Source organism: Sphingobacterium detergens (assembly GCF_003610355.1).
GTDB classification, from domain to species: Bacteria; Bacteroidota; Bacteroidia; order Sphingobacteriales; family Sphingobacteriaceae; genus Sphingobacterium; species Sphingobacterium detergens.
The window spans coordinates 173015-288357 of sequence record NZ_RAPY01000005.1 but is presented as its reverse complement, the minus strand read 5'-3'; the positions used below and the strand labels follow the sequence as shown (position 1 = coordinate 288357).

74 protein-coding genes and 2 tRNA genes (2 of these 76 running past the window's edge) are annotated in these 115343 nt (G+C 40.3%); 43 read left to right on the top strand and 33 right to left on the bottom strand.

Annotated features, from left to right (window positions below; translation table 11 throughout):
- Both bshC and DFQ12_RS22125 read left to right on the top strand, forming a co-directional pair.
- Positions 1–1233: the 3' portion of a bacillithiol biosynthesis cysteine-adding enzyme BshC gene (gene bshC, locus DFQ12_RS22130; RefSeq protein WP_120261245.1), read on the top strand. It extends 357 nt beyond the left edge of the window; the window shows 1233 of its 1590 coding nt (coding positions 358–1590); the start codon falls outside the window, past its left edge; the stop codon is at positions 1231–1233.
- A 186-nt stretch (positions 1234–1419) separates the two neighbouring features.
- Positions 1420–4599, top strand: a complete 3180-nt coding sequence (locus DFQ12_RS22125; RefSeq protein WP_120261244.1) for a TonB-dependent receptor — start codon at positions 1420–1422, stop codon at positions 4597–4599.
- Between the two features lie 159 nt (positions 4600–4758).
- Here the strand turns inward: DFQ12_RS22125 and ctlX are convergent, their stop codons facing one another.
- On the bottom strand, positions 4759–5712 hold the full coding sequence (ctlX, locus tag DFQ12_RS22120; RefSeq protein ID WP_120261243.1) for a citrulline utilization hydrolase CtlX: 954 nt from the start codon (positions 5710–5712) through the stop codon (positions 4759–4761).
- Positions 5713–6268: 556 nt separating this feature from the next.
- Here ctlX and gcvP point away from each other — a divergent pair.
- The 3 genes from gcvP to DFQ12_RS22105 all read left to right on the top strand — a co-directional run bounded on the left by gcvP (position 6269) and on the right by DFQ12_RS22105 (position 11234).
- The gene (gene gcvP / locus DFQ12_RS22115; RefSeq protein WP_120261242.1) at positions 6269–9142 is read left to right on the top strand and encodes an aminomethyl-transferring glycine dehydrogenase; all 2874 of its coding nucleotides are present in this window, start codon (positions 6269–6271) and stop codon (positions 9140–9142) included.
- 398 nt (positions 9143–9540) lie between these two features.
- Positions 9541–10200 carry a hypothetical protein gene (locus DFQ12_RS22110; protein WP_120261241.1) on the top strand — a complete coding sequence of 220 codons (660 nt, stop codon included), beginning with the start codon at positions 9541–9543 and terminating at the stop codon, positions 10198–10200.
- A 209-nt stretch (positions 10201–10409) separates the two neighbouring features.
- Positions 10410–11234, top strand: a complete 825-nt coding sequence (locus tag DFQ12_RS22105; RefSeq protein WP_120261240.1) for an N-acetylmuramoyl-L-alanine amidase — start codon at positions 10410–10412, stop codon at positions 11232–11234.
- 172 nt (positions 11235–11406) lie between these two features.
- Here the strand turns inward: DFQ12_RS22105 and idi are convergent, their stop codons facing one another.
- From idi to DFQ12_RS22070, 7 genes are all read right to left on the bottom strand, one after another.
- Complete coding sequence (gene idi / locus DFQ12_RS22100) at positions 11407–11940, bottom strand: isopentenyl-diphosphate Delta-isomerase (protein ID WP_120261239.1); 534 nt, start codon at positions 11938–11940, stop codon at positions 11407–11409.
- A 71-nt stretch (positions 11941–12011) separates the two neighbouring features.
- Entirely contained in the window at positions 12012–13325 is a 1314-nt protein-coding gene (locus DFQ12_RS22095) for a nicotinamide mononucleotide adenylyltransferase (RefSeq protein ID WP_120261238.1), read from the bottom strand.
- A gap of 78 nt (positions 13326–13403) precedes the next feature.
- Positions 13404–13946: an NUDIX hydrolase gene (locus DFQ12_RS22090; protein ID WP_120261237.1), complete on the bottom strand. Its 543-nt coding sequence runs from the start codon at positions 13944–13946 to the stop codon at positions 13404–13406.
- Positions 13947–15683, bottom strand: a complete 1737-nt coding sequence (locus tag DFQ12_RS22085) for a phospho-sugar mutase (RefSeq protein ID WP_120261236.1) — start codon at positions 15681–15683, stop codon at positions 13947–13949.
- 34 nt (positions 15684–15717) lie between these two features.
- A complete protein-coding gene (locus DFQ12_RS22080; protein WP_147420463.1) occupies positions 15718–16401 on the bottom strand; it encodes a hypothetical protein in 684 nt (227 codons plus the stop codon).
- 21 nt (positions 16402–16422) lie between these two features.
- Positions 16423–17187, bottom strand: coding sequence for an enoyl-CoA hydratase/isomerase family protein (locus DFQ12_RS22075; protein WP_120261234.1), 765 nt, complete (start codon positions 17185–17187; stop codon positions 16423–16425).
- Between the two features lie 39 nt (positions 17188–17226).
- The gene (locus DFQ12_RS22070) at positions 17227–19911 is read right to left on the bottom strand and encodes a carboxypeptidase-like regulatory domain-containing protein (RefSeq protein WP_120261233.1); all 2685 of its coding nucleotides are present in this window, start codon (positions 19909–19911) and stop codon (positions 17227–17229) included.
- A gap of 194 nt (positions 19912–20105) precedes the next feature.
- On the opposite strand from DFQ12_RS22070, the gene purD reads away from it, so the two are divergent.
- Complete coding sequence (gene purD, locus DFQ12_RS22065) at positions 20106–21380, top strand: phosphoribosylamine--glycine ligase (protein WP_120261232.1); 1275 nt, start codon at positions 20106–20108, stop codon at positions 21378–21380.
- Between the two features lie 91 nt (positions 21381–21471).
- Positions 21472–21543, top strand: a tRNA-Glu gene (locus DFQ12_RS22060).
- Between the two features lie 343 nt (positions 21544–21886).
- Here the strand turns inward: DFQ12_RS22060 and DFQ12_RS22055 are convergent.
- The gene (locus tag DFQ12_RS22055) at positions 21887–22546 is read right to left on the bottom strand and encodes a DUF6266 family protein (protein WP_147420462.1); all 660 of its coding nucleotides are present in this window, start codon (positions 22544–22546) and stop codon (positions 21887–21889) included.
- Between the two features lie 988 nt (positions 22547–23534).
- Here DFQ12_RS22055 and DFQ12_RS22050 point away from each other — a divergent pair.
- The 7 genes from DFQ12_RS22050 to DFQ12_RS22020 all read left to right on the top strand — a co-directional run bounded on the left by DFQ12_RS22050 (position 23535) and on the right by DFQ12_RS22020 (position 33689).
- Positions 23535–24992 (top strand): IPT/TIG domain-containing protein, encoded by a 1458-nt coding sequence (locus DFQ12_RS22050; RefSeq protein WP_120261230.1) that lies wholly within the window; start codon positions 23535–23537, stop codon positions 24990–24992.
- 11 nt (positions 24993–25003) lie between these two features.
- The gene (locus DFQ12_RS22045; RefSeq protein WP_244211820.1) at positions 25004–28165 is read left to right on the top strand and encodes a SusC/RagA family TonB-linked outer membrane protein; all 3162 of its coding nucleotides are present in this window, start codon (positions 25004–25006) and stop codon (positions 28163–28165) included.
- A gap of 12 nt (positions 28166–28177) precedes the next feature.
- Positions 28178–30235, top strand: a complete 2058-nt coding sequence (locus tag DFQ12_RS22040; protein ID WP_120261228.1) for a RagB/SusD family nutrient uptake outer membrane protein — start codon at positions 28178–28180, stop codon at positions 30233–30235.
- A 15-nt stretch (positions 30236–30250) separates the two neighbouring features.
- Positions 30251–31234 (top strand): DUF4973 domain-containing protein, encoded by a 984-nt coding sequence (locus DFQ12_RS22035; protein ID WP_120261227.1) that lies wholly within the window; start codon positions 30251–30253, stop codon positions 31232–31234.
- 60 nt (positions 31235–31294) lie between these two features.
- Positions 31295–32041, top strand: a complete 747-nt coding sequence (locus DFQ12_RS22030; protein ID WP_120261226.1) for an aspartate/glutamate racemase family protein — start codon at positions 31295–31297, stop codon at positions 32039–32041.
- A 99-nt stretch (positions 32042–32140) separates the two neighbouring features.
- Entirely contained in the window at positions 32141–32854 is a 714-nt protein-coding gene (locus DFQ12_RS22025; protein WP_120261225.1) for a pirin family protein, read from the top strand.
- A 190-nt stretch (positions 32855–33044) separates the two neighbouring features.
- Positions 33045–33689, top strand: coding sequence for an MgtC/SapB family protein (locus DFQ12_RS22020; RefSeq protein ID WP_120261224.1), 645 nt, complete (start codon positions 33045–33047; stop codon positions 33687–33689).
- Here the strand turns inward: DFQ12_RS22020 and xseB are convergent.
- Positions 33686–33913 (bottom strand): exodeoxyribonuclease VII small subunit, encoded by a 228-nt coding sequence (gene xseB / locus DFQ12_RS22015; protein WP_120261223.1) that lies wholly within the window; start codon positions 33911–33913, stop codon positions 33686–33688. The two genes, DFQ12_RS22020 and xseB, sit on opposite strands and share 4 nt — an antisense overlap.
- A 44-nt stretch (positions 33914–33957) precedes the next feature.
- On the bottom strand, positions 33958–35241 hold the full coding sequence (gene xseA / locus DFQ12_RS22010) for an exodeoxyribonuclease VII large subunit (protein WP_120261222.1): 1284 nt from the start codon (positions 35239–35241) through the stop codon (positions 33958–33960).
- Between the two features lie 171 nt (positions 35242–35412).
- On the opposite strand from xseA, the gene DFQ12_RS22005 reads away from it, so the two are divergent.
- Genes DFQ12_RS22005 through radA form a run of 3 tightly spaced genes read left to right on the top strand, consistent with a single transcriptional unit; the run spans position 35413 to position 39711 of the window.
- Positions 35413–37137, top strand: a complete 1725-nt coding sequence (locus tag DFQ12_RS22005; protein ID WP_120261221.1) for a serine hydrolase domain-containing protein — start codon at positions 35413–35415, stop codon at positions 37135–37137.
- A complete protein-coding gene (locus tag DFQ12_RS22000; protein WP_120261220.1) occupies positions 37134–38294 on the top strand; it encodes a dipeptidase in 1161 nt (386 codons plus the stop codon). The genes DFQ12_RS22005 and DFQ12_RS22000 overlap by 4 nt, the downstream gene beginning before the upstream one ends.
- 31 nt (positions 38295–38325) lie before the next feature.
- A complete protein-coding gene (gene radA / locus DFQ12_RS21995) occupies positions 38326–39711 on the top strand; it encodes a DNA repair protein RadA (protein ID WP_120261219.1) in 1386 nt (461 codons plus the stop codon).
- Positions 39712–39819: 108 nt separating this feature from the next.
- On the opposite strand, the gene DFQ12_RS21990 is transcribed toward radA, so the two are convergent.
- Positions 39820–40500: a peroxiredoxin family protein gene (locus DFQ12_RS21990; RefSeq protein ID WP_120261218.1), complete on the bottom strand. Its 681-nt coding sequence runs from the start codon at positions 40498–40500 to the stop codon at positions 39820–39822.
- Positions 40501–40572: 72 nt separating this feature from the next.
- On the opposite strand from DFQ12_RS21990, the gene DFQ12_RS21985 reads away from it, so the two are divergent.
- From DFQ12_RS21985 to DFQ12_RS21975, 3 genes are all read left to right on the top strand, one after another.
- Positions 40573–41721: a methionine aminotransferase gene (locus tag DFQ12_RS21985; RefSeq protein ID WP_120261217.1), complete on the top strand. Its 1149-nt coding sequence runs from the start codon at positions 40573–40575 to the stop codon at positions 41719–41721.
- 141 nt (positions 41722–41862) lie between these two features.
- Complete coding sequence (gene nagB / locus DFQ12_RS21980) at positions 41863–43791, top strand: glucosamine-6-phosphate deaminase (RefSeq protein WP_120261216.1); 1929 nt, start codon at positions 41863–41865, stop codon at positions 43789–43791.
- 142 nt (positions 43792–43933) lie between these two features.
- Positions 43934–46429 (top strand): TonB-dependent receptor domain-containing protein, encoded by a 2496-nt coding sequence (locus tag DFQ12_RS21975; RefSeq protein ID WP_120261215.1) that lies wholly within the window; start codon positions 43934–43936, stop codon positions 46427–46429.
- A gap of 167 nt (positions 46430–46596) precedes the next feature.
- On the opposite strand, the gene DFQ12_RS21970 is transcribed toward DFQ12_RS21975, so the two are convergent.
- Positions 46597–49113, bottom strand: a complete 2517-nt coding sequence (locus tag DFQ12_RS21970; RefSeq protein ID WP_120261214.1) for a family 20 glycosylhydrolase — start codon at positions 49111–49113, stop codon at positions 46597–46599.
- Between the two features lie 140 nt (positions 49114–49253).
- On the opposite strand from DFQ12_RS21970, the gene DFQ12_RS21965 reads away from it, so the two are divergent.
- Positions 49254–49325: transfer RNA gene (locus tag DFQ12_RS21965), tRNA-Glu, on the top strand.
- A gap of 265 nt (positions 49326–49590) precedes the next feature.
- Here the strand turns inward: DFQ12_RS21965 and DFQ12_RS21960 are convergent.
- The 4 genes from DFQ12_RS21960 to DFQ12_RS21945 form a co-directional block, all read right to left on the bottom strand.
- Positions 49591–51822 carry an alpha-L-fucosidase gene (locus DFQ12_RS21960; RefSeq protein WP_120261213.1) on the bottom strand — a complete coding sequence of 744 codons (2232 nt, stop codon included), beginning with the start codon at positions 51820–51822 and terminating at the stop codon, positions 49591–49593.
- Between the two features lie 146 nt (positions 51823–51968).
- Positions 51969–53633 (bottom strand): glycoside hydrolase family protein, encoded by a 1665-nt coding sequence (locus DFQ12_RS21955; protein ID WP_120261212.1) that lies wholly within the window; start codon positions 53631–53633, stop codon positions 51969–51971.
- A 12-nt stretch (positions 53634–53645) separates the two neighbouring features.
- Positions 53646–53831: an alpha-L-fucosidase gene (locus tag DFQ12_RS21950; protein ID WP_120261211.1), complete on the bottom strand. Its 186-nt coding sequence runs from the start codon at positions 53829–53831 to the stop codon at positions 53646–53648.
- Between the two features lie 203 nt (positions 53832–54034).
- Positions 54035–55078: a LacI family DNA-binding transcriptional regulator gene (locus DFQ12_RS21945; RefSeq protein ID WP_120261210.1), complete on the bottom strand. Its 1044-nt coding sequence runs from the start codon at positions 55076–55078 to the stop codon at positions 54035–54037.
- Positions 55079–55592: 514 nt separating this feature from the next.
- Between DFQ12_RS21945 and DFQ12_RS21940 the strand changes: the two genes are divergently transcribed.
- The 3 genes from DFQ12_RS21940 to DFQ12_RS21930 all read left to right on the top strand — a co-directional run bounded on the left by DFQ12_RS21940 (position 55593) and on the right by DFQ12_RS21930 (position 59365).
- Complete coding sequence (locus DFQ12_RS21940; RefSeq protein WP_120261209.1) at positions 55593–56621, top strand: aldo/keto reductase; 1029 nt, start codon at positions 55593–55595, stop codon at positions 56619–56621.
- Between the two features lie 31 nt (positions 56622–56652).
- Positions 56653–57669 (top strand): zinc-binding alcohol dehydrogenase family protein, encoded by a 1017-nt coding sequence (locus tag DFQ12_RS21935; RefSeq protein ID WP_120261208.1) that lies wholly within the window; start codon positions 56653–56655, stop codon positions 57667–57669.
- A 253-nt stretch (positions 57670–57922) separates the two neighbouring features.
- Positions 57923–59365, top strand: coding sequence for a tagaturonate reductase (locus tag DFQ12_RS21930; RefSeq protein WP_120261207.1), 1443 nt, complete (start codon positions 57923–57925; stop codon positions 59363–59365).
- Between the two features lie 154 nt (positions 59366–59519).
- Here DFQ12_RS21930 and DFQ12_RS21925 read toward each other — a convergent pair whose 3' ends face one another.
- The 8 genes from DFQ12_RS21925 to prfB form a co-directional block, all read right to left on the bottom strand.
- The gene (locus DFQ12_RS21925; RefSeq protein WP_120261206.1) at positions 59520–61898 is read right to left on the bottom strand and encodes an outer membrane protein assembly factor BamB family protein; all 2379 of its coding nucleotides are present in this window, start codon (positions 61896–61898) and stop codon (positions 59520–59522) included.
- Positions 61899–61964: 66 nt separating this feature from the next.
- On the bottom strand, positions 61965–63758 hold the full coding sequence (locus DFQ12_RS21920; RefSeq protein ID WP_120261205.1) for a RagB/SusD family nutrient uptake outer membrane protein: 1794 nt from the start codon (positions 63756–63758) through the stop codon (positions 61965–61967).
- 16 nt (positions 63759–63774) lie between these two features.
- On the bottom strand, positions 63775–67200 hold the full coding sequence (locus tag DFQ12_RS21915) for a TonB-dependent receptor (RefSeq protein WP_167457335.1): 3426 nt from the start codon (positions 67198–67200) through the stop codon (positions 63775–63777).
- 238 nt (positions 67201–67438) lie between these two features.
- The gene (locus DFQ12_RS21910) at positions 67439–68551 is read right to left on the bottom strand and encodes a FecR family protein (RefSeq protein ID WP_120261203.1); all 1113 of its coding nucleotides are present in this window, start codon (positions 68549–68551) and stop codon (positions 67439–67441) included.
- Between the two features lie 95 nt (positions 68552–68646).
- Positions 68647–69183 (bottom strand): RNA polymerase sigma factor, encoded by a 537-nt coding sequence (locus tag DFQ12_RS21905; protein ID WP_120261202.1) that lies wholly within the window; start codon positions 69181–69183, stop codon positions 68647–68649.
- Between the two features lie 223 nt (positions 69184–69406).
- Positions 69407–70708, bottom strand: coding sequence for a nucleotide sugar dehydrogenase (locus DFQ12_RS21900; RefSeq protein WP_120261201.1), 1302 nt, complete (start codon positions 70706–70708; stop codon positions 69407–69409).
- Between the two features lie 39 nt (positions 70709–70747).
- Positions 70748–72193 (bottom strand): glycosyltransferase family 2 protein, encoded by a 1446-nt coding sequence (locus DFQ12_RS21895; protein WP_208642602.1) that lies wholly within the window; start codon positions 72191–72193, stop codon positions 70748–70750.
- 412 nt (positions 72194–72605) lie between these two features.
- Positions 72606–73689, bottom strand: a protein-coding gene (gene prfB, locus DFQ12_RS21890; RefSeq protein WP_120261199.1) for a peptide chain release factor 2 whose coding sequence is annotated in 2 segments (ribosomal slippage) — positions 72606–73628 and positions 73630–73689 — 1083 coding nt in all. Because the reading frame shifts where the segments join, the coding sequence is not laid out codon by codon here.
- Positions 73690–73975: 286 nt separating this feature from the next.
- On the opposite strand from prfB, the gene pgi reads away from it, so the two are divergent.
- Positions 73976–75625, top strand: a complete 1650-nt coding sequence (pgi, locus tag DFQ12_RS21885; RefSeq protein WP_120261198.1) for a glucose-6-phosphate isomerase — start codon at positions 73976–73978, stop codon at positions 75623–75625.
- Positions 75626–75754: 129 nt separating this feature from the next.
- On the opposite strand, the gene DFQ12_RS21880 is transcribed toward pgi, so the two are convergent.
- Positions 75755–77650 (bottom strand): heavy metal translocating P-type ATPase, encoded by a 1896-nt coding sequence (locus DFQ12_RS21880; RefSeq protein ID WP_120261197.1) that lies wholly within the window; start codon positions 77648–77650, stop codon positions 75755–75757.
- Positions 77651–77843: 193 nt separating this feature from the next.
- Positions 77844–78185, bottom strand: a complete 342-nt coding sequence (locus DFQ12_RS21875) for a phage holin family protein (RefSeq protein ID WP_120261196.1) — start codon at positions 78183–78185, stop codon at positions 77844–77846.
- Positions 78186–78653: 468 nt separating this feature from the next.
- Between DFQ12_RS21875 and DFQ12_RS21870 the strand changes: the two genes are divergently transcribed.
- From DFQ12_RS21870 to typA, 4 genes are all read left to right on the top strand, one after another.
- Entirely contained in the window at positions 78654–79079 is a 426-nt protein-coding gene (locus tag DFQ12_RS21870; protein ID WP_120261195.1) for a DUF2147 domain-containing protein, read from the top strand.
- Between the two features lie 147 nt (positions 79080–79226).
- Complete coding sequence (locus DFQ12_RS21865) at positions 79227–80474, top strand: ABC transporter permease (RefSeq protein WP_120261194.1); 1248 nt, start codon at positions 79227–79229, stop codon at positions 80472–80474.
- A gap of 299 nt (positions 80475–80773) precedes the next feature.
- Entirely contained in the window at positions 80774–81964 is a 1191-nt protein-coding gene (kbl, locus tag DFQ12_RS21860) for a glycine C-acetyltransferase (RefSeq protein WP_120261193.1), read from the top strand.
- A gap of 78 nt (positions 81965–82042) precedes the next feature.
- Positions 82043–83848: a translational GTPase TypA gene (gene typA / locus DFQ12_RS21855; RefSeq protein ID WP_120261192.1), complete on the top strand. Its 1806-nt coding sequence runs from the start codon at positions 82043–82045 to the stop codon at positions 83846–83848.
- Positions 83849–83935: 87 nt separating this feature from the next.
- Here typA and DFQ12_RS21850 read toward each other — a convergent pair whose 3' ends face one another.
- The 4 genes from DFQ12_RS21850 to DFQ12_RS21835 all read right to left on the bottom strand — a co-directional run bounded on the left by DFQ12_RS21850 (position 83936) and on the right by DFQ12_RS21835 (position 90413).
- Complete coding sequence (locus DFQ12_RS21850; protein ID WP_120261191.1) at positions 83936–84883, bottom strand: metallophosphoesterase family protein; 948 nt, start codon at positions 84881–84883, stop codon at positions 83936–83938.
- 41 nt (positions 84884–84924) lie between these two features.
- Positions 84925–86412 (bottom strand): SusD/RagB family nutrient-binding outer membrane lipoprotein, encoded by a 1488-nt coding sequence (locus DFQ12_RS21845; RefSeq protein WP_120261190.1) that lies wholly within the window; start codon positions 86410–86412, stop codon positions 84925–84927.
- Between the two features lie 30 nt (positions 86413–86442).
- The gene (locus DFQ12_RS21840; RefSeq protein ID WP_120261189.1) at positions 86443–89610 is read right to left on the bottom strand and encodes a SusC/RagA family TonB-linked outer membrane protein; all 3168 of its coding nucleotides are present in this window, start codon (positions 89608–89610) and stop codon (positions 86443–86445) included.
- A 296-nt stretch (positions 89611–89906) separates the two neighbouring features.
- Positions 89907–90413, bottom strand: coding sequence for an ecotin (locus tag DFQ12_RS21835; RefSeq protein WP_120261188.1), 507 nt, complete (start codon positions 90411–90413; stop codon positions 89907–89909).
- Positions 90414–90856: 443 nt separating this feature from the next.
- Here DFQ12_RS21835 and uvrA point away from each other — a divergent pair, with 443 nt between their 5' ends.
- From uvrA to DFQ12_RS21775, 12 genes are all read left to right on the top strand, one after another.
- Positions 90857–93658: an excinuclease ABC subunit UvrA gene (gene uvrA / locus DFQ12_RS21830; protein WP_120261187.1), complete on the top strand. Its 2802-nt coding sequence runs from the start codon at positions 90857–90859 to the stop codon at positions 93656–93658.
- A gap of 181 nt (positions 93659–93839) precedes the next feature.
- Positions 93840–95483, top strand: coding sequence for an alkaline phosphatase PafA (pafA, locus tag DFQ12_RS21825; protein WP_120261186.1), 1644 nt, complete (start codon positions 93840–93842; stop codon positions 95481–95483).
- Between the two features lie 151 nt (positions 95484–95634).
- The gene (locus tag DFQ12_RS21820) at positions 95635–96075 is read left to right on the top strand and encodes an RrF2 family transcriptional regulator (protein WP_120261185.1); all 441 of its coding nucleotides are present in this window, start codon (positions 95635–95637) and stop codon (positions 96073–96075) included.
- A 239-nt stretch (positions 96076–96314) separates the two neighbouring features.
- Positions 96315–96902 (top strand): RNA polymerase sigma factor, encoded by a 588-nt coding sequence (locus DFQ12_RS21815; RefSeq protein WP_120261184.1) that lies wholly within the window; start codon positions 96315–96317, stop codon positions 96900–96902.
- 152 nt (positions 96903–97054) lie between these two features.
- Complete coding sequence (locus tag DFQ12_RS21810) at positions 97055–98239, top strand: FecR family protein (protein ID WP_120261183.1); 1185 nt, start codon at positions 97055–97057, stop codon at positions 98237–98239.
- Between the two features lie 83 nt (positions 98240–98322).
- A complete protein-coding gene (locus DFQ12_RS21805; RefSeq protein WP_120261182.1) occupies positions 98323–101883 on the top strand; it encodes a SusC/RagA family TonB-linked outer membrane protein in 3561 nt (1186 codons plus the stop codon).
- 14 nt (positions 101884–101897) lie between these two features.
- Entirely contained in the window at positions 101898–103361 is a 1464-nt protein-coding gene (locus DFQ12_RS21800; RefSeq protein WP_120261181.1) for a RagB/SusD family nutrient uptake outer membrane protein, read from the top strand.
- Positions 103362–103372: 11 nt separating this feature from the next.
- Entirely contained in the window at positions 103373–104299 is a 927-nt protein-coding gene (locus DFQ12_RS21795) for a hypothetical protein (RefSeq protein ID WP_147420461.1), read from the top strand.
- A gap of 130 nt (positions 104300–104429) precedes the next feature.
- Positions 104430–105563, top strand: coding sequence for a TlpA disulfide reductase family protein (locus DFQ12_RS21790; protein ID WP_120261179.1), 1134 nt, complete (start codon positions 104430–104432; stop codon positions 105561–105563).
- A gap of 1 nt (position 105564) precedes the next feature.
- A complete protein-coding gene (locus DFQ12_RS21785) occupies positions 105565–106605 on the top strand; it encodes a TlpA family protein disulfide reductase (RefSeq protein ID WP_120261178.1) in 1041 nt (346 codons plus the stop codon).
- Positions 106606–106917: 312 nt separating this feature from the next.
- Positions 106918–109710, top strand: a complete 2793-nt coding sequence (locus tag DFQ12_RS21780; RefSeq protein WP_120261177.1) for an outer membrane beta-barrel protein — start codon at positions 106918–106920, stop codon at positions 109708–109710.
- Positions 109711–109727: 17 nt separating this feature from the next.
- Positions 109728–110501 (top strand): GLPGLI family protein, encoded by a 774-nt coding sequence (locus DFQ12_RS21775; RefSeq protein WP_244211819.1) that lies wholly within the window; start codon positions 109728–109730, stop codon positions 110499–110501.
- A gap of 133 nt (positions 110502–110634) precedes the next feature.
- Here the strand turns inward: DFQ12_RS21775 and metG are convergent, their stop codons facing one another.
- Entirely contained in the window at positions 110635–112704 is a 2070-nt protein-coding gene (gene metG, locus DFQ12_RS21770; RefSeq protein ID WP_120261175.1) for a methionine--tRNA ligase, read from the bottom strand.
- A gap of 224 nt (positions 112705–112928) precedes the next feature.
- On the opposite strand from metG, the gene DFQ12_RS21765 reads away from it, so the two are divergent.
- Positions 112929–113831, top strand: a complete 903-nt coding sequence (locus tag DFQ12_RS21765) for a S66 peptidase family protein (protein ID WP_120261174.1) — start codon at positions 112929–112931, stop codon at positions 113829–113831.
- A gap of 69 nt (positions 113832–113900) precedes the next feature.
- Here DFQ12_RS21765 and DFQ12_RS21760 read toward each other — a convergent pair whose 3' ends face one another.
- Positions 113901–114731 carry a universal stress protein gene (locus tag DFQ12_RS21760; protein WP_120261173.1) on the bottom strand — a complete coding sequence of 277 codons (831 nt, stop codon included), beginning with the start codon at positions 114729–114731 and terminating at the stop codon, positions 113901–113903.
- A 547-nt stretch (positions 114732–115278) separates the two neighbouring features.
- Between DFQ12_RS21760 and DFQ12_RS21755 the strand changes: the two genes are divergently transcribed.
- A protein-coding gene (locus DFQ12_RS21755) for a DoxX family protein (RefSeq protein ID WP_120261172.1) crosses the window boundary here: on the top strand, positions 115279–115343 show its 5' end (the start). The gene runs 343 nt beyond the window's last position; 65 of the gene's 408 nt are visible here — the first part of the coding sequence; it begins with the start codon at positions 115279–115281; its stop codon lies beyond the right edge, outside the window.

Below are 115343 nucleotides of genomic sequence, written 5' to 3'. Positions count from 1 at the left end.
CATGCCAAACATCCGGAAAAAAACTTTATCCCGGTATATTGGATGGCAACTGAGGACCATGATTTTGAAGAAATTAATCATACCAAGGTCTATGGGAAAAAAATAGCATGGGAGACACCTGCGGTATCCGCTACAGGGCGTATGGATACCGCTTCCATTGTTGATGCGGTAAAGCAATACACCAATATCCTTGGCCTTTCAGACAATTCTGCTAAGCTTACTCGTATTGTAGAGCAAGCTTATCTAAAACACACCAGGTTAGCTGATGCGACGCGTTATATGGTGAACGAACTTTTTAAATCCTATGGTCTTTTGATTATTGATGCAGATGATAAAGAACTGAAGGAATTATTTAAGCCGATTATCAAAACGGATATTTTATCTGAAAATAGTTTTAAGGCTATTACAGACAGATCGAAAGAATTGGAAGCGAAAGGGTTTTCTACACAGGTACATGCCCGGGAGATCAATTTCTTCTATTTGACCGATGAATTTAGAGAACGCTTGGTTCTGGCCGCAGACGGCCGATATGAGGTTCTGCATCAAAATATATATTTTACCAAGGAAGAGCTGGAAAGAGAAATAGATGCTCATCCCGAACGTTTTAGTCCAAATGTGGTGATGCGCCCCATGTATCAGGAAATTATCCTTCCTAATTTGGCCTATATTGGTGGTGGTGCTGAGATGGTCTATTGGATGCAATTAAAGTCTAATTTTGATCAGTACCAAATAGATTTCCCGATCTTAATTCCGCGAAATTCGGCCATGATTACCGAAGATAATGTGGCCGCCAAGCTTTTCCGTGTCGATCTAACCTTCAAAAGCATTTTTCGCCCTGCGGAGGTTTTGAAGAAAGAGTATGTGCGTCGTCATACCAAGGAAAGATTGAATCTGAATGATGAATGGATGGAACTGAATGCGATCTTTGGAAAGATAAGGTTACGTACACACAAAATTGATCCTAGTCTAGGACCGAGCACCGAGGCGATAAAAGCTCGATTGAAAAAGGCGATGAACAACCTAGAGAAAAAGTTGATGAAAGCCGAAAAACGAAACCATCAGCATGCATTGGCAGATATTGATAACGTAAAGGAGAAGCTCTTTCCCGGAGGAGGATTACAAGAGCGATCTGAAAATTTTGCCTTGTTGTATGTAAAATATGGTGATAACCTTTTTAGAGATCTCTATAAATACTTTAATCCCCTAGATTTCAAATTCACAATCTTATATTAAAAGTCAGTATTTTACTGACTTTTTTTATGAATATCAGGCAAGGAGGAGGAAGAAACTTTGATTTTTGCTTCGTTATTTTTTCATATAGTGTTTTATGATGCTTTGTTTATAATTTCATAATATTTCGTTTAGCTTCTGTTAATACGATCGAAGTAATTTTGTTGCCGTATTACAACCAACAACTAAATGAAAGAAATATTACTTACGACTTGTGCCATTGCGATAGGAACAGGTTTGTATGCGCAAACAACCCAAGCAGGATTTTCCGGAAAGATTACGGACGAGAATAACAAAGGGGTTCAAGGGGCTTCAGTAGAGGTTCGTAACGAGTCTACAGGTTTTACCACCAAAACATCGACCAACGCCAATGGCGATTTCAATTTTAAGGAACTTCCCCTCGGAGGACCATACATTATCAAAGTTACCTTTATTGGTTATGGCGAACAGATTCGTTCGGGCTTTACACTAAACCAGGGCGATATGATTCGCTTGAATATTCCGATTCAAAATGCATCTAACGTATTGGAAACAGTTGAGCTCACAGGAGTAAGTACATTGAAAAATAAAATTGAGAACCTTGGTGCTGCAACTGCGGTGACAGCCCGGGATATCGCAAAACTACCTGTCAATGGTCGTAACTTTACGTCTTTAATGGATCTGTCTCCGTTAAGCAAAGGCGATAATATTGGTGGCCAGTTAGGGTCTTCTACCAATTTTACGATAGATGGTATGAACGCGAAAAACCCAACCTCTGCGGGGTCGACAACAAGTCGGAGTGGTGCTCCCTATTCCATCTCTATCGAAGCCGTTCGTGAATTTAAAGTGGTGACCAACCAGTATGATGTAACCTATGGCAGAGCAGGTGGCGGAACGGTCAGTGCTGTGACCAAACAGGGAACAAATAAAACGCAAGGTAGTGCCTGGTTATATTCTCGAGCAGACTGGTTGTCCAGCCCATATGATATTCGGGGAAACAAACGGAGCAACGATTTTTCCACTTATCAATATGGCTTTACTTTGGGTGGTCCCATTATAAAAGACAAACTTCATTATTTTGTTGCCTGGGATCATCAGCAGGACTCCCGTCCTCTGATTATTGCTGATATTAACTCTGAAGCCGATGAAAAACGATTTAATGTTACAAACGCAACATTAGATGAATTTGTCAATATCGGGCGGAAAAAGTACGGATTGGGGAACGAACGCCAATATGGTGCTTTCGATAAAAAAAGAGGTTCTGACGCGATTTTTGGACGTATTGACTGGCAGATCAATGATAAAAACTTATTGACAATCCGTAATAACTTTACAAGTGATAACAATAAGCTGGGGCTGCAAGACAACAAGCCAATTACTTTATATGAATCTTACGGGAACGATAAGAATATTGATAATAGCCTATTGGCTACTTTGCGTACCACCATTTCCCCTAAGGTAACCAATGAGTTAAAAGTACAACATCTCTATACCTATCAGAAAAGTAGTCCCGGAGACCTTTTACCTGGTCAGAATATTCCACGTGCCATTGTGGAAGATGCGGTATCCAAAGTTGCTGGGGAAGATAAAAAGACCACATTGCAATTGGGAGGGCATCGTTTTGCGCAGGAATCTTTTAAAAATAATGTATTTCAGCTTGTTGATAATATCTATTACAGTACGGATAATATCAATTACACTTTTGGTGTGGACCTGATGTATACCCATGCAAATTCCATTTACGGAAGTGAGGTCAATGGTCGCTTCCACTTTAGACCAAGTGATGGAAAGACGGCTATGCAGAACTTTGACGACATGAAACCATATGCTTACTATCGTGAAGTTCCTTTGATGAGTGATCCGGCTGTGGTCGGTAAGATATTCAATGCCGGTGTGTATGGACAGTTGCAAACCAAGTTAGCGCAGGGATTAGACTTGGTTGCCGGTTTGCGGTTGGATTACGGACATTATCCGACTTCTCCTCTGAATGAAGAATTGTTAAGAGAAGTCGGTGTCCGTACAGATCATAAACTCAAGTCTTTTGTGGTGCAGCCGCGTTTCCAAATGACCTGGGATGTGAACGAAGAAAGAAAAGATTTCTTTCGAGTGGGCGCAGGTATATTTGCATCGGATATCAATAATTATATGACGATCAATAACCTTACTTTTGATGGGAAGCATTTTGCTACTGTTGATGTTCGCGGTGCGGATGTACCTACACCAAATTTTGTCGACTACAGAAAGGATCCGTCATCCACACCTACTTTAGCCCAGTTTCAGGTCCCGACCATCAATACTTATGGTCCCGATGCCAAAATTCCAGTCGTGTATAAGGCTAATGTATCTTATACACACTTTTTCACAGAAAAGCTGAAGGCAAGTCTTTCCGGATATATGAATTTGGGACGCAACAATTATATGTATGTCGACCGTAATATGGTGAAAGATCCTTTCTTTAGGCTTGCAAATGAAGATAATAGAGGCGTATTCGTTCCTGCCGCATCCATCGTCGATGGAGCTCCGGATTGGAAAAAAGGAAGGATTTCCGATAAGTTTGGTCGAGTTTTAGAATTGAATTCTGAGGGGAAAGTCAACCAATTTGCTGTCGTATTTGATGCAAGTTATCAGTATTACAAGGATGGAACGATATCGGTTAGCTATACTTGGAATGATGCGAAAGACAATACCTCCTTCAACGGAAATGTAGCCAATACGGCGACCTTATCCTTAGCTGTGAAAGATGATCCTCGTGATTTGAGCAAGATGAGCTATTCGAACAATCAATTCCGTAATAAGATTGTTATTTACGGAACTTTGCCAACGTTTTATGGTGTCAGTGTCGGCGTTCGCTACTCAGGTATCGGAGGTACACGGTATAGTTTGCTCGCCGGCGGAAATATCAATGGAGACTTTGTTGCCGGAGACAATGATCTGGCCTATATTTTTGACCCGAATAATTCCAATACTTCAAAACAGCTGGTCACCGGGCTGAATAATCTGTTGAATAACCCAGAAGCGAGTCAGAGCCTTAAAGATTATATTAAGAAATATCAGGGTAAATTAGCAGAACGTAATGGCGGAGTGAATGGTTTTTATGGTTTGATTGACCTTCGGATTGCTAAAAAATTCAATTTATATAAAAACCATGCTCTGGAAATATCAGGGGACCTTTTCAACGTTGCCAACTTGTTTAAGAAAACTTGGGGTGTAAATGAGTCTCTAGGCAATCAAAATCTGTATGCTTTAGGCGGGAAAGATGCTGCCGGGGAAAAGTTGATCCCCTTTGATATTGCAAAGCAACAGTTTAATTACAATGTAAACAATTCAGGTATCGTTACTCCTTCTGGTAACCCATACCAATTCCAGCTGGGATTACGTTATTCTTTTTAATATGTTTTAGAAAAAGGATAAGGAGCTGTTTCAAACGTCGATTTTGATAAATGGCTCAAAATAAAACGTTAAAAATTCATTAAATCAAATGGGAAAGGACCAAAATTCAGTAAGAATTTGGTCCTTTCCCATTTGATTATCTATAGAAGTGATGAATGTTTAAGCATTCATCACCTTTTCTTTTGGCAGGAATACCTCAGCCATCATATGACGGACACTGCCTCCACCACAGGTTTCAATGACATGTAAATCTTGATGAATGATTTTGCCATGTTTTTCCAATTGTGCCGTTTGGTACAGTGTCAATGAGGACAAAGCTTTATCACTTAGGACAATAAAGCGATTTCCATATTTATTTCTCACCTGAAGGCAATTTGCCGCAAAATTTTCCAGTTGATTTTCGTTGATCTCGATGATTTCCTTACCTGTTTCTTTTAATTTCTTTAGTAGTGCATCACGCTCAGATGCATTATCAATCGCAGTGGGGCATAAAATTGCAAAATCTTCTCCCACAGCCAATACCACGTTGGTATGATAGATAGGTCTACGTTCACCATGGACTGTCTGAAATGCATGAAAGACAACAGGGGTGTAATTTTCCGTTTTACAGTACTCGTCCAACATGGCTCGATCTGCTCGTTCAGACAGGGCACAATAAGCAATACGATGTGTACGATCTAGTACAAGAGCACCTGTTCCTTCTAAATATTGTCGATTATTTTCGGACTCGCTGAGGTCTTTAATCAACTTTACATAATAACCATTTTGCTTCAATGGCCCCTCAAAGTCTAATAAATGTTCTTTTCGACGGTTGGGGGCAAACATCGGATAAAAGATAATTTTACCATCCTGATGGAAAGAGACAATATTGTTCGGAAATATACTGTCTGGGCTTTCGGATTTTTCATCGTCTTGAATGACGGTCACTAAAATACCATGTGATTTCAATTCGTTGACAAGGGCATCAAATTCACCTTGTGCTTCTCTATTTACGTCTTCGCCGCTTAGATTTTCAATATCCTTTTGGAAAAAATTATTGACTGCGGTCTGTTCATTTTTGCGGAAGACAGAGGGTCTTACTAGAAGTACGCTGTCTGTTACCTGTTTTCTCATGATTTATAATCGTTACTTCGCTGGTTTATATTTGTTAAAAAAGAAATGATATTCTTACTTGTATGAGTCCTATTGTAGGAAAGAGAAAATACCTGTTCGCGATATTTTAAGCGAATCAGCGTATCCCAGAATATGCCTGACATTCGTTTTGAATAATTTCGTTGTGTCAGCAATCACTTTACAATTGGTACTTATACTAATGTATCGAAAAATCAGCGCCATTGCAAAAAGAATATCTTTAAAAAGAAAAAATGATGGTTGAAAAATAGTAGCATAATCTTTTGTTTTTTGTCATTGTGTCAATTTATTTCAGTATTGGTTAGTATATTTTTAAAGCTGATAGTTGTTGGTTGTTTTTATTTTAATTTTAATGTAGTGAGGACAATCGATTGCACATTAGCTTGTACTTAAAACTGACTTTTTATACACTTTTTTGCTTCGTTTTCAGTCATTTATTTTGCTATCTTTGCTCATCCAAAAAACGACTGTTTATAAGAGAGTTAATTACCTAATTATTATGTCGCTAACTGTCTATAAGCGTTAACTTTTTGCACACATGAGCAATATACACTTCCAAGAAAAATTCGAAAGTCGCCACAATGGCCCAAGTCCAGTTGAAGCGAATGAAATGTTGGCCAAATTGGGCGTATCGTCAATTGACCAGCTAATTGACCAAACGGTCCCTTCTCAAATCCGCGCTCCAAAACCTTTAAATCTTCCAAAAGCATTGTCTGAGGTTGCTTATTTAAAGCGGATAGCGGAAATCGCAGAGAAAAATAAAGTTTTTAAATCTTTTATTGGTCAAGGTTACTATGACGTGATCCTTCCAGGTGTAATTCAACGTAATGTGTTTGAAAACCCAGGATGGTATACACAATATACGCCTTACCAAGCAGAAATTGCACAAGGTCGTTTACAGGCTCTGTTAAACTTCCAGACCGTTATTTCTGATTTTACTGGATTGGAAATTGCAAACGCTTCATTGTTGGATGAAGCTACAGCTGCTGCTGAAGCCATGTTTATGCTTTATTCAGCACGTAAAAACAAAGATGCAAATGTATTCTTGGTTTCTGAAAATGCTTATCCACAGACGATCGACGTATTAAAGACGCGTGCGCTTTCTTTCGGTATCGAGCTGAAAATTACAGCTATTCAAGAATCAGAATTGACAGATGATGTTTTTGCTGCATTTGTACAATACCCAGCAGCGGACGGATCAATCATTGATTACAAATCATTTGCTGACGCTGCACACGGTAAAAATATTACAGTATGTGCGGCTGCGGATCTAATGAGTTTAGCCTTGTTGACTCCTCCGGGAGAATGGGGGGCAGATGTTGTTGTTGGTAACTCACAACGTTTTGGTGTACCAATGGGATTCGGAGGTCCTCATGCAGCATTCTTCGCTACACGTGATAGCTTCAAACGTAATATTCCCGGACGTATCATTGGTGTAACTTCTGATTCAAATGGAAAGTACGCTTTACGTATGGCTTTACAAACTCGTGAGCAACATATCCGTCGTGATAAAGCATCTTCGAATATCTGTACTGCTCAAGCTTTATTGGCTATTATGGCCTCTTTCTACGCTGTTTACCATGGTCCAGAAGGAATCAAAAATATTGCATCCCGTATCAATGCTTTAGCAAATTTATTGGATCAAGCTTTACAGTCTTTGGGTTATACTCAATTGAATAACGCTTACTTTGATACATTACGTGTAGATTTAGGTGGACATGCTGGCGCTTTGAAATCTGAAGCGTTGAACAATGAATTGAACTTCTACTACAACGGTTCACAAGTTTCTATCGCTATCGATGAAACAACAACATATGAGGATATCAAAACGATCGTAAAAGTGTTTGCAAAAATTCAAGGCAAAACATTGAACGATGTAGATTTCGATACGCTAGAAGAAAACTTAAGCTCTTCGATTCCTGCGGAATTGGTTCGTACCTCAGCTTACTTAACTCATCCAAACTTTAATAGCTACCATTCTGAACATGAAATGTTACGCTATATTAAATCGTTGGAGGCGAAAGATTTATCGTTGTGTCATTCTATGATCCCATTGGGTTCATGTACAATGAAGCTGAATGCGACAGCTGAAATGACTCCAGTTACCTGGGCGAGATTTGGTGGATTACATCCATTTGCACCAACAGATCAAACTTCTGGTTACATGCAGATGATCGGTGAGCTGAACGATTGGTTATCAGAGATCACAGGTTTTGCTAAAATGAGCTTCCAGCCTAATTCAGGAGCGCAAGGTGAATATGCAGGTCTAATGGTTATCCGTGCTTATCATGAGAGCCGCGGCGATCATGGCCGTAACATCTGTTTGATTCCAGCTTCTGCACATGGTACAAACCCTGCATCGGCTTCAATGGCTGGTCTGAAAGTGGTGGTAGTGAAATGTGATGAACTTGGAAATATTGACATCCCAGATTTAAGAGCAAAAGCAGAAGAGCATGCTGCTCACCTGAACTCTTTAATGGTAACTTACCCATCTACACATGGTGTATTTGAGGAATCTATCATTGAAGTTTGTGAAATCATTCACGCCAACGGTGGTCAGGTATATATGGATGGAGCAAACATGAATGCACAGGTAGGTTTGACTAGTCCAGGCCATATTGGTGCTGACGTTTGTCACTTAAACTTGCATAAAACGTTCTGTATTCCACATGGTGGTGGTGGTCCAGGTATGGGGCCGATCGGTGTTGCTAAACACTTGGTGCCTTTCTTGCCAAACCATCAAGTTGTTTCTACTTCAGGAGAAGAAGGAATTACTGCTGTTTCGGCTGCACCATTTGGCTCGGCATCAATCTTGATTATCTCCCACGCTTATATTTCGATGATGGGTGGTGAAGGGTTGACTAACGCTACACGTACAGCAATATTGAATGCAAACTATATTAAAGCACGTTTGGAGAATGCCTACCCAGTACTTTATTCTGGTAGCAATGGTCGTTGTGCGCATGAGATGATCTTAGATTGTCGTGGATTCAAAAATGTAGGTATCGAAGTTGCTGATATCGCAAAACGTTTGATGGACTACGGTTTCCATGCACCAACAGTTTCTTTCCCTGTTGCGGGAACCTTGATGGTTGAACCAACAGAGTCTGAATCTAAAGCTGAATTGGATCGTTTCTGTGATGCATTAGTTGCCATTCGTCAGGAGATTGCTGCGGTTGAATCCGGAGATGTTGAACAAGCAAATAACGTGTTGAAGCATGCTCCACATACAGCAGCAGTCGTTACTGCAGATGAGTGGGATAGACCTTACAGTCGTCAAACTGCGGCTTATCCGTTGGAGTACGTAAGAGAGCGTAAGTTCTGGCCTTCTGTAGGTCGTGTAAACGACTCTCAGGGAGACCGTACATTGATCTGCTCATGTCCTTCTATCGAAGAATATGCCGAGGCGTAATAGTCTTAAAAATAATATGCTTAAAGCCTCTCCACATCGGAGGGGCTTTTATTTTTACTGAGAATTTAGAAACGGTCATTATATTTTTGTTATACAAAATATATTGACTTTTAGCGTGAGACGAATTGGGGCTAGGCAAATAAAGCATTATACTGTAAAAGGTTTAATCCAGACGAGTTTATTTGCAGGAGTCGAAGCAATATTTAAGGGTTTTCAATTAAGCCTTTATAAACCAATAGGATAGATACCAAAGAGTATATAAGTATGATGATCCCCAAACATTCTTAGATAAGTTCAGGAAAAACGAATAGGACTATTTTACGGCTATATTTTAAATAGTTGCGCCAATTAAATCATTTTTTTATCTTTCTAACGTTTTATCTAAAAAACTGATAATCATGAAAAGACAATTGAGCATAATGTCCCTATTATTGGGCGCAGCTATTTTGATCACAAGTTGCGGTAATCGCAACGAATCCAAGGATGGTGCAGGAGATGATAATGAAACAAGTACGGGAATCTCGGATGTGGTTAAGGGGGTATCTAATCTAGATAACCTGACTGACGGTGCAAAGAAAATGGAAGAACTCCAGACCAAACTAAAATCTGAAAAACCATTGAGTTCGGACGAATTAAAAGCATTTCTCCCAGAAAGTTTAGACGGTTTGAAAAGAACATCTTATTCTGCCGGCTCGATGTATGGCGTCAGTGTTGTTTCTGGCGACGCAACCTATACTGTTGATGATCAAAAGGATATTAAAATAAGCATTATTGATGGTGCCGGTGAGACCGCTTCGGCTATCGTTAGCCTTGCTCAAATGGGTTTTATGGTCGATTCAGAAAATATTACTGATACAGAAGTAGAGAAAACGGGTGATTTTGAAGGAAAGCGTGCAAAGACAATGGATAATAAAGGTGTAGAAGGTTCGACACCAAAGAGTTCCGAAATCAGTTACCTAGAAAAAGATCGTTATTTGATCACACTAAGAGGCAATGGGTATAGTTTAGATGAGCTGAAAGCATTCATGGGTAAATTGAATGTAAGCGCTTTAAAATAAAATATCGATACGTTACATCGATCTCAAAAAGTCCAGCTATTCCGTCTGGACTTTTTTGATGATCAGCTACTCGTGTGCGGTAAATCGCTCAAGAACAACTGGTCATTTCATTGGAGGCGCCTCTGAAAAGAAAGATTATTGTATCATTTTAGGGTACAATCACACCGATATCCTATTTTGGAAGTATATTTGTGTTGAAACATTTCGATATGAGGATAACATCACGATTCAATCTTTTTATTATTGCAGCATTGATCACATCTTGTGCTGGCAATAAATATGCTAAGACCGAAAAGGTATATAAAAACCAAGCAAAAGAGTTTTCTAATTTGTATCGCCAGTCTCCTGTATCTGGGCAGTTGGAGAAAGTAAATGTCAAAGATCAGCAATGGATCGCCTCCATCAATTTTGGTATCCGAAAACCTAATTTTGTCGTCATTCATCATACAGCTCAGGATTCGTTAGGACAAACAATCCGTACCTTTCACTCTGCGAAAGCAGGTGTAAGTTCACATTATGTTGTGGGGCGGGATGGTAAGGTGGTACAGATGGTAAATGATCTATACCGGGCCCATCATGCAGGTTTGGGTAAATGGGGGAATGATACTGATCTGAACTCCTCATCGATAGGTATCGAGTTGGATAATAATGGGACGACAGACCCCTGGACGGATGCACAGATAAATGCGTTGATTCAGCTGCTGAACTATTTGAAAAATACCTATAAGATTCCACAGGCAAATTTTATTGGACATATGGATCTGGCACCTTCGCGTAAAAATGACCCATCACGATTCCCTTGGAAAAAATTGGCAGATCAGGGATTTGGCTATTGGTATGAGGAATTTTTAGAAACGCCACCAATCGATTTTAATCCAAAAATGGCTTTGCGTATTATTGGCTACGATGTCCGTAATCTGGATGCAGCCATAAAGGCTTTTAAAATTCACTATATTCAACAAGATGTGAATACTGCATTTTTGAATGAAAACGATCTAAAGATTATGTATTCCATCTATAAAAAATACTTATAGTGGTTTCTTGATCTGTATAAAAATGAGAGGAGCAATTTGTGATAGAATTGCTCCTTTTTATTTGAAGGGCTAGCAGACCCTAGAGCTTCTATTAGCGTGCTGTTGATGGCGTTTGGCCATGATAAGGATGGCGTCGAAGTCCTTCTATCTCCATAGGGCTTTTTTGATAATCCTATTTCTTGTATTTGTCCCAATAGGTTTCAAATACACGTTGATAGATGAGTTTGAACCAAGGGGTAAATTTCTCCGGAAAGTGCGCGATCTCATCTTCGATCTGCTGCTGATCCATATATTGTATGGCTGCTACTTCTGCAACATTAAAATTAGACTCACCGTTGAATTTTCCAATAAGCACGTGATCAAATTCATGTTCGGTAAGGCCATTGTCAAACTCGGCTTTGTATACAAACGAAAATGAATCATATAGGTCTGATGCCTTGATCCGGAGTTCTTCCATCAGACGACGTTCGGCAGCATCTAAGTTGCTTTCGCCAAGCCGTTGGTGAGAACAGCAGCTATTAGTCCATAAACCGCCGCAATGATATTTGTCCAAAGCCCTTTGCTGCATGAGCAACTGACCCCTGTCATTGAACAAAAAGACACTGAAAGCTCGATGTAGCAAACCCTTCTCGTGAGCTTCGTATTTTTCCATACTCCCAATGACACTGTCATTGGAATCGACTAGTATTACATTTTCTTGCTTCATAAGGCTCAAACATAAATATAGTCCAATTTAACCAAATTGGACTATATAATAAATTATCGCGAAGATTTGTGTTATACGGTTTTTACAAATTTCTCGTCGTAATTTTCAATATCAATGATATAACCGTTTTTAATTAAGAATTCAAATAGCGGTTTGGCTTCTTCCGAAACGGGCATATTTTGCGTTGTGATGATTTTATTTTCCTTTTTCAATAGATATGGATAAGCATAAAGCTTTACATTCTTATTGAACATACCTGATATGTAGGATAATAATTCGTTGGTGTAGAGTTCTTTATTGTAATTGTCCGAATTGAAGATGTTCTTTAAGTTATAAACGTTCGTTGCAATCCCGATATTTTTTGGCTTGAAGTTGCTTATAAACTCGGCTAAATGGTTGTTTCTACGGAAGTTGCTGACGATAATGTTATTGCCTGTAGCACATAATTCATCTGCTCTTGACGCAAATTCCTGTAGATCTTCATCTGTGATCTCATGTGTATCTTCCAATACATTACCCATTAACACCTCAATCAATACAATGGTATCGTTGTCTGTTGCCCCTGTATTTTTCTTAAACTGCTCGACAGCAAGGTTAAATAAGTCAAAGTTAGGAAGTGATTTCTGGCGGTATTTTGTGCGAAGTAAGATGATATTCTTTTTGTACAAATAATCCTTGATCTGTACCGCTTTACCATCAGGTTGGAAAATAGCAGCCTTTGCAAATCCTTTGGCAATGAGATATAAGTTGATCAGTCGTTGGCTGACATTTTCAAACAAAGGACCGTTTAACTTAACTAAATCAATTTCGACAGATCCGACAGATAAATTATCGACCAAGGATTCAATTAAGGTCTGCACATTTTCTGTATAGTAGTAAGCCGCAAACAGCAGGTTTACACCGATAATGCCCAGTACTTTTTGTTGCAGCTGATTGTCACTGTCTAAAAGTCTGACGTGGACAATAATATCATTTGTCGGGCCACCAACCTCGTGCTGAAAACGTAGACCAATCCAGCCATGAGGCTCATTGGTTTTGGTGAAGTTAAGCGTGGTAACAGTGTCCGCAAAGGCAAAGAATTTTTTGTTGCAATACTTATCACCATGTAGTCGTTGCGTCAGCAGGTTAAATTCATGGGAAAGCATCTTTTTTAAGCGGGTTCTGCTGACATATCTGCCGTCTTCTTCCTCACCGTAAATCGCGTCACTAAATGCCATGTCATAAGCCGACATTGTTTTTGCAATTGTGCCGGATGCGGCCCCTGCATTGAAAAAGTTTCGTGCGACTTCCTGTCCAGCACCGATCTCAGCGAAGGTTCCATAAATCTCAGGATTTAGATTTATTTTCAGGGCCTTGCGCTTGGTTTCAAAAATTTCTCTTGCCATAGCACAAAGGTACAAAAATCAAAAGTCTAGTGAAAATTAAAGTATGAAAGAGAAAAACAGAATAAAATTAGGCTTGTTTTAAAACAAGCCTAATTTATTAAAAGCATAGAATAATGCGCTGCTGTGTAATGCCTGACTAAATTTGTTTTCCAGCAACATTGTTTTCGCTTCCTCAAGTGGGATAAGAAAAACCTCAATCTCCTCGTGTTCGTCCAAATCTTGTTCCTGAACTTTCTGTCCACCTGTCATGAGATAGGTATATGTAATGTTGCCACTTGTCGCGGGATTGGCATAGAGGCTCGCAATCTCTTCAATTTTATCAAACTCATATCCCGTTTCTTCGAGCATTTCCCGGACTGCGGCGTCTAGCGGATTTTCTCCCGGCTCAGTTGTACCAGCTGGAATTTCCAATGAAATGATACCTGCACCATGACGGTATTGCCGGATTACTAACAACTCATCTTGTGCAGTGATGCCGACCATATTGACCCAATCCGGATATTCCAGGACATAATAGTGGTCATTAATTCGCCCATCGGGTAGTTCGCATGTATCCCTGCGTAATGTTGCCCAAGGTTCCTTACAAATATATTCGGATGATAATCGTTTCCATTTTTCCATTTATCCAACAATATCTTTCATCATACGGTCTACTTTTTCTTCCAATGTATTTTGAAGACTTAGGTAATCACTTTTATCATGAAGCGTCCCCTTAACGGAGCAATAGAATTTGATTTTGGGCTCTGTACCGGAAGGTCTCGCTGAAATCACGTCACCATCTACAGTGATAAACTGTAAGACATCCGACTTTGGAAGAGTAATTTCGCTTTTACGGCCTGTTTTCATGTCCGTTGTTTGGGAGAGCTCATAATCCCGAATTTCTTTGACTTCGATTCCGCCGAGTGTGGTAGGTAGATTTTGGCGTAGGCCCGCCATCATCGCTTGAATTTCCTCAGCTCCAGCTTTTCCTTTTTTTGTTAAGGAGATCAATTTTTCCTGATAGCAGCCAAACTCTTGATAGATATCTAATAACACTTCATAAACAGTCTTGCCTTTTGACTTAAAATATGCAGTCATTTCCGCCAAGAATGCACATGAATTAGGCGCATCCTTATCCCGGACTAAATCGCCGACTAAATAGCCATAGCTTTCCTCTCCACCGGCAAGATATTGTGCTGAGTCGCCTAGTTTTGTCATCAATTCGCCGATATATTTAAATCCGGTGAGTGTTTCATAATGAGCAACATGGTAATGGTTTGCAATGTCCGCTTGAAGGTTACTGGTTACAATCGTTTTCACAATATAGGGATTGTTGCCCAATTGCTTTAGATCACTTTTTGCACTCAGCACATAATAGATTAACAAGCTGCCAATTTGATTACCATTGAGTAATTGAAATTGCCCCTGACTGTTTTTAACCGCGATCCCAACACGGTCCGCATCTGGATCGGTTGCTAAAACAAGGTCCGCGTCAATTTCTTCCCCTTTTTTCTTCGCTAGGGCCATGGCGTCCTCCTCCTCAGGGTTAGGGTAGATCACTGTAGGGAAGTTCCCATCTGGCGTCGCTTGTTCGGTGACCACAGTAACGTTTTCAAAGCCCCATGAAGCAAGCATTTTTGGAACGATCGTGATTCCGGTACCATGTATCGGAGAATAAACTATTTTTAGGTCCTTCTGTGCCTGTACAGCCTCAGGGTGTATACTTAATGCTTTGTTGGCTTCAATATAGATTGGATCAATTTCTTCTCCAACAGGAATAATATTTTGTGTATTTCCTTCAAATCGGATGTCTTTGACGCTGGCAATAGCATTGACCTCATCGATCACATTTTTATCATGGGGAGCCGTCAATTGGGATCCATCGTTCCAATAAGCTTTATAGCCATTGTATTCTTTAGGATTATGTGAAGCTGTCAACATAACCCCACTTTTACATCCAAAATGGCGGATGGCAAAAGATAGCATCGGTGTAGGACGTAGTTCGTTGAAAAGATAAACCTTAATGCCGTTTGCTGCAAACACCTGGGCAACAAGCTGACCAAAGGACTGCGAATTGTTACGGCTATCGTAGGAGACAGCTACTTTTATTTCCTGATTTGGAAACTGTTTTATGAGATAGTTCGATAATCCTTGTGTCGCTTTCCCAATCGTATACTTATTCATGCGGTTGGATCCCACGCCCATAATCCCTCTTAAACCGCCTGTTCCAAACTCAAGATCCTTGTAAAACGAATCAATAAGCTCTGTCTCCGCTTGATCATCTATTAATTTCTGGACGGAGGCTCTTGTTTCCTCGTCATAACTGGAGCTTAACCAATCGTCGATTTTCTCTAGTATGTCTTTATCTAAATTTCCCATGATCGTTAAATATGGCTAAATGTAAAAAATTATTTTATGCATCACAACCTGCATAGGCGCGGTCTATAACTGTAATATACCACTTTTCCCCCTCTTTTGTTACATGAAAAACAAAAGGTTCTTCGCTTTCGTTGGAAGTCATGATCGCTCGGTAGCTTCTGGTTTCTATATTTCTTAATCGCTGTAATTCGGTTCTATTGATTTTTGCATCTAAAATCTCATTCATGAATTTGGCTGTTTGTGACAGTTCATTCGGACGGGACTTCTTATCATAGAAAAAACCTAGTTTGTCCCATTTCATTGTTCCACAGTCAAAAGCAGGTAGTTTTTCTGCTTTTAGAGGACCTTTGTAACTCAGTTTTTCATACGAATGATATTCTGGTACTGGTTTGGAAAAGTTAAAATTACTTTGATGTACATACGAATCCAATGCCCCCGGACGATAGATAATATAGATCCCTAATTTTGGATGGATATAGTTGTTGATTGTTTTACTGTCTTGATCGGTATATGCTTTGGCAATTTTTTCCAATACTTCTTCAAGTGTTTCAGCATCCTCTTTCTTCACTTCTTTTTCGATCGTGTCCAGTTTGCTTATAGTATCCAAAGGGATAGAATCCTGGGCAATTTTTACTGCCTTGTCTTCTTTTTTATTGTTTCTACAGGAGATCACACCTATGGAGAGACAGATAAGAACAAAGAAAAAGAGATTTCTCATGTGATTTTCGTTTATTATATATTATTTTTTTGAAGTCAAGTTTTCGATGATCGACTTTAATATAGACCGTGTTGACGGCAGCCACCATTGCTCGAGAATAGCCTGAATGGTTTCTTCTCTATTTTCGCGCAATTTAAGAATTATTTCTTTTCTGAAGTTTAGTTTAGAAGTCTGCCAGGTATTTTGATTAAACTGCGTGATCTGTCTTATCTTCTTTGCGGCGGTATTAAAAAGTATATCCGCTGGAACGACTTCATCCACTAAGCCCTGTGATTTTGCTTCCTGAGGAGAAAGCAGTTTTCCCTCGAGGAGATTCTGATAAGCATGTCGTTTCCCGATCCAAAAAGCATAAAGTTGAAAGATACTTTCAGGAACGATAAGCCCAACAGGTATTTCATTAAGTCCTATAACAAAATTACCCTCAGCCATGATTCTATAATCGCAACATAAGGCAAATACACAACCTCCAGCAGGGCTATGGCCAGATATGGCGGCAGCTATCGGTTTAGGGAAAGAGGCCAGTAGCGAGGTTGCCTCTAAAAAAAGATTCCAGAATTCCCGGATTTGATCCTCGTCATATCCGAACAAGGTTATTAGGTCAAGACCAGCACTAAAAAAGTTCTCCTTACCAATAAGGATCGCCCCACGCACGGCATCGTTTTCTTGGCTAGATTCCAATGTCTCTATAAGCTCTTTCAATAGCTGTGTATCGATGGCGTTAGACTTTCCCCGATCTAAAAAAATACTTAAAATATGGTCTTCTATTTTGGTTTTGATATGCTCCATAACGAATTTATATAAATTTATAACGGTTTGTTCGGGTTGCTATTGTGGTTTTACTTCTATTAAATATTCAAGATGGGCAATTTTACCCTCCATGTCAATTCCTTCGACGGTAATTTTATAAGTTCCGGGTTCATCAGAAGTGAAAAAATCAAATTTGGTTTTTCCATTTTTCTCTGTGACCAAATTAGGCTCCCAGGCGATGGTTGTTCTTAGGTCACGCCTAAGTTCCTGCTTTTGTGTGGTATTATATTGTGGTTTGAAAAAACTACGGTTTACATGCAGTCCTTTGGGCACAATAGTGACAATTCCGGTCGGTGTATAGGATGCTGATAGAGCATCGCCAGATTTACTCGTAATGACCAATACCCCATTTCCGCCATACATACCATAAATGGCGGTATTACCTATGCTTCTCAGCACCTCGATACTCGCGATATCCTGAACATTAATCATGCTGATCTGATCAGCTTCAATGTACATGCCATCTAAAACAACTTGCATTGGACTACCCCCGTTCATTCCCATCGATCGGGTACTGTAAGGGACTCCATTTCTGAAGATCACGCCTACCAGTCTCCCTGCGAGACATTGCTCCAGGGTTGTGCAGGTCGATAGATCTTCGGCAGATATGACCTGATCTGCATGGCCGGGGCCATTGAGATTTCTTGAATTTTTGTCTGCTTTATTGGTCCTTACCCTGTTCACCTGTACTTCCTCCAATTTAATACTTTTTTGAATAATACCAGCAGCTTCCAGTTCCGTCAAAAATTGCTGGCTACCTTTGAGCTGATCGATCAGTTTGCTGTTTACATCATTCGCGATCAATGGCTGGTCTTTGCTTTCATTAACTGCAGGAGCTGTGGTCTCGTCGACAAGTATATCGACCCTATTCTTTTCCTTCGGACCATTTCCGGTTACTATAAATTTAATACTGTCGGCGAATAAGAGGTCCTCAAAAACAAATCGACCATCATTATTTGTCAATGTATCTATACTCAGCATCATATTGCTGGTTGGTACTAGGGTCACTTTAGCATTGGGAACGACCGCTTTGCGCCCAGTTTTCTTTACGGTTCCCGAGATCGTGAGACCTTTTTCTGGTGGATACAGATTATTGGTTGGAAGGAGAGAATTCTTCCAATCCAATATACGCCAGCCTTGGATCAACATGAGGTTGTCAAGCTCACTAAACCGAATGTTATTTAGATCTTCAAAATAATAATTGGGCCGCTCTACAAAACCACGGAGATCGGATTTGAGTAGAAGCTCCGAGATTATGGAAGAATAATATTGGTCAGTGGTAGAGTCGACTTTACTTAGATTGACTACAGCTGCCGAGAGTGCCGCTATTTTTGAGGTATCGCTACTGCCTTCTTTAACGGAGAGGTTTGCGATGACCTGGTCTCTCGTCGCAAAGGAGGATTTATTTAATTGGATCGCTATTGGAAATATTGTTTTAGGAGCATTGTAATTAAAGACGAGCCTCTCGATGATGGGAGCCATCTGCTCATTAAGTACAGACAGTTGAATCACACCCGAAGGAAGATCCTTTTTGGGAATGTTGAATAGAATCTCCGGTCCATTTAACTTTTGCTTTACAGCATGCAGTACGATGCCGTTATATTGTGCGATTAGATAAACCTCTTTGCCGGTTACCAAATCGTTAGTGGAGGATAATTGGGCTGCAATCTTGTCTTTTAAACCCGAATTTACGGTCAGTACATAGCCTGAGGCTGCTACAGGAGGCAGTGGGGTGCTTACCGAATTTCCATCTGGGAAGATTGCTGTGGCAATATATTTTTTTCCAGTGCTTAGAATTAGCGGCATACTTCCCATACCAAGGGTATTGGTCTCAAATTCGATGATCGGCGCTTGGTTTTCCTCCCCGATTTTGATTTTTGATTTTATACCCAAGCCTGCGGGGCTAAGCACTTTGACTCCAGTTTTACTCAAGATATTGTTTACTAATTCACCGCTTTCAGGAAAAATCTGGATACTGTTTTGCTGATTTGGATTTGGGATAGTAAAACTCTTTAAAACACGTCTTTTATCTGAGGACAGGAATTGCAATGTTAATAGCCCGCCTTTAAAGTTATCTTTGAGTTCAAGTGCTATTGTTCCATTTTCATTGGATTTTAGCCGTCCAGTCTTTTCCTTTTGGCCATCTTGTTTGAGGGCATAGCTTACACTACTGTTTATTAGAGGTGCTCCTTGAATTGTTTTTAGATTGATCTGGAAGAAATTTTCATTTCCATTTTTAAGGAATGTGCTTTGGGTTATGACATTATCTGCTCTTCCGTTGGTAATAGGGATAATGCGCTCATAGAAATTGGATATGGAATCATTTTGCATCCAACGGGTGTACGCTCTAATTCTATACGAACCCTCTACGAGGGTGTCAGATAAGCTGAAATCACCAATGCCGAGCCCTAATGTTAGTGGAATTTTGATGCTCTTGATGACGTTATTTGTTGGGGAGATTAATTCGATATTGGCGATTTTGCTGATATTGCTCAAGTAATTGAAAGGTGCGGTGGTGCAATACATTTTGAACCAAATATTTTCACCGGCTGAATAGTCATTTTTGTCTAGGTGTAGATAAATTTTTTCGGTTACATGATTTTCATGGTAAGACTCCAATTTCTGTAACGTTTGATCAATTTGAGCGAGCGCCCAGAAAGGAAGTAATAGGCAATTGACTAACAACAATATTCGAGCGTACATATGACTAATGTTTCTTGAAAATTAGAAAATATTTTTCCTTTAATCAACTTATAAATCAAAATATTATCGAATTGGAGAAGTTAAATTATTTGTATTGATGCTTTGGAGTTCTTTTAAGCCGGAAAATAAATTTAAAATCCGTTTTTGAACCATCTTATGCCTGAAAATTAGCATAAAAAAAATATCTTTGTGCTATGAATATCCTAATAATCGGTTCCGGAGGTCGTGAATCTGCCTTCGCCTATAAGTTGTCGAAAAGTCCACGTTTAGGTCAATTATTTATTGCTCCAGGAAATGCTGGTACAGGAGCATATGGCCAAAATGTCAATATTAAAGTTACTGATTTTGAAGCTATAGCATCCTTTGTGTTGGAAAATGCTATCCAGATGGTAGTCGTAGGACCTGAAGAGCCATTGGTAAAAGGTATTCATGATTATTTTTTGAACCGTGCAGATTTGAAAGATATTCCAGTAATCGGCCCGCAAAAGGAAGGAGCCCAATTAGAAGGCTCAAAAGATTTTTCGAAACAGTTTATGGATCGACACGGCGTACCTACCGCTGCATCACGTTCTTTTGATGTCGCGTCATTGGACGAAGGATTGGTGTATCTAGAGAGTCAAAAGTTGCCGATCGTTCTTAAAGCTGATGGTCTGGCTGCGGGAAAAGGTGTTTTGATCTGTGAAACACTTGAAGATGCCAAAGCTGAATTGAAAGCTATGATTGCGGATTCCAAATTTGGAGAGGCCAGCCGCGTCGTTGTCGTTGAGGAATTTTTAAAAGGAATTGAGCTATCGGTATTCGTATTGACAGATGGAAACTCCTATAAGGTATTACCTTCTGCGAAGGACTATAAACGGATAGGTGAGGGGGATACAGGGTTAAATACAGGTGGAATGGGATCTATTTCTCCAGTACCTTTTGCTGATGAAACATTTTTGAATAAAGTGGAAGAACGTATCATCAAACCAACTGTCGAAGGACTGAAGAAAGATGGTATTCCCTATAAAGGCTTTATTTTCATCGGTTTGATGAATGTTGAAGGAGAGCCATATGTCATTGAATATAATGTTCGTATGGGTGATCCTGAAACAGAATCTGTATTGCCACGGATTGAATCTGATCTGTTGGATCTGTTGGAAGGCGTTGCGCAAGGAAATTTGGACCAACGTTCTTATACGGTTTCTCCAAAAACAGCTGTTACGGTGATGTTAGTGGCTGGAGGTTACCCCGGAGCCTATGAATCTGGAAAAGAAATCGCGAATATGGAAAACGTCAAGGAATCTATTGTATTCCAAGCAGGAACCAAGGAGCAGGACGGTAAGGTTGTCACTGCCGGTGGACGTGTGATCGCTGTTACGACATTACAAGACTCACTTTTTGATGCTCTTCAACAGGCTACTGCTGATGCCGGAAGAATTTATTTTGAAGGAAAATACTTCAGACGTGACATCGGTTTTGACCTCATCTAAAAAATATTTAAAATTATTTTTGTAATACTGATTTTAAGGTCTATATTTGCAACTCCAAAAACAAGAAAGCTTTTGGAGTTGCATTACAAATGGCCCGTTCGTCTAGGGGTTAGGACGCAAGATTTTCATTCTTGAAACAGGGGTTCGATTCCCCTACGGGCTACAAAAAAAGCAAAAAACCTGCAAATCAAAATTGTAGGTTTTTTGCTTTTTTCAGTATCTATAAAGCCTATATTGATTCCCAAGGAAAAGTGAAGAATAACCTTCATATGCAATTTCCTATCAAAAGATAAAATTCCAGCTAAGCATTTGAGCAGAGTGCTTTTTCCTGAACCATTGCGTCCTTTGGTCAGTATATTCCTTCTCCGAATTCTACATCTCCTATCAGAAAGGCTAGGTGATTCCCCTAAAATTTCTTTAAATTATTTATTTTAAGCATCTGGCCTTTTTTAAGATTTTCGCACTACGGTTTACATTCAATCTGGAATAATGACACATGGTACCGCTCAAACCTTTATCTTGCCTAAATGCAGACTGTCTGTATTACCTCCACCATAGCTCTTTACAAAAAATATATACACTTCATAAGTCGCTTCCTTTGTATGTTCTGGAATATTAACATCCTGTTTGCCAGATATCAAGCTATTTTTCGAGTCGTTCATCAAAAGTGGAAATTCAGCCCCATTATCTTCTGCACTATATAGGATTAAAAAGGAATCGTAAGACCCTGTGTCAAACTTCTTTTCCAGATAGGCATCATATTCCCAGGTAATCTTGAGCACTTGGTTTTCTTGATCGAAATCCATCGTGTAAGAAGTGATGGGATTGGGGCTTCCTTTGGCAATCATAAATTTCTGCCAGTCAACTACAAAACCGTCTTCTTTCTTGATAAGTGCTTCGTTCAGATTATAAGACATGGCGACATCGTATGCCCGCTTAGGATAGCTGTACGCCTTATAACCAAGATTGATGACGGCATTTAATAGGCTAATATGCGACCTCACAATTTTGAAGCGTGTTCTACTGAGCAGCTGTTCAGGAGTGGGCTCCCGTTCTTTAACACGTGGGAGAGAACGCACATAATTTCCTGTTTTCGTTAACACAAATACAACGGAACCTGCCTTCCCAGAAACAGTTCCATTTACGCCATTTTTGATTATTGCCATAACTAACTGATTATAAAGCTGATAGTCAAGATAAGCATTAAAGCTGGAACATCCTAATACCAGATTATACCTAATAACAATTTTCAATCAATGTTTAGACAGTGATCAGTCACTGGTTATTCAATCTATACTGAGCGATCACTGAGCAAGCACTGAACGAGTACTGAACAAATACTGTGAAAAGACCAAATTTGATCACTAGTTGATCCCCATGTGTTGTCCCTAAAAGTATCGACAAAAGAAACTAACATTCATAAAGAAAAGGATCCAAGATTTCAACTGGGCCGAAATAAAATAAATCTACTTTTCAAGGACTCTATATCAACTAGCTGATGGCCTGTACAGAAAGAATAAATTCTTAATAGTCTAGTTTATAGACTATTGGATTATGGGTGTTTTGGTTTGATACAAATGCGCAGATTATTGAGATAATTCGATAGTCTCAAAAATTTTACGTTCCCTACTTTTGAATAATCAATTATAAAGCAGAACATCTTAGAGAAATATCGGAAACCGAAATTTAAGAAATATCCAACAATTTTTTTGAACGAAACAGACAGTACAATGCGAATGATCAGTAGAATGGTTTGAAGTAACTATTAAACGGGGAACAGGGAAGTTTCTAATAAAACATCAAGCCGTGCCATGTTCGGAATTTGAAAAAGGGAAATAGAAAATAATAGAAAAGTAATTTAAATAAATTGGGAAGACTTTGAAGCTATTGCAATAAAGTCTTTTTTAGCTGTCAAAAGCTAATACCATTTAGCTTTAATTTTAAATAATCAATTATGTGTAAATTTTTAAAAGGAGTTTGCCCTTCAAAAGGGCGGGCATCGATTCGTTCGTCCTAAAATTACGATACCAAGAAAATTAATTAAATCCCTGAGATACCTCCAAGGAGAGAAGCCTAAAGATAAAATATCCGGAAGTGGTCCACGGGGATACTGAAAAGAAGTATTTGAAATAAATTCTAACCAATTAATAACTTATGAGAAGAAAACAAGTAGCGAGTAGAACCTTGTGCCAATTTGGTAGACTCTGGGTCTTTATGATTCTCACCTTTGGTCTTTGGGCCTGCAAGAACGATACAACAGCAATTATTGGAGAATCTAAGCCTTTTGATCCTACAAAACCAGTCGTCGTGTCTGATTTCAACCCAAAGTCGGGGGGTATGGGACAACGCTTAATTATTTATGGGCAAAATTTCGGAAATGATCCGAAGAATGTTACTGTGCTTATAGGTGGACAACAAGCAATCGTTATTAATGCTTTAGGTGAGTCATTGTATTGCCTTGTCCCCAAACAGGCTTTCGAGGGCAATATCGAAGTGCGTGTTGGCGGAGCCGAGAAACCTGTCATCGGCCGGGCTGAAGCAAAGTTTGATTATAAACGTAAGCTTGTGGTATCCACACTCGCCGGCTACAGGAATGCCCGCGGTGACGAACCTTGGAAAGATGGTAAGTTTAAAGATACTGACCAAAATAAAATGGCCAGTGGTTTTTGGCTCTCCTCTTTTATGAGGTTTGACCCTACGAATCCCAAACATCTGTGGGTGACATTTGATGACAATAATGGCCTTTATCTGGTTAATTTTGAAGATAGCACGATTACCAAAAAACGCTCCGATTTTAACCGCCCACGTAGTGTAGATTTTTCGGTAGATGGGAAATATATGATTGTGGCGCAAGATCGGGGCGGAGAGAATGATGAGTCTACCCTATTGTTTTCCCGTGCAAAGAGCTTTCTCGATAAAGAAGTACTGACCAAAAGTAGACAATGTAATGGGGCCTCCATTCACCCAGTTAATGGAGAGATGTATTTTAACAGTTATGCGAAGGGAGAGTTCTTCCGGTTTGATCTCAATCAGTATTTCACGGATAAAACGGTAAAAGCTGAGCAGTTATATGTGATTCAGGATCCGGAGTGGGAATATCGGGCCTTGATTCATCCGACTGGAAACTACGCGTATATTTTGGTGATTAACCAAGGCTATATTATGCGTGCGGACTACAATTGGGATAAAAAGCGGTTTAACCAACCCTATTTAGTTTGCGGTAAAGTCCGTGAATCTGGCTATAAAGATGGGGTCGGATCCTCAGCCCGTGTCAATCAGCCCTACCAAGGGGTGTTTGTCAAAAATCAAGCCTATGTGGAAGCAGGTAAGCCTGACGTCTATGATTTTTATTTTACAGACCTTATGAATCATGCCATTCGTATGCTTACGCCTGAAGGTGCTGTAACAACTTTTGCCGGCAGAGGTAGTTCAAGCCTGAATACTAATCCTTACGGTTATGTTAATGGAGATCTAAGGGCAGATGCTCGTTTTGATCGACCATCAGGTATTGCTTATAATGAAAAAGAACAAGCTTTTTATATCGGAGACCGAGAGAATAGGCGAATTCGTAAGATCGCACTGGAAGAAATGGATGAAAATGACCAAGATTAACCTGTGATAAGATGATAAATAAAATATTACTAACATGTATGGCGCTTCTCAGTTTCAGCTGGAGTGTGTTCGCACAAGAAATTGTTGAAGTATCAGGTGTCATTGTTGATACTCAGAAATCCCCATTGGTCGGTGTCAGCATCGCTGTGAAAGATGCCCCCGGTCTAGGGACGACCACGGATAGCAAAGGTAACTATAAGATAAAGGTTGAGCGTTACAAAACACTTGTGTTCTCTTCTGTTGGCTACCAAAAACAGGAAGTACTTGTGAAAGATTCACCTATCATTGATGTGAGCTTGAAAGAATCGGAGACCAGTGTATTGGATGAGGTGGTGGTAACAGGTACGGGAACTCAAAAGAAGCTGACTTTGACGGGGGCTGCAAGTGGAGTCGATGTAGAAACGATGAAAGCCAACCCGACTTCAAGTATAACGAATGCACTTGCTGGAAATGTACCAGGAGTAATGGCGATGATGCAGTCTGGTCAGCCCGGTAGAAATATCTCCGAGTTTTGGATACGTGGTATTTCTACCTTCGGTGGCGGTAGTGCCGCTTTAGTTTTAGTAGACAATGTCGAGCGCGATATCAATGATATAAATATCGAAGATATTGAAACATTTACAGTGCTCAAAGATGCAGCGATGACCGCAATTTATGGTTCTAGAGGTGCAAATGGCGTTATCCTGATCACAACTAAACGCGGGAAAGAGGGGAAAATCAACATCAATTTTAAGGACGAAACCATTTATAATACACGTACAATTACGCCTGAATTTGAGGATGGTGTAACTTATGCTAACTTACTAAATGAGGCCCGAATCACACGAAATTTTGAACCTATTTATCGTCCTGAAGAGCTGGAAATCTTGCGTTTGGGATTGGACCCAGATCTTTATCCCAATGTCAACTGGAAAGATCTGTTGTTGAAAGATGGTGCCATGACCTACCGGGCAAACCTCAACATGACTGGAGGTGGGGCTACAACGCGTTATTTCGTGTCGGGAAGCTATATAGATGAGGGTGGTATGTATAAAACGGATGAAACACTGCGCAACGATTACAACACAAATGCTAATTATAAACGTTGGAATTACCGTTTGAATGCAGATATCAACGTGACCAAAAGCACCGTATTGAAAGTTGGCGTCGCGGGATCACTGGACAAACGGAATAGCCCAGGCCTGGGTGATCAGGATCTGTGGGGTTCTTTTTTTGGATATTCTCCGATCAGTACACCAGTACTGTATTCCAACGGCCGTGTACCAACAATAGGAGATGGCAATAAGATCAATCCATGGGTCATGTCAACACAGTCCGGATTCAATGAAAATTGGCAAAACAAAGTGCAGACCGATGTCACAATCGAACAGAACTTTGATTTTATTACCAAAGGTTTAAGACTTAGAGGGATTGTCGGCTTTGATACCTATAATAATAACAATATCACGCGTATTAAATTGCCTGAATTATGGCATGCCGAACGTGCGCGTGATGAGAATGGAAATCTGATTTTTACGCATAAGGCTAATCCCAGAGAAATGGAACAGGGAGGGTATTCTGAGGGAAATAGACGGGAGTTTTATGATGTCATGTTTAATTATGATCGCAAAATTGGAGACCATAATTTGGGAGCAGTAGCACGTTTTACAAGAGATGCTTTTACCAAAACAGTTGATTTGGGCAATGACATCAAAAATGGTGTCTCACGACGTAACCAGGCATTAGCGGGAAGATTAACCTATAATTGGAAGTCGCGTTATGTTGCTGATTTTAATTTCGGTTATACGGGTTCGGAAAACTTTGCCATGGGACAACAGTATGGCTTTTTCCCTGCTGTAGCGGCAGCATGGAATATCTCCGAGGAGCCTTTTGTCAAGAATAATGTTCCTTGGCTGAATTTGCTTAAAGTACGTTACTCCTGGGGTAAGGTGGGAAATGACCAACTTAAAATAGGTGATAACAACGAACGTTTTCCGTATTTGTATACGATTGAGGAAATCTGGCGTAGAGATGATAGGGGTAACCTGATTCTGGATAGTAATGGTCAGCGGATTCCCGCAGGGGGTTATCAATGGGCTGACTATGGCCTAGATCGTCCCTATGGCGGTATTCGCTATAGTCAGGTGGCTTCGCCCTACGTAACATGGGAAATGGCTACCAAAAATAACCTGGGTTTGGATATCGCTTTATTTCGCGATAAAATTGTCGCCAACTTTGATTTTTTTGATGAAAAACGTACTGGCATCTATATGGAACGAAGATTTTTGCCAAGCATGGTTGGTTTGGAGAGTATTCCAAGAGCGAATGTGGGTGGCGTAAAATCGCGTGGTTTTGACGGACGCTTGGAATATAAACAGAAGATCGGTGAATTGAACCTTACAGCACGTAGCAATATCACCTATAGTAAGAACGAAATTACGGCAATTGATGAGGAAAATAACGTATATGGTTATCAAAATCAAAAAGGCTATCGTGTGGATCAGTCTATAGGATTGATCGCTTTAGGCTTGTTTAAAGATTACGATGATATTCGCAATAGCCCGAAACAACAGTTTGATAATAATCCCCCCAATTATCAGCCCGGAGATATAAAATATAAAGATGTCAATGGAGATGGCATAGTGGATGATGGTGACCGGGTGGCCATAGGAGCAACGCGGAGACCTAATTTGGTTTATGGTGTAGGTGCTTCTGTGAGTTGGCGGGGATTTGACCTTAGTGTCCATTTCCAAGGATCAGGGAAGTCTACTTTTTCGATTTATGGAAAAACGGTGCAAGCCTTTCGTGAGGGCGAATGGGGGCAGGTAATGAAAGGTGTCATGGGCGATAATCGTTGGATTTCTGCCGACATATCAGGCGATCCGTCGACCGAAAACCCAAATGCATCTTATCCACGTTTAAGTTTTGGAGACAATATTAATAATTTCAGAGAGTCAACATTTTGGTTAAAAAACGGACAATATCTTCGTTTGAAAACCCTGGATATTGGATATACACTGCCAAAACATCTGACCAATCGGATCAAGGCCAATAGTATTCGCCTATTCCTCGTCGGTTCAAATTTATTGACCTGGTCAAAATTCAAACTTTGGGATCCGGAACTGGCAACACCAAGGGGTGAGGATTATCCCTTACCTAAGTCATTTACATTTGGCATCAATATTAACCTATAAAATTAGAAAAAGATGCAAAGAAAGACATTATATATTGCGTTGATGCTCGTTTTGGGCACGAATGTGATCTCATCCTGTAAAAAGGATTACTTAAAATCCGACCAATATTTTAAAGATCGGATCACCTTGGAAAAAACATTTAAAAGCAAGCTGTATTCGGAGAAATGGCTGGCTCATGTATTTGAAGAGTTTAAAGGTGAAAATGCTGATGTCGCCAGTAAAGGCCTGACACCGCACTGTTTCGCGGATGATATGTATTATGGTGATCGGGACAAGGATTACGATCCATCAAAAAATGAACTGTCCTATAATATGTTTAAAATGGGTTTGTATACCGAAACGGATAAACAGGGGACATGGACTCAATCGTATCGCGGGATTCGGAATGCTTCGACCTTTATCCATAATATCTACATGAATACTGAGATGTCCGAGGCCGAAATCGTAGATTATCGGGGGCAGGCGCGTTTTGCGCGGGCTTACCTCTACTGGTTATTGCTCCGTAAATATGGACCAATTCCGATACTACCCGATGAAGGCCTGGATTATACAGATAGTTACGAAGAACTAGCTATTGCGCGAAACACCTATGATGAGTGTGCTGAATTCATCAGCAACGAACTATTAACCGCCGCGAAAGAAATGGAAGCCCTTGGGATGAGACGTGGACAGGATGGTTCTAGCCGCCCTTCTGTGGGGGCAGCATTGGCAGCGAGGGCTAAGGTGCTCCTGTATGCTGCAAGTCCATTGGCTAATGGGAATAATTCAGGTTACGCTGCCCGGTTGGTAGACAAGCAGATGAAACGCCTGTTGTCTGCCGATTATAAAGAAGAGAAATGGGCAAAGGCGGCAGCCGCTGCACGCGATGTCATCGAACTGGGAGTATATCGGCTTTACACCGCACCTTTTCAGGAAACGGGTGATGATGCAACAGTCAAACCTCCTCAGGATCATAATTTTTCGGATAAAAGCTGGCCAGCAGGTTGGGCGGACATTGATCCTGCCAAATCATATGCAGAGGTCTTTAATGGGACATTGACTGCTTCGGGTAATCCGGAGTTAATATTTACCCGGGGTAACAACCAGCCGAATGAGGGTATCGACCAAATGGTCATCCACCAGCTGCCGCGTTCAGCAACGGGATGGAATACACATGGACTGACACAGAAGCTAGTGGACGCCTACTATATGAATGATGGTACGGATGTACCGGGTAAGGATAAGGAAATCGGCCGTGGAAATGGTTCAAATCGTGTCAGTGGTTTTGTGACTCAGGAAAATTATGACAACAAAAAATACAGACCATTGCGTCCCGGTGTGTCCTTGCAATATGCAAACCGAGAACCGAGATTCTATGCTTCGGTGGCTTATAGTGGAAGTTTTTGGACACTGCTTAATGAAACAAAAGAGGAAAACCGCAATAAACAAATCTTCTATTATAGCGCTGACCCGAAAGGAAACGGCTTTAATTCAGCGAATGGCTATTGGTTGCGTACGGGTTTCGGGGTTAAGAAGTTTGTTCATCCCAGTGATACTTATGAAGGTGGAGTTGGCTCTCGTATTATTCCTAAGGCGGAGCCAGCCATCCGTTATGCAGATGTATTGTTGATGTATGCTGAGGCGCTAAATGAATTAAGCGGTTCGTATACGATTCCTTCTTGGCGTGGAGCAAGTTACTCGATCAGCCGTGACATTGCCGAAATGCAAAAGGGTATCCATCCTGTCCGCATCCGCGGAGGTGTGCCTGATTATTCGGCCAGTATATATGGGAATAAGAATGAACTGCGCAAAACATTGAAAAGGGAGCGCTTTATTGAGCTTATGGGCGAAGGCCAGCGCTACTATGATTTACGTCGTTGGATGGATGCGCCTGTTGAGGAAGCATTGCCGGTGTATGGCTGTAACGTTTTGATGAACGTAGAGGAACGTGACCTTTTCTATCAGCCCGTCGCGATCTGGACCTTAAAGACAACCTTTGCCGACAAAATGTGGTTTTGGCCGATTAGCCATACCGAACTTAAGCGCAATAAGAATTTGACTCAAAATCCTGGATGGACTTATAATGATTAACCAAATATGCATTTTATGAACAAGTCATATATACAGTTGTTGTTCCTCACTTTACTTGCTGTCTGCAGCTCTTGTAATGATGAATGGAAAGAGGAACAATTCGAACATTACATTTCTTTTAAGGCTCCCTTGGAAAGTGAGGGCGTCGCGAATATCTATGTTCGTTACAAGGATGGGCAAAAGACGACCTTTATGCAGCCGCTGGAAGTCAGCGGATCGACAACCAACGATAATAATCTTTCGGTCAAGGTTGGAGTGGATGCTGATACATTGGGCGTGCTGAACTACGAGCGATTCCAAACGAGGACGGATTTTTATTACAAACAGCTCAGTACTAACTTTTTCGCGATTCCATCAGCGGTGGATATCAAGTCTGGGGAAAATACCGGATTAATGGCCATTGATTTTACATTGAAGGGTATTGATATGACCGAAAAATGGGTACTTCCCTTGACTATTTTGGATGATCCAGGGGCTAAATATAAGGTCAATCCCCGGAAGCATTATAAAAAAGCACTATTACGCATCAACCCTTTTAACAATTACTCCGGGACCTATAGCGGGACAGCCCTGAAGGTTGTTATGGAAGGACATGAAAATGAAACCCCGATCGTAAAAAGTCAAATCAAAAGTTATGTTGTCGATGAGAATACGATCTTCTTTTATGCGGGTAATATAGATGAAGAACGAAAGGACCGGAAGAATTATCAAGTTTTTGCAACATTCAATGACAAGGGTGGGGTAAGCTTTCGTGCCGTAAATCCAAATATGAAGTTCGTCGTCAAAAAAGATGCAAGTTATACTGTTTCAGAACAGATGGACGCCGTCCGTCCTTATTTATTGCATCGTTATATCACAATCAATAATGTGGATTATGAATTTACCGATTATACGCTTGTTTCTACTACGGCGATCAAATTCAAGGTTTCTGGTTCATTGATTTTGGAGCGTCAGCTCAATACACAGATTCCAGATGAGGATCAAGCCATTGAATGGTAAACTTTATCAAACCATTCGGCGAGCTATTGGTTATATCATAAGGTATAAAAAATAGTAGTTATGATTGGTATAGTAGGTGGCCTAGGTCCTTATGCAGGCTTGGATATAGCCAAGAAAATTATAGATGAAACAGTGGCAAGTTCCGATCAGGAACACTTGCCACTGTTATTGTTTTCCTGCCCTAATTTGATTCCAGATCGTTCCGCATATTTATTGGATAAATCGAAGGAGAATCCAGGAAAGGCAATAGCGATGATTTTAAAACAACTGGAACAGGCTGGCGCAACGATTGCGGCAATTCCTTCGAATACAGCGCATGCAGAACCGATTTTTTCAGTTATTCAGGATGAGATGGCATGTTTAGGGAATGAACTGAAGTTGCTTCATATTGTCCATGAAACAGTTCGCTTTGTTCATGAAAATTATCCAGAGAGTACAATAGGTGTGTTATCGACCGCTGGTGAACAAGCCTATAGTCAGTATCGAGAAGCTTTTATGAAAAAGGGATTTCCTATTGTGGAGCCAGAAGGGGCAGAGAAGGAAAAGGTAAACAATGCTATTTACGATAAAGATTATGGTATTAAGGCACAACCAGCACCCATAGCCAATAAGGCAAGAGAAGATTTACTAATGGCGATGGATGACTTGAAAAAACAAGGTGCTCAGGTGATTATTTTGGGATGTGCCGAATTGCCGTTGGCCATTCCCGAAAAAGATCATAATGGAATGGTTGTAGTTGATCCCAATAGGATTCTTGCCCGGGCACTTATTCAAGCGGTTGCTCCTGATAAATTGAAAGTGCTCTAAGTGAGTTTTTTGTCAAATTGGCAGAATTTTTAGGGAAATGCTTGTTGGTATGAGTTTTGTCCTCTGATTAATAGTTGTTTATATAACAGGGAGGAACAGATGCAAAAGATCATACACCGAGAAAACGATCGTGGCCATGTTGATTTTGGTTGGTTGAAAAGTGCCCACTCGTTTAGCTTTGGGCAATATTTTGATCCAGAAAAAGTAAACTTCGGGGCTTTACGCGTATTAAACGATGATCAGGTTGAAGGGGGGCAGGGCTTTGGTCGCCATTCTCATGACAATATGGAGATTGTGAGCATACCTTTGGAAGGAGTACTTTCCCATCAGGACAGTATGGGCAATGTCCGAAACATTGAAACCGGAGATGTGCAAATTATGTCTGCAGGCAAAGGAGTAAAGCATTCGGAGTTTAATGGCGACCAGAAGGAGCTTGTTAAGTTTCTTCAGATCTGGATAATACCTCATGAAATGAATCTTACACCGGGTTATGACCAGAAGTCTTACCTTCATTTGGACCGTCATAATAAGTTTGTAACCATTGTGTCCCCAAATGTTTCGGACTCGGATGCGGTTCATATTCATCAAGATGCATATTTCAATATTGTGGACTTGGATGAAGGGAATACAATCCCGTATACTGTTCATTCTGAAAGAAACGGAATTTATCTTTTTGTATTAGAGGGTAAGGTACAGGTAGCGGACGAAATATTATCGCGAAGAGATGCCATCGGCATCTACGAGTCGGATAAAATTGAGATTAAGGCAGAGTACAATGCAAAATTGCTGCTGATTGAAGTTCCAATGTTTTAATACAGCTAATATATTATTATGATTTAGTTAGACCGATATCATTCCATCATATCTTGTACTTCGATACCTGACAGTGAAATAGTGAGACTGATGAGTTACGGGAAGAAGAAATCTAAACGCATTGATTAAAAAGGAGTCCTATAAATGGACTCTTTTTTCGTAAATTGGGGTAAGAATAGCTATCACATCCATGAATGATTTATTGTACGCTTTTGAAGGCCGCGATGTCTTATTGATTATGTTATCAGTTCTGATTGGACTTTTAATTGGTATTGAACGTGAATACAGGAATAAATCTGCAGGATTACGGACTTTTATACTGGTGAGTTTTGGCTCCTGCCTTTTTACTATTATTTCGTTGAAGATAGGTGTCGGAAATCCAGATCGACTAGCAGCTAATATTATTACAGGAATTGGTTTTTTAGGGGCTGGAGTAATCTTTAAAGAAGATAATAAGGTTAGCGGAATTACAACAGCAACAACGATATGGGCAACAGCATCTCTGGGAATGTGTGTCGGCACAGGGAATATTTTTTTAGCTTTTATCGGTGTAGGGTTGGTTTTAGTGATTTTGGGGCTGTTGACCTATTTACAGACTTATATTGATAATTACCATAAAATTAAAGACTATGAGCTCCAGACCTTATCTGAAGCAGATTTTGAACATACAGAGCAATTGATCAGACAGATGGGGTTTAAAGCAACAATCGTAAATCAACGGTATAATAAGGAGAGTCTAAACACTACCTGGCGATTGACAGGCAACATAAATCAACATAAAGAGCTCGTTAAAGTTTTGCGAAGGGATAAACAAATTGTTGCATATCAATATTAGGAAGGGGAGCCAGAATCTGAATCTTGTACAGGAGAGATCTTTTGCAACAGTTGATTCACTTCGTCTTCGGTTGCGGTCAATTTTGCCCGACATACCTCAATGAGATCAGATGCACGTTTGATTTTCTCTGCAAGCTCATCAATATTTGTTGTTCCATTCTCAATTTCTTTTACAATCGTTTGTAATTCATTGAAGGCATCGGTATACGTGTATTTTTGTTCCATTGTATGCTATCTCTTTAAATTTTTCACGCTAAATATAGTTCCGGTTAGTTGTTTTTGGAACTGGTGCTAAGCGCCTTCTTATCCGTTACAGTACTTGTAATTTCGCCATCTTCCACCATCGTTTGGATCAGATCACCCGGAGATATCTGATCGATAGATTGAAGTAACTTGCCATTGACTTTTGTAATGGAAAACCCTTGTTTAAGCAGCCTCCGCGGATCAGAAAGCTGGATAATCCGTTCAGTATGTGCCAACGCCGTTTTATGTTCATAAAAGCGTAGTTTGATCAGCGCAGCCAGTTCGTGTTGAATCTGTTGAATATTAGTGCGCGCAGTCTGAAGTTCTCTTTTCCCAATCCATTGGATGTGCGTTGCCATTTGAGCCAAAGTATTCCTTTCTTCCTTAAAACGAGTAGAGATCAGTTGTTGGATGCTTTCAGCTGCTTTGTCAATAGGAACAGAAAAATTATGAAACTTTTGAATGAGAAAATCAGCCAGCTCACTTGGTGTGATTGCATTTTTGTAGGCCACCATCTCACTCACAGTATAGTTGGTAGAATGGCCAATTCCGGTCAATACAGGAATAGGGAAGATTGCGATAGCCCTTGCCAACAAATAATTATTGTAGCTCGATAGGCCAACCTCACCGCCACCGCCACGAATAATGGCAACCACATCAAATTCAGCTATTTTATCGGCAATGATCGCAAGTTGATTGATGATTGATGGAATAGATTTATCACCCTGTAAGAGCGCCGGAAATAAGGTGCATTCCAACCGATAACCCCAAGGATTTTGATTGATAATCTTGTAAAAATCGGAAAGGCCTTTACTTGTTTCCACCGAAACAATGGCTAGTCTTTTTGGAAGTGTTGGGAACGGAACGGATTTATTAGCCTCATAAATGCCCTCTTCTTTGAGCTTTCTTATGCTATCCAACTTCTCTTTCTCCAGCTCTCCCAACGTAAAAGTTGGATCAATATCGACAATCCTTAAGCTCAAACCATACATCGGATCATAGGAAATACTTGCTTGAAATAACATCGTAATACCCTCCCGTAAGGGTTCTTGCGCAATTTTCAGAAAATTGTTGTTGATTCGGGTGAAGTCTGCTTTCCACAAAGTTGATCTGATCTCGGCTACAATTTTACCGTCTTGCTTTTCAACGAGCTCAGGGTAACAATGTCCGGAATGCGTATAATGGTTGAGTTTATTCATCTCCGCCTTGATCCAATATAAGCTCTTGTAACGCTCAGCAAGCGTTTTTTGGATACTTTTGCTAACCTCCAAAAGGGAAAATATTGTTTTATCTTGAATCAATTCCGGCATTAACCAAACTTACAGAAAAAAAAAGATTTATACTTGCTCAGGCCAAAAATCCCTATACTGAAGCTGTAAAAAACAGGCGTAACAAAATTGATTTTTTTTAGGGAAAGGACTTTGCTTTTTTATTTTATTCGTATTTTTATTTGATAGAACCTAAAAAACGATAAAATCAGAATGAAAAAAGGATTTTTTGGGGTGTTATTTGCAGGTTTGTTCTGTATTGGCCCCTTGTTCGCTCAATATAAGTCGACCATAAAGAATGAAACCATACTTTACAATAATGTAGATCAGCTACTCCCTTTGGGTAATCTGGCACAGTTACGTATTGCTGTCGTTGTGCCTCATGCTGAAAAATATGCTGCGTTTACAAGCCAATTGGCACGTTATGCAGGCATTACGCTATTTGATTTCAGTAAATTTGATGAAGATATCAAATATTATAATACAATTATTGTTGCGGGTAAGGAAGATGATTTGGATGCCGATTGCCTGTCACAGTTAAAGCAGGCTGTACTGAACAATAAAAAAGTTGTTCTTTGTCATTTCTTTGAACAAGAACGCAACAAAAAATCATTGTCCGAACATCCACAGTCTGATTTGATCGAGTTGTTGGCTCCTTTTACGGAACTTGGTCAACGCAATGCCGCGATGTCTATTTTTGGTGGTGCCGCGATTACTGTAGGAAATGTTAAGACGGCTCAATCGAGACTGCAATACAGTTCAGGTGAAAACTCCAATCTGAATTTGGGTAAATTGACCAAAAAAATTGATGCCATTGCACAAGAAGCTATTGAAAAGCAGGCAACCCCCGGTGCAGTTGTGATGATTATCAAAGATGGACAGGTGCTATTGGAGAAATCTTATGGTTATCATACCTATTCAAAAGACATTCCAACAAAAACAGGTGATATTTTTGATCTGGCCTCCGTCAGTAAAATTGCGGGTACTACACCCGTGATTATGCGATTGACGGAGCGTAATATCATTAATCTCGATAGTACGATGGGGCATTACCTGTGGCAGGCAAAGTATACCAATAAAAAGGATATCAAATTGCGTTCTGTGATGCTACATGAAGCAGGGTTTACACCATTTATTCCTTTTTATAAATATTTAAAAGCAGGTGATGTTGTTGCCGTACCGGACCAACAACATCAGGTCAAGATGGCTGACAATAGTTATATTCTCAATCATTATTACCGCGATGTGATGTGGCCCGAAATGTTAAAATCGCCTGTTAAGCCAACAGGAAACTATGTGTATAGTGATATTAGCATGTATGTGATGAAGGAGGTTGCTGAACATCAGACGGCCGAACCATTGCAGGATTATGTTCAGGAAAATTTCTATAAACCATTAGGTATGACACATGCAGGATACCTTCCAAGGGAGCGATTTGCGAAGGAACAGATTGTGCCTACCGAGCAGGATACTTCGTTCCGTAAAACATTGTTGGAAGGTTACGTGCACGATCAGGGGGCAGCTATGGCCGGCGGTATCGCTGGACATGCGGGCTTATTTGCCACAGCCAATGACCTCGCGATATATGGCCAGCTTTTGCTCAACCGTGGAGAATACGGAGGCGAGCGTTATTTTAAGACTGAAACAATCGATCTTTTTACGTCTAAGCAGTCCACGACAAGCCGAAGAGGGTTGGGGTTCGACCGCTGGGATCCAAACCCAAAAAACGAGTACCCCTCTAAATTGGCCAATAGCACTGTCTTTGGGCATACGGGATATACAGGCACCTGTATCTGGGTGGATCCCCAAAACCAATTGATTTATATCTTCCTATCCAATCGCGTGCACCCGCAGGTCAGCACCAAATTGTTGGATCTCAATATCCGTAGCCGGATTCAGGATGCCATTTATGAAACAATCAATGAAGTGAAGAAATGATAAAAAAGCTATTGTTCATGGGGCTGGGCATGTTATCTTTAAACAGGTTGGCTTATAGTCAGGATTATAAAAAAGTTCATCAGGATCTGGTTATTGTGGATGGACATAATGATGTAATCTATGAATCAATTTTCGGAGGAAAGGATATTGGTCAGCGACTGAGTACAGGCGCTACGGATTTGCCAAGATTAAAAGAAGGTGGAGTCGATGTGCAGGTATTTGCTGTGTGGTCCGATGATGCAAAATGGAAGACCGGTGCATTTGAGCATGCCAATGCGCAAATAGATGCACTGGAGAAAATGATCGTTGCCAACGCCGAGAACATTGCTTTGGCAAAATCAGTAAGGGATATTGATGCTATTTTAAAAGCCGGAAAAATTGCTGCATTGATCGGTGTGGAGGGCGGTAATATGATCGAAGGGAGCATAGACAATCTCATCAAACTCCATGAACGTGGTGCGAAATATTTAACCTTGACCTGGAACTATAATGTGCCTTGGGCGAGTTGTGCCGCAATGGAGTCTGGCAAGATGGATTCGAAGGCAAAGGGATTAACAGATCATGGGAAAGCGATCATTCGAAAAATGAATGAACTTGGCATGCTAGTCGATCTCTCCCACGGTGGTGAGCAGACTTTTTATGACGCCATTGCGGTGTCCAGTAAGCCTATATTGGTGTCACACAGTAATGCCTATCGTTTATGTCCACATTTCCGAAATTTGAAAGATGAACAATTGGAGGCCCTGAAGAAAAATGGCGGTGTGATCGGTGTCAACTTTTACTCTGGTTTTTTAGATCCCGAGTATGAGACACGATTAAAGAGAATGTATACACGGCAATTTGGTAAGAATGCCGACACTACATTGAGTACCTGGAAGATGTATGATAAGTTGCCCGTTGATGTTAGGTATGAAGTCGATGCACCAATGTCCAAACTATTGGACCATATTGATTATCTGGTCAAGAAAGTAGGAATTGAACATGTTGCCGTTGGATCGGATTTTGATGGCATCGAATCTGCTCCCCAAGGCTTAGAAGATGTTTCTAAATTTCCTTTATTGACAAAAGGACTTTTAGAAAGAGGTTACAACAAAGCCGATATCGCTAAAATCATGGGACAGAATTTTCTACGGATTTTAAAAGAAAACGAAGGGTAAAGTAAAGGATAGAAATTTGTAATTTCGTAGAATGGCAAAAACAAAATCAGCATATTTCTGTCAAAACTGTGGCTATGAGGCTTCCAAATGGATGGGACAGTGTCCATCGTGCAAACAATGGAATAGTTTCGTGGAGGAAGTGGTCGAAAAGTCAAGCTCAAAAGTTCCTGAATGGCGAAGCACCACAACAACAGGGAATACAAAGCGGGCAAACAAAGCGGCTATTATTCATGAGATAGTATATCAGGATGAATCGCGTATCTTGACTCCAGATCAGGAGTTTAATCGGGTGTTGGGAGGGGGAATCGTCCCGGGGTCCCTGGTGTTGATAGGTGGTGAACCCGGAATTGGAAAATCCACATTGATGCTCCAGCTGGCTTTGTCCATTCCACAGGTCAAAACGCTCTATATTTCCGGAGAGGAGAGTGAGCAGCAAATCAAGATGCGGGCCGAGCGATTGTCACAATCCTCGAAAGCCAATTGTTATATTCTGACGGAAACATCGACACAAAATATTTTCAAGCAGATCGAGACAGTACAACCTAATGTCATTGTCATAGATTCCATCCAAACCTTGCATTCAGCGCAGATTGAATCGGCGCCGGGGTCGGTTTCCCAAGTGCGGGAATGTACAGCCGAATTACTACGGTTTGCCAAAGAAACCAGTACCCCAGTATTTATTGTGGGCCATATTACCAAAGATGGTTCGATTGCAGGACCGAAAGTCTTGGAACATATGGTCGATACGGTACTCCAATTTGAGGGTGACCGCCATCACGTCTATCGTATATTGCGTGCGGTAAAAAATAGGTTTGGCTCCGCTTCGGAATTGGGTATATATGAAATGCAGGGTTCCGGATTGCGGGAGGTGTCAAATCCGTCCGAAATTATGATTTCACAACGCGATGAGCCCGTGAGTGGTGTTTCCATTGCGGCTATGCTAGAGGGGATGCGGCCGATGATGATTGAAGTTCAGGCCTTGGTGAGCAATTCCGCATTTGGTACAGCCCAACGCTCATCTACAGGTTATGATACAAAACGATTAAACATGTTGTTGGCTGTATTGGAAAAGCGATTTGGTTTTCGGTTAAGTGCACAGGATGTATTTTTGAATATTGCCGGAGGACTTCGCGTTGAAGACCCAGCCATCGATCTGGCAGTTATCGTGGCTATTATTTCGTCACAACAAGATATTCCGATAAAGACCAGCCTGACCTTTGCTGGCGAAGTAGGTTTATCCGGAGAGATCAGAGCTGTAAATCGGATTGAACAACGTATTCAAGAAGCTGAGAAGTTGGGCTTTGATGGGATCTTTATTTCCAAGTTTAATACCAAAGGATTGGATGCCAAGAAATATAATATTGCCATTAGACCAGTAGCTAAATTGGAAGACCTGTTTAGCGCCTTATTTGGTTAATATAGAATAAGAACCATATTAAAAAAACAGGTGCCCGAATTTTCGGACACCTGTTTTTTCTTTAATATTTCTTCTATTTCCTTATAGCCTCATGGCTAACATTCCTTCTTACTTTAATACTTCTTTTAGCTTGGCACGTAAAGCATCGCCATGTAAATTCTTCGCAATGATTTTTCCACTCGGGTCAATCAACACATTTTGGGGGATAGATTTCACCGCGTATAAAGTGCCAACATCATTTTGCCAACGTTTTAAGTCAGAAACATGTTTCCAATGTAGCTTGTCTGTGTGAATGGCCTTGATCCAAGAGTTGCGGTCTTTGTCAAAGGATATACCGAGGATTTCAAAGTTGTCTCCTTTGAACTGTTCATAAGTTTTTACAAGATCTGGACTTTCAACGCGACAGTCTGGACACCATGAAGCCCAAAAATCAAGTAATACATATTTACCTTTGAAATCGGATAGTTGTACAGGGGTGCCTGTTGTATCATTTTGTGTAAAAGCAGGCGCAACTTTGCCGATCTGAACAGTCTCTAGCGCATTCAGATATTCCTGAAACTCTTTTCCTTCAATGGAATTTTTTACATTGCCACTCAAGGTATTATAAAGTGCCTGTAACTCGGTATAGACAGGGTCGTAGCCGCCTACACGACGCAAATCAACTAAAGTTGAGATGGAATCCGGTGCTGCTTTTACGCGGGCGATATATTCCTGTTTGGTCAATTCTTTTTTCTGGGCTAAACCAAAGAACGGAAGAACCAAAAAAAGTAGTGTGATGTATTTTATCATGTTGCTATTCTTGTATATATTTACAAATATAAGAAAATCCACTAATTTGGTAGATTAATAAAATGTCAAAAAATGAACTTCAACCTAATAGCTAAACTTCCACATGTCGGTACATCGATCTTTACCAAGATGACCACGCTTGCCAATGAGGAGCAGGCGCTGAATCTGTCACAGGGTTTTCCAGACTTTGAGACGGACCCCAAGCTTGTACAATTGGTCTCCGCCGCAATGGAAAAAGGACATAACCAATATGCGCCAATGATCGGTGCCCAAAGCCTACGGGAGACGATCGTAAATAAATACAAGGCGGTATATGCCGTGGATATAGATCCAACTGAAGAACTCACGGTTACAGCCGGAGGAACCCAGGGCATCTTTACAGCTATAGCAACGGTCGTCAGCCAGGGAGATGAAGTGATTATATTCGAGCCGGCATACGATAGTTATGCCCCAACGATTGAATTGTTTGGCGGTAAGGTTGTTCCAGTTCGATTATTGGCACCAGATTTTCAAATTGACTGGGATTATGTGGCTACACTGATCAACGAAAAAACGCGATTGGTGATTATCAATAATCCGAATAATCCTACTGGAAAAGTACTCGGAAAAGAGGACCTAAATAAACTTGGGAAGCTATTAGCGGGAACAAACACCCTGTTATTAAGCGATGAAGTTTATGAACATCTCGTTTTTGATGGAGTTTCGCCGCAATCTGTTTTAAGTATACCGAGTTTGCGTGAACGGAGTTTTGTCGTCGCTTCCTTTGGAAAGCTGTTGCATACCACGGGATGGAAGATTGGCTACTGTGTGGCGCCAGTTCTATTGATGCGCGAATTTCGGAAAATCCATCAGTTTAATGTATTCAGTGTTAATACGCCTATGCAGATCGCAATTGCCGAATATTTGAAAGATATTGCTTATGTGGAGAGTCTTGCTGGTTTCTTTGCGAAGAAGAGAGACTTACTCAAAAATGGATTGGCGCAGTCTCGTTTCAAGATTCTCCCTTGTGAAGGGACCTATTTTCTTAATCTCGATTATAGTGCCATTAGTCAGGAGAAGGAGTTTGATTTTGCCTGCTATTTGACAAAACATCACAAAATAGCGACGATTCCGCTCTCGGCGTTTTACAAACAAGCTACAGATCAGCAAGTTTTACGTGTTTGTTTTGCTAAACAGGATGTTACTTTGTTAAAAGCAGTAGCGATTTTAAACGAAATATAGTGGGATTTCTATGCTAAAATAAGGGCTAAAAGGTTTTATTTAAAATATTGTTAAGAATAAGCCACTTTATTAAAATTTTACTTCAACTTAACTCACTAATTTCATAAATTTGTAATTCACGTTTATCAATATATCCATAAAATGGCTAGATTAAATTTATTGGAAGAAACACGCTTCGAAAAAGTCCCTGTAAGCGTCTATCCAGATCAAAATTCAGCTTCGAAAAACGTTGCAAATCGTATTGCTGAAATTATTCGTGCAAAGCAGGAGAAAGGTGAAAAAGCTGTTCTAGGTCTTGCTACTGGTGCTACACCGGTGAAAGTTTATCAAGAATTGATTCGCTTGCACAAAGAAGAAGGTTTAAGCTTTAAGAACGTGATTACCTTCAATCTTGATGAATATTTTCCGATGCAACCTGACGCCGATCAGAGCTATGTGGCTTTTATGAACAAAAATTTGTTCGATCATGTAGACATTGATAAGGCGAATGTAAATATTCCTGATGGTACCCTAGCACCGGATCAAGTCAATGCGTTTTGTGAAGCATACGAACAAAAGATTACTGCTGCTGGTGGTTTAGATATTCAATTATTAGGTATTGGTCGTACAGGCCATATTGGATTTAATGAACCGGGGTCTGCTCCAAACTCTGGTACCCGTATTGTAACCTTAGACGATTTGACACGTCGGGATGCATCACGTGCTTTTGGTGGTAAAGAAAATGTGCCGAGAAAAGCGATCACGATGGGTGTCGGTACAATTTTCAAAGCGCGCGAGATTATCTTGATGGCTTGGACTGAAACGAAAGCCGAGATCATTAGGAAAGCGGTTGAGGGCGAGATTTCGTCAGAGATTCCTGCAACATATCTTCAACTATCGGATAATGTCGAATTCATCTTAGATGAGGCGGCGGCATCCTTGTTGACACGTTTTGACCTTCCATGGTTGGCAGAAGATGTTACCTGGACGCCAACATTGATCAAAAAAGCCGTTGTTTGGTTAGCGCTGGAAATCAATAAACCGATTTTGAAACTGACGGACGAAGACTATAGCGCTCATGGTATGGCAAAGTTGGTGACGGAAACTGGCCCTGCTTATAACATCAATATCCGTATTTTTAATGAACTTCAACATACGATTACAGGATGGCCAGGGGGTAAACCCAATGTAGACGATTCACAACGTCCAGAGCGTGCTAATCCGGCGAAGAAAAACGCGATTGTATTTTCTCCGCACCCAGATGATGATGTCATCTCTATGGGCGGAACATTTATCCGTTTGGCTGACCAAGGGCACAATGTACATGTTGCTTATCAGACTTGTGGTAATACGGCTGTGTGGGATGATGATGTGGTACGTTACTTGGAATTTGCTGAAGATTTGGCAAATCAAATTGGTGCAAATACCGAGGCCGCTCAAATCAATCAGATTTATGATGAAGAAAGAGCAATCTTTGCAACGAAAAAACCAAATCAGATCGATACCGAACTTGTTCGCAAAATAAAGGCATTGATCCGTAAAGGAGAAGCTATTGCTGGAGCTCGTTTAGTCGGTTTGCCAGATGAAAATATCCATTTCCAAGATCTACCATTCTACGATAGACAAAAATTTGCGAAGGATGTATCGTTTGAAGATGATATCCAACAAACGATGGAATTGTTGCGTCAGGTAAAACCGCACCAAGTATTCGCAGCAGGAGATTTTGCAGATCCACATGGTACGCATAAAGTATGTTTCGATATTTTGTTCGAGGCTCTGAGAAGATTGAGCAAAACTGACGAGTGGACAAAAGACTGTTGGTTGTGGTTGTATAGAGGTGCATGGCATGAATATCCGATCCATGAGATCGAAATGGCAGTTCCATTATCTCCACAAGAGGTATATCGCAAGCGTTTAGCGATCTTCAAACATCAATCCCAAAAAGATCTACCTGTATTCCCAGGTGATGATCCACGTGAATTCTGGGTACGTGCTGAAGACCGTACGAGCGATACCGCAGCAATGTATGACCGATTAGGTCTTGCAAACTATGAAGCGATAGAAGCTTTTGTAAGATGGAAATTTGACTAAAATAGTCTGAATTAATATAGGAAAGCTCTGAATCTTAATTGGTTCAGAGCTTTTTTGTTTTTAGTTGTTATAGCAAGCAAAATTTTTATACCTTTGCTTCACTATTTAGATTAATTAAAAATAATTACCCAAAATTATTAACATGGACAAACACTTACTTGCACTTGCCTCTACATTTTTAATCGGAAGCGCTGTATACGGTCAAACTTCAGGAATCGTAAAAGGAAAGGTTGTAGATGCAAACAACAACCCATTAAGCTCAGTAACCGTTTCAATCGGTGATAAAACAGTACGGACAGACCATAAAGGTCATTTCAGACTTCAGGGTGTCGATCAGAATGCAATCATTCGTTTTACTTATCTAGGTTATCAGGCGACATCGGTTGATTATGTTTTTAGTTCCACTAGCCGTGAGGTTGTCATGAAACCGGTGGTGTTAGTGGGCAATGAGCAAGCCATCGATGAGGTGGAAGTGTTTGGTGAGCGGAATAAAAAGCCGAAGGGGCTTGAGATGATTACCCGTATGCCGTTAAAACCTTCCGATCAGATTCAGAGTATATCGGTGATATCCAATAAAGTAATTCAAGATCAGGGTATATTGACATTGACTGATGCTGTTAGAAATATTCCGGGTGTTACACTATTTGGTTCTTACGGTGGCGTCAAAGAATCACTATCTACACGGGGTTTCAGGGGTGTACCAGTTTTGAAAAATGGCGTACGTATGGACTCGCAGTTTCAGACAGCTTCTGGCGTCGTTGATATGCAAGGGGTGGAGTCTATTCAGATGATCAAAGGATCCGCAGCGGTGACGCAAGGTGTTATTACTGACCTCGGGAATGCCGGTGGGGTGATTAACGTCGTGACAAAAACGCCTAATTTTACAAACTCTGGGGAGGTTGGGGTACGTGTGGGAAGCTGGGGGCAGTTTCGGCCAACATTCGATTTTCAGACCGTATTAGACAAAAAAGAGACTGTCGCTTTTCGTATGGATGGTGCCTATGAAAGGAATGATAGTTTCAGAAAAGGGCTTTCAGCCAACCGTGTCTATCTGAACCCATCACTGGCCTGGAAACCTACTGAGAGAACAACGATCACATTGGAAGGAGACTATTTCAACGATAACCGTACCCCGGTAAATTCGGCGGTTAACTTAAACCCTTCGCAGAGTATTAATGCTTTATATGTCATACCCAATAATAAATTCTTAGGTATGAATTCTGATAACGTTAACACAGAGATGAAGAGCTTTATGGGACAGATCAATCATGAATTGAGCGACCGTTGGAGTATTCGCGCCTCAATTGCGACCTCATCTTATCAGGTCGATAACTTGACAACATCGGCGACTCTGATAGAGGACAAAGAGGAAAAGTTCAATACCTTTTCGCGGAAGATGAGTAAGAGCTTAAGAGATGATAAGAATAAGACATTTCAGTTTGATCTGATTGGAAAAGATCTTTATACAGGTAAGGTAAAGCATTTGGTACAGGCGGGAGTTGACTATCGTATCGCCGATGCAACAACAACTTCGTTTGGTACCAAATTGAGTTTGTTGGACAGTAAAGTTCCCTTGTCAAAGCCTGATCAGGCAGCTTTAGCCGGGGGTATAATTGACGTGATTGATATTCATGGCGATTGGGCCAACGATTTGACCCAAGTATATTATGTGGATTCATTGGGGAATAATCAGATAGGAAAGAAGGTGGCTTTTGAGGCTAAAACTCCTGTTAGAAATTACTATTCTTCTGTTGGCTTTATGGCGCAGGATGTTATTGAATTCAATAAATACATTAAGGCAGTATTGGGTTTGCGTTACTCTGAGATGACGACGAAGGACTTTATATCAAACGGAAATAAGAGGGTATCAGCTTGGAATCCGATGGCAGGTGTTATCGTAACGCCTTTCGAGAATTTCAATGTATTCGGATCTTATACGAACTCAACCAGTCTCAGAAGTGCAGCCAATCCAATGGTTGATGGGACCAAAGCGGGTGCTTCAACTACCGAACAATTCGAAGGGGGGATTAAATCAGATTGGTTGGATAATAGACTGCGTTTCAATTTAACTTATTTCCATATTTATACATCTGACCTAACGAATGCGGAATATAATGATGCGAATCAACCAACAGGTCTTTATTTTAAAGCGGGTGATTTAGTCCGGGATGGTATCGAAGCTGAATTAAACGGTCGTGTGTTGGAAAATCTAACGGTGATGTTGGGCTATGCATATTTAGATGCCCGATATAAAAATTCTCCATCCTACATGAATGGCTCTGCGCCAATGAATGCGCCAAAACATACGGCCAATGCTTGGGTGCAATATGTCTTTAATCAAGGTGCTTTAAGAAATCTGAGCTTAAGTGCCGGAGTGTATTATGTGGGCGATCGTCCAGTAAATGAGTATAGTCTAACACCGCAAGGCCACGGTGAATATTATGGCGAAAAACCATTCAATATGCCAGCTTATACAACTTTAAATGCACAGGTGGGGTATAAATGGCGAAGGTTTGATGCAAAAGTTTTTGTTAACAATATCACCAACGAGATTGGCTTGAACTCGTATTTCCGTGGCGGTTTTATCAATCAGATCGACCCTAGAAATGCTGCCGTATCATTAAGCTATAAGTTTTAAGCAGAGCGCATTTAATAGTGAGCGCAAGTAAAAAGGGGTGTTTTTCGAATAGAAAACACCCCTTTTTTAATTTTAAACGGCCATCGGAAGTATTATTTCAGCACTTCAATGATGACTTTCTCTATGTTGGCTATTACTATTTTTGTTGTAATAATCCCGTTCAGTTTTTAATATGCAATAACGTCTCCGGATCTACCTTTGGCATCAAAGACCTTGAATAGATATTTCTTGCCCGCTTGAAAAGGAATTGCGCCATTTACTTCTTTTGATTTCAATGTCGGTGTACTTCCATTCTCTGTATAATAGACTTTGAATCCGGGATAATCGGTGTTGATATAAAGCTGGTTACCTTCTTTTTTAATACCAAGCTTCGGAAGGCGATAGGTGTAACCCCCATCAATAATATCCAGTTTCTTCAATTCATCCTCGCCTAATTTCTTAATAAATGCTGTATACGACTTACGATAGGTTGCTTCATCATAAGAATTGCCTTTTTCCCAAGCTTGTTCTTGCGCCCAGGCGCGATCGGCAATAGCAATTAATCGAGGGAATATCATCTCTTCAAGGCGTTGATCTGTCGATACTTTTTCGGCCCAGAGGGCACCCTTAATGCCGAGTAGATTTTTCTTTCCTTCAGCAGTAAGCTGCACTTTGTTGGTATACGCTTCTTTTACGAGATCTTTTCCGGTATCATCTTTACGAAGATTAATGAAGAAGTTTTCCGGCGAGAAAGAATAGGTTCTGTTCAGGTTTACAGTACCTACCCAGCTATGGCCTGGATCTGCAAAGTCGCGGTCCCATGACATATCCAGATAGTTGTTTGCCGCGCTGGTATAGACAACTTTATAGCCTGCATTTGCTAAGCGGTAAGCTAAATCCTCCTGTCCTTGACCCGGAAGATTATTCCATACATTGAGATGGATGCCGGATTTACCCAATTCCGCGTTAACTTCCATTCCTTTCCCTTTATTGCGCATGCCCATCTCTTCCCATCCAGACATCGTCAAACCCTTATCTTGAACAAGCTTGTTAATTTTGGCGATATATATCGGCCATACATCAAGTACATTGCTGATATTATTATCCTTCATGAAAGCAAGGATTTTTGGTGATTTTTCCCAGACACCACTCGGTGTCTCATCTCCTCCCAAATCGATAATTTTCAACGGTACTCCAGCTTTTTCATGGATCGTTTTGATTTCATCGACCACTTTGCTCAGGAAATGATATGTTGAAGGTAGGGCAGGGTTCATCACATTATCATTCCAGTTTTGTGCGGAGTTATAGACCGATTTGTCATCCGCATCATCCAACAGGAATTCTTCAGCTTTTTGCTTATCGCCTGCCTTAGTAAAATGTGCAAAGCGTGCACGCATTGCTTTGATCGCGGCACGGGCATGCCCCGGTGTTTCTACTTCAGGTATCACATCGATATGCCTTGCTTGCGCATATTTTAAGATTTCGATATAATCAGCTACGGTGTAGAATTGATGCGCTTTTGCAGTTGCACCAGAGCCGTAAGCAGGTTGAATTCCTTTACCGTCTTCAAAATTAGCGGTACGGTTGGCCCCCACTGCAGTCAGTTCCGGTAAGGATGGAATTTCCAATCGCCAACCTTCATCGTCAATAAAGTGGAAATGGAATTTATTTAATTTGTAGGCAGCCATCAGATCCAAAATGCGCAACACTTCTGCCTTGCTATGAAAATTACGGGCCGCATCCAACATAAATCCACGGTAGCCATAACGAGGACTATCTTCTATTTTTGTGTAAGGTAAGGCAATTGATTTGCTCGTTTTATTCCATTGTTGATGATTAATCAAGGATTTCAAAGACTGTATGGCATAAAATGCACCTGCCTTATCCGCCGCTTCTATACGGATACCTTTTGCATCGATGTTTAGGCGATAAGATTCAGCTTTTAGATCGTTTGCTTTGACGATAACAACACCATCTTGTTTTTCAGAGCTAGTTGACAACTTGATACCTGCGTATTTGTTTAGGAAATCTGTCAGAAAGCTTGCTTCGGAAGAGAATTCACTGGCGATAAATACTTTTGTACTAGTCGATATATTGAACTTTGTATTATTGTCAATACTAATATTGCTGGGTAGGGGGATAATGGCCTGCGCCTCTATACCCTCGGTAAGTTTATTTTGGTCATATTTATAAGACCAATAATCCGCTTTTTCAGCATCGGATTGAGGTGCTGTTTTCACCGCAGTGTAGTTCTGAATATCTGTTGAAAGCCCAGTTTTGCTATTTTTTATGTACAAACCGATTGGCCCGTCGGTATAATTGACGAGTCCTGTTGTGATGAAATCAATATGGATGGTGTCCTGTGATTTTAATAAAAAATTGTTTTTCTTAAAGCTTACCTGAAATAGATCGCCATTCCTGTGGTCAATGGCAAATCTTTTATCTACTTTACCAGGATCAATAGATCTGATAAAATTAAACCAGAGGCTCCAATCATTGAGCTGTATCGCACTTTTGCTCGTATTTTTCAGAATGATTGTTGAGACAGGATTTTTACGGATGTTCTGGCCATCCTTGACCTGCCAGGTGAGTTGCAGCTGATCTGCAATTGAGCTCGATTTTTGAGCATATGCTGCTTGGCTAAAAAGTGCCATGCCAAGACCCGCATAGAGTAGAGGATTTTTAATTTTTTTAAAATTAGTCATGTTGGTTACTTTTTCAATGAGTCTAAATATAGCTATTTTAGAGGGTTTTAAGATCTATTTTGAAAAAAATGAATAAAAATTTCGATAAAATTTTGACGGATTTAGAAAACTTTCTATATTTGCACACCGAAACAGAAAACGGCCCGTTCGTCTAGGGGTTAGGACGCAAGATTTTCATTCTTGAAACAGGGGTTCGATTCCCCTACGGGCTACGAGAGTGAGCAAATCAAGTTTTTACTTGATTTGCCTTTTTTTTTGACCTCTTCAGCTACTTTGTTCACATATCCCAATTTGTATTTTTACGATTTATTCATCTGTTAGATTTGGTTTTAGCGTTTTATCATAGATTTATAAACACTATTTTTTTAACATATAATTCCTGTTTATAATATACAGGAATTATATGTTAAAATCCCTTTTGCACCCTAATTAGTGATTCTCTAACAATTGTATTAAGGAGATAATGCTTTTTTTGATCTATTTCTCCCAAAAATCCAATTCAGCAATGGCCAAAGTCTTTTTGTTGGCAGCAATAGTCGTTGCCTTAATCTGAATATATCTGGCAGAGACCTGTTTTTTAAAATAGTGTAACCTTGGTGTTGGATCATTTATGAGATTGCCAAATTCAAAGTTTTCTATGGTCTCCCAGTTTTTGCCATCGTTACTGACTTGTATAATACCTCTTTCCATCATGCCATCTATTTTTTCTTTTGGAGGAGTATAAACAAAGGCGTTTAAGTGTTTTTCCATCCCTAAATCTATAGCGATTTGCTTTTTATCCTCAATTAAGGAAAGCCAATAGGTTTCTTTGTTAGCATCAAATGCCATTGATGCATTATTTGTGCTGGCTTCACTACTTACATTTAACAACTTCCAGTTTTTCTTGATCAAACCGAATGTTTCCGAGGCCACACTGCCCTTATCCTGATGTGAAATAGCAATCGCTTTAATCTTGTTATTATTAATTAGAACAGGACCTGTATATTTTTTTGATGATATACTAGGTTCTGTGCCGTCTGTAGTATAATAAATCTCAGTTCCTCTGCTTAGATTTTCTGCGGCATTCTGTCCATGGGGTTTCCATCCAAATACATGTACTTTGGGCGATATAGTCAATAGTCCATTAATATCTCTATCGAGCTGTAGTTGAGGAGGTTTTTCACGGTAATAATGCGCTTTAATTGTTGCAATGGCTGGTGATGCTCTAGAGGAAAGTACTTTAAGCCTGAACTTTGAAGCTCGGACCTCCGGAAAACGTAGGATACGCTTATAACCGATATTTGTCGCTGAAGCTACTTTTTGCCACTTATTCGATAGCCAGGCTTCAAGTACGTGTTCCTCTACTCGTTCACCATGAGAAGCTATTGCTTCCTGTAGAACAATTCTATTTATGGTAATTGGGTTTCTAGTGGTGATTTCTATTCTTTTCTCAGCTTTATTCAATAAAACATACGTATTTGGGTTATTATCTAGTACCTGTTTATTACCCTTAGCATTAGCAAATAAATTTTTATCATAGGTTTCTCTAATTCTTTTACCTACTTCAGTCAGTACTTTTACATCTTCAGCGGAGAATTTACCCGCTCTGTTTGGAGGGATGTTTAATAAAAATGTAGAGTTGCCTCCGACAGCTCTCTCATAGATATCAAACACGTCATCTGAACTACGTACTTTTTGTTTTTCATCATCGCGGTAAAACCATCCTTCACGTATTGAGGTATTTGTTTCTGCTTGCTGGTAGTGTAAATATTTCCCTTTGTATAGATCGTCCCTGCTACCTAAAGATTCTTGAGTTAGGTCCGGAAAATTGGTCGCAGTGTTAGGATTCTCGGGGTAAGGAATTATGTTCCACTCAGTACTTCGTGTTGCTCCGGCCTCATTACCACACCAACGGATGTCTTCTCTACCAAAAATAACAGCCTTTGGTGCCAAGGTATGGATCAGTTGCTTCCATGCCGCATAGTTATATTTCTGGCCACCTTTTGTTTTTGGATGGGCGCCGTCGAACCAAACTTCATCAATCTGTCCATACTCCGTTAAAAGTTCAAATAGTTGGTTAAGGAAATATTCATTATAATCATCAACTTCAAATTCAAACCTAGTTTTGTTCGTAAAAGGCTTTCCGCTGATCTGACGTGGAATGCTGCGTTTGGTGATTTTACTTAAATTTCCATATAAACCAGTAGGGCTTTCTATCTGGAAAAGGTCCGCCGGCGATAAATAAACGCCTAGTTTTAAACCATATTTTTTACAAGAGGCTGATAGTTTTTTTAGAATATCACCCTTACCATTTTCGAAATCTGTAGACATGATGCCGTGGTTGGTATAGCGGCTTTGCCAAAGTACAAACCCATCATGGTGTTTAACGGTCATAATAACCATCTTCATCCCCGCAGCTTTTATAGCCTGGCACCACTGATCAGTATGAAGTTCCTTTAAATCGAAAATTTTAGGGTCTTCTTTGCCATTGCCCCATTCCATCTGCGTAAATGTATTCGGGCCAAAGTGTATAAAGGCAATAAATTCATTTTTTAGAGCCGCAAATTGATTCTTTGTTGGTACAACATGTGCTGCTTTAGCTATAATAGTAGCCTTGGTGTCATTTTCAAAAACAGGGATTGTATTCTGCGGCTTTATCATATTGCTTTGCGCAGATGCATTTAAATAAAATAAGAGCCCTATTAATATATTGATAATTCTTCTTTTCATTTTAAGTTGATTTTTTATGTAAAATGCGGTTAAATTTAAGTGTCTGACAGCAGCTGATAACAGCTACAATTTGTGTTGCATTTTCTGTCTCAATAGCAATAAATCATCCATATAATCATCTGCGTAATTTATTATAAATATGTAGGTTATTCTAACTGTCTTAATATGTCATTTGGAGTAGCTTTAAAATCAAATGTTGATTTATTTTTGTGTTCAGTGATTTGCACCGAAAAATCATAACTTTTCTCTTTTTCGAACAATTGACTAGTTTTAAGCGATTTTACAATACTTTTATATTTTCCTACGGCTGGAATATAGTCTTCTGCCAGCAGCTTTTTCTGCCCATCAATAGTGGCATACAATTGTACTTTACTTGACTTTGATGCGATTAATCCAAAGTTCTCTATTGTTATTTTTGCTACAGTTTGTTGTGTAGTGGTTTCAAAAATTGGTCTTCTCGCACTTAAAATGGCGTCATTATAGTTAACCCAGGGTACTCGGGTATAGCCAAAAAGTATTTTGCCAGAACGGTATTTACCAAGCAACTTTGGGGCAAAATCATCCTTTTCTAACTCAAGGCCGTTTATGTTGAAGGTCAAAATCAAGTCTTTTCCAGATTTTTTTGTCTCAGTTACGCTGGCACCTCTACCGAAATTTACTGCCGTAGATGATCCAAAACGAAGCGAATTAACATCTATTTCAGTTTGTGGGTCAAAACCATCTTCTGCTTTTATCTTAATTTTTATGCTTTTTGTTTTTGGATCTGGGAAACTTTGATTGATCATTGTAATCAAGACACCGGGGTTCAAAGGAATTACAATGGCCTTGGAGCTATGGTTGTCATTGGCCAAATCTTTATCTTTTTCGATGTCAACTACAGCAAAATTCGCTTGGATGGCTCTTCCATGTTTATCTTGAAAAACCCGCATTCTTTCATATTTAAACCAGTTTTCTACATACCCATCTTCGTGAAAGGAAATACCAGGGATGTAGGCTTCACCAGCTTCTGTAACCCAGTTAATTCCATCTTTTGAACGAAGATAGTAAGCAATGCGACCTAGCCAATCATTTACAATTAAATTGTACTGAATATTATCCTTCCATATTACAGGATCTTCAAACTCTCCTTCTATATCTGGGTAAGCCCTTTTGTTTGAGATCTGATTATAAGTTGATATACCAGTTTTACTTATCCAACTACCACCGCCACGACATATCATGAGATAAGATCCATCCTCTCGCTGCGCAAAGGTAAGATTGGAAAGTCCTTCTATAATTGGCCGATCTCTTTCGTCGAATTTAAACTTTCCTTCAACCCATGGTCCATTTTCATTATTGGCTATATAATTTTTATCAATAGCGTACAATACTAATCTCCCATCCTTTAGTCTAAAGGCATCTACATTATGTCCATAGCCAATGGTATCTTTAATTTTGAAGGGGCCAAAAGAACTTTTACTGACAGCATGATAAATAATAGATTTTGGCCATTCGTGATGGCCTTTCGGGGCACTCTCACGCCAACCGGCAACGTACATGTGATACAAATCATCCTTGCCTGAAATAATATCAGCACACCAATAAGACCTTTGGCGGTCTTCAATTCCGTTATCCACATATCGTGGCAGTATATTTTTTCCGCCCCAGCTATCATCACTTAGTTTCCCTTTGGGCATGGGTAAAAATCGATCTTTAAAAGCGGCTCCTTTTACTAATTGGCTCCAGTTTGAGGGACGTGGTCTATCAATTATTTGTGCATTAACTTCACTGGTAGTTATGACAACCAACAATAGGTATAATAGTTTTTTCATTATCCGTTTATATTAAGTATTGGTAAAAGCCGACATCGAATATACTCCCCAGTGAATGAAAATGTCAAACTTAGCATCTTTAAACCATTCTGGTGTCTGATTTTTTTTCAAAGATTCCCAATTAGCCTGATAAGATTGTTGTGCTTTTGCCGGAGTTGTTAAACAAATCAATAACAAAAGGAATAATAAATAATTCATAATTTAAATATGGTTAGAAAGATATTTTTTATTTCCAATCAATCTCTAGCGAAGAGAGGAGTGATTAGCAAATCGTCAAAAGCGTCAATTTTTTGTTTGATTATACAATAATATAAATTTGGAAATCGATTTCCAAATTTATATTATTGAATCCATAGTGAATTTTTGAAAGCTCAATTAAAAATTACTTTTTTAGAACAGCTTTACTTTCTTTTGGAACTATTTCGGACAATAAGTTCACTTTGAATGATTAATCTTTCTCCTCTGCCCTTATTCCCTCCATTTTTCAAAAAAGAATTAAAATATAGATTAGCAGTATGCCTACCCAGCGATTTACTATGTTGATCTATAGAGGATAAGCTGGGCGTGGTCAGTGCGGTAAAAAATTCGTTTGCATAACCAATAATTCCTAACTGGTCCGGTACAGAAATCCCTAATTGTTTTGCAGCCTGCAATACACCTAAAGATTGATGATCAGAGGTAACAAAAAAAGCATCGGGCGGTTCGGTCGTCGAAAGTAGTTTGACGGCTGTCTTGAAAGCGTTTTCCTCATCAAGTACATCAGAAACAACGAGATCATCTATTAAAACTAATCCATTATCTCTTATTGCATTACAATAACCTTGCTTGCGGTCCTGGTAGATTGAGATGTGATCAGGGCCACCCAAAAAAGCAATGCGACTATACCCTTCTTTAAGTAGTTGTTTAACAGCGCTGTAGGAGTCCTGTGTATTGTTGTTGGTGACACTATATCCTTTTGTACACTCCGATCCTTGATTATATTCGATAGATCTATCAAACTGGATTAGACCAATGTCATGATGAATAATTTCTTCGAGATATTTTGGGGACTGTGTTTCTAAACTAATTGAAATAAAGATGCAGTCTACATTTTGTCGAATCAATGTTTCAATTGCCAAGCCCTCTTTTTTAAAGGATTCATGCGATTGGCAGATAATTAGGCTATGATTATGCTCAAAACATACTTCTTCAATACCAGCGATGGCATCTGAGAAAAAACTTTGATTAATATGAGGCACTATAACACCAATAGTCTTAGAAGAGCCTTGTCTTAGATTAGCAGCTGAAGAATTGTGTTTGTAATTGAGTTCTGCTGCTTTTTTCCTCACCATTTCGACAATATCCTTATTAACAGATGGGTAGTTATTTAGAGCTCGGGATACATAAGAAGCTGTGATACCCAGTTCTGTTGCTATATCATATATTGTTACTCTTTTTTTACTCATTATTATCAAATTTGACACAAGGTATCCAATTTTCAGTCATATAAAAAAAATAAGTATGTATTTATTTGGAAATCGATTTCAAACATTTATTTTTGATCAGAATAACTGAATATTAACAGCAAATGATAATAAATACATTGAGAAAGTGTACTTACTATTGCGCATAAATGCAATTAATGTTTGTTTGCAAGATTAAACCGCTAAAATGACAACAAAATCAAATAAGCCTCCTGGTGTGGTAGTTTGCATTCTTTTCGTATGCGCAATTGCGTATCACCTGAGCTTTTTGATATCATTTTTAAAGAACTCTTTTACGTTGAATATTGTTAAGACAGCTATCATAGGTTCCAGAATAATACAAAATATGGATATAACTGCGTACGGGCTGTGTCAGGGGCAAATGAAATAGCACTAGTTTTCAAAAATTATTGAATCTTATAAAGACTAAATTATAAATGAATATTTCAAAATCTTTTATTTGTCCGCCAATATTGTGCTATAGTGTGAAATTACGATGACAGCGTTAAATTTACCAAAGGTGATATTAGGGACTAGTTGTCTAGGAAATCTCTACGTTGCACTCCCATACGAGATTAAGTGTGCGATTGTATCAGCATATATCAAAGGTAGCAATCCTGATGAACCCGTTTTTTTTGATACTGCTGGCAAGTATGGGGCTGGTTTGGCGCTAGAATGCCTTGGAAAGTGTCTGAGAGATCTTAAAATTGAATCATCGGCAGTATCTATCAGTAACAAACTTGGCTGGCTAAGAACAGAACTTATCGGCACTGAACCAACGTTCGAAAATGGTGTTTGGAAAGAATTAAAATATGATGCGGTTCAGAAAATCAGCTATGATGGCATTTTAGAATGTTATGAACAGGGCAATATGCTATTGCAAAGCTATCAGGCTAACTCTGTATCTGTACATGATCCTGATGAATACCTAGCAATGGACGCTAAAGGAGACAGCCAAAGATATCAGGATATTATGAATGCCTATGTGGCATTGAAGGAACTAAAAGCTGCAGGCAAAGTAAATTCTGTTGGTGTTGGCGCAAAGAACTGGCAAGTTATAGCAAGGATTTGCCGGGATATTCAACCCGATTGGATAATGATTGCGAATAGCATGACAGTACACAGTCACCCAAAAGATTTACTCGGTTTCATCAAAAGAATGAAGTTTCAGGGGGTCCATGTGATTAACTCAGCAGTTTTTAATGCTGGTTTTTTAATTGGTGGAAGCCACTACAATTACAGGTATGTCGATCAAAAAACACCGGCGGGCAAAAGGTTACACCTTTGGCGCGAGCGTTTTTTTAAAGCATGTGCATCTTACAATCTTACTCCAGCAGCAGTGTGTGCAAAATTTGGGATAGCTGCTTCGGGAATAAGTAGTATCGCTTTAAGCGCGAGTTCTCTCGAGCATATTGAACAGAACATTGGTTTGATCCATACCTACATACCTAAAAGTTTTTGGCATCATCTATATCAGGAAAATTTGATTAGCGAGGAAGGTTTAAATATGACGTTTGGCTTTTAGTATATGAATAAGTGTCAAAAAAAAATAAATTATGAAAACTTTAATTTGTACAGGACCACAAAAACTAGCATACAAAGAAGGCACAATGCCAAAAGCCAAAGCTGATTTTGCGATTATAAAAATCCATCGCATCGGGGTTTGCGGCACCGATTTACATGCATTTGAAGGAACGCAACCCTTTTTTACTTATCCCCGCATTTTGGGGCACGAGATTTCTGGTGAACTGATCGATACTGGCGGTAATCAAAACTTTGAAGTGGGGGAGCCTGTGACATTTATCCCTTACATCAATTGTGAAAACTGCATTGCCTGCTTAAGTAAAAAACCTAATTGTTGCATAAATATAAAAGTCTGCGGAGTGCATACTGATGGAGGAATGGCGGAGTTTATACAGATTCCTGCACGTTTGTTGGTAAAGGGATGTGGCTTAAGTTTTGATGAACTGGCTTTGATAGAGCCTTTGGCTATAGGCGCCCATAGCCTTCGTAGAGCCCAGATAAAGCCGGGTGAGTTTGTCCTTGTAGTCGGAGCGGGTCCAATAGGACTTGGTATTATTGAACTCGCCAGAATTGCTGGCGCTCAAGTAATTGCGTTAGATGTCAACAACAATCGTTTAAATTTCTGTAGTGAAAAATTAAATCTAAGACACATCATAAATGCAAACAATGAAAATGTAGCCGATAGATTAGCTGAAATTACTGCTGGTGATATGCCTACACTGGTGATAGATGCTACCGGCAACCAAAAAGCGATTAACAATTCTTTTTATTACATGGCACATGGTGGCAGATATGTATTGGTTGGCTTACAAAAAGGTGAATTGATTGTGAGTCATCCGGAATTCCATAAACGCGAAGGGACCCTCATGAGCAGTCGAAATGCAACTATAGAAGATTTTGATCATGTCATAAACTGTATGAAAAAGCGATTGATCAACCCCGAATATTATATTACACACAGGGTATTTTTTGATGAAGTAAAAACTAAGTTTAAAAGTTGGCTCGACCCATCATCATCGGTAATAAAAGCGATGATATCCATTCGTTGATATAAGTTAATCATAATTTAGTCCCCATAAAATACCGCATAATATAAATTAATATATTCTATTAAAAACCTTGAAAACCCAAAGGGACTATCAGTATGATCAAAGTAAAAAGTAGTTTATGAAAACAGAGTGATAGCTATACGCAATCATGACATTCAAAATAGCGTGTACAATTTGAATAATAACCATTTTGGTGAGAACTAAGTATAGGTAAAAAGAAAACAAAAGCTTTTGGTATTAAAGAAATAGCGTGATGAATTTAGATAAACAACATTTAGCGGGTATTGACAATCAGGAAATTGAAGTTCCCAAGGAGTCAATATTTACTATGCCGGAACGGGTCATCCAATTTGGAACAGGAGCACTCTTACGTGGCCTGCCTGATGATTATATCCATCAGGCCAATCAAAAAGGAATATTTAATGGCCGTATAGTTGTTGTCAAATCAACACGCACTGGAAATACAACTGCATTTGACAATCAGAATGGGCTCTATACTTTGATTACGAGGGGGCTGGAGAAAGGAAAAATTAAAGAATTGAAATGTATTAATGCTTCAATCTCCAGGGTGTTGTCTGCCCATGATTCGTGGGAAGAGATACTTACAACAGCGACTTCTCCTTTGATAAGCATTCTGATTTCAAATACAACTGAAGCTGGACTGTTGGAATTGGGAGGAGCTATTGATGACAGCCCCCCGGGAAGCTTTACGGCAAAGGTAACAGCTTATTTATATCATCGATTTTCCCATTTTAATGGCGATAACTCTAAAGGTCTTGTCATCATTCCTACGGAGTTAGTTTCAGATAATGCTAAAGTACTTAAGCGTAACATCGTCTGGATGGCGGAACAGCAAAAATTAAGCAAAGATTTTATTGATTGGATTGACAAGGCCAATTACTTTTGCAACTCGCTGGTAGATCGTATTGTTCCCGGTAAGGTCTCTGAAGAGGTACTTTCCTATACTGATCAACTTGCAATTATGGCCGAACCGTATAAATTATGGGCTATTGAATCAGATAATCAGGATGTTAAGAATATTTTGAGTTTTGCATTGGTTGATAGCACTGTGAAGATAGTTCCCAGCATTGCGCAATATCGAGAATTGAAACTGCGTCTCCTTAATGCGCCGCATATCTTATGTTGTGGTATTGCGCTCTTGTCCAATACAGAATTTGTTAAGGACTTCTTTAATAATGAGATCTTAGACCGTTATATTCAATATTTACTTTTTAAAGAGATAAGTCCAATAGTTGAGCAATCAGGGATCAGTCATGAGCTTATTCAACCATTTGGTGAGGCAGTTATTGATCGTTTTAAGAACCCATTTTTATTACACAAATGGCAGTCCATCGCATTTCAGTATACGGCCAAACTTAACATGCGCGTGTGTCCTTTAATTGAACAATGGTATAGTAAACAATCTGAACCACCGATTGGTATTGCTATTGGCCTAGCTGCATACATACTTGTCATATGCAATCAAGCCACAACAGAACCTTCATTTCAAGATGACGCAAGCTTAATAATATCAAGACACCGGGAGTATTCCAATTTAACAACAAGGATATTATCCGATCCTAAGATATGGGATAAACCACTTCATAATTATCCAGGTCTCACTTCAATAGTTCATACAATAGTTACTCATATAGAGCGGCAAGGTATATTGGCAACCATAAATTATTTTTTATAGACTAACCAAAAGTGTCTTTTAATCTAGGATAGATTACAGATTACTTGATTAATTTTTCATTGATATTTCAGGTAGTCTTTTAATTGACAAATAAACAAGACTCCCGAATTTAGGCATTTCCCAGATTCGGGAGTCTTGCAGATGCTATTGTCTATTAGAATTTAAAACAGGAAACATTTCCTGCGAAATCAGCGATATAAATAAAATCGCCATCTACTGTGATTTCTGAAAAAATAGGAGCACCCAGATTAAATTTGGAGAGTAGCTTCCCTTGTTTGTTGAGCATATAGACGTAACCATCCGAAGCACCGAAAAACAGCTTCCCTTGGACTTCAGTTACCGATGACTCTACGGTTCCAACCAATTTATGTTGGTCAGGACTACTGTAAGGGGAAGTGTATACCAGTGCCTCGCCAGTGGAAAAATGCCATTTCTCTTCTAAAGTCTGAGGGTCGTATGCTTTTATTCCGTTTGTGGATGTCGGCATGACCAATAGGTCCTCAACAATTTTGGGCGAGGCCATGACTTTGAAATCATCAGTTTTGATACTTTTTTGCGCGATTTCGCCAGTCTTTAAGTTTAGCTTAAATATACCATTGAGCCCCGTTGTATACAGATAACCGTCTTTTGCTGTAACGCCGCCGCTTCTAAAACGTAGTCCATCTTCTTGACGTTTCCAAAGTAGCTTTCCCGTTTGGATATCATACGCACATAAAGCATTCCAATTGTATCCTGCCAATAAGGTTTGATCTACGACCGATAGCTCTGCTGGAGTCGCTTCGCCGCCCGATGGATCGACACCTTCCCAAAGCACTTTTCCGGTATGGATGTCAATTGCTGACATACGTTTGCCCAGACCTGCATAATAAATTCCGTTGTCAAGTGCTGGACCAGATACGAATGTAGGAAGACTTGGATTGGATGGTTTTTTTGTCCACAGGATTTTGCCTGTGTTTGCATCGATGGCATATACATTTGTTTCGACATCAGTTGCGAGCAATATTCCGTCGCTGTAGCGCAGCTTATGTTTGATGGAATTGATTGTTGGCAATGACCACAGCGTTTTGCCCGTGCGTTTATCTAGTGCTATAATGGAATGATTAATCCCAATACCATCGTCCATCGTCGCAACGAAAAGTTTATCTCCAACAATCAGCGGACTGGTTTTCCAGATATTTCCGTTTACAGCAGCAGACCATTGCAGTTTCATAGTGCTTTCTGCATGGCCAGCCAAATTAAAAGACTGCCTTTTTAAGGCTTGTTCACCATTTTCATAATGAATAGTAATGAGTGCATCATATTGTCCTTTTTGTTTTCCGAATGGCACTTTTGCTTGCCATAACCAATCGCCAGAAGGAGACAGCTGAACATTGGCTAGACGTTTACCGGTTTCGTGGGCAGAGATTTCCACGGCTACCTTTTGTATTTTTCGCTCACTGTCATAAGCACTGACCAAGATTGGAAGAGTTTCTAGCGTATTTATTTGCTGGTCAGCGGTCGGATGTACCAGTTGGATATGGTCACGTAGATTGGTATAAATAGGTTTAATATCTTTGATTCCTTGTTTGTCGATATCGACCACGACAAACTGCGCTGTCGAGTTATCAATTCCTCCTTTATTGGGAGCGTTTGAACAGACAACATAGACTCCCTTTTGTTTAAAGACAAAATTGTTGTGCCAATGGCCATAAAACCAAGCTTTCAGATTAAATTGCATCAAGTCAATTTGCTCTTTCTCACCTTCCAGGATAAAGTCTGGACCAGCGAAGAAGTCATGATTGATAAAGATCAAGGGTTTTGATCTGTCCATTGTTGCAAGGTCTTTCTTAAGCCAGGCGATGATCTGGTCGGCTGTGTAACTTGGTTTATAATCTCCATTTGGCATTGGTGTCACGACAAAATGGGCAGGACCAGCATCAAACGAGTAATAGGTCGGACCAAAGAGGTCTTCAAATAGTTTTTCTCCATATTCTCCCTTTACGAGATCATGGTTGCCCACTGTATAATATGTAGGTCTGCCCATCAGTTCGGAGTTTACTTGCTTGGCATGAAAAAGCATGCCTGGTTCATAACAGATATCACCGGTATGCATAATCAAGCTCGCCTTTTGCTGTTGCGCATAATTTCTGACGTTATCTATCCATGGACCATAAAGAGGCGTTTCAGTATCCGTAATTTGGATGAAACGCAAAAAATCAGTTTGTTGTACGGCGTCTTTGGTTAAGGCAAAATCCAAATTTTTCTGCTCGGCAAGAAGCGGAATATAGTGTGTTTTAGTCGCCTTATATCCACTAGGGATGGTAACAAACAAAAAGCGCGCGCTTGGATTGTGAGGTAAGGTATATGTTCCTGTGTTGTCCGTTTTTACAACATCATAACCGTCAGAGACAACAATTCCGGCAAGTTGTTTTTCGTTCTGTTCGAACTGGTTGTTTGCATTCTGATCTTCAAAAACCCGTCCTGTCCGTTGCTGTGCAAATAGGGGCGAGATCAGAAGTAGAAGGCATGTGATTAGTTGAGTTAATTTTATCATAGTTTTATAAAGTAGAGCCAGCTGCTTCGAAAGGAGAGCTGGCTCTATATGGTTAAAATCAAACCGTTATTTCCAGCCCATTGGTTGTTCTAATTTTGGGTTCAATACAGTTTGTTCGATGGGTATCGGAAAGTAATAATATTTCGCTTCATTGAAGCTTCTTGGGCGTTGTGGTGCTTTATCATCCAAAAACATAACCTTCCCTGAGGTTTCGTTTTCAAGAAAGAATGTTCCTTCATTCACATAAAATTTCACAATTTTCTCCTTTACTGCTGCGGGAAGGTTTGCTATTGGCGATTCATCCCCTTTTTTAAGGATGGCAATATCAGCGACCCCATCTCCGGTTACATCTATTCCACCTAACGCAGGAATATACATTCCTCCTGGAGCCTGTGCAAGTAAAGCTCCGGCTTTCCAACGATAAAGATCATCAAAACGGAATCCTTCACAGGCGAGTTCAACACGACGTTCTCGGCGAATTTCTAAAAGTACACCTTTATTGACACCAGAGACTGCTGGGTATTGGTTTGCGAGATATGTATCTGGTGTCGCATTGGCAGCGGCAAGGTTTAAAGCAGGCATACCTACACGACTACGAATCTTATTTACTGTAGCATCAATATCAGCTTGGGTCAATTTTGCTAATTCAGCTTTTGCTTCGGCGTTGATCAATAATACTTCAGCATAACGCATAACTGGTAGATCTGTATAATTAAGGTCCCAGCCACCACGCAATGCAGGATCGCGAGGGTAGAACTTAATTTGAAGTAAGCCTCCAAAGTCGGGACGAGTGATGTAAGGCGTGCCTGCGGCATTATTACTAAATCCTGGAGGCATTACTGTCTCCGCAAGGCGTGGGTCGCGATTCTGGAAAATCTCTGTGAAATTTTTCTTGCCATAATTTGCTTCAGAAGTAAATGGGGTACCATCTTTCATTAAAAATTCGTTGGCCAAGCTAGCACTTAGCGCCCATTGCCAATCTAACACTGTATGCGTATTATTTGCAACGCCTAGATCGCGACTATTCTTTTGGATAAAGATGATCTCTTTATTGGTCGATAAGTTATTGCTAGAAAAGAGCGCTCGATAGTCCGCCGCGTTATTTCCTGAAATTACAAAACCGCCGTTATTTATGATTTCCTGAGAGGCAGATGCAGCTCTTTCCAAAAATGTCGCTGCGGTATTTTGTAAATTTAATTCTGTGTGGTATTTACGGAAAGTTCCTTCATGAAGTGCGATTCGTGACAATAGTGTCAATGCGCTCCATTTTGTTATATAAGAATTGTCTGTCCTTGCTGGTAGTACGTTTGCCGCTGCAAATTCTAGATCTTTCATAAGGGAGTCGACCACCGCGGTACGCGGGTCTTTTGCTTTATATAGATCTTCGGAGGAGGTTCCTAATACTTGAGAGTACCAGGGTACGTCGCCATATTTTTTTACCATCTTATAGTAGAAGTTCGCACGGAATAAACGTGCAATTCCTATATAATGCTTAATGACAGCAGGGTCTCCGCTTACTTTTCCGACATTATTAAGCATATAATTGACATCACGCAATGGTGCCCATGCATCCTTATCCCAGCCCTTGACGGTTGCAGGAGAAAGCGTGCCCGCTAGGAGTGTTCTGACCTCCGCATTTTGATCGTTGTTGCTCAAGGCAATATTATCCGAATATAAGTCTGTATATTCAGCCCGCATTTGTTTGTAAAGACCATTTGTGTATGTCGCTAGATCTCCGGGAGTATTAAAAAAGACCTCTTTGGTGATAGCAGAACCGGAAGTTCGATCAAGGTAGTCTTTTTTACAGGATACTCCTAGGAATACCAGCGATGCTAAAGCGATATAATTGATACGTTTCATTTTTTGAGTTTTAGAATTAAAGATTCATGTTCAGACCGAAAGTAAATGTCCTTTGAAAAGGATAAGCTGCCTGTACCCGATTCGCTGATGATGGGTATAGACCGCCCAAGGATTCTGGATCCAATTTTACCTTGAGGTGTGAAATCTCGAAGACGTTTTCTGCACTAAAGAAGAAACGTACCTTATGCAATTTGATGCGTTGTAGTACGGATGCAGGCAACGTATAACCGAGTGTAAAATTTTTTACTCGCATATAAGCCCCATTTTGCATATAGCGTTTATTAGGTATACCGAGTTGCTGGTAGTTGTCCTCTGCAGAATAAGCGCGTACTGCCGGGAAATAAGCATCCTGGTTTGTCGGCGTCCAATGATCGGCATTTTGTGCTGTAGGGTTAGTCCAAGGTTGCGCATACACGCCCCAGAAATAGATGTTGGATCCACCCGGGTACCAATCGCGTTTTCCGATACCCTGTAAGAATACGCGGAAATCAAACCCTTTCCATCCTGTAGAAAGGTCAATACTATAGGGTAGTCTAGAGCTATTGTTGCCGATGATATGCATGTCTCCTGGATCATCTACAGTTTTCTTACCCATATCTACTTTGCCGTCCCCATTACGGTCTGCAAAGATCGGATCCCCAGCATAGAATTTATAGGATTGATCGTCGGTTCCCATAGCAGATTGATTCGGATGGTCAGCTACATCAGCATCGCTTTTGAAAAATCCAGTGATATCAGCTCCCCATATTTCTCCGATTTCTTGCCCGACGTAATTGTTTATCCAGTTGTTACCCAGAGATTTGCTTGGGTTGTCGAATCGTGTTATCCAGGATCTGTTATCAGCTAATGTGAGCGCAATATTATACCAGAAAGGTGAACCGCCTAATTCTTTGCTATCGCGCCAAGTCAGACGCAATTCCCAACCTTTGGTTTTTAAATCACCTGCATTTTCTACCGGAACGACTGTGCCAAATGGACCTGGCAATACTTTTCCTGGGACCAGCATGTCTTTGGTATAACGTGTATATTTGTCAAAATTAACTCCCAACTTGCTGTTGAAGAAATTCATATCAATACCCGCATTGACCGTTTGTATTGTTTCCCAAGTAAAGGTGTCTGAAACAGCATTGGGACTATATACAGCTTGTGGTTTTCCGTTACCCAAGATATAATCCGTTTGTTTGTTGGTCATAATGGGAATGTATGGATAAGTATCACGGTAAGGATAATCAGAATTGTAATTGAATAACTGATTACCCAAAGAGCCATAAGACCCTCTGATCTTTAGAAAATCCATGGCCAGCGCATTTTTTATGGGCTCAAAAAAGTTCTCTTTTGAAACGGCCCATCCTGCGGAAATAGAAGGAAAGAAGCCCCAGCGATTACCTGCCGGAAAACGAGATGACCCATCAAAACGACCATTGAACTCTGCTAGGTATTTTTCTTTATAATTATAGCTAACGCGGGAGAATATACCTTGCACTGCCCAGTCTTTAATGCGCTCATCTTTGGAGATATCTCCAGTCGCGGTTCCGATAGAGGGAACAGACGAAGAGATTAGGCTTAGCGCTTTGATCCAGCTTGTATTGTTGTAATTATATTCTTGGTTATAACCGACCATTGCCTGCAAATAATGGTCTCCGAATTCTTTATGAAAGTCGGTATAGATATTATAGACATTATACCGGGTCGTTGAATTGTCATTTCTTGCATAGGTATTCGAAAATGTCGGTGTTAAGATCGCTTGCGGACCCGTTTTGTACATGGATGGGACATCGTAAGAACGCGTCAGGCCAGAAGTCCGTCGGATTGTTGCATCTGCATTTAAGTCCCAAACTCCTTTGATTAATGAAGCTTTGGCCGCAAATGTCGTTATAAATTCATTAATGCGATCATCCTTTCTTCCTCCTTCTTGTAATGCGCCGAGTACCTGAGCACCGGCTCTTGTCCAAGTGCCATCAGGGTTAAAAGGTACATCTAAAGAATTTGTTCGGTTAACGTTCCAGAAGAAGTCTCCGTCTAGAAATACCGGTGCTTCATAATTGGTACTGGTTAAAAGTGTATTGTTGGAAATTTGCAGCCAACTGGTTACATCAAGATCAACTTTTCCCCTGACGTTATACCGTTTGTAAATATCATTTCCGTATTTTAAAAGACCATCTTGCTTATAATAATCACTGGAAAGGTAATAGCTGATTTTATCAGATTTCTTAGCGATACTCAGATTAGCGTTGTAAGTTGGAGCTGTATTGTTATAGGCTTCTTTTAACCAATCTGTTGTACCTGTATACACCCAATCTTGACCATTATCGGATAAGGTCACAGCGGGTAACGACGGATCTAGCGAACGTTTTTTTGCATATTCACGGGCAGATTCTGGATAAAGGTTATACAATGGCTTGCCTGCTTCGTTCTTGATATCCATGACCTGATAAGGGTCTGTAATAAATTTAGGTAACTTTCCTAAAGTCCGATAGCCAACATTGCTGCTGAATGAGATATCTAATTTGTCGCTCTTCGCTTTTTTGGTAGTGATTAATACAACGCCAAAACCACCACGAGCACCATAGATAGCCGCAGAGGCAGCATCTTTTAATACAGATACATTCTCTACGTCATTTGGATTGATTCGAGCAACCTCATCTGTCGAATAAGGAATATTATCCACCAATATTAGTGGTTCTCCACCATTTAAACTTGTAAAACCACGGACATTAAATGAGGGATTGGTGGTTGCACGTCCATTAGAACTTGTGATATTCAAGTTGGGAATTAACCCCTGTAATCCGGCTCCAAGATTTGCGATCGGACGGCTTTCTAGTTGTTTTGAGGATATCATATCAACGGCTCCGGTGAGATTCACTTTCCGTTGTGTACCGTAACCCACAACAACAACCTCATCCAATTGAGAATCGCTGGCTGTTAAAGTAACATTCAAAATACGTTGGTTGCCGATTTGTACCCGTTCAGTTGTATAGCCCAGATATTGAAAAAGCAACACGGCCTTTTCGGGTACACGAAGTTTAAACTCTCCATTGGCATCGGTTTTTGTGGACAGGGTAGCGTTTCCTTGTACAGATACCGTAACACCGGCTAATGCTGATTGTGAATCCCTTACAGTACCGGTTACCTCAATATCAGTCCTTTGCTTCTCAGAGATCACGATCGTATTGTTCAGAATTTGATAAGTCAGGTTTTGGCCATTTAATGCTTTGGAAAGTACCTGTGTTATCGAAGCATGGTCAGCATTGACGCTTATTGGGGCAAGATTATCCAATAGCTTTTCATCATAGAAAAAGCGGAGATCGGTTTGTTTTGAGATTTCTTGCAATACACGTTCTACCTTTACCTTTTTTAGGGAGATGTTGACGGTTTGTGCTGTTCCCGACGCATGGGCTCCAAGTGCGAGGGAAAGCAAAGAAAGAGTGCTTAACTTTATCATACATAAAGTTTTAAAGGCCGGAGGGATACGGAATTCCCGATCTTTCTCCTGCCTTTTCATTGGAGAAAAAAAATTCATAAATTAGAATGATTTTTAAGGTTTTAAAATTTCTGTTGGTAATCAGTAAAATAAGCCTTGAATTTAACAGGGGATGCGTCAACATCCCCTTTTTTGTTAACCACAAGGCGCTAAAGTTGATGTCTATACCATAGGCCGTTTAATATTTGGGTAATTAGTCTCATTGTATTATAACCTTTCGTCCGATAATATCAAATTTGCGTCCCGTGGCAAGAGCCAAGATCTGCAATACTTCTGAAAGTCTACTATTTCTGCTGATGGAGCCTTTGTAAGTTGAATTTGCTCCGATTGTCTCCATATTTTCAAACTCAACATCATACCATCGGGCGATCTGAAGAGAGATATCTTTGAAATTGTTGCCATCGAAATAAAATTCATCCCGTTGCCAAGCTGTATTTTTTGTCAGGTCAGTTGCTGTAACTTTGATATCGTTTGTTAGCGATGTTGTTGCCTGTTGGCCTGGCTTGATAATAATTTGGTTGCCTTCTTTAAGGACTTTCACGCTGCCTTCCACTAAAGATGTAGAAACCTCATCGTGATAGGCATTGACATTAAAAGTTGTTCCAAGGACTTCAATTGTGGTACCGTTGGCATTGATCCGGAAAGGTCTGTTAGCATCTTTTGCTACTTCAAAATAGGCCTCCCCTGTTAAAGCAACTTGACGTTGATTGGGTTCGAAATGTGTGGGGTAGGATAATTTTGTAGAAGCATTCAACCATACTTTTGTTCCGTCTTCAAGAATAATCATATAAGAACCCGCTTTTGGAACATCAACAAGAAAATTCTTTCCTTGTTGATCGGATGATTGCTCAAGTCGCTGTACAAATGGATCTGCTAGTTGTTTCTCCTCTCCTTTTGGGGTTATGATTTTGGCATAATGCCCTCCAGGAAGGATATCATTGTGAAAGGTCTGGTCCTGTGAAGGTACTTCTGCAGCCAGTTCCAGCGGCTTTTGATCAGACGAAGAAAATCTGTTGTACATCCAAAGGCTACAGCCCGAAACGGCTACAAGCATCGCTGCCACCATCCATTTGGAGCGAAACCAAGTTAGTCGTCGGACGGTAGGAGTAGATTCACTAAATAGCTGTTCCTCTAGCTTCGTATTGATACGTGATGCTAATCCTGTTTGGTGTTCCTTTAATTGCTCCTCCTCGGGTTGATCCTGTGCATAAAACCAGTGAAGAACTTGTTGTTCTTCCTCTGGGGTACACTGGCCTTCCAGATACTTTTTGAGCAAAGCTTTAGCTTGATCTGACGATTCTTGTTCCTTCATACAGACCTATAATCGGAGAAGGAGAATAAAAGTACCGAAGAAAATTATGAAAATAGTTTAAGTGGTTGTAAACTAGGCGTATATTTTTTTATTCGTTATTTGAAACGAAGCTTTAGCCAACCCAGGGCTAACGAAATATTGTTTTTCACGGTTTGTTCGGATATGGCGAGTTCCGAAGCAATATCTTTGATGGACATGGATTCCTTTCTGCTAAGTGAAAATGCCGATTTCATTGTTGTGGGCATTTTTTCTATTTCGGTGTCGATCAATACCGCTAATTCTTTTGCCAGAAGTTCATCTTCGGATGTCGGGGACGCCCTTTGAAAGCTTGCCAGTAGTTTTTCGGCACGGACAATTTTCTTTTGTTCGTTTATTGTCCAGTCGATAATTTTATACTTAGCCGTTTTAAATAGATAAGGGTATAACGAGTATTCTATTGTGATGTTAAGACGTTGGTGCCATAGTGAGACAAATATTTCCTGCAAAATGTCTTCACTGTCCTCAGTACAGGAAACACGGCGCTGAATAAAACGGAAAAGTATATCTGAATAGCGATTGACTAATTCAGAAAAAGCATAACGGTCATCCGCTTGAATTCTGATGAATAGCTCGGTGTCGTCTAACTGTTTCATAAGTACCGCAATTTGTGCTAAATATCCCTTAGTTTAATGAGGTCAAATTTATAATTGTGGTGTTAAGTTAATATTAAAAACAAAAGATTTGATGATGTTTTTTTAAGCAAACGATTGCATAATCTCCATTTATAACAAAAACCATCAGTTTTCTCAATAAATACTAAGAAAACTGATGGTTTAAAAGAATGTTACCAGAAAATAATCAAAAAAAAACACGACCCTACAAGCGCGCGTCCACTAATTTTCGATCTAATATTCCTTTGATATCAAATACAACGGAAGGATTCTTTTTCAAATTTTTGAGATCCAGATGTAAGAACTCTCGATGACCTACAGCAAGAATAATACTGTCATAATTGCCGGACTGCGGAAGAGTTGTTAATAGGTTAAGGCCAAAATGTTTTTTTAATTCATCGGGGTTTACCCAAGGGTCATAGATATCGACCTCCAAACCAAATTCTTTGAGATCTTGAATCATGTCAACGACTTTACTATTACGAATATCTGGACAGTTTTCCTTAAAGGTTACGCCCAATACTAAAGCTTTGGCACCATCGAATTTGATGTTCTTCTGTATCATCAGTTTGACGACCTTGGAAGCGATGAAAGAAGCTACTTGATCATTAACCTCCCTACCGGATAGGATAACATGAGGATGATAGCCTAACTGTGTTGCCTTTTGAGCAAGATAATAGGGGTCTACTGAAATACAGTGTCCACCAACTAAACCGGGTTTGAAACGGAGAAAGTTATACTTTGTTCCAGCGGCATCGAGCACATCCTGCGTATCTATACCAACGCGGTCAAAGATCAAAGCGAGTTCGTTCATAAACGATATATTGACATCACGTTGTGCATTTTCAATAACTTTCGCCGCTTCGGCCACTTTGATTGAAGGAGCAAGATGTGTCCCCGCATGGATAATTTGTTTATAAAGTCCATCCACAACAAGTCCCGCTGCAGCAGTACTTCCGGAGGTTACTTTCATCACTTTTTGCAGTGAATTAACTTTATCTCCGGGATTTATGCGTTCTGGTGAGTATCCAACAAAGAAGTCCTGATTAAATTTCAAACCTGAGTTTTTTTCCAAAACCGGAACACATTCTTCTTCGGTACACCCGGGATAGACCGTGGATTCATAAATTACCAGGTCACCAACTTTTAGGAGCTCACCGATCATTTTAGAGGCAGCCAAAAGTGGCGATAGGTCTGGCGAATTATAACGATCTATAGGCGTTGGAACAGTTACAATATAGACATTGGCATCTGCGATATCTTGAACGGCTGCACTTGCATCATAGCCTTTGCGCTGTTCCGATTTCGTAAATAGACTCCTTGCACGCATAAGCTCATCTGCAGGAGTTTCCAATGTACGGTCTATGCCGGCTTTAAGTTCGTCAATACGTGTTTTGTTGATATCGAAGCCAATCACTGGAAAGAAATCAGAGAAAGCTATCGCTAAAGGCAATCCCACATATCCCTGTCCAATGATGGCAATTTTTTTTATCTGAAAGTCTGTCATATTTATATTTAAAGTAAAGATACGTTCTTTACGTCGAAATTAACCTCTCGTCAACCAACCACTACGTCCAGCAGTAGCAATGGCATAAGGAGTGATCCAAAATAAACTAAAGGCATAAAATATACTGTAGCTATATGCCCAGAATGCTTCTTTCGCATTTGCATTTTTAGAGGCAAAGAAATATGCCTGGATACTTGAAAATATAAGAATACCTACCAACGTTGAGCTTAAGAACATCAATGGATAATGGAATACTGTCCATAGCATCAATAATAGCATAGGGTAGGAGAGCAACACTTTTTGCCATTGCATAAGCAATAAGATACGCGCACCCCACTTCGGTCCTTTGCGAAAGTTCTTAAAGGCAAATTGACTCATCATAATGTTTTCACGCACATTGCTTCGTTCCCAACGGATAAACATTTTATATAAATTTTTATAACGTACAGGAGTATCCGTATATACAAATGCGTTAGACTGGAACAATACATGATATCCTTGCTTCAAAATCATATTGGTCATGGCACGATCTTCTCCAATGTCGGAAGGTTGTCCCATAAACGTTTGGTGAATCCAGTCTTCAAGACAGTTCATCACAGCTTCTCTGCGATATCCAGATAATGCCCCTGGCGTACACATTACAGTACCTAGCATGCTTTGAGCCGAACGTACAAATTCAAAACTAAAGACGAAACTCACATTTAACATACGTGGTATAATAGCCTTTTTATTATTCAATACACGCACATTACCCGCTACAGCACCACATTCCTGATTGGTTACAAATGGGCTGGCCATATTACGGATCGTATCCTTGTTGACCACAGAGTCACTATCTACTGTAATAAATACTTCACCAGTACCTAATTTAAAACCGCGGTATAACGCATGACGTTTACCCATATTTTTAGGTTGTTGGTAGATCTCTATGCGATCGCCCAGCTCCATTTTGGCACGTTGTATCCAAGCGAAAGTATTATCCTTACTTCCATCATCAATGGCGATAATCTGAAGTTTTTTATCGGGATAATCACTACTTGCCAAGCTATGGAGTGTATCGTAAACCAATTGTCCTTCATTATAAGCCGGAACTATAATTGTACAGGTTGGAAGTTCTTCATCTGAAACAGATGCAATCGGCTTGTATTTACGATGAAGTACAATTAAAAAGATTAAAAAGCTGATCGCGATAGTGGCCAAAAATATTCCTAAGCCTACTAAAAAGGTTCCACCTATACTATCTAAACGTTGGAAACGTAATGCATCAAAATCTGGTTGGAGCATATATACACCGAAGACCGATGCAAATAGTACGAAAAAGGTCGCTCCAAAAATACCGTATTCCTTTGGTCCAAAATTGCTTTCTTCGACTTTCTCTACCTTGGTCTCGGATTGCTGCTGTTCTTCATTTACGTCGTACATTGCAGGTTCCCATTGTTTAGCCATCTGCTTTGATACGATTGAGTTTTCTTTCATGTAATTCATAGCCATTCTATTTTTAGATATACATTCTTCTTTACTTTCTTTGCTGACTCAAACGAGGAGTCTTTTGTAATGAAAATATTACGAATCCATAAACGCAAAATACATGCCTTTATTTTGTGCCAAAAATTGAGCGAACGACTCTTTTGTAACGTTCTTGATACACTTTTATTGTTTTTAAGTTGTTGAATTACAGTGTTTTATTACTATATTGGCGCTTGTATAATCAAAAAATAGCAAACCTAGATGAGCAGTAGACATTTAAGGTTTTTTAACGTTTTTGGGATATTTTTTGAGAGAATTTGACAGTTTAAGTGACAAACTGTGTCGGAAAGAAGGCAGTGACTTTATGTGAAAAAAGGGATATCAAGCCTTGCTGATACCCCTTTTGATTTTGCAGATTTTTCGCGATAGATTAACCGCCAAATTCCATCAAATAATTTTTTAAGAAATCATTGAGGTCTCCATCCAATACCGCTTGTGTATTTGATGTCTCGTAATTTGTGCGTAAATCCTTAATCAATTTATAAGGATGTAGAACATAGTTACGAATTTGGGATCCCCATTCGATTTTCTTTTTATTTCCTTCGATCGCAGCGGAGGCTTCTTGTCGTTTGCGCATTTCAATCTCATACAATTGTGATTTCAATAGGCGTAACGCATTTTCCTTATTTTGCAATTGCGATCTCGTTTCCTGATTTTTGATAATAATGCCTGTGGGCTTATGGTGGAGTCGTACAGCTGTTTCTACTTTGTTTACATTTTGACCACCAGCACCTCCAGAACGGAAGGTATCCCATTCGATTTCTGAATCTTTGACGTCTATTTCGATATTATCATCAATCAGGGGGTATACATAAACCGAGGCAAAGGAGGTATGTCGTTTTGCATTGGAGTCAAACGGCGATATACGAACCAGTCGATGTACTCCGTTTTCACCTTTAAGGTATCCATATGCAAAGTCTCCAGATAGTTGAAGAGTTACACTTTTAATTCCGGCAACATCCCCTTCCTGAGAATCCTGTTCGGTGACTTTATACCCATTTTTCTCCCCCCACATGATATACATCCGCATCAACATGGCCGCCCAGTCACAGCTCTCAGTACCACCAGCTCCCGCGGTGATCTGTAAGATCGCATCCAGCTGATCCTCCTCTGCACTGAGCATATTTTTGAACTCCAGTTCTTCGACCTGTTCCAATGCAAGTTTATACTGGTCGTCCAGTTCTTTGTCAGTTGCGTCTCCAGATTGAAAAAACTCGTACATTACATAGGTGTCTTCAACCGCTGAAGCAACTTCATCAAAATGATCTGTCCATACTTTCTGGTTTTTGATGGCCAACAGTATTTTCTCTGCCGCTTTGGAGTCATCCCAAAAGGTTGCTTCCATTGTAATGGCTTGATCTCTTTCTATTTCTTCTTTACGGACATCGATGTCAAAGATGCCTCCTCAGGGAAGTAACACGATCCCTCAAGTCTTGAATTTGTTCTTTTGTCATATCTGCTAATGTAGATATTTTTAATCAATAAATCCGTTCTTAAATTCAATATGTTATTAAGACTGTAGCCTGTTATATTAAGAATAATATTATAAGCCATAGACTTGTACTGCTGGCCTCTAATTCTGCAATACTCTCCACTCAATACTAATATTTGACCTTTTTTTTTTAGTTTTGATATCATCAACAGCATAAACCTTCATTTTGCGATCTGTGCAAGGTGTAATGAAAAAATACGGAAGGTTCTTATTAGTGGTTTAAAACAAATAATTTCAACAAAAACAGTATGTTTCCAAAAATTAATTTTACAACAACCAAAGCCTACCAATATTTGGTAGATCATTATATTGATATCAATCAGCAGGACCTCCGTGAGCTTTTCGTGGCAGACCCACAGCGATTTGAGAAGTTTTCGATCCTTTTCGAGGATATTCTTTTAGATTATTCCAAAAATCGCGTAAACGAAGAGACAATGGCACTGTTGATCCAGTTAGCAAAAGAATGCCAGCTCTCCGAAGCAATCACGGCTATGTTTGCGGGTGAGCGGATCAATGTGACCGAAAACAGACCCGTTTTGCACACGGCATTGAGAAATCAATCCGATCAACCTGTTTTTGTCGATGGAAAGGATGTGATGCCTGCTGTTAAAAGCGTGTTGGCACATGTGAAAACGTTCACAGAGCAGATTCTCTCCGGTGAATGGAAAGGCTATACAGGCAAGGAGATCACGGATGTTGTTAATATCGGTATTGGTGGTTCTGATTTGGGACCAGTAATGGTTACTGAAGCCTTAAAAGCTTACAAGACCAGGCTGAATGTACACTTTGTCTCTAATGTAGATGGTACACATATCGCTGAAACGCTAAAGGGAGTAAACCCCGAAACAACCTTGTTCCTGATTGCGTCCAAAACCTTCACAACACAGGAGACGATGGCCAATGCGCATACCGCTAAGGATTGGTTTCTAAGTAAGGGAGCAAGTGAGCAGGATGTTGCTAAACACTTTGCGGCGTTGAGCACCAATACGGAGGCAGTAAAGGCTTTCGGAATAGACCCACAAAATATGTTTGAATTTTGGGATTGGGTTGGCGGACGTTATTCCCTATGGTCTGCAATCGGACTGTCCATTAGCCTAGCTATTGGTTTTGATAATTTTGAGGAACTCCTAAAAGGTGCATACGATGCTGATGAGCATTTCAGAACCAGCGCCTTGGAAGAAAATATTCCGGTGATATTGGCTTTGCTTGGTATATGGTACAATAATTTCTTTGAAGCCGAAAGCCACGCCATTCTTCCTTATGATCAATACTTACACCGTTTCGCAGCCTATTTCCAACAGGGGGATATGGAGAGCAACGGAAAATATATAGACCGGAATGGCGAGCGTGTAGACTACCAGACAGGGCCGATCATTTGGGGTGAACCTGGAACAAACGGACAACATGCCTTTTATCAATTGATCCACCAGGGCACGAAATTGATACCATGTGATTTTATTGCTCCAGCAAACAGCCTTAATCCAATAGGCAACCATCATCAGCTTTTATTGTCTAATTTCTTTGCACAGACAGAGGCACTAATGAACGGTAAAACGGAGGAAGAGGTTGTTGCTGAATTACAAAAAGCGGGTAAATCCAATGAAGAGGTGGCGGAATTGAAAACGTATAAAGTATTTGAGGGTAATCGACCAACAAACTCTATTTTATTGAAAAAAATGACGCCACGTACACTGGGTAGACTCATTGCCCTGTATGAACACAAGATTTTTGTGCAAGGTGTGATCTGGAATATCTACAGTTTTGACCAATGGGGCGTTGAACTAGGGAAACAGTTGGCCAATAAGATTCTACCAGAATTAAGTGATAATAATCCCATCACTAGTCATGATTCTTCCACCAATGGATTGATTAATACTTATAAATCCTGGCGTGATTAAGATGACCGGAAAGTACATGGCATTCAGGAATACTGATACCACTATATAACATAAGCGGCTGACTTTGGGAAAAGTCAGCCGCTTATGTTTTACCGATTTTGCACAGTTTTCTTCTGCTAGCAAATTAGTTTATACAGTTTTACTTTGTATACGGATGGCATTTAGGATCGCCAAGAGTGCTACCCCAACATCAGCGATAACAGCTTCCCAGAGCGTTGCAACTCCCCCGGCACCCAAGATCAAGACAATAATCTTTATGCCCATTGCCAGGATGACGTTCTGCCAAACAATATTGCGGGTAATTTTACCAATTTTTATTGCGGATAAAATTTTATGTGACTCATCATTCTGGATCACGACATCTGCCGTTTCAATGGTCGCATCTGCTCCTAATCCACCCATTGCTATACCTACCTGAGCTAAAGCTACCACGGGGGCATCATTGACGCCATCTCCTGCAAAAGCGACATTGCGTCCTTCGTCGATCAGTCTCTGCACATGACTTACTTTATCTTCGGGTAGAAGGTCCCCGTAAGCTTTGTCAACACCAAGTTCCCTCGCGACCTCATCTACTACTGCTGTTTTATCACCAGACAACATGACCGTGTATAAGCCTCGATCCCGCATCGCCGAAATGACCTCTTTTGCATCAGGCTTATTTCGATCTGCAACGGTAATGTAGCCCGCATATTGATCCGCTATGGCAATCAATACAATGGAATAGACAATTTGCTTTATTTCTTCCGGATAGCGAATGTTGAACTTGTCCAGCAATTTACTATTGCCAGCGAGGACAAGCTTATTGTTGATCGTTGCTTTGAGTCCATGGCCCGCGATTTCCTCAATCCCTTCAGTAATGAATGAGTTGTCTCCCGGATGGTAGCTAGCTATTGCTTTCGCGATAGGATGGGTAGAATTTGATTCAATGGCCTTGGCATAATCCAGTAATGTTGTCGCTTGTCCGTTGACAGCGTGTACCTCCTTTACTTCAAAAACACCTTCAGTGAGGGTACCTGTTTTATCCATAACAATAGTATCAACTGTGGTGATGGCATCCAGGAAATTGCCTCCCTTGAACAAGATTCCGTTTCTGGAGGCCAATCCTATTCCGCCGAAGTAACCCAAGGGGATCGAGACCACGAGTGCACAAGGACAACTGATCACCAAAAAGACCAAACTGCGGTAAAACCAGTCTCTAAAGCTATAGTCACTGACAAGGAATATAGGGACGATAAGTACCAGAAGTGCCAGCGCAAAGATAATAGGGACGTAGATTTTTGCAAACCTTGAGATAAAGAGCTGTGTTTTAGATTTGCGCGCTGTTGCATCCTGCACCATCTCCAATATCTTGCTCAATTTGCTGTCCTGAAACGAGCTGACTACAGTGATTTCAGCAACTGTTTCTAGATTTATCATACCTGCAAAGACAGCCTCACCCTTATATTTGGTGTCCGGTTTGCTTTCTCCGGTTAGCGCTGCGGTATTGAATGCCGCCCGTTCATTGATCAGTCTGCCATCCAGAGCGACTTTTTCGCCGGCTTTGACGAGGATAATTTCACCGATTTCAACCGTCTTAGGGTTGATATCCACTTGTTTTCCATCTCGCAAGACAGTGACTTTGTCCGGACGGATATCCAATAGTGATTTAATGGATTTTTTTGCGTTGTCCACTGCGGTGTCCTGAAACCATTCGCCAATCTGATAAAATACCATGACAGCTACGCCTTCCTCAAATTCCCGTATTGCGAATGCACCCAAGGTTGCCACGCTCATTAGAAAAAACTCGTTGAAGAAATCGCCGCGCTTTGCCTTTCGAAAAGCCATTTGGATAACCGGAATACCTGCCAATAGGTAAGCAATGCCATTTAGAAGGAGAGACGCGTAAAACGGAAGTGTGATCTTAAATGCATACTTCAGTATCAGCAGCGTGATCAATATGATGAGAGCTATAAGGAGTTTGCGTTGTGAAATCCACCAAGGAGTATCTTTTTCTGTATGGCTATGCTCGTGATTGTGTTCGCACATATATCGAGGGGTCTATTAAATAATATAAATTTAGCTATTTTAAGCTTAAAAAGCGAGTGGAGGCTTAATAAAAATGGCAGATAAAGAGGCTTTCAAAATAGATGTCCCATCAGTAAGACATTCACCATGCTGAAACAGAAAAGGCTGTTCTTCAAATAGAAAAACAGCCTTTTTATATTCAATAAATATAATTTTAGTCTTTTGAAGTACTTCCGATGATCATTTCTAGTATTGCGACAACAATGGCAAATAAGGCCGCAGTCCAAAATCCATCCACATTAAATTTGTCTCCAAGGAGTGAGTCTGAAAGCAAGACCATTAAAACAGTGATAATAAAGGAAACCAAACCCAGTGTTAGCCAGTTCAAAGGAAAGGTGAACAGCCTCAAAATAGAACCTACAGTAGCATTGACAAACCCGATAACCAATCCTGTGACAATAGCCCAGCCAAAACCAGCAACTTTTGCACCCGGTATAATCCAGCAAGCGATTGCGACAACAACCCCGGTGAGTAAAAGACTAATAATAAATTTCATAATATGCGCTAATTTATAAACAGTGAATAAAGTAATAATATAAAAACTATCGTGCAAACGCAATGCCAAAATTTAATGTGTATATGCCGACAAACTGCTGTTTCGTTTCCTCTTTTCTCACCCTTTGTCCGGATCTGCTTAGACCTTGTTCGGAAGTCAACGATTAATTCGCTATCATTTCCTTATCGATTCAGTAAGTGATCTATAGCGAAACGACAGAAAAAGGGGATAAGATTTACAAAGAAGGGGTGTACTAAGAGTCATGCGAGGTCGAATAAGCCCCAAATAAGACTTGATAATGAGGAGTGTAGAGTTAAACCAAAAGCGAATCTTTGTGTCTATTTAAATAAATTGAAATCACGGAATATAAATGTATGCAAGCATAGTAAATATTTTGTATATTTATTTATATTAATAAATAAGATACTAGCGATCGTTTTTTAGTTATAACTCATAAATAGTAGACCAATGAAGAAAATTATGATGTCATTCATCATGTTACTTGCTACAGTAACATTGTTTGCACAAACAGATCCGATCATCGGAAAATGGGAAAACCCAAGTGGTGAGGGGCGTGTGGAGATTTATAAAAAGGGAGACAAATTTTTCGGTAAACTGTATTGGCTTAAATTTCCGAACAATGAGTCCGGACAGCCCAAGAAAGATGTGAAAAATCCTGACAAAGCGCTTCAGAGTAGGGCGGTTCAGGGATTGGAGATCCTGACCAATTTTACAAAAGACGGCAATACCTATGAGGATGGAAAAATCTATGATCCAAAAACAGGAAAGACCTATAGCTGTAAAATGACTTTAAAAGGTGATAAACTTGACATACGTGGCTATGTGGGGGTCAGCTTATTGGGTAGGACTGAAACCTGGAAGAGGATAAACTGATAGGAGCAAAGTGAGCAACCCAAAACCGACCTTCTTGATGGCAATGGTTTGGTATAAAAAAGGCAATTTATTTCATTAGAATAAATTGCCTTTTGGTTTTGTGGAGGAATAACAGTATTTTCATCTGCAAATTATAATAATCGCTGTATGTCCGTAAAAATGTCTTATGTTGAGAACGTAAAACTTGCGCTGCAATCTATTGTAGGCAATAAACTTCGGACATTTTTAACAGCGTTGATTATAGCTATTGGGATGATGGCCCTGATTGGCGTGTTGACATCTATTGACGCCATGAAAAATTCCCTCACGGATTCTTTTTCGTCTATGGGCTCCAACTCATTCAATATTCGAAATCGGGGTATAAATGTTCAGATTGGTACCGGTGGAACTCGATCCAAGGTCTTCGCAAATATAACCTATGCCCAGGCATCCCGTTTCAGACAGAATTTTCATTTTAACGCGATAACCTCCATCAGCGCCAATGTCACCTGGAATTCGACCGTAAAATTTCAATCCAAAAAAACCAATCCCAATATTGGACTCATCGGGACAGATGAAAATTATCTTCAAACCTCAGGATATGTAGTCAATGAAGGACGTAATTTCTCTGTTCGGGATGTGGAAACCGGTGGAGCTGTGATTATTATTGGTAGTGAGGTCAGCAAAATGCTTTTTAGTGAAATCATAGATCCAATAGGACAATATATCACAGTCAATAACATTCGTTATCAGGTGATAGGCGTATTGAAAAGCAAGGGGTCCTCTGCGGGTATGGGGGGGGATAGAGCCTGTTTTATCCCTTTGGTGAAAGCAAGATCTGTTATGCAGGTGGTGGAGCCATCCTACGTGATTACCGTTTCTTCTAATGATCCAATGCGATTAGAAGCTGCAATTGGAGAAGCTTCCATTGTATTTCGGAATATTCGCGGGCTATCTGCAAGACAAACCAATGATTTTGAGATTACCAAATCCGATGCTGTAGCACAAATGCTTATGCAGAATATGGCGATGGTGACCCTAGGAGCTGTCGTGATTGCTTTTATTACCCTTGTTGGTGCATCTATCGGATTAATGAATATCATGTTGGTGTCTGTTACCGAACGGACACGGGAGATAGGTATACGGAAGGCAATAGGGGCTACACCCAGTGTGATACGCAAGCAATTTTTGATGGAGGCCATTGTCATCTGTATGATGGGCGGCGTCGCGGGTATATTTATCGGCATCCTGATCGGTAATTTATTAGCCCTTCAACTGGGGACATCCTTTATTATTCCTTGGGCAGCTATTATTCTTGGATTTGCCGTGTGTGGTCTTGTGGGGATGTTATCTGGTTATTATCCCGCATCAAAAGCTTCAAAATTAGATCCTGTGGATGCGCTGCGTTACGAATAAACCAAATCTGTATTAAATTAATACATGGTTGATCCCTATCAGTTGTTACATTTTTAACACTGCGCTGTCATGCTGCCCGTGATCCGAGGAGGCTTGCCAGTAATCCGAAATCGCCAGCCAGGGATCTATTCCATGATGATACCATTATTCGTTGCAAAAGGAAGGAAATGAAAGGGCGGTATAAATTTGTGCAAACGGTTTAATGTTATCAAAACATTGATTTGAGGTGAATTCTCAATAAACAGGCTGTTTCCACCAAAGAAAAACTGTAATATTGTATAAAAAAATAAATTCGAATTATGTACAATACATTACAACCAGTTTTACAAAAGGAATTGGAAGCAATCAAAGAAGCGGGATTGTATAAGCAAGAGCGGGTGATTGTTACCCCTCAAGGAGCAGATATTAAAGTGAGCACAGGACAGGAAGTCATCAATTTTTGTGCAAACAACTACTTGGGACTATCTTCTCACCCGAAGGTTATCGAAGCGGCAAAGGAGGCCATTGATACACATGGTTATGGCATGTCTTCAGTACGTTTTATCTGTGGTACACAAGATGTACATAAAGAATTAGAAGCAAAGATTTCCCAGTTCTTAGGAACAGAAGATACGATTTTATATGCTGCGGCATTCGATGCGAATGGCGGTGTTTTCGAACCATTGTTTGGTGCTGAGGACGCAATTATTTCCGATGAATTGAACCACGCTTCGATCATTGATGGTGTACGTTTGTGTAAAGCGCAACGTTTCCGTTATAAGAATGCAGATATGGCAGATTTAGAAGCACAGTTGCAGGCAGCCTCAGGAGCAAGACACAAAATCATCGTTACTGATGGTGCATTCTCTATGGACGGATCAGTAGCGCCATTGGACAAGATCTGTGATCTTGCAGACAAATATCAAGCTTTGGTGATGATCGATGAATCGCATTGTACAGGTTTCATTGGTGCCACAGGCCGCGGTACGCATGAACTTTTCAACGTGATTGATCGCGTAGATATCATTACCGGAACACTTGGTAAAGCCCTTGGTGGTGCTTCTGGTGGCTTCACATCAGGTAAAAAAGAGATCATCGATTTGTTACGTCAGCGTTCACGCCCTTATTTATTTTCAAATACATTGGCACCAGCAATTGCAGGCGCTTCTGTTGCGGTTTTGGATATGCTGAGTGAGACAACCGCTTTGCGTGATAAACTTGAATCCAACACCAAATATTTCCGTGAAAAAATGACGGAAGCAGGATTTGATATCAAACCAGGTTTCCACCCAATCGTCCCTGTGATGCTTTACGACGCGAAACTTGCACAAGCTTTTGCTGCTAAGATGTTGGACGAAGGTATTTATGTGATCGGTTTCTACTATCCTGTTGTACCTCAGGGAAAAGCTCGTATTCGTGTTCAAATTTCAGCAGGACATGAGCTTGCTCACTTGGATAAAGCTATCGCCGCCTTTACTAAAGTAGGTAAAGAATTAGGTGTAATTAAATAAAATACACATAGTTATAAATTTTATGGTGCAAAATGTTTATCTTTGCACCCTGAATTTAAAAACAAATTTACTTGCTAGATGCAAAATATTAGAAACATAGCGATTATCGCTCACGTCGATCACGGTAAAACTACGTTGGTAGACAAAATCTTACACTTCACAAATCTTTTTAGAGACAATGATGGTACAGGTGATTTAATTCTGGATAATAACGATTTAGAACGTGAACGCGGTATTACTATTGTCGCTAAAAACGTTTCTGTTGAATATAAAGGAGTAAAAATTAACGTTATTGATACACCTGGTCACGCCGATTTCGGTGGTGAGGTTGAGCGTGTATTGAAAATGGCTGATGGTGTTGTATTGCTAGTGGATGCTTTCGAAGGTCCAATGCCGCAAACACGTTTCGTTACACAAAAAGCATTATCCTTAGGTTTGAAACCTTTGGTTGTTGTCAATAAAGTGGACAAAGAAAACTGTCGCCCAGAAGAAGTATACGAAAATGTATTTGATTTATTCTTTAGCCTAGATGCGACAGAGGAGCAATTGGCATTTCCAGTATTATATGGTTCTTCCAAACATGGTTGGATGTCAACAGATTGGAAAGAAAAGAAAGAAGATGTATCTGAACTATTAGATGCGATCATCAATCACTTCCCACCTTCACCATTTGTTGAAGGTACATTGCAAATGCAGATCACGTCGTTGGATTACTCTACGTTCGTAGGACGTATTGCTATTGGTCGTGTAGCTCGTGGTATAATTAAAGAAGGTCAACCAATCTCGTTGGTAAAACGTGACGGTAAGATCGTGAAATCACGTGTAAAAGAATTGCATACATTTGAAGGTTTAGGCCGTCGTCGTGTACAAGAAGTTAAATGTGGTGATATTTGTGCTGTTGTTGGTATCGAAGGTTTCGACATCGGTGATACAATCGCTGATTTTGACAACCCAGAGCAATTGGAAGTTATTAGCATTGATGAGCCAACAATGAATATGTTGTTCACGATCAATAACTCACCATTCTTTGGTAAAGAAGGTAAATTGGTTACTTCTAGACATATTCACGATCGTCTACAAAAAGAATTAGAAAAGAACTTGGCATTACGTGTCGTTCCTACTGAATCTCCAGACGCTTGGTTGGTATATGGACGTGGTATCCTTCACTTATCTGTATTGATCGAAACAATGCGTCGCGAAGGTTACGAATTGCAAGTAGGTCAACCGCAAGTAATCTTGAAAGAGATCGACGGCAAGAAATGTGAGCCTATCGAGGTGTTGGTTGTTGACGTTCCTGCAGAAGTTTCTGGTAAAGTGATCGAGTTGGTAACACAACGTAAAGGTGAGCTTTTAGTGATGGAAACGAAAGGTGAAATGCAACATCTTGAGTTCGAAATTCCTTCTCGTGGTATCATTGGTCTACGTAACAACGTATTGACTGCTACAGCTGGAGAGGCTGTTATGGCACACCGTTTGAAAGGATACGAGCCTTGGAGAGGAACAATCCCTGGACGTTTGCATGGTGTATTGATCTCTTTAGATAAAGGTACAACAACTGCTTATTCTATTGATAAGTTACAAGATAGAGGTAAGTTCTTCGTTGATCCAGGTGTGGATATTTATGAAGGACAAATCTTAGGAGAGCACATCCGTGACAATGACTTAACGATCAATATTGTTAAAGGTAAACAATTGACAAATATGCGTGCATCTGGTACAGATGATAACACACGTATCGCACCGGCAATTAAATTCTCTCTAGAAGAATCTATGGAATATATCCAAGCGGACGAATACATCGAGGTTACACCACAATCTATCCGTTTGCGTAAAATCTACTTGACAGAAAATGAGCGTAAAGTAAACGCGAAAAAATTTCAATAGTAGGTAACTAAAGATTATAAGACAAAAGCCATCGAAATACTATTTCGATGGCTTTTTTTATACGAGCTTATACACTTTTTTCCCAGGTTAGTAATATATGGTTTGATAATGGCTGCTACCGTCTTCGTAAAGATCAAGCAGCGAATAAGCCGGAGGGAAGTCGTCTAAAATACCATTCCACCAATTGCCAGATACAGCACCACCACAATAGTATTGTGTACCAAGGTAAGATACCTGATCTACATAGTGTACATGGCCGCTTAAAGCGACTTTTACATTCCCTGCCTTTTTAAACAGAGATTTGATTGCCATGACATCAATATGTTGGTCTCCGCCTGGAAACCGCAATTCATTGGCAGGTTTGCTTTGCGCTGCATATAATAGGGGTGTTACGGAAATAATCGGGACATGGGAAAAAATAAGAATGGGCCGTTCTTTAGGAATATCTTTAAGTTGCTGTTCTAACCAGAGCATCTGTTCAGGGTCGATCATATAGCCTCCTTTTTCAGCTGAATAATGGATACTATCCAGTGCGATGAATTGCCAGTCTTTCTGTGCAAAAGTATAATATGTCCCAGGTAAACCCAGTTTTTTCTTTATCCAAGCTTTGCCGTACAGTTCATCTTTCTGAGCTACCTCATATTGAGGGTCACTTTTTGCCAGTGACCATACATCGTGGTTCCCAATACAGCTTTTCATCGGAATTGCATTGTGCTGCATTACCTCATCCCAAGCGGACCATAACTGCTGGACGCGATCTTTGGGTTGGCGGTTCATATCCATTAATGAATCACCAGTATTGATAAGGAGATCCGGACGATCTGTATGCTGTGCTAGTTCTTTTAAGACTTTGATAACAGCCGCTTTTGGTTCTGCTTTATCCAATAAATGGATGTCTGTCAAGTGACCGATTCGAAGGGATCGTTTGACCCCTTTTTTTAATTTTTCTTTTGAAAAGGCTTCTAAGCTGGAAAAGGCTAGGAGGGAAGAAGCCGATAAAATACTAGCTCCTTTTAAAAAATTTCTTCTTTGCATTTGTATAAATTGAATGGGACAAACGATCGTATTGATTTTGTTTATTTGATAGACCAGATGACATCGTTTTGTGTATCTGATCCGTTAAACTGCCGTTGCAAAGCCTCTTTTAAATTGCTTTCGTTGGTGCTATATTCGTTTTTCGGATAAGCCCAGCGTTTAGGGATCTGGTTGTTGTTGGCATTTGCCGGACCTACATTGAATTCCGGTATACCAGTACGACGTTGCTCAAAGAAAGCCTGTTTGCCTGAATTTTCAAAAAAGGCAACATATTTTTGCGTGAGTATCTGTTTCAAGCCTTCGGAATTATTTCCTTTGTAAGCATAACCTTTTAGAAAGGTGTCAATCTTATCCGAAGAAATCCCATAGAACTGCATAGACAGGGATATGCCGGCTTCAAATCTGGACTTTGCATCAGCATTGCTCCAACCACGATTGATCCCTTCTGCAAGCGCAAATTGCACCTCAGAAGCTCCAAGCTGAATGGATGGTAAACCCGAAGGTGAGGCGAGCCAATAGTCAAAATTGATCATGGAAAGCTGGCCCTCAGTTGCTTGTTTCAAGAGGGTGCTTTGTAGGTCGCCGGTCTTACCACCCTGATAGGCCTCAAACGGTTTTGTCGGATCAAATGGTAAAGCAGAGGCTGGTAATGCCTGAACCAGCAATCGTGGATCTCGGGTTGTTTTTAGGATATCTAAGTAGGTTGCTCCCAAGGTATTCCGCACATCTTTTTTGATAATCACACCATCAGTAGGCCAGAGCGGATAGGTATTGATAGCATTATATTGCAACTGGAAATTGTCCCTATTATCAAGAATCAACGGGAACTTTGAAGGATTGGTCAACAACTCTGCAAATCGCTCTTTAATGCGTAGCGCAGGACTATCATCGGCGCGTTTGCTCAGGCTTAACAGTACACGCAGTTTCAGGGAGTTGACCAACTTCTGCCATTGTTCCGTCTTTCCGTTATAGAAGAAATCACCGTCAAGTATAGTGCCTTTCTCTTTAAAACCAGCCAGTTCGGTATTGGCCTCCTCTAGCCAGGAGAGCACTTGCTGATACACTTCCTGCTGGGTGTTGTACCGAGGGGCAAAGTTGTTGTTGGCCTCTCCCTTTAGCGCATCTGCCATTGGAATATCGCCAAACATTTCGGTTGTACGGACAAAAAAATAGGCTTTGAAGAATTTGGCTAGCGTGAGGTACACAGCACCCAATTCAGGTGTTTTAGCCGCTTCGATCTCCATCCGATATACATCGCGTAGTACACCATAAGGTGTCTCAAAGGAACCTGTCGTCCAGCTGTATGGCTGCCCAGTATAATAGGCCTCATTTTGGGTCATGTACTGATTGTAACGATGGTCTTCGCTCCATGGGGCGTCATGAGATCGCATTAATATACCTGTAAAGAGCAGTTTGGGAGCAGGATCATACACGGCCGCGGGATCCTTTTGTAGGTCTTCGATTTTTTTACAGGAGCTCAACGTGCTGCCAAAGAGCAATAAAAGTAAGACTGATTTAAAGTATTTCATGGTTGAAAATATCTTGATGTGTTAAAATCTTTAAAAAGTTGCATTAATATTTAGACCAAAGCTTTTTACCGATGGAGTCTGGTAATCCGAACTGGCGGCAGTAAATTGATCCAGATCCATGTTTTTTGTGCCTTTTCCGGTAAAGTATAATAGATTTCGGCCGACGAGGGATACACTTGCGCTACGTAAAAACCTAGAGTTTTTCAGTAAACTAGTTGGAAGGTTGTAGCTGAAGACAATTTCCCGTAACTTGACAAATGTCCTGTCTTTAGCACTAATCGGTCCGGATTGGTAATAATTGGTCGCCCAGTTTTGCCATAGAACGGGGATGTCGTTTGGTGCAAACTCCCGTGTATCAGAGATTATTTTACCATCTTGGTCTGTGCTCAATTGGCCTTTGACAATTTTTAGCCCCTCGGTCATGACCGAACCCTTGTAATCCTTGCTGTCTCTGTTTTCCCAGTCTTTTAAGCGATAGCTGTTGGCCGATTCAGGATGAGTTCCTGAACCCCATTGTTTGGCATCCTGCACATTTTTGATCAATCCTCCAAAGCGGCCGTCGACTAGAAAGCTAAAGTTGAAATCACGGTAACGGAAACTGTTGCTGATACTTGCGGTGAACTTATTATCGCTGTATCCAATCTTGCTGACGTAAGGATTGTAGGCCGGCAGACCATTGGTTCCCACGATTAAATTCCCTTTTTCATCGCGTTGAAAATCATTTACATAGAAGCTGTCCCAGCGTTCTCCGATGCGTACATCCCCTGATCGGGTCTGATGGCCATCTATATCGTGCAACCAGGCATGATTGGTCGATGCATTGACCAATACATTCCAGCTAAAGCGTTCACGTTGGATTGCTGTTGCGTCGATACTCAATTCGATTCCTTTTCGCAGTAAAGTCAAGCCGTTGGTTTGTCTTGCTTTTACACCTGAAGTGACCGATGTGGCTAGCTCGATGATTCGGGGACCTTCTAGGTTTCGGAATACCGCTAAATCTACGCCGAGACGGTTGTTAAAGAGACGGGTTTCCAAGCCGATCTCCGCAGTCTTTACACGCTCCGCTACGAGATCAGGATTCGGTAATACATCTGTATAGGTGACACCAGTCATGGAATTCGCCCAGCGACCATAATTAGTATAGGCTGGCAGAAGCTTGTATATATCATATTGTGCCGTTTCATTCACAAAATCACTGGCAACATTTGCATAGGCACCGCGCACTTTCAGCGATGAGATCACTTTGGGTAAAGATACCATCTGCGATATGACGGCACTTAAGGAAGCAGATGGATAAAAATAGGTGTTATTTTTTATGGGCATGGTCGACGACTTATCAAATCGACCAGTCAGATTTAAGAACAGCATATTTTTGTAGTCAAGATCCACAAAACCATAGGTACTCCCGACTTGGCGCAGTGCACGGTCGTTTGTCGATACGGTTGGCATGACCGAATTGCTTAGATCATAAACTCCAGGGACAGTCAAACCTCGATCCGTACGGGCAAACAATGATTTTGCACTTACTGTTCGTAAATTTCCGAATACCGAACCCGTGAAGCCGATGTCTTCTGAAATGCGGTTTTGATACTTTAATGAAACTTCGGTGTTATTTTCCCAGAAGGTATCGTACGTCTCTTGGTAACCACCGACACGGCTTCCGCCAATATTGTAATTGTATAAATTGGCCGAGATTGGAATTTTGATGGTTCGGTTCCTGTTCCAGGTACTTGCGCTGGTACGTGCATTGAAAGAGAGATGGCTGTTCCATTTGTAATTAGCGGAAACATAGCCGTAAATATCATCTTTATCATAAGTCCGTAGGTTTTCATAAGCTGTCATCCAAGGGTTGTCATATATCGTGTATTCACGATTGTACTGTTGTACATTTTCTTTGCCCGGTTGCCAATAGTTCCTCAGATCATTAATGTCATAGTCCGCGCCTCCCCATAGTGTTAGGATATAAATGGGACTGTTTGGCCCATAAGCGATATTGGGGTAGTTTGGCGAATACTGTTTATTGTAATTGATGCTTGCGTCAATCCTCAATTTGCTTCCAGCATTGATCCCCCCTGTTAAATTGATATTTGTGCCACCGAGTTTTGTATTCGGTGTTGTGCCGCGTTGAAACATCTGAGAAGCTGATAGGCGAATGTCCCCGCGCTCCGTTTTACTTGAAATAGCAATATTGTTGGTGCTTAACAATCCATTTTGAAGGAATTTCTTCAAGTTATCCTTCCCACGAGCTTCCCAGGGAAGCGGAACCAACGCGCCTGTTTTAGGGTCGATGGGACTGTTGTACTGTGGGATAAGTTGGCCTTCAAATCGAGGCCCCCAAATATTATAGTCATTGTCGTTTATTCCACCACCACGTCCATCTTTGAAGGCATATTGAAAATTTGAACCAGGACCGTATTCGGTTTGAATCTTAGGAATCGCATTGTATCCTGTTTGCAATTGTGTACTCGAGTTGAACTCTACTTGAAAGCCCTTACCCTCCGTTTTCGCTCGTTTGGTCGTAATGACAATGGCACCATTCTGTCCGCGATTTCCATATAAGGCTGCTGCATTCGCTCCTTTCAATACCGAATAGGATTCAATGTCGTCCGGACTAAGGTTCCAGGAGTCTGTATTGATCGGCATTCCGTCCACAACGATAAGAATATTGCTTCTTCCGCGTAATGTGATGCCAGGGTCTCCAAATAGATTTGTGCTTGGCGTAATTGTCAGACCCGATACTCGGCCAGCAAGGCTAGAGATCGCGTTTGGTTCACGGGCTTTTACCAGATCTTTTCCTTTGATCTCCTGTACGGAATAACCGATAGCTTGCTTTTCTTTTTTTATACCCAAGGCAGTTACCACAACTTCATTGAGCGATTGTTGATTGGGAGATAACGAAATCTGTAGAGGTCCCTGATTCGAAATAATAAAGCTTTTAGGAAGATAACCCATAAAACCTATACGTAAGGTGTCTCCGATTTGCGCCTGAATGGAAAAATTTCCTGCCTGGTCTGATGAAACTAATTTACTCAGATGAGAATTTCGAATGGTTGCGCCATGAATTGCATCCTGACTCACTGAATCAATCAGCTTTCCTTGAAATGTTTGGGATTGGGCAAAACCCTTTGCAGATAACGTCGTTAAGATACACGTGAGTACTGCAATTTTTGGTAGATGTAATGAAGGTTGATTAAACATGATCATTTTATACTTATGTCTGAAAACGTAAGCAATATTAAACTTTGTATATTAATACTAAACTAACCGAGTGTTAAGTTTATAGTATTAAGATCTTTTGTTTGTTGTAATGTCATGTAAATCATGTTCTTGAAAGTGTCCTTGCCAATTTTTGGGAGAAATGTAACGAGAGAGGTAATGATGTTGACCTTTTTCTTAAACAGCATATAAAAAAAGAAAGTCTCCAATTTTTATTGGAGACTTTCCGCTACAAACTGTGCTTGTTTGCTATTATTTTAAGTAACTAAACTGTATGATTACTTCTTTTCTCTGACTTCAGCAGCACGATAGGTATCCCCATCCGTTGTGTAGATTTTGAATTGCGCTTCATAACCTTCAGGAACATAAATAACGATAGGCATCCGACCATTGTAACGTACGGTCTCAGGTTGAGCACTTACAAAAAGATTTCTTTTTGCTTGATCTGGGCATGCCATCATTGTGCTTGCTACATTTCCATTCGTTTTAAATACGTAATAATCATAACCCCAGCCTTGAAGATCTTTTTTCTCAAAGGAACCAGCTAGATTAAAATTGTTACAACCATCTACCTCCATCCATTTACCTACAGAGAATTCAATCTTCTTATTCTTATCATTCTCCGAATACGGAACTTCGATAACCATTTTTTTGTATCCTTTTTCCGCTGCAGGAAAAATATTTAAGTCTATTTTATCAATTACCATTTGTGCTTTACTTACTGTTGTGGATGCGACGAAAACGAATAGCATCATGACCATAACTTTAAATACATTTTTTCTCATAACCTTTTTTTATTTTATTCTTTAAACGCAATTTCTATCGCTATTGCTACTTTGTTTTGTAAAACTATATTTCTAAGACGGCTTAAAATACAGAAGGATTAATTGGTAATGAATAAATATTTAGAATAATTGTTTGTTAATCCTGTGGAAGGTGTAAAAGAGCTCCTTTTGATGAGCTCTGGTTGATGCATTTGTTCATCGTTTGTTTTGTAACAAATCATGGTACCTTCATGACCTCAACAGGAACGCAAAATCCGTAGCTGACCTATATGGCATTAACAGCTAGAGCCGTAGATTATGCTGTCGCTGAAATGGAAAAAAGGCGACCTCTAAATTCATAGAACTGCATCATGACAGCGGCTGTATTTTTTCGTGAGAGCTTTTAATTCATAGCGACTATAATCAGCCAAGATTGCGTAACTTTGTGTGAGATAAGGATTATTATGAGTAAAAAAGTGGAGCATACTCCAAAAGAATATATTCAAATAAAAGGGGCTAGAGTCAATAATCTGAAAAATATTGATGTTGATATTCCCAAAAATAAATTAGTTGTCATTACAGGAATGTCGGGTTCGGGAAAATCTTCCCTCGCTTTTGATACCCTATATGCTGAGGGGCAGCGACGGTATGTTGAAAGTCTTTCTTCCTATGCACGACAGTTTATGGGACGGATGAATAAACCCGAAGTCGATTACATCAAAGGGATCGCTCCAGCGATTGCGATTGAACAACGTGTTATTACCAGTAATCCCCGCTCTACTGTCGGAACTTCTACCGAAATATATGACTATCTGAAATTACTATATGCAAGGATCGGTAAGACGATTTCTCCTGTATCAGGCAGGGAGGTGACTAAAGATAGCGTGAGTTCGGTGGTAGATTTTGCGCTGAAGTTTGACGAGGGAGAATCTGTCACACTCTTGGCTCCATTGGTGCCTTCCCACGGGCGAAAGCTCAAAGAAGAGTTGTCTCTCTTACTGCAGAAAGGATTTGTCCGTGTCGTTTATCAAGATAAAATGCAAAAAATCGAAAGTATTATTGACGATAAGAGCATGGCAAATGAAACGATTCAGGACGGCGAAGTATTGATCGTAGTGGATCGAGTACGTATCGAGCAGGACGATGATACCATTAATCGATTATCCGATTCCATTCAAACGGGATTTTTTGAGGGTAAAGGTGAGTTGTATATCGAAGAAAAGGATAAAAGACATCATTTCTCACACAAGTTTGAACTCGATGGAATTACCTTTGAGGAGCCTAGTCCTAACTTCTTTAGTTTCAATAATCCCTATGGTGCCTGCCGTCGGTGTGAAGGCTATGGGAAGATCATTGGTATAGACCCAGATCTTGTTATACCAGATAAGAGTCGTTCTGTCTATGATGGCGCTATTGCTCCTTGGCGAGGAGAGAAAATGGGCGAATGGTTACAGGTGCTGGTAAAAAATTCTTTAAAGTTTGATTTTCCGATACACCGCGCCTATTCTGATCTGACAGCAGCGCAAAAAGAATTACTCTGGACGGGAAATAGTTATTTTACAGGGCTTAACCAGTTCTTTGAAGAGCTTGAAGAACAGACCTATAAAATTCAATATCGCGTGATGTTATCACGTTATCGTGGTAAGACCGACTGTCCGGACTGTAGAGGAACAAGATTGCGCAAAGATGCGACCTATGTCAAAGTAGGTGGTAGGTCAATTACCGATATCGTATTGATGCCTCTTGAAGAAGCTTTGGCATTTTTTACAGATTTGTCCTTGGAGGGAAATGAAAAGGTGATCGCCAAACGCCTATTGGCCGAAATTAATAACCGGCTACAATTTCTATGTGATGTAGGTTTAAGCTACCTTACCTTAAACCGTCTGTCCAATACATTATCTGGGGGAGAATCGCAACGGATCAATTTGGCAACTTCACTCGGAAGTTCGCTCGTCGGCTCAATTTATGTATTGGATGAGCCGAGTATTGGGTTGCATCCGCGCGATACACAGCGTCTGATTTCGGTACTGAAATCCTTGCGTGATGTAGGTAATACAGTTGTTGTGGTTGAGCATGAACAGGAAATGATGGAGGCTGCAGATTATCTGATCGATATTGGCCCCGAAGCTGGGATCAATGGCGGAGAGATGGTATTTGCTGGAACGTATAGCGAGATCCTAAAAGATGATAGGAGCTTAACAGGTCAATATCTGAGTGGCAAGAGCCAGATCGAAGTCCCAAAAAAACGGCGAAAATGGTCCAATAGTATTACTGTGAAGGGAGCGCATGAAAATAATCTTCAGGGGATCGATGTGCAGTTCCCTTTAAATACATTTACTGTTGTATCAGGGGTATCGGGGTCCGGAAAGACCTCCTTGGTAAAACGGATTCTTTATCCGGCATTGCAGAAATCAATCGGTAATTATTCTGGTGAACAAACAGGTGTATATGATTCCATAGAAGGCGATATTGCACAAGTAGAACAGATCGAAATGGTTGACCAGAACCCAATCGGTCGTTCTTCAAGGTCCAATCCAGTGACTTATGTTAAGGCTTGGGATGAGATCAGGGCCTTGTATGCTAATCAAGCGGCATCCAAAGCTGCGGGATTGAAACCTGCTGCGTTTTCTTTTAATGTCGAGGGCGGCCGCTGTGATGTCTGTCAAGGTGAGGGGGAAGTGAAGATCGAGATGCAATTTATGGCGGATATCGTACTTCCATGTGAGGCCTGTGGTGGAAAACGTTTCAAGCAGTTTGTGCTAGATGTGCAATATAAAGGTAAATCCGTAGCGGATATACTTGAACTGAGCGTGGATGAAGCCATTGTCTTCTTTGACGATCAGCCTAAGATATTGGCTAAGTTACAGCCATTACAAGATGTTGGTCTGGGGTATGTAAAGCTCGGGCAGTCTTCCAGTACGCTCTCAGGTGGTGAGGCTCAGCGGATTAAACTTGCTTCCTTTCTGATCAAAGGCAATAACAGCAAGAAGACCCTGTTTATCTTTGATGAACCGACTACTGGTTTGCATTTTCAGGATATTAAAAAACTGCTAAAATCGTTTGATGCTTTGATTGCTCTCGGCAATAGTATTTTGGTCATTGAGCATAATATGGATATGATCAAGTCGGCGGATTGGGTAATTGATATTGGCCCTGAAGGGGGTAATAAAGGCGGAAAGGTGGTTTTTATGGGGCTTCCAGAAGATCTTGCGCATTGTAAAGATTCTTATACAGGACAATTTTTAAAAACACATTTAAAAGATTAAATCCTACATTAGCATTCGTTATTAAACGATGGGGCCTGCGCAGTGGCTGCTGAAGTTAGGAACTAAGATTAGTAAAGTCAACGGTTAAAATTAATAAGTAAAAAAAGGAGATTTAGATAAGTCGGAGACTTCGTATTTTGAGCGTCTCAAATCTAATATCTCAATACTCAATACTATAACTATGATTAAAAGATTTTTTTTAAGTGTCGTATTTGGAATAGCCGCACTCTCCTCCATGGCACAACAACCGGAAAGACCCAAATTGGTCGTCGGTCTGATGGTGGATCAGATGCGCTGGGATTATCTATATCGTTTTGCCGACAGATATGGAAATGATGGTTTCAAGCGACTTTTGAAAGAAGGCTTCTCCTGTGAGAATACCCTGATCAATTATATTCCGACCTATACAGCTATAGGACACAGTTCGGTATACACTGGTTCTGTTCCTTCAATCCACGGTATTGCGGGTAATGATTGGATCGAGGAGCTTACAGGCAAGAATATGTATTGTACCCAAGATGACAATGTCGTCGGTGTAGGTACTACAGAGAAAGAAGGAAAACAATCCCCACGTAATTTACTGGCGTCTACAGTAACGGATCAGTTGAAACTGGCTTCAAATTTTAAATCTAAAGTCATCGGTATCGCGATTAAAGACAGAGGCGGTATATTACCTGCCGGTCACTTTGCGGATGCTGCTTATTGGTTTGAGGCGAAGTCAGGCAATTGGATTACCTCCAATTTTTATATGGATCAATTACCGAAGTGGGTCGTTGACTTCAATAAGAAAAAGTTAGCGGAAAAATACCTTAAAGCAGACTGGAAGCCGATGTACGATGTGAGTACTTATGCGGCGAACAGTATTGCTGATGATAATATCTATGAGGGAAAATATCCAGGTGAAGAGAAACCAACCTTGCCGCGTGCGACATCTAAGTTGATGAAAGACGAAGGTCTTGAGTTGATCAAAACAACACCAATGGGTAATCAGTTTACCTTAGATCTGGCAATGGAAGCCATCAAGAATGAGCAGATGGGAAATAACCCAACTAAAAATACCGATTTCCTTTGTGTCAGTCTTTCGGCGACAGATTATGTTGGACATCGTTACTCATTGACAGCTGTAGAAATTGAAGATATTTATCTGCAATTGGACAAACAACTGGCCGATTTCTTTGCTTATCTGGATAACACTGTTGGTAAAGGCAATTACACCTTTTTCCTGACAGCTGACCATGGTGCTTCTTACAACTCTAGATTCTATATGGATATGAAAGGAAATGGCGGTTATTTCTATTCCCGTCAGATTATCTCGGATCTAAACAAAAAGTTGAAAGAGAAATTTGGACAGGAAAAAATCGTCAAGAGTATGATGAATTATCAGGTGCATTTGAATAATCAAATCATTGATTCGCTTCAATTGGATCGGGATAAAATTAAAGAGACAATTATTCGCGAATTGCGCCATACCGAAGGTGTTGCATATGTTGCAGATATGGAAAAGAGCGAAGGCCTAATGATTCCGGAGCCTGTGCGTGAAAAAATGATCAATGGGTATAACTACAAACGAAGTGGTGTTATCCAAATTGTTTGTGAACCACAATGGTATGATGGTACGCCACGATCTACGGGTACGACACATGGTACTTGGTCGGGATACGATTCCCATATTCCATTGGTATTTATGGGCTGGGGCATTAAGCCTGGTGTGTCCAATACCGAGGTCCATATTGTGGATATTGCGCCTACAATTTCATCACTATTGCATATTACCGAACCCAATGGAAGTATCGGTAAACCCATTACAGCAGTATTGGGCCAATAGCAATTAGATGATCAAATAATATTCGCCCTTAGCATAAGGATATCCAATGGGTAATTGTGCTAAGGGCTTTTCTTTTACAGGCTAGTTTTATAGGTTTTATTCTATTGAATAAAAAACGTAAATTTGCAATTCAACAGGGGGTTAACAAATTATGCTTTCCAAAAAGACAAAATATGCAATTAAGGCACTTATGGTGCTCGGTCGTAACTACGGAAATGAACCTATGCAGATCGTTAAGATTGCACAGGAAGAAAATATTCCAAAAAAATTCTTGGAACAGATTCTCCTTGAAATGCGCAACGCAGGGATTCTCTATAGTAAAAAAGGTGCAGGTGGTGGCTATAGTCTAAATAAAGCTCCAGAAGATGTATTTTTATCTCAGGTAATGCGTCTGATCGATGGACCGATTGCTTTGCTCCCTTGTGTCAGTCTAAATTTCTATCGTTCCTGTGAAGAGTGTACCGAAGAGCATGCCTGTGGCATCCGTGATACATTTGTGGAAGTGCGGAATGCGATGTTGCAAATTTTGAATGACACCAGCATTGCACATCTAATCAATAAAGAAAAAGAATTGAATCTAAACGTCGAATAATCGACTTGTTCGATGCCGTCCGCAGACTAGACAAAAAAGCTTGTTTGCAATGAATAGTATAGACAGCAGTGGCGCAAGCTTACTGCTGTTTTTTTATACTGAAGGTATTTCTAAAAACATATCTTGGCAGAATAAGGCCTTTTAGCATAATTTATTGGCATAGACAATAATTGGAGTTTTGCTTTAGAATAAGATAAATTTTATAATTTTAGGGCTATCATAATATACGGACAGATCACTTGAAAAACGATGAAAATGATGAGGTTAAGCTGGTTTCTCTTTTAATTAAGGGAGACAAAATGGCTTTCTCTAAGCTTTATGAACACTATTCTCCCACCTTGTTGCACAAGCTGAACAGATTGCTACCAGACGAGGAGCATGTGTTGGAAATACATCAAATTGCCTTCGTACGATTATGGGATATGCGCGCCAAAATTATTCCCGAGAAAGGCGTTTGGTCATTGCTACATACAATAGCCCGTAACCTGACCATTGATTATTTTCGCCAATCAGCTACAGATGAAGCTGTGCGTAAAGCACTTCTGACACAGGCAACCTTATATTATGAACTGGATGAAGCCAATGATACGTTGGAACAGCTATCTGATGAACTATCAAAAGCGATAGAAAAATTACCCCCCAAGCGCAGAGAAATCTTCCTGTTGTGCAAATTCCAGGGAAAGAGTTATGAAGAAGCCGCAAAGATCCATGAAGTTTCAGTTGGTACTGTAAAAGATCACATGGCCAAAGCGATGCGTTTTTTAAAACAGGAGCTCGGAGCCAAACTTTTTATGCTGTTGATAACACTTTTGGGACTTCTTAACTAGGGATTTGTCTCACATAAGGCTAGTCTCAAAAGTCTTTTTTATCCTCCTTAAACCTAATTTTAAATTTTTTTAAAAAAAATGATTTTCTAAGCATAGACTTTCTATGTCTTCTCCGTATTAAGGTTATTAAGGCTGTGATTTGAGCGATTATTATGTACGATAAAAAGGAGATTTTCGAGAAATACTTAGCCGGCACCTGCACGCCGGAGCAGGCCGCTTGGTTGGTAGCATTATTCGCTGACGAATCTTTTCGTGAGGAACTGGAAATGTATATGGATGCAGCAATGGATGATCGGCTAGAGGAAGAGGACATTATTGAGGAACTGTATACCCAATCGAAAAACCAATACCCAATCTTAGAATCGCTGCTCACTGGAGAAGAGATTAAAACGAAACCATCCATTTTGATCCGCTTATGGCCATGGGCAGCCGCTGCGGCAGCACTACTGATTCTTTATGTAGGAGGGTATCAATATAAAGCATATGAGGAGGCTTCAAGCACTACCGCTGTTACTGTCACGAATAAACATATGGAAAGCGCCAAAGTGGAATCACTGATGACATTAACGCTGCCGAATGGCGAGAAAATTGAGTTGACGGATAGTAGCAAAACGCAATACGCTGCTGCAAAAAAAACAAATGAAGATTCTTTTTTTGAGATCAAAAAATTTGAGAATGCCTCCGAACCTATGGTACAGGAAATTAACGTTCCAAGGGGTAAAACTGGAGCAATCGTGTTGACCGATGGAACCAAAGTTTGGCTCAATACAGGTACTAAATTACGTTACGATGCTAATTTTGTTGGATCCGAACGTGTCGTTTATCTGGAGGGAGAAGCTTATTTTGAGGTTTCGCACAATAAGCAGAAGCCTTTTGTGGTGGTTTCAAATGATCAAAAAATCAAGGTACTGGGGACGCATTTTAATGCTAAGGCTTATGCAAGTAATCGGACCACAACAACATTGATGGAAGGCAGTGTTGCCGTTTCTACTGCATCGAAGGTCCGTATTTTGACCCCCGGAGAATGCAGCGTTGTCGACCCTGGGAAGACTAATATCGATGTTTCTCCGGCCTTATTGTCCAATGTTAATGCTTGGCGAAATAATGAATTTTCATTTTTTAATGCAGGTTTGGAAGAGATTGGAGCGGAGTTGTCGCACTGGTATGGCATAGATGTTAGGGTACTCGGCCAAGCTGACGAATTGGGCTTTACTGGAGTCATTTCCAAAGAAAAGACATTAGAAGAAGTATTGTCCATCTTGCGGAGAACAGGACAGATAAAATATCAAATCACTCCTTGGGGAGCAAAAGAAAGGAGGGTGATTCTGATGATGTAGTTTTACCTATGCAATCTAACTAACCACTGCTGAGCGGGGGACAGCAGTATACCTTAATTATTTGACCAATAAATTACGACCAAATGAATTTATTCAATTCCAGAGACCTATTGAAAAGGAGGGCTTTGGGCAAACGCACTGCAATTTTATTTGTTGCACTGACCTGTGCGCAGTTTAGCCTGGCGGCTTTTGCACAACGGGTCACTATAAAGAGGAAGGGAGTTCCACTTTCTCAAGTATTTAGTGAAATCAAGAGACAATGCAATTGTGATTTCTTCTACAATGAGTCTCTTGTCAAATCCAATACGGCGGTGGATATCGACATGCAGAATGCTACTGTGCAAGAAGTATTGGATCATTGTTTTAAAGATCAGTCGCTGCAATATAGCATCGATAATAAAACAATTGTAATTACCCCTAAGCCTCGTTCAGCCAAACAGCAGAAAGTACAGCTACGTGGCCGTGTAATGGATTATAAGGGAAAACCGCTGGTCGGCATTACGGTAGCCGAAAAAGATAATCCAAAGAATGCTGTTGGAACGGATACTGATGGGACGTTTATCCTATCGGTAACAAATGCAAATACAACATTGATTTTCAAAAGTATGGGTTTCCAGACTTTGCAGATATCCATGCAGGGTAAGACTTGGATAGAGGTGCGCTTGACTCCTGTGGAAAATCAGTTGGACGATGTGGTCGTCACAGGCTACCAAAACCTCCAACGCAAATCATTGACCGGTTCAGTCGCTACGGTTAATATGGAGCAGTTAGAAACGATATTTCAGCCGAATATTGATAAACTCCTACAAGGACAGGTACCTGGGCTTATGGTCATGAGTACTTCGGGTGCTCCGGGCGCTATGCCGCAAATTCGCATTCGTGGTACTGCTGCGTTAAGCGGGAATGTGCAGCCTTTATGGGTTGTCGATGGTATTATTCTGGATGACGCGGTGAATGTTTCTGTTGATGATATTATGACTAATAGAAACCTGATCGCTTCTGGTATTGGTGGTGTCAATGTGGAAGATATTGAAAGCATCAATGTCTTAAAAGATGCCGCGGCAACGGCTATCTATGGAACTAAAGCCGCTAATGGTGTCATTGTAATTACTTCCAAAAAGGGGCGGGCTGGTAAAACCCGGGTGAATTTTTCAAGCACCTTAACTATGGGAGAGCGACCACAGATAGCGGACGCCTATATGATGAACTCCAAGGAACGGGTGGACGTCAATTTAGAAATGTTACAGCGGAATTTATTTAACGCAAACAGCCCTAAACCTGGCGAATATGGCACTGTTACCGATTTTGAGCGTTATTTTATTGATGCAAATGATAAGCGGATTAGCTGGGGTCAATTTGAAGACAAGATAAAGTACCTGGAAACGGTCAATACCGATTGGTTTAAACATCTATTCAGGAATTCGCTATCTCAACGGTATAATGTAAGTTTTTCCGGTGGAAATGAAAAGACGACTTTTTATGCCTCAGGAAGCTACAATAATGATCAGGCGACTGCGAAAGGCGTGGGACAGAAAACTTATACTGGATCATTGAAAGCCTATACTTTCTTAACACCCAAGATGCGATTGGGAGTCATGATGGATATCAATGCGCGCGACAATAAGAGTTTTTTTGCTGTCGATTCGCGCGAAAACCCCTATGAATGGGCGATCTATACCACACGTGCGCAACCCGCTTTTGATAGTGATGGAAATTATAGTTATTTCTACCATAATACCCTGAAATATAACTTTATGGAAAACAGGGGACAGGGCTGGAGAAATGCGAATAACTTCGGACTACGGTCTTCAGTGGATTTTGAATGGAAATTCATGAAGGATCTGACATTCACCTCTTTGTTTAGTTATACAAAGCAAAACACACGAGATGTAGATATAGCTTTGGAGGACAGTTATTTTGTGCGGAGCCGGAAAAAAGACTATTATGATATCGTCGACTATACAGCAGTGCAGATCTGGAAGGATGGAGGTTATAGAAGAGGAAAGGCATCAGTTAACGGTTCGATTACCTTTCGGAATCAAATAATCTATAATCCTCTCTTTAAAGACAAGCATTATTTGAATGTGATGCTAGGGCAAGAGATCCGTAAATCTAAGACTGAGGAGGAAGTAACCCAGGTCTATGGATATGCACATGATCGGGGCCATCAACAAGTGCCACAGTTTGAGCTGATGAAAAAGATGGGTGTTCCCTATTGGACAGAACGTCTGGATGAAGCTGCTGCGGTATCTTATTTCGGTGCATTCAATTATACCTTTGACAATAGATATACTGTAAGCTTTAACGCCCGTACAGATGGTTCCAATAGATTTGGTCTGAAAACTAATCAGTTATTTCAGCCACTTTGGGCATTTGGAGCGAACTATCAGATGAAGCAAGAGCGTTTTCTAGATCAGATTGATTGGTTATCCTATTTGACACTAAGAGGATCCTATGGCAGCCAGGGTAATGTTGCTTCTCAGGCCTACTCCGACTTGGTTGCGACGATCGGCGCCGTGAATGTAGATAATCCGGTCAATTATTTAATTATCAACGCACCGAAAAATCCTTATCTCAAATGGGAAAAGACCTATACAACCAATTTGGGGCTTGAATTTGGCTTCTGGAAACGCCGTTTAATGGGCTCTATCGAATTTTATAATAAAAAAGGCACAGACCTGTTGGGATCAAAACAAGTGTCGCAAGTGACCGGATTCGAATCGCTTCAGGTGAACTGGGCGACAATGCGCAATCGAGGTTGGGAGTTTTCTGTCAGCTCAATCAATATTGATTCTAAGAATTTTAGATGGTCATCAAATATCAATTATGGCTTGAACAAAAATGAGGTATTGGACGTTAATGCCAAGCCAACGGTGGGCAGTCTGACAGAAGCAAATCGGACTAATTATGCATCATCTGCAGTAATTGGCAAGCCACTAGATGGAGTATGGTCTTATCGTTATGCAGGACTCAATACAGATGGTAGAGCTACATTTTATACCAATAAAGAAGGGGAAAAGGTACTCTATGGTATGACGAACTTGGATGGCCTGAAGTACGAGGGACCCAATCTGCCAACGACGCAATTGGGGTTTACCAATACGTTCGCCTATAAACGTTTGTCTTTGTCAGCCTTGTTTATTGGTAGTTTTGGTAATGTGATGCGACTGCGCAACCTCTCACAAAACTATGCCTTGACTTTTCCAGAGCCTACACAGAACCTGTCGAGAGAATGGGTAAACAGATGGCGTAAACCTGGGGATGAACTCAATACGAATATCCCTAAACTTGAAGACTCTGCGTTTGAGGCTGCTGTGACAGGTACTTCACCATACAATGGCAGAATGTACGATAACTCTGATCTGAGAACAGTAAAAGGTGATTTTGTGCGCTTGCAGAACCTCTCCATTTCTTATGATTATTTTACGCCTAGATTGCGGGCATTGGGAATCCAGAATATTCGCCTTATGTTACAGGGAAATAATCTCTATGTATGGAAAGATGCTAAACTGAAAGGTCAGGATCCGGAGGCGCAAGGAAGCAAAATGTCTTACGCAGACTCGAGATCCGTTCAGGTATCGTTTGGAAATACATTCCTTCCAGTGCCACGATCATACACAGCATCTTTACAAGTTCAATTTTAAACCTAAAAGCTATTATGAAGACTACATCTAAATATTTGTTGTTGGGTCTGTTTTGTTCAGCAGTAGGCTTGTCATCTTGTACGGGCTTATTGGATATAAAACCCGTCAATAGTATGACCCCCGAAACAATCAATGATTATGAATCGATTTTATTAGGCGGGTATCCACGCAGCGATTATTTCTATAAAACCGAATTAATGACCGATAACGCAATGGTCAATCTCAATACGACGTATAAACCCAGTGCTGCTGATGAACCCTGGTTCTTGTTTGCCTCATCGCATTTATTGGACAATAGTCCAAACGATCCTTATTGGGGGCAGCTTTACAAGACTATTTTTTATGTCAATACAGTCTTGGATAAGTTCAAAGAAGTCATCCCTACCGGTGAAGAACAGTCAAACTACGATAGGATAAAAGGTGAAGCATTAGCATTGCGGGCATATGCTTATTTTTATCTGATCAATATGTATGCTGATGTATATGCGGCAAATAACCTGGAGCTTCCTGGGGTACCAATGCCTCTTGATGCTGTCGATGTTAACGAATTCAGCAAGAATAATGTACGTCAACCTTTAGGAAAAGTATGGGGGCAGATCGAAGCAGATTTGGGACAGGCCGCAGATCTATTGCGCGGAAAGCCTACGAATGATCGTTTTCGGCTCAATATTACGACTGTGCAATTATTACGCGCCCGTGTGTCATTATTTATGGGACAATATGATCAGGCAATAGCCTTTGCTGGAGAAGTGATGTCAAGTGCAAAGCTCGCCGACCTCAATACCATGCAATCTTATATTGACAGTAAGTCCAATAAGTATGCTTTTTCGGGCAATGTAGGTTTTATTGACACAGATTATAATAGAGAAATACTATTCTTTACAGCAGGAAGAGCCAATAATAATATCTTTTACTATGCTCAGGCAGCATTTAAACCATCCGAAGAGATTTTGGACCTGACTAAGAGAAATGGTAATCTGGTAGATTACAGGCAGTACTTGTTTGATTCATTTGAAGACTTTTCACAGCCTGATGGTGTCATGGTTGGCAAGACGGTGTACCATATGTTTGCCACACAGGAAAAATATTGGTTTTATATTGGCTTTAAAGCCAGTGAGGCCTATGTGATACGTGCTGAGGCCTACGCTAGAAAACAGCAATATAGCAATGCTTTGAAAGACCTCAACGATCTGTTGGTGACGCGCTACAAAAAAGGAACGTTTATCGGGTTAAAGGAAAGTGACTATAGTGATAAAGCAGGTATTTTGAAAAGAGTACTCGAAGAGCGCCGTCTGGAAACTGCATTCGATGGTGGATTGCGATTTTTTGACTTACGTCGACTTGGAAAGCCTGAAATCAAGCATGCCTATAAAAATGGACAGGAGTTTGTAATGCGCAAAGATGATCCAAAATATGTCTTGCAGATTCCGCAATCAGAACAGAATAATTCACCAAATATGCCTATTAATCCACGATAATCAATTCATCAATGAAGAAGATATTTTCAATCGGCCTAGTAAGCATGTTGTTACTGGCCAGTTCATGTACAAAAAATGAATCCATCAATTCCTCGGAATCTTTCGGATTTCAAGAGCGTTTTGGCCCAAAAGAAGAGGAGTTACCCGCTGTTAAGGAGATGTTCAAGACCTATGATTTATGGCTGCGTCTTAATTTTAAGGATCCGAAGGAAGTGACAAATAGTATTTTGGTGCAAGATGTCAATAATCGCTATGGAGCAACACCAATGGAGGACAAAGCCAAACCAAGTGCCATTATGTTTGTAGATACCCTGCTGCATAATGTTTCTACGGATTTTGTACGGCGGGTATTTCCACGGGAGTTCTTTTTCGTAAAGACCTATAATGGCTCTTGGTGGAAACAGGATATTTATGTCTTGGGGCGTTCGCGTTTAATTGTCTGTTGGCCCAATGAACGATTAAATACCCAACCTATTACGGTGCCTGAAACACATTATTACCAGGATTCTGTACTTACGCGTATGGTTTGGGGCAATTTGTCCGGGATGCTCGCGCAGCGAATGGAAGGAAAGGTTCCTGGATTTGAGGCTGCCGGAATGCCTTATGACAATGGAAAGGCACTCGATGAAATTAACAAAAATTTTCCGGGCAATAGTGATGAAGATATTGAAGCTCGTAATCGTGAGGTTTCCAAATTAGCCGCAGAACGAGGTTATATCTCCGGCTCTGGCTCGAGGGGTTACGAAGTTGACTTGGGGCAGTGGTTTAGTCTGTTGACAACGGAATCCTATCAAAATATTAAAAAAGTATACTTAGATACCAGTGAAAAAAGAACCGCTAAATACAAGATATTGACAGATTTTCTCAAGAAGGAATACCATTGGGATATTCAGGCAGCAGGCAATAAGTATCGCCAAAAATTAAATAGCTTTAATTAATGTCACGCCAAACCTTATAGAAATACAGCAAAAAAGCCAATGCATCATAGACGGGTTAAAGACGCTCGTCTATGATGATTAACGAGTAAACAATTATTAAATACAAGCATCTAAAATCAAATTTGTACACATGAAAATTTTAAAAATGATCGCCTTGTTGGCTCTCCCTAGTGCGGTGATGGCACAACAGTCGGATTTCAGTATTGAGGGGAAAATACAACAAGCCAAAAAAGAAGGACAGGTATTTATGTCTATCCGTACTCCGAATAGTCAGGTATTAGACTCTGTAAAAGTAGATAAGGGTAGGTTTACTTTTAAAGGGCAGGCAAATGGACCTACAATGGTTTATATTGTATATGATCAGGAGAATAAAGGTTGGGACAAGATCGGGTACAAAGGGGACATGGTTGGTATTTATGTCGATAAGGGAAAAACGACAATCACTGCAAAAGATTCTGTTAAAACAGCCGTTATAAAAGGTTCGTCGTTACAGGATGCTCACGCAGCGTATAAGAATCTTATCAAGGAAGCCGAGGACGGAATTAATGCGATCAATCTGAAATACAGCAGTGCTACTGCAGAGCAACGCAAAGACGATGCTTTCGCTGGGCCGCTTCGGGAGCAGTATATGAAATTTGCGGAACAGAAGAAACAGTTGCAACAAGACTATATCGCGAAGAATCCAAACTCTTATTTCAGTTTATTGGCGATTCAGGATCAACTTTATGCTGGGGCCGACATTTTAACTTTGGAACCTGAATTTAATAAGCTTTCGGCATCCGTACGTAGTTCGGAAAGTGGAGAAGCTTTCGCGAAGCAGATCACGGCAGCTAAATCAACTGCGGTTGGGGTACTTGCACCAGACTTTACACAGCATGATGTCAATGACAAACCTGTTAAGTTATCTGATTTTAGGGGTAAATATGTTTTGTTGGATTTCTGGGCGTCTTGGTGTGGTCCTTGTCGGGCAGAGAATCCCAATGTTGTAGCAGCATATGATAAGTTTAAGGATAAAAATTTTACTGTATTGGGTGTTTCGTTGGATCAACCGGGCAAGAAAGACAATTGGTTGAAGGCTATTGAGGCGGACAAATTAAGCTGGACAAATGTAAGTGATCTTAAGTTTTGGAATAACGAGGCGGCTAAGCTTTACGGTGTCCGCGGTATCCCGCAGAACTTCCTGATCGGTCCCGACGGGAAGATTGTTGCTAAAGACCTGCGTGGCGAACAATTGCATGAAAAATTAGCAGAGCTATTGAAATAACATGATGACGAGATTAAAGTTTATTGCACTAGGAATAGGAACGATTTTATCCTTGTTTTGTGTTTTTGCTCTTCGTGCTCAGACAACTTCTAAGGTTGTTTTTGTAGGAAAAGTTGACCCGAGATTTGATGGTACCAAGATCTATCTTTATAACAATATTACCGGCGATAATGATACAGCAACTGTTACGAAAGGAGCTTGGCAAATAGAACGACCATTTACGGTAGCCACCAGGCACATGTTGGCCGCTGAGGCGGAGTCTAAAAAACATGGCGGTTACGCACCCTTTGGTATTCTGGTTGATGCTCCAGTAACAATTCACATTGCGGGTGATCTGGAGTCTTTCTATACCTCCAAGGTTTCGGGATCCAAAGCCCATGATGTACTGAATCAGTATTTCACACTTATGCAGACTAAGGGGACGGATGAAGCTGCGGTGATTACGCAGGTCGTTGCTCAAAATAACAATTCTTTTGGAGCAGCTTTTTTATTGGACCGCCATGGAAAGGCCATGAAACCGGAGGAAGCCTTAAAGGTTTATGAGGGACTGACGCCTGCTATCAAGCAATCCTATTATGGTAAATCTGCCGGCAATCAAATTCGTGGAGCTTTGTTGTCAAAAGAAGGAGCTTTGGTGGCGAATTTTTCGTTGCCAAATGAAACCGGTCAAAAGATTGACTTCGCTTCTATGAAAGGTTCCTATGTGCTATTGGACTTTTGGGCTTCTTGGTGTGGGCCCTGTGTCGAAGAGTTTAAAACACTCCAGGAGATTTACGGAAAATATAAGGGTAAATCGGCGTTTGAGATTTTAAGTATTTCTACTGATAAGAGTGAAAATGCATGGAAGAATATGCTTAAAACCCAACAATTACCTTGGATTCAGCTGCACGATATTCCGGCGGACAATAGCATTGCAGTCAGTCGATTTGCTGTGACAGCACTACCCACGACTTTCCTGATAGATCCGAATGGAAAGATTCTTGCTAAAAACCTAAGGGGAGAGGAATTAAAGACTTATTTGGTTAAGCTATTCGGTTACTAACCGCTCCGTTAGCCAATTTTAAGCGTAAGCGTCAGCATCTGAAAATGCTGGCGCTTTTTTGTCTTGAATAATTAAAGGAATGGAAACTATATTTCTTCTGATATTATTAGGCGTGTCTTATTGAGAAAAGAAAGCTGGTGTAACATCATGTTCTATCCCGTTTTATTGGATATTTCTATTTAATTGATTGTTTTGCAGCCTGTTGTTGTGGTTTTTTATATTTTTTTAATTTCTTAATTATTTAACATTATTTTACGAATTTTCCGTAGCAACATTGATATCTTTATTGCGACAATATATAAACGGAAATTTATGAGACTAACCTATACCTTAGTTTTGTTTCTTGTACTTTCAGCCATAAGCTCTATTTCCTATGCCCAACAGAGGCTTACAGGTGTAGTTGTTGATGCCAAAGACAAAGCCAAACTCCATCAAGCGTCAGTTGCTTTACTTAACCCAAAAGATTCTATTTTAATTAAGTTCGATCGAACAAAAGAAAATGGGACTTTCCAAATTGCCAATCTGGATACAGGTATTTATAAAATGGTCGTGTCCTATCCGCAATATGCAGATCTCGTGAAAGATATCCATATTACAGCACAAGGTCTTGATCTTGGCATGATATCGCTGTCAAAGGCAGCATTACTTTTGGAGGAGGTACAGGTCAATGGACGAATTCCAGTCGTTATTAAAGGAGATACGATAGAGTATGATGCCGGAAGTTTTAAGGTTGAGAAAGATGCTAAGGTTGAAGACCTGCTCAAAGTGCTTCCCGGTATTACGATCGATGGGACAGGGAAGATTACGGCGCAGGGAAAAGAGGTAAAAAAGGTACTGCTTGATGGGGAGGAGTTTTTTGGGGATGATCCAACCCTGATCACCAAAAATATTCGGTCGGATATGGTGAGCAAGGTACAGGTATACGAAAAGAAGTCAGATTTGGCTGTTCGTACGGGTGTGGATGACGGAGAACGTACACAAACTATTGATATAAAACTCAAAGAGGATAAAAAGAAAGGGATGTTTGGTCAGGCAATCGCTGGTGCAGGAACAGATAAGTATTATGGCGGGAAAGTCATGCTCAATAAGTTTAAGGGAGCGCAGAAGATTGCCGCTTATGGTATTTTGGCCAATGATGGCATGGTAGGTTTGGGCTTTGAGGATAGTCAAAAATATGGTGTGGGTGGAAGTGGCAATGTGCAGATGATGGATGGTGGAGGTATCATGATCTCTTCCAGTGGAGACGAAACTGATGGTGGATGGGATGGCCAATACAGGGGTGGAGGTGTGCCTAAAGCGTTGAATATGGGGGTAAGTTATTCCGATAAATCTAAAAATGATAAGCACAAAATTAACGTCAATTACAAACGCAGTCAGATCAATGTTGATAATACAAGTACCTATAATGCGCAGAATAACTTGCCAGAACGGGCACAAATAGACAGTAATACAACCAGAACGGAAAATGAAAACAAAGCAAATGTTGCTAATTTGAGATATGACTATAAGTTGGACTCGTTAGCTGATTTGACCGTGAATATGGGCTTTAATAAATCCAATAGGGATAATATCTCTGAGGCGGAAGCTTATCAGAAAACATTGAGTGGACAGCCGATTACAAATACCATATCGCGTACGGATCTGAATAGTGATCAGGATAAATTCAATGTGAATGCTATCTTGACCCGACGGTTTAAAAAAGAACGTCGCTCCATCACATTTAATGTCAACGCAAATACGGATCGGAACCTTTCGAAGACACAGTATTTTTCGGAAAACTATTTTGAAAATAGCCGGCGTACCGACACAATCGATCAATTTAAAAAAGATGAATTCAGAAATAATACTTATGGCGGTTCGGTAACCTATACAGAACCTCTTTCGAAAAAGATTACAGGATCAATAGGGTACTCTTTTTCCAGCAATAAATCTGAGACACTCAATCAGGCCTTCAATAGAGATCCTATCACACAAAAATATACCGTGCTGGATGAAAGTGTATTGAATGATTTTAATTTTTCCAGTTTAAAAAATAGTATCAATACTTCGCTGAACTATAAAACAAATGACTTGACAGTCAATCTGAGTAACCAAACAGAATTTGAGGCTGTGAAAAGGATATATAATAATTTAAATACCGTATTGCAACGTGATCAGACTTCTTTAAGGCCCTCACTTTCGGTAAATTACAAAATTTCTAAAAGTAAAAACATCGGTTTCCGTTACAGTGGACAGACTGCTCAGCCTTCATTGACACAGATCGAACCACTCAAACAAAATGCCCAACCGCTCGTAGAATACTTGGACAATCCAGATCTGAAAGCTGGTTTCAATAATTCCTATTCTGTCAATTATAACTCTTATAAACAGCTAAAAGATCAAAATATGTATTTCTATGTTGGCGCTTATCAGGGAAAACGCAATATTAATAGTAGTGTGCGCTATAACTTGGAAGAGGGTACCCGACAAATCTCCTATGTCAATATTGATAAGGATAATTGGTCTGTGTATGGAGGTGGAAGCTATAGTTTTCCGATACAAAAGAAATGGGGATTAAAGATGAATCTTGGTATGGACCTTAACTATAATAGCCAGTATAGTTATCTTTCTTTATTGAATCAAGAACCACAGCTAAACCGTAACAAAACTTGGAGCGTAGGTCCTAATATAGGTTTTAACCGTTATAAAGCAAATAAAATGGACTTTTATGTTACATTGAGTCCTGGCGTAGAAAAAATGGATTCCTATTTACAGCCTGAATTGAATCAGACAACATTTAAATTCAATTCTTATTCGCAAGTCACCTATTACTTACCCAAAGACTTTAAAATTTCGCTATCCATGCAACAGAATTATCAGGCTGCAACAAAGACTTTGCAATCCATTAACATGATGAACATGAATGGCTATATCTCTAAAAAGTTCTTAAAGGACAAATCTTTGGAAGCGCAATTATTTGTCAACGATATATTAAATAAAAATATTGGAGTGCGTCGCTATCAAGATGGTACGGCATTTATCCAGACAAGCAACAATGTATTGCGTCGTTATGGGATGTTAAAAGTGATCTACAATTTTACAACAATGAAAGGAGATGCCAAATGAGGAAGCAAATAATATTAATGATGTGGCTTTTATGCTTGTCCGTCACTACCATACAGGCACAGCATGCATTCTTTCCGAACAGTGGTACTGTGACTTTCGAACGGAAATTTCATGTGCAGAATTACTTGAAACGAACTTATTTAAGTAAGCCAGATCTGGATACCTGGGATAAACTGGGGGTAGAGAATGCGGTCAAAAATGGACCTGTTGAAGTGATCACACATCATACGTTGAAGTTTTATGATACCGAGACTTTGTTTGAAACCGTACAGGAAGATTACCCCACTAACTATCGAAATGTCTCCTGGTATAATCCGGCATTGACTGATTCAAAAACTTATTTGAATTTCAACAACCAAGAATTTATCAAATTATTGCCTTTTGGCGATGAACAACTGTTGATGAAGGATTCTCTGCCAACAGTGAAATGGAAGTATACTGATGAGTATCGTAACATCGCCGGCTATGATTGTAGGCGAGCAAATGGAATCATACAAGATTCAATCTATGTTGTCGCATTTTTTGCGGGACAGATTCCGATATCAGGGGGGCCAGAATTAATCCATGGGCTTCCGGGCTTGATCTTAGGGATATCTATCCCCAGTATGAATATCAATATGTTTGCAACGAAGGTCGAGATCACCAATACTCCAGTGTCCAATGTACTTACCAAAAAGAAGAAAGTTGTTGCCGAATCTAAAACGGAGGTTATAAAAAAGTTAAAAGATACTGTCTATGATTGGATGGATGAGAAAGATTTTAAGAAGAGATTACAGAATGTCTTATTCTAATCGCTCTTGGCTTGGTATCCGTAGCTAAAGCAAATCATTAAAAGGGAATAGAAATACCGGATGGCTTGTGAAAACAAAGAATGCCTGTCGCAAAAGACAGGCATTCTTTGTTTATGCTATATTTTACGTTTAACTAGCGTACGGTGCTACCAACTTTGATCGCTGTATCCGGTTTGACGAAATCCAATCTACCATCAGCATCTTCGGCCATCAGGATCATACCCTGTGAGGTAATGCCTTTGATTTCACGAGGTTCTAGATTTACCAAAATTGAGACCTGGCGTCCGACAATCTCTTCTGGACTAAAGAACTCCGCAATACCAGATACAACGGTGCGTTTGTCAATACCTGTGTCTATTGTTAATTTTAGTAATTTCTTTGTTTTCGCAACTTTTTCAGCTTCTAAAATTGTCCCTACGCGGATATCCATTTTGACAAAATCGTCAAAACTAATATTTTCTTTAGCAGGGGCGACTTTCGCGTTGTCTGCGCGGTTTTTTAGCTTCGCTTCCGCAAGTTTGTTTAATTGAAACTCCACTTGTTCGTCTGTTATCTTATCAAACAACAATTGGACTTCACCCAACTGATGACCATCCTGAATTAGGCCTTCGTTACCTGCATCGTTCCAATTTCCTTGCGGAAAATTGAGCATTTCAAATAATTTGATTGCTGTTTTTGGTAAAAATGGTTGTGCCAACACGGCAAGGTTAGCAACAATCTGAGACGCTACATTTAGGATCGTTTTTACGCGCTCCTCGTCCGTTTTGATTACTTTCCAAGGTTCTTCATCAGCCAAATACTTGTTTCCAAGGCGTGCCACATTCATAAACTCCGCCAGCGCTTCACGGAAACGGAATTGCTCCAGTGATGATTTGATAGACGCCGGATAGGATTTTAACTCATCCAATACCGCTTGATCCACTGCTGTTAATGGAGATCCACTTAATACCTTACCATCGAAATATTTATGGGAAAGTACCATGACACGATTGACAAAGTTACCAAAAATCGCTACTAGCTCGTTGTTGATCCGCGCTTGGAAATCCTTCCAGGTAAATTCAGCATCCGAGGTCTCAGGTAAAATAGAGGTTAATACATAACGTAATTCATCCTGTTTGTCTGGGAATTCCTGTAGATACTCATGTAACCAAACAGCATGGTTTCTGGATGTCGATAACTTATCGCCTTCCAAATTAAGGAATTCATTTGCAGGTATATTTTCTGGCAGGATATAGTCTCCATGAGCATGAAGGATCGCCGGGAATATGATGCAATGGAATACAATATTATCTTTTCCGATAAAATGGATCAATGTTGAATCGTCCGCTGGATTATCATGGGTTTTCCAATAGTCTTCCCAATTTTTTCCGTGGTCGATTGCCCACTGCTTCGTTGCAGAAATATAGCCTATTGGTGCATCCAGCCATACATAAAGTTTCTTTCCCTCTGCTTCTTTCAGAGGAACATCTACCCCCCAGTCCAAATCTCGGGTCATGGAACGTGGCTGCAAACCGGACTTGAGCCAAGACTGACATTGGCCAAAAACGTTGGATTTAAGAATGTTTTTCTTACCCTCGATTAACCATTTTTCCAACCAAGGTTGATATTTATCCAATGGTAAATACCAATGCTTCGTTTCTTTTAATACGGGAGTCTTCCCACTTAATGTGGAAATTGGGTTGATCAGGTCTGTTGGACTTAGTGAGGTACCACATTTTTCGCATTGGTCACCATAGGCACCTTCGGATTTACAGTTTGGACAGGTCCCGGTAATATAACGGTCCGCCAAAAACTGATGGTACTCTTCATCGTAGTATTGCTCCGAAAATTTCTCGACAAATTCACCTTTATTGTATAAGTTCAGGAAAAAATCTTGCGACAGTTGGTGGTGAATCGGTTCGGAGGTACGGTGGTAGATATCGAAAGAAATGCCAAACTCTTCAAAGCTTTCTTTGATTTGTTTGTTGTATTTATCAATGATCTGCTGTGGCGTAATACCCTCTTTTTTTGCGCGGATGGTAATGGCTGCACCATGTTCATCCGAACCACAGACATAGACCACATCTTTTTGATTTAAACGCAAATAGCGAACAAAAATATCACCTGGAATATAAGCTCCGGCAAGGTGTCCGATATGTAAAGGACCATTGGCATACGGTAATGCCGAAGTAATTGTATAACGTTTTTTATCTAGAATACTCAATGCTTGAAAGTATATTAAAGTTTTTACTTGTTTCTTTCACAAAGATAATTCAATTTGCGGTATAATACTAAGATAAATTTGTTGTCTCCTCATCCATTGAAAATTTTTATTGGAGGAAACCATCATGAGTTGGAACAAATTACTTTGGGCTAAAATTGAAATGAGTTGGCTAATGATCTCTTCATGGTCATAAAGGATCAAATTATATATGAAACATAATAAATATGTCTAAAATACCTGATTTTCTTAAAGAAGGCGACAAAGTCGCCATCGTTTGTCCTGCAAGCTTTATCCGCGGGAATATTGATATGGGGATTGAAACATTGAAGAGCTGGGGGCTTGAAGTCCTGGTGGGGGAGACAGTAGGGACATCTTATCATCAATTTGCCGGCGATGACCACTTACGTGCTGCAGACCTCCAATGGGCCCTGGATGATCCATCCATTAAAGCCGTATTTGCTGCCCGAGGGGGCTATGGTTGTGTTCGGATTGTCGACGAGATCGATTTTTCTACGTTTGAGCAGCATCCCAAGTGGCTGGTTGGCTTTAGCGATATCACAGTATTGCATAGCCATATTCAACGTAACTATAAAATTGCGACGATACACGGGCAGATGCCCAAATCTTTTGAATCAGGAACCAAAGCTTCCTTGGAAACATTAAAAAATGCGTTGTTTGGTGCTTCCACAGACTTTAGCTATGAACAATCTGTATTCCCAAACCGTTCCGGTGAGGCTGAAGGCAAACTAATTGGTGGAAATTTGGCTATTTTATTGTCTGTTTTGGCGTCAGACTCAGATGTCAAGTATGCAAATAAAATTCTTTTCATCGAAGATGTGGGTGAAGCTTATTATTCTGTGGATCGGATGCTGTGGGCGCTGAAACGTGCTGGCAAATTCAAAAAATTGAAAGGTCTTATTGTGGGCAGTTTTTCATCCATGAAAGATAACGATCCTACATTTGGACAGACCGTAGAGGAGATTATCTGGGATAAAGTCAAAGAATATGATTTTCCTGTCGCCTTTGGTTATCCAGCAGGACATATAGATGATAACCATGCATTGGTATTAGGCCGGAAAGTGAAATTAGTAACGAGTGCCGATAAAACGGAGCTCATCTATTTATAGCGGTTAATCCTATCGACAATTAAATAATTTTGTCCCGGACAAAACTATTTAATTGTCGATATTTTTATATTATCCCGAATGTACAGGAATAACCATCATGGCTGCCTGGCTTTTCCAAGCCATTTTTTGTGCGATACTGGTGTTGAAAATCCGGCTAAGTAACCCTTTGTCGCGATGGAACGTAACCATCATATCAATGTGGTTTTCATTAATATATTGATTGATGCCAACTGCAATATCCGAGTGTAAGATATAGCTGTATATGGGATGGTAGGGGGCCAGCATATCGTTCATAATGTTAATCTCAGTGCTGACAACTTTACTGGCAGGATCTTCCTTGGTCACGTGAACCACATAGACCTCACTCTTTCGGAGTACTTCAGCTGCATTGATCAGCAGCCGGTCTAACTTAAGCTTCACTTCTTTGAGATTGGTTGCGATCAGCATCTTTTTAGGAATTCTGAATTCGGCTTTGGCAGGTACAACCAATAACGGCGTGTGGCAATTCTCAATTAATTTTAGTGTGTTACTACCCAAGAGAAGCTTTTTAAAACCACTTTTTCCAGCAGTTCCAACGACAACAATATCGATATCTTCCTCAGCACAAGTGCGGTTGACACCATAGCTCAATTCATACTCCTCCAGTATCACTTTCCATGCTATTCCCTGTGGAAAGAGTTGCATAAGGTCTTCTTGCCACACATTGAGATCTTTTTGTTTTTCTTCTAGTATATCCAAATTGCTGATGACAACAGGCTCTGTTCCAACCGTTGGTATAACCTCATAAGTATGGTACAACACAACCCTTTCTATGCCCCAAAGTGGAGCTAATTTTGCGGCATATTGAGCTGCAGCATAGGCATTGTCCGAGAAATCTGTTAACAAAAGAAGATTCTTCATAATAATTTTATAATCGGGTCTATGAGACTTAAATTACGTATTTAGTATCATAATTGCAATATTTTTCTATCAGCATCCCTATTTTTCTCTAAATGTACTGTCCCATTTGGACTTTCTTTCCCGCGCTCGAATCGATCAGTTTTGTTGAATTTCTTAATCTATATCAAGGGGAAGTAACACATTTTGACCTAATTTTGTTCTCATGAAAGGTGGATAAAGCGCATAACATGAAGGAGAAAGTTCACCGATACCACCGTAGCATAAATGGGTACTAACTCGCGAATGAAATGAGTTTATTTATATAATTAAGAAATAAGCGCAAATCAATAACCGAGCGAAGTGAGCTCATTGATACCGCTGAAAATAGACACAAATCAATAACCGAGCGAAGTGAGCTCATTGATACCGCTGAAAATAGACACAAATCAATAACCGAGCGAAGTGAGCTCATTGATACCGCTGAAAATAGACACAAATCAATAAAATTTGATTATTTTAGAAAGATCAATCAGTAATTAACATTTTAATACATTATAATTTTCTATTTATGGCAATTTGGAATTCATTGGGAAAATATAGGGATACAGGTTTGTTGATCCTCCGCATCGGAGT

Excerpts from the sequence above, each read along its gene's own strand:
- DFQ12_RS21915 (WP_167457335.1), bottom strand. The coding sequence starts at position 67,200 with ATGATAAAGTTAAGCACTCTTTCTTTGCTTTCCCTCGCACTTGGAGCC.
- DFQ12_RS21835 (WP_120261188.1), bottom strand. The coding sequence starts at position 90,413 with ATGAGAAAAAATGTATTTAAAGTTATGGTCATGATGCTATTCGTTTTC.
- DFQ12_RS22080 (WP_147420463.1), bottom strand. The coding sequence starts at position 16,401 with ATGAGAAATCTCTTTTTCTTTGTTCTTATCTGTCTCTCCATAGGTGTG.
- DFQ12_RS22055 (WP_147420462.1), bottom strand. The coding sequence starts at position 22,546 with ATGGCAATAATCAAAAATGGCGTAAATGGAACTGTTTCTGGGAAGGCA.
- DFQ12_RS22090 (WP_120261237.1), bottom strand. The coding sequence starts at position 13,946 with ATGGAAAAATGGAAACGATTATCATCCGAATATATTTGTAAGGAACCT.
- DFQ12_RS22125 (WP_120261244.1), top strand. The coding sequence starts at position 1,420 with ATGAAAGAAATATTACTTACGACTTGTGCCATTGCGATAGGAACAGGT.
- DFQ12_RS22095 (WP_120261238.1), bottom strand. The coding sequence starts at position 13,325 with ATGGCAAGAGAAATTTTTGAAACCAAGCGCAAGGCCCTGAAAATAAAT.
- DFQ12_RS21780 (WP_120261177.1), top strand. The coding sequence starts at position 106,918 with ATGAGACTAACCTATACCTTAGTTTTGTTTCTTGTACTTTCAGCCATA.
- DFQ12_RS22075 (WP_120261234.1), bottom strand. The coding sequence starts at position 17,187 with ATGGAGCATATCAAAACCAAAATAGAAGACCATATTTTAAGTATTTTT.
- DFQ12_RS21935 (WP_120261208.1), top strand. The coding sequence starts at position 56,653 with ATGAAAACTTTAATTTGTACAGGACCACAAAAACTAGCATACAAAGAA.
- DFQ12_RS21985 (WP_120261217.1), top strand. The coding sequence starts at position 40,573 with ATGAACTTCAACCTAATAGCTAAACTTCCACATGTCGGTACATCGATC.
- DFQ12_RS22030 (WP_120261226.1), top strand. The coding sequence starts at position 31,295 with ATGATTGGTATAGTAGGTGGCCTAGGTCCTTATGCAGGCTTGGATATA.
- DFQ12_RS21940 (WP_120261209.1), top strand. The coding sequence starts at position 55,593 with ATGACAGCGTTAAATTTACCAAAGGTGATATTAGGGACTAGTTGTCTA.
- DFQ12_RS21850 (WP_120261191.1), bottom strand. The coding sequence starts at position 84,883 with ATGCAAAGAAGAAATTTTTTAAAAGGAGCTAGTATTTTATCGGCTTCT.
- DFQ12_RS21945 (WP_120261210.1), bottom strand. The coding sequence starts at position 55,078 with ATGAGTAAAAAAAGAGTAACAATATATGATATAGCAACAGAACTGGGT.
- DFQ12_RS21805 (WP_120261182.1), top strand. The coding sequence starts at position 98,323 with ATGAATTTATTCAATTCCAGAGACCTATTGAAAAGGAGGGCTTTGGGC.
- DFQ12_RS21865 (WP_120261194.1), top strand. The coding sequence starts at position 79,227 with ATGTCCGTAAAAATGTCTTATGTTGAGAACGTAAAACTTGCGCTGCAA.
- DFQ12_RS21925 (WP_120261206.1), bottom strand. The coding sequence starts at position 61,898 with ATGATAAAATTAACTCAACTAATCACATGCCTTCTACTTCTGATCTCG.
- xseA (WP_120261222.1), bottom strand. The coding sequence starts at position 35,241 with ATGCCGGAATTGATTCAAGATAAAACAATATTTTCCCTTTTGGAGGTT.
- DFQ12_RS21790 (WP_120261179.1), top strand. The coding sequence starts at position 104,430 with ATGAAAATTTTAAAAATGATCGCCTTGTTGGCTCTCCCTAGTGCGGTG.
- DFQ12_RS21895 (WP_208642602.1), bottom strand. The coding sequence starts at position 72,193 with ATGAATTACATGAAAGAAAACTCAATCGTATCAAAGCAGATGGCTAAA.
- typA (WP_120261192.1), top strand. The coding sequence starts at position 82,043 with ATGCAAAATATTAGAAACATAGCGATTATCGCTCACGTCGATCACGGT.
- DFQ12_RS21950 (WP_120261211.1), bottom strand. The coding sequence starts at position 53,831 with ATGAATTATTTATTATTCCTTTTGTTATTGATTTGTTTAACAACTCCG.
- DFQ12_RS21870 (WP_120261195.1), top strand. The coding sequence starts at position 78,654 with ATGAAGAAAATTATGATGTCATTCATCATGTTACTTGCTACAGTAACA.
- DFQ12_RS22005 (WP_120261221.1), top strand. The coding sequence starts at position 35,413 with ATGAAAAAAGGATTTTTTGGGGTGTTATTTGCAGGTTTGTTCTGTATT.
- DFQ12_RS22020 (WP_120261224.1), top strand. The coding sequence starts at position 33,045 with ATGAATGATTTATTGTACGCTTTTGAAGGCCGCGATGTCTTATTGATT.
- DFQ12_RS21930 (WP_120261207.1), top strand. The coding sequence starts at position 57,923 with ATGAATTTAGATAAACAACATTTAGCGGGTATTGACAATCAGGAAATT.
- gcvP (WP_120261242.1), top strand. The coding sequence starts at position 6,269 with ATGAGCAATATACACTTCCAAGAAAAATTCGAAAGTCGCCACAATGGC.
- ctlX (WP_120261243.1), bottom strand. The coding sequence starts at position 5,712 with ATGAGAAAACAGGTAACAGACAGCGTACTTCTAGTAAGACCCTCTGTC.
- nagB (WP_120261216.1), top strand. The coding sequence starts at position 41,863 with ATGGCTAGATTAAATTTATTGGAAGAAACACGCTTCGAAAAAGTCCCT.
- DFQ12_RS22110 (WP_120261241.1), top strand. The coding sequence starts at position 9,541 with ATGAAAAGACAATTGAGCATAATGTCCCTATTATTGGGCGCAGCTATT.
- DFQ12_RS22070 (WP_120261233.1), bottom strand. The coding sequence starts at position 19,911 with ATGTACGCTCGAATATTGTTGTTAGTCAATTGCCTATTACTTCCTTTC.
- DFQ12_RS22050 (WP_120261230.1), top strand. The coding sequence starts at position 23,535 with ATGAGAAGAAAACAAGTAGCGAGTAGAACCTTGTGCCAATTTGGTAGA.
- pafA (WP_120261186.1), top strand. The coding sequence starts at position 93,840 with ATGATTAAAAGATTTTTTTTAAGTGTCGTATTTGGAATAGCCGCACTC.
- DFQ12_RS22085 (WP_120261236.1), bottom strand. The coding sequence starts at position 15,683 with ATGGGAAATTTAGATAAAGACATACTAGAGAAAATCGACGATTGGTTA.
- DFQ12_RS21910 (WP_120261203.1), bottom strand. The coding sequence starts at position 68,551 with ATGAAGGAACAAGAATCGTCAGATCAAGCTAAAGCTTTGCTCAAAAAG.
- DFQ12_RS21960 (WP_120261213.1), bottom strand. The coding sequence starts at position 51,822 with ATGAAAAGAAGAATTATCAATATATTAATAGGGCTCTTATTTTATTTA.
- DFQ12_RS21840 (WP_120261189.1), bottom strand. The coding sequence starts at position 89,610 with ATGTTTAATCAACCTTCATTACATCTACCAAAAATTGCAGTACTCACG.
- DFQ12_RS22035 (WP_120261227.1), top strand. The coding sequence starts at position 30,251 with ATGAACAAGTCATATATACAGTTGTTGTTCCTCACTTTACTTGCTGTC.
- DFQ12_RS21765 (WP_120261174.1), top strand. The coding sequence starts at position 112,929 with ATGTCTAAAATACCTGATTTTCTTAAAGAAGGCGACAAAGTCGCCATC.
- DFQ12_RS21990 (WP_120261218.1), bottom strand. The coding sequence starts at position 40,500 with ATGATAAAATACATCACACTACTTTTTTTGGTTCTTCCGTTCTTTGGT.
- kbl (WP_120261193.1), top strand. The coding sequence starts at position 80,774 with ATGTACAATACATTACAACCAGTTTTACAAAAGGAATTGGAAGCAATC.
- DFQ12_RS21785 (WP_120261178.1), top strand. The coding sequence starts at position 105,565 with ATGATGACGAGATTAAAGTTTATTGCACTAGGAATAGGAACGATTTTA.
- DFQ12_RS22105 (WP_120261240.1), top strand. The coding sequence starts at position 10,410 with ATGAGGATAACATCACGATTCAATCTTTTTATTATTGCAGCATTGATC.
- DFQ12_RS21900 (WP_120261201.1), bottom strand. The coding sequence starts at position 70,708 with ATGACAGACTTTCAGATAAAAAAAATTGCCATCATTGGACAGGGATAT.
- uvrA (WP_120261187.1), top strand. The coding sequence starts at position 90,857 with ATGAGTAAAAAAGTGGAGCATACTCCAAAAGAATATATTCAAATAAAA.
- DFQ12_RS22040 (WP_120261228.1), top strand. The coding sequence starts at position 28,178 with ATGCAAAGAAAGACATTATATATTGCGTTGATGCTCGTTTTGGGCACG.
- radA (WP_120261219.1), top strand. The coding sequence starts at position 38,326 with ATGGCAAAAACAAAATCAGCATATTTCTGTCAAAACTGTGGCTATGAG.
- DFQ12_RS22025 (WP_120261225.1), top strand. The coding sequence starts at position 32,141 with ATGCAAAAGATCATACACCGAGAAAACGATCGTGGCCATGTTGATTTT.
- DFQ12_RS21970 (WP_120261214.1), bottom strand. The coding sequence starts at position 49,113 with ATGACTAATTTTAAAAAAATTAAAAATCCTCTACTCTATGCGGGTCTT.
- DFQ12_RS21875 (WP_120261196.1), bottom strand. The coding sequence starts at position 78,185 with ATGAAATTTATTATTAGTCTTTTACTCACCGGGGTTGTTGTCGCAATC.
- DFQ12_RS21820 (WP_120261185.1), top strand. The coding sequence starts at position 95,635 with ATGCTTTCCAAAAAGACAAAATATGCAATTAAGGCACTTATGGTGCTC.
- DFQ12_RS21905 (WP_120261202.1), bottom strand. The coding sequence starts at position 69,183 with ATGAAACAGTTAGACGACACCGAGCTATTCATCAGAATTCAAGCGGAT.
- idi (WP_120261239.1), bottom strand. The coding sequence starts at position 11,940 with ATGAAGCAAGAAAATGTAATACTAGTCGATTCCAATGACAGTGTCATT.
- purD (WP_120261232.1), top strand. The coding sequence starts at position 20,106 with ATGAATATCCTAATAATCGGTTCCGGAGGTCGTGAATCTGCCTTCGCC.
- xseB (WP_120261223.1), bottom strand. The coding sequence starts at position 33,913 with ATGGAACAAAAATACACGTATACCGATGCCTTCAATGAATTACAAACG.
- DFQ12_RS22000 (WP_120261220.1), top strand. The coding sequence starts at position 37,134 with ATGATAAAAAAGCTATTGTTCATGGGGCTGGGCATGTTATCTTTAAAC.
- DFQ12_RS21795 (WP_147420461.1), top strand. The coding sequence starts at position 103,373 with ATGAAGAAGATATTTTCAATCGGCCTAGTAAGCATGTTGTTACTGGCC.
- DFQ12_RS21760 (WP_120261173.1), bottom strand. The coding sequence starts at position 114,731 with ATGAAGAATCTTCTTTTGTTAACAGATTTCTCGGACAATGCCTATGCT.
- pgi (WP_120261198.1), top strand. The coding sequence starts at position 73,976 with ATGTTTCCAAAAATTAATTTTACAACAACCAAAGCCTACCAATATTTG.
- DFQ12_RS21955 (WP_120261212.1), bottom strand. The coding sequence starts at position 53,633 with ATGAAAAAACTATTATACCTATTGTTGGTTGTCATAACTACCAGTGAA.
- DFQ12_RS21845 (WP_120261190.1), bottom strand. The coding sequence starts at position 86,412 with ATGAAATACTTTAAATCAGTCTTACTTTTATTGCTCTTTGGCAGCACG.
- DFQ12_RS21810 (WP_120261183.1), top strand. The coding sequence starts at position 97,055 with ATGTACGATAAAAAGGAGATTTTCGAGAAATACTTAGCCGGCACCTGC.
- DFQ12_RS21975 (WP_120261215.1), top strand. The coding sequence starts at position 43,934 with ATGGACAAACACTTACTTGCACTTGCCTCTACATTTTTAATCGGAAGC.
- DFQ12_RS21920 (WP_120261205.1), bottom strand. The coding sequence starts at position 63,758 with ATGAAACGTATCAATTATATCGCTTTAGCATCGCTGGTATTCCTAGGA.
- DFQ12_RS21880 (WP_120261197.1), bottom strand. The coding sequence starts at position 77,650 with ATGTGCGAACACAATCACGAGCATAGCCATACAGAAAAAGATACTCCT.
- DFQ12_RS21775 (WP_244211819.1), top strand. The coding sequence starts at position 109,728 with ATGATGTGGCTTTTATGCTTGTCCGTCACTACCATACAGGCACAGCAT.
- DFQ12_RS21800 (WP_120261181.1), top strand. The coding sequence starts at position 101,898 with ATGAAGACTACATCTAAATATTTGTTGTTGGGTCTGTTTTGTTCAGCA.
- DFQ12_RS22045 (WP_244211820.1), top strand. The coding sequence starts at position 25,004 with ATGATAAATAAAATATTACTAACATGTATGGCGCTTCTCAGTTTCAGC.